This is a genomic window from Parasphingorhabdus sp. JC815 (assembly GCF_040717415.1).
In the GTDB taxonomy this organism is placed as follows: Bacteria; Pseudomonadota; Alphaproteobacteria; order Sphingomonadales; family Sphingomonadaceae; genus Parasphingorhabdus.
Genome location: NZ_JBFEFM010000002.1, coordinates 181,691 through 297,033, shown reverse-complemented (window position 1 = coordinate 297,033; position 115,343 = coordinate 181,691). Strand labels below are relative to the sequence as shown.

The 115,343-nt window shown below is 52.2% G+C and carries 101 protein-coding genes and 1 tRNA gene (2 of these 102 running past the window's edge); 48 read left to right on the top strand and 54 right to left on the bottom strand.

From position 1 onward, the window contains the following. Window positions 1-828: the 5' portion of a phosphatidylserine/phosphatidylglycerophosphate/cardiolipin synthase family protein gene (locus AB1K62_RS07195; RefSeq protein ID WP_367002503.1), read on the bottom strand. The gene continues 372 nt to the left of window position 1, outside the view; 828 of the gene's 1,200 nt are visible here — the first part of the coding sequence; its start codon is at window positions 826-828; its stop codon lies off the left edge, out of view. Window positions 829-1,091: 263 nt separating this feature from the next. Between AB1K62_RS07195 and rpoZ the strand changes: the two genes are divergently transcribed. Beyond that, window positions 1,092-1,439, top strand: a complete 348-nt coding sequence (rpoZ, locus tag AB1K62_RS07190) for a DNA-directed RNA polymerase subunit omega (RefSeq protein WP_367002502.1) — start codon at window positions 1,092-1,094, stop codon at window positions 1,437-1,439. 397 nt (window positions 1,440-1,836) lie between these two features. Here rpoZ and ftsH read toward each other — a convergent pair whose 3' ends face one another. From ftsH to AB1K62_RS07160, 6 genes are all read right to left on the bottom strand, one after another. Then, window positions 1,837-3,789: an ATP-dependent zinc metalloprotease FtsH gene (ftsH, locus tag AB1K62_RS07185; protein WP_367002500.1), complete on the bottom strand. Its 1,953-nt coding sequence runs from the start codon at window positions 3,787-3,789 to the stop codon at window positions 1,837-1,839. Between the two features lie 159 nt (window positions 3,790-3,948). Continuing rightward, window positions 3,949-4,908: a tRNA lysidine(34) synthetase TilS gene (gene tilS, locus AB1K62_RS07180; RefSeq protein ID WP_367002498.1), complete on the bottom strand. Its 960-nt coding sequence runs from the start codon at window positions 4,906-4,908 to the stop codon at window positions 3,949-3,951. Window positions 4,909-4,945: 37 nt separating this feature from the next. Next, window positions 4,946-5,833 (bottom strand): hypothetical protein, encoded by an 888-nt coding sequence (locus AB1K62_RS07175; RefSeq protein WP_367002496.1) that lies wholly within the window; start codon window positions 5,831-5,833, stop codon window positions 4,946-4,948. A 115-nt stretch (window positions 5,834-5,948) separates the two neighbouring features. Then, a complete protein-coding gene (locus AB1K62_RS07170) occupies window positions 5,949-6,818 on the bottom strand; it encodes a RodZ domain-containing protein (protein ID WP_367002494.1) in 870 nt (289 codons plus the stop codon). Window positions 6,819-7,009: 191 nt separating this feature from the next. Beyond that, a complete protein-coding gene (gene ptsP, locus AB1K62_RS07165) occupies window positions 7,010-9,292 on the bottom strand; it encodes a phosphoenolpyruvate--protein phosphotransferase (RefSeq protein ID WP_367002492.1) in 2,283 nt (760 codons plus the stop codon). 414 nt (window positions 9,293-9,706) lie between these two features. Beyond that, entirely contained in the window at window positions 9,707-9,865 is a 159-nt protein-coding gene (locus AB1K62_RS07160) for a YdcH family protein (RefSeq protein ID WP_367002490.1), read from the bottom strand. Window positions 9,866-10,058: 193 nt separating this feature from the next. On the opposite strand from AB1K62_RS07160, the gene AB1K62_RS07155 reads away from it, so the two are divergent. Continuing rightward, entirely contained in the window at window positions 10,059-10,256 is a 198-nt protein-coding gene (locus AB1K62_RS07155; protein ID WP_367002795.1) for a DUF465 domain-containing protein, read from the top strand. 169 nt (window positions 10,257-10,425) lie between these two features. Next, window positions 10,426-10,881 carry a DUF1465 family protein gene (locus AB1K62_RS07150; protein ID WP_367002488.1) on the top strand — a complete coding sequence of 152 codons (456 nt, stop codon included), beginning with the start codon at window positions 10,426-10,428 and terminating at the stop codon, window positions 10,879-10,881. Between the two features lie 71 nt (window positions 10,882-10,952). On the opposite strand, the gene AB1K62_RS07145 is transcribed toward AB1K62_RS07150, so the two are convergent. Continuing rightward, window positions 10,953-12,050 carry an alkene reductase gene (locus AB1K62_RS07145; protein ID WP_367002487.1) on the bottom strand — a complete coding sequence of 366 codons (1,098 nt, stop codon included), beginning with the start codon at window positions 12,048-12,050 and terminating at the stop codon, window positions 10,953-10,955. Window positions 12,051-12,215: 165 nt separating this feature from the next. On the opposite strand from AB1K62_RS07145, the gene AB1K62_RS07140 reads away from it, so the two are divergent. The 4 genes from AB1K62_RS07140 to ssb all read left to right on the top strand — a co-directional run bounded on the left by AB1K62_RS07140 (window position 12,216) and on the right by ssb (window position 15,686). Continuing rightward, window positions 12,216-12,887 (top strand): COQ9 family protein, encoded by a 672-nt coding sequence (locus tag AB1K62_RS07140; protein ID WP_367002793.1) that lies wholly within the window; start codon window positions 12,216-12,218, stop codon window positions 12,885-12,887. Between the two features lie 110 nt (window positions 12,888-12,997). Continuing rightward, window positions 12,998-13,264, top strand: a complete 267-nt coding sequence (locus AB1K62_RS07135) for a FeoA family protein (RefSeq protein WP_367002485.1) — start codon at window positions 12,998-13,000, stop codon at window positions 13,262-13,264. 2 nt (window positions 13,265-13,266) lie between these two features. Then, window positions 13,267-15,126, top strand: a complete 1,860-nt coding sequence (locus AB1K62_RS07130; protein WP_367002483.1) for a ferrous iron transporter B — start codon at window positions 13,267-13,269, stop codon at window positions 15,124-15,126. A 50-nt stretch (window positions 15,127-15,176) separates the two neighbouring features. Further along, the gene (gene ssb / locus AB1K62_RS07125) at window positions 15,177-15,686 is read left to right on the top strand and encodes a single-stranded DNA-binding protein (protein ID WP_367002481.1); all 510 of its coding nucleotides are present in this window, start codon (window positions 15,177-15,179) and stop codon (window positions 15,684-15,686) included. Between the two features lie 123 nt (window positions 15,687-15,809). Here ssb and AB1K62_RS07120 read toward each other — a convergent pair whose 3' ends face one another. The 5 genes from AB1K62_RS07120 to AB1K62_RS07100 form a co-directional block, all read right to left on the bottom strand. Beyond that, entirely contained in the window at window positions 15,810-16,622 is an 813-nt protein-coding gene (locus tag AB1K62_RS07120; RefSeq protein WP_367002479.1) for a universal stress protein, read from the bottom strand. 131 nt (window positions 16,623-16,753) lie between these two features. Next, window positions 16,754-17,905 (bottom strand): GTP cyclohydrolase II, encoded by a 1,152-nt coding sequence (ribA, locus tag AB1K62_RS07115; protein ID WP_367002477.1) that lies wholly within the window; start codon window positions 17,903-17,905, stop codon window positions 16,754-16,756. After that, a complete protein-coding gene (gene xth, locus AB1K62_RS07110) occupies window positions 17,906-18,700 on the bottom strand; it encodes an exodeoxyribonuclease III (RefSeq protein ID WP_367002792.1) in 795 nt (264 codons plus the stop codon). A gap of 299 nt (window positions 18,701-18,999) precedes the next feature. After that, window positions 19,000-19,635, bottom strand: a complete 636-nt coding sequence (locus AB1K62_RS07105) for an outer membrane lipoprotein carrier protein LolA (protein WP_367002475.1) — start codon at window positions 19,633-19,635, stop codon at window positions 19,000-19,002. 72 nt (window positions 19,636-19,707) lie between these two features. Beyond that, the gene (locus AB1K62_RS07100) at window positions 19,708-22,008 is read right to left on the bottom strand and encodes a DNA translocase FtsK 4TM domain-containing protein (protein WP_367002473.1); all 2,301 of its coding nucleotides are present in this window, start codon (window positions 22,006-22,008) and stop codon (window positions 19,708-19,710) included. Window positions 22,009-22,218: 210 nt separating this feature from the next. Here AB1K62_RS07100 and AB1K62_RS07095 point away from each other — a divergent pair, with 210 nt between their 5' ends. Beyond that, on the top strand, window positions 22,219-23,448 hold the full coding sequence (locus AB1K62_RS07095) for a UbiH/UbiF/VisC/COQ6 family ubiquinone biosynthesis hydroxylase (protein ID WP_367002471.1): 1,230 nt from the start codon (window positions 22,219-22,221) through the stop codon (window positions 23,446-23,448). Window positions 23,449-23,468: 20 nt separating this feature from the next. On the opposite strand, the gene AB1K62_RS07090 is transcribed toward AB1K62_RS07095, so the two are convergent. Both AB1K62_RS07090 and AB1K62_RS07085 read right to left on the bottom strand, forming a co-directional pair. Beyond that, window positions 23,469-24,236 carry an SDR family NAD(P)-dependent oxidoreductase gene (locus AB1K62_RS07090; protein ID WP_367002469.1) on the bottom strand — a complete coding sequence of 256 codons (768 nt, stop codon included), beginning with the start codon at window positions 24,234-24,236 and terminating at the stop codon, window positions 23,469-23,471. Window positions 24,237-24,340: 104 nt separating this feature from the next. Next, on the bottom strand, window positions 24,341-25,015 hold the full coding sequence (locus tag AB1K62_RS07085; protein WP_367002468.1) for an OmpA family protein: 675 nt from the start codon (window positions 25,013-25,015) through the stop codon (window positions 24,341-24,343). Window positions 25,016-25,182: 167 nt separating this feature from the next. Here AB1K62_RS07085 and AB1K62_RS07080 point away from each other — a divergent pair, with 167 nt between their 5' ends. Continuing rightward, window positions 25,183-26,490, top strand: coding sequence for a hemolysin family protein (locus tag AB1K62_RS07080; RefSeq protein WP_367002466.1), 1,308 nt, complete (start codon window positions 25,183-25,185; stop codon window positions 26,488-26,490). Here AB1K62_RS07080 and AB1K62_RS07075 read toward each other — a convergent pair. The 4 genes from AB1K62_RS07075 to AB1K62_RS07060 all read right to left on the bottom strand — a co-directional run bounded on the left by AB1K62_RS07075 (window position 26,487) and on the right by AB1K62_RS07060 (window position 30,609). After that, window positions 26,487-27,254, bottom strand: a complete 768-nt coding sequence (locus tag AB1K62_RS07075; RefSeq protein ID WP_367002464.1) for a glucose 1-dehydrogenase — start codon at window positions 27,252-27,254, stop codon at window positions 26,487-26,489. The genes AB1K62_RS07080 and AB1K62_RS07075 overlap by 4 nt on opposite strands. Window positions 27,255-27,265: 11 nt before the next feature. Next, entirely contained in the window at window positions 27,266-28,897 is a 1,632-nt protein-coding gene (locus AB1K62_RS07070) for a GMC family oxidoreductase N-terminal domain-containing protein (RefSeq protein ID WP_367002462.1), read from the bottom strand. Between the two features lie 142 nt (window positions 28,898-29,039). Beyond that, window positions 29,040-29,678, bottom strand: a complete 639-nt coding sequence (locus AB1K62_RS07065) for a hypothetical protein (protein WP_367002460.1) — start codon at window positions 29,676-29,678, stop codon at window positions 29,040-29,042. A 208-nt stretch (window positions 29,679-29,886) separates the two neighbouring features. Further along, window positions 29,887-30,609 carry an OmpA family protein gene (locus AB1K62_RS07060; RefSeq protein ID WP_367002458.1) on the bottom strand — a complete coding sequence of 241 codons (723 nt, stop codon included), beginning with the start codon at window positions 30,607-30,609 and terminating at the stop codon, window positions 29,887-29,889. 284 nt (window positions 30,610-30,893) lie between these two features. Between AB1K62_RS07060 and AB1K62_RS07055 the strand changes: the two genes are divergently transcribed. Further along, a complete protein-coding gene (locus AB1K62_RS07055) occupies window positions 30,894-32,105 on the top strand; it encodes an FAD-dependent monooxygenase (RefSeq protein ID WP_367002456.1) in 1,212 nt (403 codons plus the stop codon). A 49-nt stretch (window positions 32,106-32,154) separates the two neighbouring features. Here AB1K62_RS07055 and purD read toward each other — a convergent pair whose 3' ends face one another. Further along, entirely contained in the window at window positions 32,155-33,435 is a 1,281-nt protein-coding gene (gene purD, locus AB1K62_RS07050) for a phosphoribosylamine--glycine ligase (RefSeq protein WP_367002454.1), read from the bottom strand. Here purD and xseA point away from each other — a divergent pair. From xseA to AB1K62_RS07035, 3 genes are all read left to right on the top strand, one after another. Further along, the gene (gene xseA, locus AB1K62_RS07045) at window positions 33,434-34,960 is read left to right on the top strand and encodes an exodeoxyribonuclease VII large subunit (protein ID WP_367002452.1); all 1,527 of its coding nucleotides are present in this window, start codon (window positions 33,434-33,436) and stop codon (window positions 34,958-34,960) included. The two genes, purD and xseA, sit on opposite strands and share 2 nt — an antisense overlap. A gap of 78 nt (window positions 34,961-35,038) precedes the next feature. Next, window positions 35,039-35,248 carry a DUF2093 domain-containing protein gene (locus AB1K62_RS07040; protein ID WP_367002450.1) on the top strand — a complete coding sequence of 70 codons (210 nt, stop codon included), beginning with the start codon at window positions 35,039-35,041 and terminating at the stop codon, window positions 35,246-35,248. Continuing rightward, window positions 35,248-36,150: a M23 family metallopeptidase gene (locus AB1K62_RS07035; protein ID WP_367002449.1), complete on the top strand. Its 903-nt coding sequence runs from the start codon at window positions 35,248-35,250 to the stop codon at window positions 36,148-36,150. Before AB1K62_RS07040 ends, AB1K62_RS07035 begins: the two co-directional genes overlap by 1 nt. Window positions 36,151-36,199: 49 nt before the next feature. Here the strand turns inward: AB1K62_RS07035 and AB1K62_RS07030 are convergent, their stop codons facing one another. Continuing rightward, complete coding sequence (locus tag AB1K62_RS07030; protein WP_367002447.1) at window positions 36,200-36,772, bottom strand: hypothetical protein; 573 nt, start codon at window positions 36,770-36,772, stop codon at window positions 36,200-36,202. Between the two features lie 438 nt (window positions 36,773-37,210). Between AB1K62_RS07030 and AB1K62_RS07025 the strand changes: the two genes are divergently transcribed. Together AB1K62_RS07025 and AB1K62_RS07020 are read left to right on the top strand one after the other, a co-directional pair. After that, a complete protein-coding gene (locus tag AB1K62_RS07025) occupies window positions 37,211-40,060 on the top strand; it encodes a TonB-dependent receptor (RefSeq protein ID WP_367002445.1) in 2,850 nt (949 codons plus the stop codon). Between the two features lie 102 nt (window positions 40,061-40,162). After that, window positions 40,163-41,653, top strand: a complete 1,491-nt coding sequence (locus tag AB1K62_RS07020) for a putative 2OG-Fe(II) oxygenase (protein WP_367002443.1) — start codon at window positions 40,163-40,165, stop codon at window positions 41,651-41,653. Here AB1K62_RS07020 and AB1K62_RS07015 read toward each other — a convergent pair. Next, window positions 41,645-42,676 carry a hypothetical protein gene (locus AB1K62_RS07015; RefSeq protein ID WP_367002442.1) on the bottom strand — a complete coding sequence of 344 codons (1,032 nt, stop codon included), beginning with the start codon at window positions 42,674-42,676 and terminating at the stop codon, window positions 41,645-41,647. The genes AB1K62_RS07020 and AB1K62_RS07015 overlap by 9 nt on opposite strands. A 115-nt stretch (window positions 42,677-42,791) precedes the next feature. Here AB1K62_RS07015 and AB1K62_RS07010 point away from each other — a divergent pair, with 115 nt between their 5' ends. Further along, window positions 42,792-43,082 carry a hypothetical protein gene (locus tag AB1K62_RS07010; protein ID WP_367002440.1) on the top strand — a complete coding sequence of 97 codons (291 nt, stop codon included), beginning with the start codon at window positions 42,792-42,794 and terminating at the stop codon, window positions 43,080-43,082. A gap of 28 nt (window positions 43,083-43,110) precedes the next feature. Here AB1K62_RS07010 and clpB read toward each other — a convergent pair whose 3' ends face one another. Further along, window positions 43,111-45,708 (bottom strand): ATP-dependent chaperone ClpB, encoded by a 2,598-nt coding sequence (clpB, locus tag AB1K62_RS07005; protein ID WP_367002438.1) that lies wholly within the window; start codon window positions 45,706-45,708, stop codon window positions 43,111-43,113. Window positions 45,709-45,863: 155 nt separating this feature from the next. On the opposite strand from clpB, the gene AB1K62_RS07000 reads away from it, so the two are divergent. Continuing rightward, entirely contained in the window at window positions 45,864-48,062 is a 2,199-nt protein-coding gene (locus tag AB1K62_RS07000; RefSeq protein WP_367002436.1) for an acylase, read from the top strand. A 91-nt stretch (window positions 48,063-48,153) separates the two neighbouring features. Here AB1K62_RS07000 and AB1K62_RS06995 read toward each other — a convergent pair whose 3' ends face one another. Continuing rightward, window positions 48,154-50,889 (bottom strand): TonB-dependent receptor, encoded by a 2,736-nt coding sequence (locus AB1K62_RS06995; RefSeq protein WP_367002434.1) that lies wholly within the window; start codon window positions 50,887-50,889, stop codon window positions 48,154-48,156. Between the two features lie 333 nt (window positions 50,890-51,222). After that, window positions 51,223-52,134: a DMT family transporter gene (locus AB1K62_RS06990; RefSeq protein ID WP_367002433.1), complete on the bottom strand. Its 912-nt coding sequence runs from the start codon at window positions 52,132-52,134 to the stop codon at window positions 51,223-51,225. Between the two features lie 303 nt (window positions 52,135-52,437). On the opposite strand from AB1K62_RS06990, the gene AB1K62_RS06985 reads away from it, so the two are divergent. Both AB1K62_RS06985 and AB1K62_RS06980 read left to right on the top strand, forming a co-directional pair. After that, window positions 52,438-53,796: a phosphotransferase family protein gene (locus tag AB1K62_RS06985; RefSeq protein ID WP_367002431.1), complete on the top strand. Its 1,359-nt coding sequence runs from the start codon at window positions 52,438-52,440 to the stop codon at window positions 53,794-53,796. A gap of 32 nt (window positions 53,797-53,828) precedes the next feature. Further along, complete coding sequence (locus tag AB1K62_RS06980) at window positions 53,829-55,124, top strand: acyl-CoA dehydrogenase family protein (RefSeq protein WP_367002791.1); 1,296 nt, start codon at window positions 53,829-53,831, stop codon at window positions 55,122-55,124. A gap of 18 nt (window positions 55,125-55,142) precedes the next feature. Here the strand turns inward: AB1K62_RS06980 and AB1K62_RS06975 are convergent, their stop codons facing one another. From AB1K62_RS06975 to AB1K62_RS06965, 3 genes are all read right to left on the bottom strand, one after another. Beyond that, window positions 55,143-55,919, bottom strand: coding sequence for a fumarylacetoacetate hydrolase family protein (locus tag AB1K62_RS06975; RefSeq protein WP_367002429.1), 777 nt, complete (start codon window positions 55,917-55,919; stop codon window positions 55,143-55,145). Window positions 55,920-56,000: 81 nt separating this feature from the next. Further along, on the bottom strand, window positions 56,001-57,710 hold the full coding sequence (locus AB1K62_RS06970) for a sulfatase-like hydrolase/transferase (protein ID WP_367002427.1): 1,710 nt from the start codon (window positions 57,708-57,710) through the stop codon (window positions 56,001-56,003). A gap of 87 nt (window positions 57,711-57,797) precedes the next feature. Then, on the bottom strand, window positions 57,798-60,062 hold the full coding sequence (locus AB1K62_RS06965; protein WP_367002425.1) for a TonB-dependent receptor: 2,265 nt from the start codon (window positions 60,060-60,062) through the stop codon (window positions 57,798-57,800). A 383-nt stretch (window positions 60,063-60,445) separates the two neighbouring features. Here AB1K62_RS06965 and leuC point away from each other — a divergent pair, with 383 nt between their 5' ends. Continuing rightward, window positions 60,446-61,855: a 3-isopropylmalate dehydratase large subunit gene (gene leuC, locus AB1K62_RS06960; protein WP_367002423.1), complete on the top strand. Its 1,410-nt coding sequence runs from the start codon at window positions 60,446-60,448 to the stop codon at window positions 61,853-61,855. Here leuC and leuD read toward each other — a convergent pair. Then, window positions 61,852-62,436 carry a 3-isopropylmalate dehydratase small subunit gene (leuD, locus tag AB1K62_RS06955; RefSeq protein ID WP_367002421.1) on the bottom strand — a complete coding sequence of 195 codons (585 nt, stop codon included), beginning with the start codon at window positions 62,434-62,436 and terminating at the stop codon, window positions 61,852-61,854. The genes leuC and leuD overlap by 4 nt on opposite strands. Window positions 62,437-62,644: 208 nt before the next feature. On the opposite strand from leuD, the gene AB1K62_RS06950 reads away from it, so the two are divergent. Then, window positions 62,645-63,151 carry a MarR family winged helix-turn-helix transcriptional regulator gene (locus tag AB1K62_RS06950; RefSeq protein ID WP_367002419.1) on the top strand — a complete coding sequence of 169 codons (507 nt, stop codon included), beginning with the start codon at window positions 62,645-62,647 and terminating at the stop codon, window positions 63,149-63,151. Between the two features lie 95 nt (window positions 63,152-63,246). Next, the gene (locus tag AB1K62_RS06945) at window positions 63,247-63,822 is read left to right on the top strand and encodes an NAD(P)H-dependent oxidoreductase (protein ID WP_367002417.1); all 576 of its coding nucleotides are present in this window, start codon (window positions 63,247-63,249) and stop codon (window positions 63,820-63,822) included. 8 nt (window positions 63,823-63,830) lie between these two features. Here the strand turns inward: AB1K62_RS06945 and AB1K62_RS06940 are convergent, their stop codons facing one another. Further along, window positions 63,831-64,277 (bottom strand): MarR family winged helix-turn-helix transcriptional regulator, encoded by a 447-nt coding sequence (locus AB1K62_RS06940; protein ID WP_367002416.1) that lies wholly within the window; start codon window positions 64,275-64,277, stop codon window positions 63,831-63,833. A 222-nt stretch (window positions 64,278-64,499) separates the two neighbouring features. Between AB1K62_RS06940 and AB1K62_RS06935 the strand changes: the two genes are divergently transcribed. From AB1K62_RS06935 to AB1K62_RS06910, 6 genes are read left to right on the top strand one after another with little or no spacing between them, the layout of a single operon-like run. Beyond that, complete coding sequence (locus tag AB1K62_RS06935; RefSeq protein WP_367002414.1) at window positions 64,500-66,134, top strand: long-chain-fatty-acid--CoA ligase; 1,635 nt, start codon at window positions 64,500-64,502, stop codon at window positions 66,132-66,134. 37 nt (window positions 66,135-66,171) lie between these two features. Then, entirely contained in the window at window positions 66,172-67,299 is a 1,128-nt protein-coding gene (locus AB1K62_RS06930; RefSeq protein WP_367002412.1) for an alpha/beta hydrolase, read from the top strand. Then, window positions 67,299-68,282: an aminoglycoside phosphotransferase family protein gene (locus tag AB1K62_RS06925; protein WP_367002410.1), complete on the top strand. Its 984-nt coding sequence runs from the start codon at window positions 67,299-67,301 to the stop codon at window positions 68,280-68,282. Before AB1K62_RS06930 ends, AB1K62_RS06925 begins: the two co-directional genes overlap by 1 nt. Beyond that, entirely contained in the window at window positions 68,279-69,589 is a 1,311-nt protein-coding gene (eno, locus tag AB1K62_RS06920) for a phosphopyruvate hydratase (RefSeq protein WP_367002408.1), read from the top strand. The genes AB1K62_RS06925 and eno overlap by 4 nt, the downstream gene beginning before the upstream one ends. Continuing rightward, on the top strand, window positions 69,586-70,506 hold the full coding sequence (locus AB1K62_RS06915; protein WP_367002406.1) for an NAD(P)-dependent oxidoreductase: 921 nt from the start codon (window positions 69,586-69,588) through the stop codon (window positions 70,504-70,506). Before eno ends, AB1K62_RS06915 begins: the two co-directional genes overlap by 4 nt. Continuing rightward, window positions 70,506-71,204: an alpha/beta fold hydrolase gene (locus AB1K62_RS06910; RefSeq protein ID WP_367002404.1), complete on the top strand. Its 699-nt coding sequence runs from the start codon at window positions 70,506-70,508 to the stop codon at window positions 71,202-71,204. The genes AB1K62_RS06915 and AB1K62_RS06910 overlap by 1 nt, the downstream gene beginning before the upstream one ends. Here AB1K62_RS06910 and AB1K62_RS06905 read toward each other — a convergent pair. After that, window positions 71,197-72,249, bottom strand: coding sequence for a 5-methyltetrahydropteroyltriglutamate--homocysteine methyltransferase (locus tag AB1K62_RS06905; RefSeq protein WP_367002403.1), 1,053 nt, complete (start codon window positions 72,247-72,249; stop codon window positions 71,197-71,199). The genes AB1K62_RS06910 and AB1K62_RS06905 overlap by 8 nt on opposite strands. Before the next feature lie 87 nt (window positions 72,250-72,336). Here AB1K62_RS06905 and AB1K62_RS06900 point away from each other — a divergent pair, with 87 nt between their 5' ends. After that, window positions 72,337-73,902 carry a long-chain-fatty-acid--CoA ligase gene (locus AB1K62_RS06900; RefSeq protein ID WP_367002401.1) on the top strand — a complete coding sequence of 522 codons (1,566 nt, stop codon included), beginning with the start codon at window positions 72,337-72,339 and terminating at the stop codon, window positions 73,900-73,902. 57 nt (window positions 73,903-73,959) lie between these two features. Here the strand turns inward: AB1K62_RS06900 and AB1K62_RS06895 are convergent, their stop codons facing one another. Continuing rightward, window positions 73,960-74,172: a hypothetical protein gene (locus AB1K62_RS06895; RefSeq protein WP_367002399.1), complete on the bottom strand. Its 213-nt coding sequence runs from the start codon at window positions 74,170-74,172 to the stop codon at window positions 73,960-73,962. On the opposite strand from AB1K62_RS06895, the gene AB1K62_RS06890 reads away from it, so the two are divergent. Next, complete coding sequence (locus AB1K62_RS06890; protein WP_367002397.1) at window positions 74,171-75,022, top strand: hypothetical protein; 852 nt, start codon at window positions 74,171-74,173, stop codon at window positions 75,020-75,022. The genes AB1K62_RS06895 and AB1K62_RS06890 overlap by 2 nt on opposite strands. Window positions 75,023-75,082: 60 nt before the next feature. Here AB1K62_RS06890 and AB1K62_RS06885 read toward each other — a convergent pair whose 3' ends face one another. From AB1K62_RS06885 to AB1K62_RS06860, 6 genes are all read right to left on the bottom strand, one after another. Further along, a complete protein-coding gene (locus AB1K62_RS06885; RefSeq protein WP_367002395.1) occupies window positions 75,083-75,676 on the bottom strand; it encodes a VOC family protein in 594 nt (197 codons plus the stop codon). Window positions 75,677-75,786: 110 nt separating this feature from the next. Beyond that, window positions 75,787-76,443 carry a carboxymuconolactone decarboxylase family protein gene (locus AB1K62_RS06880; protein WP_367002393.1) on the bottom strand — a complete coding sequence of 219 codons (657 nt, stop codon included), beginning with the start codon at window positions 76,441-76,443 and terminating at the stop codon, window positions 75,787-75,789. Between the two features lie 10 nt (window positions 76,444-76,453). After that, window positions 76,454-76,843, bottom strand: coding sequence for a nuclear transport factor 2 family protein (locus AB1K62_RS06875; protein WP_367002391.1), 390 nt, complete (start codon window positions 76,841-76,843; stop codon window positions 76,454-76,456). A gap of 50 nt (window positions 76,844-76,893) precedes the next feature. Beyond that, on the bottom strand, window positions 76,894-78,183 hold the full coding sequence (locus AB1K62_RS06870; RefSeq protein WP_367002389.1) for an MFS transporter: 1,290 nt from the start codon (window positions 78,181-78,183) through the stop codon (window positions 76,894-76,896). 99 nt (window positions 78,184-78,282) lie between these two features. Then, a complete protein-coding gene (locus AB1K62_RS06865; RefSeq protein ID WP_367002387.1) occupies window positions 78,283-79,005 on the bottom strand; it encodes a glutathione binding-like protein in 723 nt (240 codons plus the stop codon). A gap of 121 nt (window positions 79,006-79,126) precedes the next feature. Next, window positions 79,127-81,358: a TonB-dependent receptor gene (locus tag AB1K62_RS06860; protein WP_367002386.1), complete on the bottom strand. Its 2,232-nt coding sequence runs from the start codon at window positions 81,356-81,358 to the stop codon at window positions 79,127-79,129. A gap of 124 nt (window positions 81,359-81,482) precedes the next feature. Between AB1K62_RS06860 and AB1K62_RS06855 the strand changes: the two genes are divergently transcribed. Both AB1K62_RS06855 and AB1K62_RS06850 read left to right on the top strand, forming a co-directional pair. Further along, window positions 81,483-81,989, top strand: coding sequence for a DUF3237 domain-containing protein (locus AB1K62_RS06855; protein ID WP_367002384.1), 507 nt, complete (start codon window positions 81,483-81,485; stop codon window positions 81,987-81,989). Window positions 81,990-81,991: 2 nt separating this feature from the next. Beyond that, the gene (locus AB1K62_RS06850) at window positions 81,992-82,744 is read left to right on the top strand and encodes a glutathione binding-like protein (RefSeq protein WP_367002382.1); all 753 of its coding nucleotides are present in this window, start codon (window positions 81,992-81,994) and stop codon (window positions 82,742-82,744) included. Window positions 82,745-82,770: 26 nt separating this feature from the next. Here the strand turns inward: AB1K62_RS06850 and AB1K62_RS06845 are convergent, their stop codons facing one another. The 9 genes from AB1K62_RS06845 to AB1K62_RS06805 all read right to left on the bottom strand — a co-directional run bounded on the left by AB1K62_RS06845 (window position 82,771) and on the right by AB1K62_RS06805 (window position 93,594). Then, window positions 82,771-83,475, bottom strand: coding sequence for a glutathione S-transferase N-terminal domain-containing protein (locus AB1K62_RS06845; RefSeq protein ID WP_367002380.1), 705 nt, complete (start codon window positions 83,473-83,475; stop codon window positions 82,771-82,773). Continuing rightward, complete coding sequence (locus AB1K62_RS06840; protein WP_367002378.1) at window positions 83,472-84,647, bottom strand: CoA transferase; 1,176 nt, start codon at window positions 84,645-84,647, stop codon at window positions 83,472-83,474. Before AB1K62_RS06840 ends, AB1K62_RS06845 begins: the two co-directional genes overlap by 4 nt. Window positions 84,648-84,880: 233 nt before the next feature. After that, on the bottom strand, window positions 84,881-85,321 hold the full coding sequence (locus AB1K62_RS06835; protein WP_367002376.1) for a lipocalin-like domain-containing protein: 441 nt from the start codon (window positions 85,319-85,321) through the stop codon (window positions 84,881-84,883). Then, the gene (paaN, locus tag AB1K62_RS06830) at window positions 85,311-87,029 is read right to left on the bottom strand and encodes a phenylacetic acid degradation protein PaaN (protein ID WP_367002375.1); all 1,719 of its coding nucleotides are present in this window, start codon (window positions 87,027-87,029) and stop codon (window positions 85,311-85,313) included. Before paaN ends, AB1K62_RS06835 begins: the two co-directional genes overlap by 11 nt. Before the next feature lie 10 nt (window positions 87,030-87,039). Further along, window positions 87,040-88,200, bottom strand: coding sequence for an acetyl-CoA C-acyltransferase (locus AB1K62_RS06825; protein ID WP_367002373.1), 1,161 nt, complete (start codon window positions 88,198-88,200; stop codon window positions 87,040-87,042). Between the two features lies 1 nt (window position 88,201). Next, window positions 88,202-89,437, bottom strand: a complete 1,236-nt coding sequence (locus tag AB1K62_RS06820) for an acetyl-CoA acetyltransferase (protein ID WP_367002371.1) — start codon at window positions 89,435-89,437, stop codon at window positions 88,202-88,204. A 1-nt stretch (window position 89,438) separates the two neighbouring features. Next, entirely contained in the window at window positions 89,439-91,145 is a 1,707-nt protein-coding gene (locus tag AB1K62_RS06815; RefSeq protein WP_367002369.1) for a class I adenylate-forming enzyme family protein, read from the bottom strand. Window position 91,146: 1 nt separating this feature from the next. Then, entirely contained in the window at window positions 91,147-92,643 is a 1,497-nt protein-coding gene (locus AB1K62_RS06810) for a carotenoid oxygenase family protein (protein WP_367002367.1), read from the bottom strand. Between the two features lie 15 nt (window positions 92,644-92,658). Continuing rightward, window positions 92,659-93,594, bottom strand: coding sequence for a nitronate monooxygenase (locus tag AB1K62_RS06805; protein WP_367002366.1), 936 nt, complete (start codon window positions 93,592-93,594; stop codon window positions 92,659-92,661). Window positions 93,595-93,712: 118 nt separating this feature from the next. Between AB1K62_RS06805 and AB1K62_RS06800 the strand changes: the two genes are divergently transcribed. From AB1K62_RS06800 to AB1K62_RS06760, 9 genes are all read left to right on the top strand, one after another. Then, window positions 93,713-96,001 carry a TonB-dependent receptor gene (locus AB1K62_RS06800; protein WP_367002364.1) on the top strand — a complete coding sequence of 763 codons (2,289 nt, stop codon included), beginning with the start codon at window positions 93,713-93,715 and terminating at the stop codon, window positions 95,999-96,001. A gap of 299 nt (window positions 96,002-96,300) precedes the next feature. Next, window positions 96,301-97,209 carry a helix-turn-helix domain-containing protein gene (locus AB1K62_RS06795; RefSeq protein WP_367002362.1) on the top strand — a complete coding sequence of 303 codons (909 nt, stop codon included), beginning with the start codon at window positions 96,301-96,303 and terminating at the stop codon, window positions 97,207-97,209. 312 nt (window positions 97,210-97,521) lie between these two features. Beyond that, a complete protein-coding gene (locus AB1K62_RS06790) occupies window positions 97,522-99,834 on the top strand; it encodes a TonB-dependent receptor (RefSeq protein WP_367002361.1) in 2,313 nt (770 codons plus the stop codon). A 172-nt stretch (window positions 99,835-100,006) separates the two neighbouring features. Then, window positions 100,007-101,200 (top strand): amidohydrolase family protein, encoded by a 1,194-nt coding sequence (locus tag AB1K62_RS06785; protein WP_367002360.1) that lies wholly within the window; start codon window positions 100,007-100,009, stop codon window positions 101,198-101,200. A 93-nt stretch (window positions 101,201-101,293) separates the two neighbouring features. Next, the gene (locus AB1K62_RS06780; RefSeq protein WP_367002359.1) at window positions 101,294-102,199 is read left to right on the top strand and encodes a LysR family transcriptional regulator; all 906 of its coding nucleotides are present in this window, start codon (window positions 101,294-101,296) and stop codon (window positions 102,197-102,199) included. A gap of 126 nt (window positions 102,200-102,325) precedes the next feature. Next, the gene (locus AB1K62_RS06775) at window positions 102,326-103,330 is read left to right on the top strand and encodes a Rieske 2Fe-2S domain-containing protein (RefSeq protein WP_367002358.1); all 1,005 of its coding nucleotides are present in this window, start codon (window positions 102,326-102,328) and stop codon (window positions 103,328-103,330) included. Between the two features lie 120 nt (window positions 103,331-103,450). Beyond that, complete coding sequence (locus tag AB1K62_RS06770) at window positions 103,451-104,257, top strand: acetoacetate decarboxylase family protein (RefSeq protein ID WP_367002356.1); 807 nt, start codon at window positions 103,451-103,453, stop codon at window positions 104,255-104,257. Continuing rightward, complete coding sequence (locus AB1K62_RS06765; RefSeq protein WP_367002355.1) at window positions 104,257-105,126, top strand: SDR family NAD(P)-dependent oxidoreductase; 870 nt, start codon at window positions 104,257-104,259, stop codon at window positions 105,124-105,126. The genes AB1K62_RS06770 and AB1K62_RS06765 overlap by 1 nt, the downstream gene beginning before the upstream one ends. After that, window positions 105,120-106,499 (top strand): MFS transporter, encoded by a 1,380-nt coding sequence (locus AB1K62_RS06760; RefSeq protein WP_367002353.1) that lies wholly within the window; start codon window positions 105,120-105,122, stop codon window positions 106,497-106,499. Before AB1K62_RS06765 ends, AB1K62_RS06760 begins: the two co-directional genes overlap by 7 nt. Window positions 106,500-106,515: 16 nt before the next feature. On the opposite strand, the gene AB1K62_RS06755 is transcribed toward AB1K62_RS06760, so the two are convergent. Further along, window positions 106,516-107,184 carry a winged helix-turn-helix transcriptional regulator gene (locus tag AB1K62_RS06755; RefSeq protein WP_367002351.1) on the bottom strand — a complete coding sequence of 223 codons (669 nt, stop codon included), beginning with the start codon at window positions 107,182-107,184 and terminating at the stop codon, window positions 106,516-106,518. A gap of 166 nt (window positions 107,185-107,350) precedes the next feature. Between AB1K62_RS06755 and AB1K62_RS06750 the strand changes: the two genes are divergently transcribed. Genes AB1K62_RS06750 through AB1K62_RS06730 form a run of 5 tightly spaced genes read left to right on the top strand, consistent with a single transcriptional unit; the run spans window position 107,351 to window position 109,246 of the window. After that, window positions 107,351-107,455: a VOC family protein gene (locus AB1K62_RS06750; protein WP_367002789.1), complete on the top strand. Its 105-nt coding sequence runs from the start codon at window positions 107,351-107,353 to the stop codon at window positions 107,453-107,455. After that, window positions 107,425-107,592 carry a hypothetical protein gene (locus AB1K62_RS06745; protein WP_367002349.1) on the top strand — a complete coding sequence of 56 codons (168 nt, stop codon included), beginning with the start codon at window positions 107,425-107,427 and terminating at the stop codon, window positions 107,590-107,592. The genes AB1K62_RS06750 and AB1K62_RS06745 overlap by 31 nt, the downstream gene beginning before the upstream one ends. Before the next feature lies 1 nt (window position 107,593). Continuing rightward, window positions 107,594-108,067 carry an SRPBCC family protein gene (locus AB1K62_RS06740; RefSeq protein WP_367002348.1) on the top strand — a complete coding sequence of 158 codons (474 nt, stop codon included), beginning with the start codon at window positions 107,594-107,596 and terminating at the stop codon, window positions 108,065-108,067. 31 nt (window positions 108,068-108,098) lie between these two features. Beyond that, window positions 108,099-108,461, top strand: coding sequence for a DUF1428 domain-containing protein (locus AB1K62_RS06735; RefSeq protein WP_367002346.1), 363 nt, complete (start codon window positions 108,099-108,101; stop codon window positions 108,459-108,461). A 5-nt stretch (window positions 108,462-108,466) separates the two neighbouring features. Then, window positions 108,467-109,246, top strand: a complete 780-nt coding sequence (locus AB1K62_RS06730; RefSeq protein WP_367002344.1) for a VOC family protein — start codon at window positions 108,467-108,469, stop codon at window positions 109,244-109,246. A gap of 196 nt (window positions 109,247-109,442) precedes the next feature. Here AB1K62_RS06730 and AB1K62_RS06725 read toward each other — a convergent pair. Next, window positions 109,443-109,517, bottom strand: a tRNA-Glu gene (locus AB1K62_RS06725). Between the two features lie 121 nt (window positions 109,518-109,638). Beyond that, complete coding sequence (gene recJ, locus AB1K62_RS06720) at window positions 109,639-111,405, bottom strand: single-stranded-DNA-specific exonuclease RecJ (RefSeq protein ID WP_367002343.1); 1,767 nt, start codon at window positions 111,403-111,405, stop codon at window positions 109,639-109,641. On the opposite strand from recJ, the gene AB1K62_RS06715 reads away from it, so the two are divergent. Beyond that, a complete protein-coding gene (locus AB1K62_RS06715) occupies window positions 111,379-111,963 on the top strand; it encodes an NAD(P)H-dependent oxidoreductase (RefSeq protein ID WP_367002342.1) in 585 nt (194 codons plus the stop codon). The two genes, recJ and AB1K62_RS06715, sit on opposite strands and share 27 nt — an antisense overlap. Before the next feature lie 145 nt (window positions 111,964-112,108). Here AB1K62_RS06715 and AB1K62_RS06710 read toward each other — a convergent pair whose 3' ends face one another. Genes AB1K62_RS06710 through glpX form a run of 3 tightly spaced genes read right to left on the bottom strand, consistent with a single transcriptional unit; the run spans window position 112,109 to window position 114,916 of the window. Further along, window positions 112,109-112,699: a uracil-DNA glycosylase family protein gene (locus tag AB1K62_RS06710; RefSeq protein WP_367002340.1), complete on the bottom strand. Its 591-nt coding sequence runs from the start codon at window positions 112,697-112,699 to the stop codon at window positions 112,109-112,111. Between the two features lie 12 nt (window positions 112,700-112,711). Next, the gene (locus AB1K62_RS06705; RefSeq protein WP_367002339.1) at window positions 112,712-113,941 is read right to left on the bottom strand and encodes an alpha/beta hydrolase; all 1,230 of its coding nucleotides are present in this window, start codon (window positions 113,939-113,941) and stop codon (window positions 112,712-112,714) included. A gap of 3 nt (window positions 113,942-113,944) precedes the next feature. Beyond that, window positions 113,945-114,916 (bottom strand): class II fructose-bisphosphatase, encoded by a 972-nt coding sequence (gene glpX / locus AB1K62_RS06700; RefSeq protein ID WP_367002337.1) that lies wholly within the window; start codon window positions 114,914-114,916, stop codon window positions 113,945-113,947. A 58-nt stretch (window positions 114,917-114,974) separates the two neighbouring features. Here glpX and AB1K62_RS06695 point away from each other — a divergent pair, with 58 nt between their 5' ends. Further along, the gene (locus AB1K62_RS06695) at window positions 114,975-115,142 is read left to right on the top strand and encodes a hypothetical protein (protein ID WP_367002335.1); all 168 of its coding nucleotides are present in this window, start codon (window positions 114,975-114,977) and stop codon (window positions 115,140-115,142) included. A 29-nt stretch (window positions 115,143-115,171) separates the two neighbouring features. Here the strand turns inward: AB1K62_RS06695 and AB1K62_RS06690 are convergent, their stop codons facing one another. Then, window positions 115,172-115,343: the 3' end of a homoserine dehydrogenase gene (locus tag AB1K62_RS06690; RefSeq protein ID WP_367002334.1), read on the bottom strand. 1,124 nt of this gene lie beyond the right edge of the window; only the last 172 of its 1,296 coding nucleotides appear in the window; its start codon lies off the right edge, out of view; the stop codon is at window positions 115,172-115,174.

Sequence of the window (115,343 nt, the reverse complement as noted above, 5' to 3'; positions counted from 1 at the left end):
AGTAGCGCCGTTATCGGATTTTCCTGCGAGTACCAGACGTTCCTGACCATCTCGTTTTGCAAACTGGGCAATGCGGCGTAACAAACCTTGACCCGGAGAGAAATAAGCGCTCACCAGATCAAACCGCTGCCCAAACTCAAGGTCCGTTTTAACGGCCTGTGCCCAGCGGCTAAGCTTGTTGCTTGGTCCGCCGAGCAACCAGCGCAGCTTTCCTTCCCCCGGCTCCCATTGCCGGACCATTTTCTGTAACAGATGAATCTGGCCATTGGTGTCGTTTACCCAGTCGGATAGCCGCTGGTAATAATTGGCCAGTTTTGCGACGCCCGGTCCATCGATGATAATGCCGAGATCTTCCCAGACTTTTTCGTCAATATCATCAAGTCCCTCTACCGGAGGCGAACCAAAATAGTCATTACTAATATTGAACCCGCCTAGCATGGCGCGACGATTATCGCTGATCAGGATTTTTTGATGATTGCGAACAAAATAGCTGGTAGAAAGATGCGGACTGAAAATTGCGAACCGCCCGCCGACATGTTCAAGCGGGGCAAAGAAATGTCGCGGCGCACCATTTGAACCAAAGCTGTCAACCATCAGCTCAACCGCGACACCGCGCTTACAAGCCTCAATCAAGGCGTTGAGGACAAGTCGTCCGGTTTCATCGCCTTCAAACATGTAAAAAAACAATTTCAGCTTACTCTTTGCCTGTTCGATAAGGCTCATAAGTGAGGTCAGGCGATCAGCTGGACGGTGTACCAGTTTAAGCCGGCTGCCCTCTACATCAAACCAGTTTTCTTCACTAGAATCTGGAGTAGCGGCTTCCGTCATGTCCTTCAGACCTTGGGACCCGTTTTCTGTTCCAGTTTGTGCCCCAGTTTGTGCCCCAGTTTGTGCATCGTTACACTTACTGTCGGATGGTGGTCGGGAGGGGGCAGAAGGCATAGCTGCGATACATAGGCTATTCATCTAAAAGCCACAATCACTTAACCGCGCTAGGTACCAGCGGATAGCACCCAATTTCTTGACAAAAGTGCCGAAGAACCCTAGACGCGGAGCTCATTCCATGAAGTTAAAAGAATCAGGAGGGCCTTATGGCTCGCGTTACCGTTGAAGATTGCGTTGATAAAGTCACAAATCGCTTTGATTTAGTGTTGCTTTCCGCGCAGCGTGCACGTGAAATTTCCGGCGGTGCCGAACTGACTATTGATCGCGACCGTGATAAAAACCCGGTTGTGGCTTTGCGTGAAATTGCAGAAGAAACGATCAAGCCGAAAGATCTGGAAGAAAGCCTAATTCAATCGCTTCAGAAAGTGCAGATTGACGATGATGATGCTCCGGATGAAATCGGTTCGATTAGCCAGTCTGCCGAAGCACTTCGCCTGACTGCATCGGCTCCGCCGCGCAGCGCGGGTGTGTCCGGAGATTACGGACGGCGTTGATAAACCTTATATAGGTTACAGCTTTAATTAAAAACCGGGCGGCGCTCTTTGAGTTGCCGCCTGTTTTTATACTGGCGTTCTCCATCTTGCGTCCGTGGATGATGATTATATCTTCTCTAAGTTCAGTAAGTTCACACCCAGGACGATATATTTTAGGCCAATTCCTGCTTTTTGAGTGGATTTCCTACACATCCCGGCCACTTTGCTGAAGACGGGAAATTTTTCTCCTGACGCATTTAAGAAGCGCAGAGTGATAGATATGCGTACTGAGAAAGAGCCGCGCTGTGATTATCATGAACGCCGCTCTGTAGGAAAGCTCCAATATACCACCAATATACGTCATTCCCGTTTTCGCAGGAATGACGTAATTCAGATATGCTTTATCTTGGTAAGTGGCTTACGCTCCTTGTGGTTTGGGGTCGCCAAATGGTCCTTTGGGCTTTCTGCCAGCCTTTGGTATTGAAGTTCCGACCGTCGGCACGGAAGATGGTTTGACCACATCACCGTCCGGGCGTTCAAATTTGCCGTTTTTGATCAGCGAGTCAATTTCATCGCCGGACAATGTCTCATATTCCAGCAAAGCATTGGCCAGCAGGTGGAGCTGGTCAATATGCTTGGTCAATACCTCTTTGGCGCGGTCATAACCGGCATCAACTATTCCGCGAATTTCGCTGTCAATTTTCTTGGCAGTTTCATCGGACATATGCACACGCTGCCCCTGTGAATAGCCGAGGAATGTTTCCCCCTGCTCTTCTTCATATTGCAGCGGGCCCATAGCATCGGACATGCCCCATTGGGTGACCATATCACGGGCCAATTTGGTCGCATATTGAATATCACCGGATGCGCCGGACGATACTTTGTCATAGCCAAAGATAATTTCTTCGGCGACGCGACCACCCATGGAGACGGCAAGGTTCGCGTGCATTTTGTCCCGGTGATAGCTGTAATTGTCCCGTTCCGGCAGACGCATGACCATGCCCAGCGCGCGGCCACGTGGAATAATCGTTGCTTTATGGATAGGGTCAGAGGCCTCTTCATGGACCGCGACAATCGCGTGTCCGGCTTCATGATAAGCGGTCATTTTCTTTTCATCGTCCGTCATCACCATGGACCTGCGTTCGGTGCCCATCATGACTTTGTCTTTGGCAGATTCAAACTCGTCCATAGCTACCAGCCGCTTGCTGCGACGGGCCGCCATCAGAGCAGCTTCGTTGACCAGATTTGCAAGATCAGCACCCGAGAATCCCGGCGTTCCGCGTGCAATGGTGCGCGCATCGACATCGGGAGCCAAGGGCACTTTTTTCATGTGGACTTCAAGGATTTTCTGACGACCTTCAATATCGGGACGCGGAACGACGACCTGACGGTCAAAGCGGCCCGGGCGCAATAATGCAGGGTCAAGGACATCCGGACGGTTGGTCGCAGCGATGATAATAATGCCTTCATTGGCTTCAAATCCATCCATCTCGACCAGAAGCTGGTTCAATGTCTGCTCGCGCTCGTCATTGCCGTTGCCAAGGCCCGCGCCGCGATGGCGGCCAACCGCGTCAATCTCGTCAATGAAAACGATACATGGCGCGTTCTTTTTCGCCTGTTCAAACATGTCGCGGACACGGCTTGCGCCGACACCGACAAACATTTCAACGAAATCGGAACCGGAGATAGTGAAAAACGGGACTTCGGCTTCGCCGGCAATGGCACGGGCGAGAAGCGTTTTACCTGTACCGGGTGAACCAACCAGCAATGCGCCCTTGGGGATTTGTCCGCCCAGTTTCGCAAAGCGGCTGGGATTTTTCAGAAATTCGACAATTTCTTCCAGTTCTTCACGCGCCTCATCAATACCGGCAACATCTTCGAACGTAACCTTGCCCTGTTTTTCGGTCAGCATTTTTGCCTTGGACTTGCCAAAGCCCATAGCGCCGGAACCGCTGCCTTTCTGCATCTGGCGCAAGACGAAAAACGCAATGCCGAGAATGAGCAAAAATGGTAGCGACTGGATTAGCAGATACTGCCAGATGCTGGGGCTCTCTTCGGGCCGCCCACTATATTCGACACCCTTTTCATCGAGCAGGGTAACAAGACTGGGATCGCTGCCTACCGGGGTCGTGGCAAATCTGTCGCCATTGGTCATTTCTCCGGTGATCTTGTCCGGAGCAATCGAAACACTTTTGACGCTGCCTTCGGCAACTTTCTCACGGAACGAGGAGTAGCTGATCGCATCTGCGGCGTCCGCGCCGGTGCCTGCGCCAAACATCGAAACTGTCAGCAACAGCGCGACGATGACACCTGCCCAGATGAGCATGCTTTTCATCCACGGATTGTCCTTGGGATCCTGATCGTCTTTCATGTCGCTGTACGTCCTGTGTTGGTATCGCTGACTTAATCAATTCGGGTGATTCTATACCCTAAAGATAGGTGTTCTACTCTGGATGACAATGTTAGCTACAATGTTTTTACCTATCATGCTGGCCGCTTGGCGGGGTTTTTGGGCAATATACTGATATATTTATCCATTTTTCGCTTTGATATTGCGTTTAGGGGCCGAAGCAAAGGTCCATGTCGCGCCGCCTTTGCACAATATATCACCAATGGTCATCGTTTTTCCCTGTGAGAGACCCTTAATCAACAGCTCCAGCTGCGCGCCCCGCGGGGATAGCGCCGGGTCACAGATATGCAGGCATTTCAGGAGCAACCGCCGTATAATTTCATGAGGGAAATCCTGATTATCAAGCACGCATCCGTCATCCCGTATTTGGATATGAGCAGCGGCCAGATTATCGGTCATCCATGCTATTGCTGCGCGTGCATCATCCAATGCAGCGGCGCTCTGACTGGCCAAGGTCAAATCAAATCCCGACAGCTTGGCCAGCGCATCACGCACCCGGACACGGTCAAAACTCCGGTCTTTGTTGGAGGGGTCCTGAACCGCTTCGATCCCGTGGCCCGCGACATAATCAGCTAACAGGTCTTTGGAAAAGGGTAGAAGAGGGCGAATAATCTGCCCACGTTTGGCGCGAATACCGGACATGCCGTCTATCCCGCTGCCTCTTAAAATCCGCATGATCATTGTTTCAAGCTGGTCGTCGGCATGGTGGGCGGTTGCGAGCCAGGCGATATTACCGCTTTTTAACCAGCCATTCAGCAAAGAATATCTGACCTTGCGGGCCTCTGCCTGAAGGCTGCCGCGAATGGGAAGGGACGGTTTTAATATTTGATGCGGGATCGCCCTGACCCGGCATATTTCAGCGACAAATTCACATTCCTGATGTGCTTCGGGGCGTAAACCGTGATCGACGCTTGCTGCCATGACCCGTCCAGGGAAACTCTCATGCGCCAATAGCAGAAGTGCAAGGCTGTCCGGTCCACCGGAAACTGCCAGTCCTAATATGTCATCACTATCTTCAAAATCAGGAACAAGAGTCGCCACCGTTTCGCGAAACCGCTTTGTGAGCATGGATCCGGTCATGGACAATCATGGCGGCTAGATTGTTCGTAAGATAAATCTATTTGCAATTGGCCGCTGCCTTACTGCGGGAAATTTTCGAGCTTAGCCGACCATTTGCGACGTCAGGATAGACCTCCTGTAATTCTGCGAGGGTCTGACAGGCTTCGGTTTTCTTATTCAGCTCGACCAACGCGATGCTCAGGTAATAGAGGCTGTCGGGTGCACGCTCTCCACGAGGTAGTTCCTGATAATTTTCATATAGAGCAATAGCCGCTAGCGCCGGTTTGCCGTCATCGAGATAAGCGCGGCCCAATAAGTTTTTGGCAAAGCTGGCACGGCGATGGGTGGGATGGCTGGCCGCTGCTTTTTTAAGCTGGGCCTGTGCTTCGGGGTAATATTTTGCATCCCATAATCTATAACCATAAATATAGGCGTCTTCACCCTTGTCGCCGCTATCGGGCATGATGATCGAGGCAACGCCGTTCACGCGTTCGGGGTCGGGCAAGAGCTTCGCGTCATTTTCCTTGGCGCTATTATCAGCACTATTATTTTTAGCACCGGCATTGCCCGCTTGTATGGATGTTTCGGAGTTGCCCGGTGAAGCGGCGAGTTTATTCTCAAGCTGCTTTATGCGATAGCCATTCTGTTCAACCTGCCCGGTGAGCGTCGCCAGGCTGCTTTCCAGCGTATCCACGCGGGCAATCAAGTCGGAAACAGCCGAGCTGGTCGATGATGGGCCGACCGGATTTACGGGTTCCGGAGCAATGTCGGGTTCAAAATATTGGGCTGACCCGCCGGGGAATATTTTGCGTTGAACCGCGCGCATTTCTTGCTCCAGACGTTCGACGCGCTTGCCGACATTATTATTCTGGGCAGCAGCGGGAGGTGCGGTGAACAAAGTAACCGACAGGGCGGCGAATAATGTCGAAAACAGGACGGATTTCATTAGGAGTCTCCAAATATATTGGTCGTGATAACCATATATGCCGTAACAAAGTAAATACACAAAAGATGGGTGATTGGCGACAGATGCGTGGCCACAAACTACTGTTGGCAGCCTTTTACTGCGCGCTATTCCTTTCGTCACCAGCGATTGGGTCAACATTGCCCGCTGATCCGCCGGGAATGTTCCGCGCAAGCAGATCAGAAGCACTAATTCCGACATCCTTGATCGTGCGGTTTTCTTGGCCAAGCGGCGGAACAACCGCGCCATCAATCGTAACGGTCAATGCATCCGGTCGTCCGGTCAGGATTTGCGGCTTATTAGCATCTTCTGGAACAGTATATTGCTCTCCGGCAGCCATTTCTTTTTCAAACAGACGCTCCCCATCGTCATCATAAACTCTCAGCCATACGGCCTCGGTTGCCGTCAAAACGACCGTGCCTGTGGTTGATGGAGCAGGGCCTGCCGGTTCGGCCGGGCCGTTTAACGAACGGTCACTGGCGCCACTTTCCGCAACCGTATCAAGCTCGCCATCTATTAACTCGGTAGGTTCCAGAAACATCGTACGCCAGATCAGAAAACCGATGAGCAGCACGGCAGCAATGCCACCTGCTGTCCAAGCGAGATATTTGGGCGGCATGTTGCTGGGGCTGGTGGGGGAATAGGGGCTGACCTCCGGTTCATAGGCGCTTTGCCCCTGATCCTCCATTTCCTCACGCAGCTTGGCGCTGATTTCTACCTCGCTCAACCCTACGGTGCGGGCATAGGATTTGGCAAAGCCGATCGCATAGGTACGACCGGGTAACGCGCTGTAATCGCCAGTTTCAATGGATTCCAGATGACGCTGCGGGATACGTGTTGTCTTTGCGATATCCTCTATATCAAGATTCTTCTGCTCCCTTGCCTCGCGCAGCATTTCGCTGGCGCTGAGCGCGCTTGGACCGGCATTATCCTGATCTGTTTCTTCTGCGTCATTTTCTTCGGCCACTATAGTCTCCTTTGGCCGGTTCGCGGTGCGAGACCGATTCCCACTAATGGCATAGATGAGCCATTAAATTGGCGAAAAGTCAATGATTATCAATGATATCTGTATAGTAAGACGAACATGGGTGCCGGGTTGCTCGGAGCAGTAAAAAATGCAGATGCTCCTGATATTGAACTGGCCTTACAATCACATCATCAACCCAAATCGACCTCATGCTTGTTGGCCCATTCTTCCAGAACCGCTCTGGGATTGGCTGGTGGATCGGACAACATACTGCTTAGCTGTTCCTGCGCGGCTTTCAAATCCAGCGAACAGATCATCGCTTTGACCGGACCAACAGATGCCGGTGTGATTGACAGGCGTTTGAGGCCCAGTCCGAGTAGCGCCATCGCTTCAAGCGGGCGACCGCCCATTTCGCCGCAAATACCCAGCTCAATGCCCAGATCCTTGACTTGTCTGGATACCCGGCCAATGAAACGCAATATGGCCGGACTTAACCAATCGAAGCGTTCAGCCAATTTCGGGTTGCTCCGGTCTGCTGCAAATAGAAACTGGGTGAGATCATTGGTGCCGATCGACAGAAAATCCAGTCGCGATGCCATCAGATCCAGACATTCAGCCAGTGCCGGAACTTCAAGCATCGCGCCATAGCGAATACGCAAAGGTAACGGTTTGCCGCGACTACGCAGGAAATCGAGCTGTTTTTCATATACCGCCTTGGCTTGGTCAAACTCCCAAGGCTCGGCTATCATCGGGAACATGATGTTAAGTTTGCGTCCTGCCGCCGCTTCAATGAGCGAACGGGCCTGCACTTTCATCAGGGCGTCGCGTTCCATACCGACGCGTAGTGCGCGCCAACCCATTGCGGGGTTTTCCTCCCGGATTTCGCTGGCCTGAAAATAGGGCAGGGGCTTGTCCCCGCCAATATCGACAGTGCGGAACACTATCGGCTTGTCTCCCGCCGCATGAAGCACATCGCGGTAGAAGCGCAGTTGCACGGAACGGCTGGGCATGGTGGCTGCAACCAGAAATTGAAACTCTGTACGAAACAGGCCAATGCCATCTGCGCCTGTCAGGTCAAGCATGGCCATGTCATCGCGCAGACCCGCATTGATATTCAGCGTGATTCTTGTGCCGTCTTTCGTAATCGGCTCTTTGTTTTTCAAAGCCGTATAGGTCGCGCGTTTTTTGTTGGTCAGTTCAATTTGTGCCTTAAACGCGTCTTCCATCGACTGGCTGGGGCGAACATAAAGCGCGTTATCATCCACATTGAGGAGAAGGTGGTCATTCTCCCGGACATATTGCCGGACATTTTTGACCTGACCCAAGATCGGTATATTCATCGCGCGGGCGATAATCGTGACATGCGCGGTCAGCGATCCTTCTTCCAGCACCACACCTTTCAGACGCCGGCGGTCATATTCCAGCAATTCCGCTGGCCCCAGATTGCGGGCGACGAGTATCGTATCATGATGCAGGCCCATGGTCGCTGCCGTGCCCATCTGGCCAGAAACAATCCGTAGCAACCGGTTGGCAAGATCTTCCAAATCGTGCATCCGCTCGGCAAGCAACGGATCATTAATCTGGCGCATCCGCATCCGCGTGTGCTGTTGTACGCGCTCAATCGCCGCTTCGGCCGTCAGACCGCTGTCTATCGCTTCGTTAATGCGGCGGCTCCACCCCTCGTCATAGGCGAACATTTTATAGGTTTGCAAAACCTCCTCATGCTCTCCGTCAACGCCAAATTCGGCCAGATTGGCAATCTGGTCAATCTGGCTACGCATCTTGTCAAAAGCAGAATAGACCCGATGGCGTTCGGCCTCGGTATCTTCCGCGACCGTATGCTCGATTTTTACTCGCGGCTGGTGATAGACGGCAAAGCCGCTTGCCTTGCCCTTGACCAGTTGCAATCCGCTAAGGCGATCTGCGCCATTATTACGTTTGGCAGGGTCATCGACATCATTCTCGTCAATAAGACCTGCGTTCGATATGAGCTCTGACAATACCATTGCCGCTGTCTCGAACGCTTCAATTTCTTCTTCGGAATATTTATGCGGTTCGATATGCTGGGCGCATAAAACCCCGACAGCTTGTTCGTTACGAATGATCGGCACGCCGGCAAAGCTGCGGAATTCATCTTCTCCGGTTTCCGGGCGATACTGAAAATCCGGATGGCTGGTGGCTTCGTCAAGGTTCAGGGATTCGACATTTTTGGCAATATAGCCGGTCAACCCCTCTCCCAAGGCCAGTTTGGTGACATGGACCGCGTCCTGATTCAGTCCTTGTGTCGCGTATAATTCCAATAGGCCTTCGCGCAGGAGATAAATCGAACAGACTTCACTGCCCACTGCTTCGGCAATGGTTTCGACGACATGATTCAGCTTTGCTTGTGCATTACCGGAAGAGGCCATGATCGACCGTAGCCCGGTCAATATGTTACGAGCGGTTACTAGACTGGACGTGGGAGTTGTCACCATAGAATAGATCTAGCAGAAACCAAAACGCCGCGCGATATCCAAAACCGGTCATCCGGTAAAAAATGTATCTCGGGTGAAGGATATGGCACAATATATAAGTGATTATTTATAAAGTGCATAATATCAAACAGCCTGTCCGGTTTACATAATATACGGCTGCGCTTCTGGTTTGTAGAGCGCGGATGCAGCCCAAAGTTCACACAAATCACACCCCTTTATTTTTAGCAAACATCAGGGATTCTGCGACACACGCGGAAATATTCAATAATGCGAAAGAGCCACAGCGGTTATAGTCGCTGGGCGCTGTGTAGGAAAGTAACGGAAAGACTTATCTTATATTAAGTCTTATATTAAAGAGCGGGAATCACGGGAGCTTGTCATACGCAAGGCTCCCGTAAAAAACACCGGATGTAGTCACGCATCCGTCAGTAATTCATCTTTTAACCGCAGCTTCTGTTTTTTCAGGTCATGAAGTCGAATTGTATCTGGGGCCGGGCGATTCTCTTCTTCGCTGATTTTGCGATCGAGGGCTTCGTGTTTGTTACGCAGGGCTGACAGATAATTCTGAACCATAATATTCTCCTGATTTTATCGGGTTATAAAATGAAAGTGCTAGCGGGTATCCCTTTCTATATCTCGAGAGCCTTGGATTAAATGGCCCGCGGGTTCATGATATTATTGTCTTGGTTTCGACAAGGACCATGAATAATGTGAAGATGACAAATTTGTCGCAGGCATGCAAGATGTGAATGGGAGCAGAATGGCGATATCAGACCAAGAGTTGCGTCAACGGCTTGAACTGCTCAAGATCGAGCATCGCGACCTGGATGAGGCGATTGCGGCCATGCTCGCAGCCGGCACCCACGATCAACTGCGTGGCGCGCGTCTTAAAAAACGCAAATTGCATTTGCGTGACCAGATTATCCAGATTGAAAACCAGTTGATACCCGATAGCATCGCATAGAGGTTCGCTGATCATGGGCGGATCAATGTTGTTCGAGCGGCATTAACTATAAAGCCGGTCTATTAACTCCTTGGCCTATGCCGTGTCACATTGAAACATCTGGCCGGTTAACCATAAGCAGGTATATTTTACCTGTCCTTGCCCGTAAAAAACCTGCTATATGAATGTCATGGCTGATAGCGAAGCATTGTTGACGCCCAGACTACTGGAAGCGCTCTATACAGAGGCGATGGTCCTTACGGATGAGGCGCGATCCTATTTCGAATCAGGCCGGTTTGCTGATGAGTGCACGGATAATGCGGCGTTGCCGGTTTCATTTTCATGTGAGTCCCTGAAAGTAACGACGCGGTTGATGCATTGTATTGCGTGGCTACTTAACCAGCGCGCCCTGCACAGCGGCGAACTGACCGAGGGAGAGGTGTGGAACAACACCCGGGAACTGGGTTATGCTGCGGCCAGTGATCGTGCGATGGTGGAGATGTTCCCTCAGGAAGCACGGGATATTATCAATGACAGCGAAGAGCTGTTCCTGCGCCTGCAACGCCTGTCGGAACGGCTGGAGTATGAAGGCGCTCCAGAGCCACCGGTTCATGACATGTTCCGGCGGCTCCATACCAGCTTCTGATTGCGGCTTTCTCGTGCTGCATCAGGCGTAATCAGGCTTATTAAAGCCATTTGTTTAACGCCGACTGTTCGTCATCCTGTTTGGCTTTCCTGCTCCATCGTCGGATAATCCACATATCCTTCCCGGCCCTGACTATACCATGTCGGCGTAAAGTCGATCGGGTTCAATTCCGCTCCGGTGCGAAACCGCTCGGGCAGATCGGGATTGGTCATGAATGTCCGGCCAAAGCTGATGGCATCGGCTTTGTCCTGTGCCAGCGCATCGGTTGCATTATCGTAGAAATAATCGCTGTTGAGAACCAGAGGCCGGCTGAATATCGGGCGGATATCAGGGCTTACCGGGGGAACGTCGGTATTGCCATAGGTGCCATGGGCAGGTGGTTCGCGAAGCTCAAGAAAGGCGATGCCGATGCTGTCGAGCAATTTGGCTGCTGCTGTAAATGTTTCCACCGGGGTGGCGTCATCCGCGCCTTGTGAATCGCCATTGGGAGAAAGCCTTACCGAAACGCGGTCACTGCCCCAGACATCAACCAGACGCTGTGTCACTTCACCCAGCAACCGGATACGGTTTTCGACCGAACCGCCGTATTTATCCGTGCGGAAATTGGTGCCTGACCGGATGAACTGGTCGATCAGATACCCATTGGCACCGTGCAATTGGACGCCATCAAAACCGGCCTTTTTCGCATTTTCCGCCGCGTGGGTATAATCATCAAGCAGTGCCGGAATCTCGTCCAGCTCCAGCGGGCGCGCTTCGACATAGTCGCGCTTGCCCTGATAGGTCCGCACTTTGCCGGGCGCAGTGGTCGCAGAGGATGAGACAGGTTTTTCGCCGCCAATGAAATCGGGATGCACGATCCGGCCCATGTGCCAAAGCTGGCAGATGATCCGCCCGCCCGCCTGATGCACCTGCTCGACAATCGGTTTCCATGCTTCGGTTTGTTCGTCGGTCCAGATGCCGGGCGCAAAGGGGGTGCCTAATCCTTGCTGGCTGATACCCGTGGCTTCGGAAATGATCAGACCTGCTCCCGCACGCTGGGCATAATATTCACCCATGACCGGCGTTGGCACATGGTCCATGGTCGAGCGGCATCGTGTCAATGGCGCCATTAGCATACGGTTGGGGGCTTCAATCGCGCCCAGTGTAACGGGGTCAAATAATCTGCTCATAAACATGCTCTTTCGCTATTTTTAATTGCTTGATGAATAGCTACGCAGACCAGTAGCAATTTGCAATGCAGTGGTTTGAAAATCTTTTCTTTCAGGCTATATCGGATTTATTGCATATAATGTATTCGCGAGATGTCCGAAGCCCAAGGAATATACATGCCGTCAATGAAAGCAGAGCCGTTACGAGAAGATCCGACACTGGATGAAGTGCGTGCTTATCTAGCGCCGTTTTTGGCATCGCAAGCTGCTTTTGATGGCTGGAACGAGAAGGCGGTGGCAGCGGCAGCGGAGCAAACCGGTGTCGAGACTGATTTGGCTGCACTGGCGTTTAATGACGGGCCGGTCGATATGATTGATGCCTGGTTCCAGTCGGTTGACGCCGCCATGGCTGACCGGTTTTCACCCGAGGAATTAAGCGCGATGAAAATCCGTGAGCGGATAGCTGCGCTTGTAACCGCGCGATTGGAAATCATGGAAACGGATCGGGAAGGTCTGCGCCGGGCGCTGGCGATTCTTGCGATGCCGCCGAATCTGCGGAGAGCGGCCAAGCTGGGTTGGCGCGCTGCGGACAGGATGTGGCGTTTGGCAGGCGATAATGCGACAGATTATAACCATTATACCAAAAGAACGCTGCTTTCGGCGGTTTACGGCAGCACTATCAGCGTGTTTCTCGATGATCAAAGCGATGATTTTGCCGAGACAAGAGCGTTTCTTGACCGGCGGATTGAAAATATCATGCAGTTCGAAAAGACCAAAGCGAAGATTATCAGGCCCGGCGGTGACAGGTTCAGCATGGCCCGTTTCATCGGCAGGCTACGCTATCGCAATCTGGGGTAAGAGATTTCCTCTTTGTTTATCAATAATATACACCATGCCCACCAATAAAAGGCTGGTCTTATTAAATCTATATTGATAATCAGTCGCAACTAATCATTATCGAGTTTTTTATGAACGCACCCGTCATATTTGCGGTAACGCTGGACCAGCTCTCCATGCGTCAGCGCGCATCAATCTCTGCAATAGACTGGGATTCCATGTCAGAGCTTGAGGGGGGGCGACTTCGCGCTCTGGGGCTGGACGAAGGGGTCGAGGTGGAGAAGGTCCATAAGGGAATGTTTGGCTTAAGCGACCCGATTGCCCTGAAAGTAGGGCGGATGATGATCGCTATCCGTAAATCACACGCATCGGCTATTTCGGTAGTCATTCCAGCTTAAGCATGAGCCAAGCGCCCCCTCTTATCGTCCTTGCGGGCAACCCAAATGCAGGCAAAAGCGCTTTGTTCAATGCGCTGACCGGAGCACGGCAGAAAATTGCGAACTACCCGGGCGTAACCGTGGAGCGGAAATCCGGCCATTTTCAACTGGCCAGTGGCCGTCCGGCGGAACTGATTGATTTACCGGGGAGTTATAGCCTGAGCCCGACAAGCCCGGATGAGGCCGTTACACGCAGGGTTATCTTTGGCGAGCAAGAGGGTGAACGCAAACCGGACGCAATCATAGTCGTTCTGGATGCTGCCAATCTCGATAATCATTTGCGATTCGCGCTCGAAGTTATCGCGCTGGGTCATCCGGTGATAATCGCGCTCAACATGATAGATCTGGCGGAGCGTGACGGATTAACGCTTGATCCGGCAAAGCTGGAAGAGGCGCTTGGTGTGCCGGTTGTTCCTACGGTTGCCGTGCGCCGCCGCGGGCTGGAAGAGCTGTCGGGTGCAATCGAAAAACGGCTGAGCGGCAAAACATCGCAGCAAATCGCCGTGGTTCCCAAGGAACGCGATCATGGATTGCTTAAACAGGCAAAGGAAATCGCCAATTTGACGGTGGTTTCGGAAACGGCTGGCCGGCGCTGGTCAGAGCGGGCCGATGCGCTGTTCCTCCATCCGGTTGCAGGACCAATCATCCTGTTCGGGCTAATGTTTGTGATGTTTCAAGCGGTTTTTGCCTGGGCCGACGCACCTATCGGGTGGATCGAGGGGGCAACCGAATGGACCGCTGCGGCGGTGGAGGCTACGTTCCCGGAAGGCTTCTGGCGTGATTTTATCATCGAGGGCGCTATTGGCGGTGTCGGTTCGGTGATCGTCTTTCTGCCGCAGATCCTCATCTTGTTCCTGTTCATCCTGATGTTGGAGGCAAGCGGCTATATGACCCGCGCGGCCTTTATCATGGACCGGCTAATGGCCACTGCCGGCCTGTCGGGACGTAGCTTCATCCCGCTGCTTTCGTCTTTTGCCTGCGCCATTCCGGGGATTATGGCGGCGCGTAGCATTGCCGACCCCAAGGACCGGCTGACCACCATTTTGATCGCGCCTTTGATGACCTGTTCCGCACGGCTACCGGTTTATGCGATCATTATCGCTGCGTTTATTCCTGCTCGTGATGTCGGGATGGGAGTGGGATTGCAGGGGCTTGTCCTGTTTGCGCTGTATATATTTGGCATAGTCGGCGCGATGATTGTGGCAATCGTGCTGCGTAGCACCGTAGCGAAAGGACCAAATAGTGGGTTCCTGATGGAAATGCCGAAATATCAATTGCCGCGTATCCGTGATATTTTGATGGGATTATGGCAGCGGGCATGGATATTCCTGCGCCGGGCCGGGACGATTATTTTTGCTGCAACGGTGGTGCTGTGGTTGATGCTGTCATATCCCAAAGTACCGATCGACAGTCCGGTCAGTCAGGTGGATTATTCCGCCGCCGGGCGGATAGCCAGTGTGATCGAACCTGTGGTTGCGCCCATCGGTTTCAGCCATGATATTGCATTGGCGCTGATCCCCGCCATGGCCGCACGCGAAGTAGCGGTTTCTGCGCTGGCAACCACCTATGCGATTGATGCAGCGGATGAGGAAGCCGAAGCGAAATCCCTGACCGAGCGTTTGCAAAGCCGCTGGTCATTGCCGACCGCGCTGGCTTTTCTGGCGTGGTTTGTGTTTGCGCCGCAATGTATCTCTACCATCGCGGTGACAAGACGTGAAACCAACGGTTGGAAATGGCCGATGTTCATGGTCGGCTATCTTTTTGTGCTGGCTTATGTCGCTGCGGGGATTACATACTGGACGGCGGTTGCACTGGGCCTGTAAAGCTCCGTTAGAGAATCGCATGAATCAGAATCTTCCAAGGGGAAAAGCAAATGGCTGGCGGCGTTAACAAGGTTATTATCGTAGGAAATCTGGGCGCTGACCCCGAAGTACGCACATTCAGTAATGGCGGTAAAGTGTGCAACCTCCGCATCGCGACCTCCGAAAGCTGGAAAGACCGCAATACCGGCGAGCGCAAGGAAAAGACCGAGTGGCATAGCGTCGCGATTTTTTCAGAAGGTCTGGCCGGTGTAGCAGAAAAATATCTGCGTAAGGGCAGCAAGGTCTATATCGAGGGCAAGCTGCAAACCCGCAAGTGGCAGGATCAGTCCGGCAATGACCGTTATTCAACCGAAATTGTCCTGCAAGGCTTCGACGGCAAACTTGAAATGCTTGATTCCCGTCAGGGCGGCGCTGGAGGCGGCTCTAATGACGGTTGGGGTGGCGATTCCGGCGGCGCAGGTGGCCGCTCCAACGATAGCTGGGGCAGCACTGGTGGCGGATCTTCAGGAGGTCCGGGCGGCGCATTCGACAATGATCTGGATGACGATGTTCCTTTTTAAAAAATTGGCCATTGTAGCAAGTAGGCCGTCTTAACCGACGGATAAAGCTGCGGATGGGGATTTTAAACACCATCCCGCTATCGCAAAAGCATGGCGGGATGGTCGCGCCTCTCAAATGTCTGTTCAATGCCCCATTAACAACGGGATTTTGGCATTGCCGAGCAAATCTTTTGTCACGCCGCCAAATAATGTTTCGCGCAAACGGCTGTGACCATAAGCTCCCATAACCAGTGCCGCTGCATTATATTTGCTCGCAAAGTCCATAACAATATCAGATGCTTCGCCGGGTTTTCCGGTTAGCTCGTGCAATGTCGTCGGAACGCCTTGCCGTGCCAGATATAGAGACGCTTCGCTATGCGGGAAGTTTCCGTGATCCTCACCAACAGTAACCAAATGAACGTCTTTGGCCATTTTCAGCATGGGCAGCGCTGATCGCACGGCTTTGGCCGCTTCGGCCGACCCGTTCCATGCAATTACGATAGGCCCTTCGCAATCAAATGACATTTGTTCTGCTGGGACTACCAATATGGCGCTTTGGGCGTGGACGGCGACATCCCCGGCTATGGGAAGCGGTTTGTCACTGGCATCGCGTTTGTCAAAAGACTGGCTGACAATGACCAGATCGGCAAGACGGCTACGCTCGGTTAATATCGTAGCCGCATCGCCAAGACCGACTTGCCAGTCCCATGAAACAGCTTCTCCTTTTAACCGCTTTTCGATTTTCTCCCGATGCGCGCGTTCAGCGGCTTCCATATCCTTAAAATTAACGCCGGTGACAAATTCTCCGCCTAACGGGCCAAGGGCGATAGGAGTAAATTGCGTCGTTGGCTGAACACAGGTTAAATGGGCGTCATGGCCCCGTGCGATGTCCAGTGCGACCTGCAAACGGGATTCCAGACTGCTATCATCAAAGATATGCAAGAGTATCGTTTTCAAGGCTGCTCTCCTTAGTAACGCTCAATAAGCATTACATTATTGCATGATTATACGTCATTTCATTGACTTTAAGCAAATCACTTACAGAAAAGAGCCTTGGTGCTATTCAAATCTTCGCTTTTAATTTGTGGTTATAACTGATGCCCTGTGCGATCCCGTTTGGTATCGAGATAAAATTCATTATGCGGATTGGCGAGGATTTTTACCGGCAGACGTTCGTCAACCACTAGGCCACAACCCTCCAGTCCTGTGACTTTTTCAGGATTATTGGTCAGCAATTTTACAGCAGGGATGTTGAGCAGTTTCAGCATTTGCGCGGCGATGGAAAAATCCCTTGCATCAATAGCAAATCCCAGCCGCTCATTAGCGTCAACCGTGTCAAAGCCCTGGTCCTGCAAGGCATAGGCCCGTAGTTTGTTGATCAAACCGATGCCCCGGCCCTCTTGTCGCAGATATAATAGCACGCCCCAATTTGCCTCTGCCATCCGGGCAAGCGCCGTATGAAGTTGCGGTCCGCAATCGCATTTCAGGCTGCCCAGCACATCGCCGGTCAGACATTCGCTGTGCAGGCGCACAACCGGAACCGTGTCATCACGTTCACCAATAACCAGTGCTACATGATCGGTAGAATCAGCCTCGCTACGAAATCCGTATATATGCGCGTTTGAATTGGCGGCGACGGGTAATTTTGCGTGGGCGCTGATGACCAAAGCGTCGGAATCGGCATAGGCATCAACATCTTTGATATTCAAACGGTCTTCGGCAGGGCTGTCCACGATTTGAAATGCGGGAAGCAGCCCGCCGTGCCGTGCCAGTTCCATGGCTGCTTTGGCAGCTTCCGGATGGTTTAATTCCTCGCTGAGAAACGGCCCTTTCATGGGATATTCCATGTCGAGCACCGGATCCACAATGGCATGGATTTCCGGGGCGCTTACCGGACCGGGAAGGTTTATTTGCACGGGCAGGGCCGGGTCGGCGGCTGCACGCTGGTTCAACAGTTTCAGCGTGTCTGCACGGCTAGCGGAAATGAGTAGAGTTATTTGAGAGGATGAGGATAAATGCTGATCAAGATCGGTAGTTTCGACAGGCAGCAAATTTAATGTGCCTTTGTCAGATTCTATAGCAATCGGCCAACCCCGCCTCAGCGCATCTATCGCCCTTGCCGCACGCCGTGCGCCCTTGGCATCGGTCGCTTGGTCAGGGGTCGCTTGGTCAGGGGTCGCTTGGTCAGGGGGCGCTTTGTCAGGGGGCGCGTTGCGGTCAGGGGGAGGGGACGTCACCATTTAGAATGAAAATTCTGTGATAAGCGGCGCGTGATCCGATGGCTTGTCCCAACCGCGAGCATCTTCGTGGACAACATGGCTGGTCGCATTATCGGTTAGTTCCGGGCTGACCCACACATGATCAAGGCGACGGCCCTTGTCCGAAGCACGCCAGTCACGCGCACGGTAGCTCCACCATGTATAGAGGCGTTCCGGATCGGGGATGAAGCGCCGTCCGATATCCACCCAGTCATGGGCTGCTTGCAATTTTGCCATGGTGTCCACTTCAATTTGTGTGTGGCTAACCACATTTATCAATTTCTTGTGACTCCAGACATCGGATTCAAGAGGGGCAATATTGAAATCACCGAGCAGGATGGTCGGTGTTTTGAGTTGGTCCGACCAACGGGTCATCCGCTCGTAAAAATCGAGTTTCTGACCGAATTTCGGATTAAGTTCACGGTCCGGAATCTCGCCACCTGCCGGGATATATACATTTTCAATCCGGACACCATTTTCCAGACGCGCACCGACATGCCGGGCTTCGCCGTTGTCCTGCCAGTCAAACCGCTCATCCTTGTGAAGCGGCACACGGCTGATGATCGCAACCCCGTGGTGCATGGGCTGACCATTAAGAACCAGATGATTATATCCATGTTGCCGGAAAATCCCTTCGGGAAACTGGTCATTACGAACCTTGGTTTCCTGTAGGCAGAGTATATCCGGCGCTTCTTCTTTCAAGAATCGTTCTACGATGTCGAGTCGGGCGCGAACACTGTTAATATTCCAGCTTACGATTTTCAGGCTATTATTCATTGCCCGACTACTAGCCATTATGACCGGAAAACCCAAGTCAAAACCGGAACGAAAGCCGGACAGTTTTTCATATTTTTCGAGAGGTTAAAGAGGAAAAACCCTCACCTCCGGGGGCATTTAGGAGGTGAGGGCTAATTCGCGTTCGTCACGCATGAGATGATCCGAAAATTTTATGATCAGGTAACAGGGGGAAAACCTGATCATTTCGTTTCACCCTGTATCCCTTATAGAACTGCGATTCTTTCGCTTAGATGAACAAAGTCATTTATCATATCCGCTTGACGGCGTAGCGCCACCGTTCATCGCCTGCCACGCCTTTTCGGACGTGGATCGGTCCAGTTGAATGTGCTGTTTGCAACAGGGACACCAAACTTCTGATCCGAAAGCCGGATAGAAGTCCGGTTATTCTTCGAATCGAGCGAAACCCAGCCATCCAGCCGCAAACCGGCAGGGGCACCCGCTACTTTGGTGAAAACCATGGTAATCACGCCATATTCCGGCCGTTTCGGGTCACGGACCTCAACGCTTAGCACCTTTGGATTACGAGTCGGAATAATTTTGCCATATTTGGACAAATCCCGGTCCGGATTGAGCAGCGCACCCAAGGGACTATTTTTGATCGGCCAGCGTTGAACCTGATTCACGTCATAGTCGATCATTGTCAACGCCTTGCCATCCCCGACAATCAGCAAATTGGCTTCTTTACCATATTGAAAGCGTATCCGCCCCGGTTGTTTTAGCGTCAGTTTACCCGGTAGTATCTGCCCGCTCCGGTCGGTCTGCGTAAAATTGGCGGTCATCGTTGTCATGGCGCGCAAATGATCGGAGATTGCCTTGATACTATCAGCATTATTATGTTGGGCTGTAGCTGGTGCAGTGCCCATGACCGTGAGTGCCAAAGGCGCGGCAGCAAGAACCAATGCATATTTCAACATATTGAAACTCCTATAAAATTCCTTGCATATATAACGCGCGATGATTGAACATCACCTGAATTACAGTTCGAGCTAGAGCATTTCTCCATTTTGATCGCGCAGAACTTCACGGCGTCCGATATGGTTGGGCGGGCTGATGAGTTGGTCATCTTCCATCCGGTCAATAATACGTGCGGCTGTATTATATCCGATTCTAAGCTGTCGTTGCAGCCAACTGGTTGAGACTTTCTGGCTTTCAAAGATTATCTGGCACGCCTGGGCATATTGCCGGTCTTCTTTGCTGTCTGAAAGATCCGCCCCGTCCAGCGCATAGCTTCCATCTTCTGGTTCTTCGGTCACGGCCTGAATATATTCCGGTGTTCCTTGCGCCCGCCAGTGATCGGCAATCAGGCGAACCTCATCATCGGATACAAACGGGCCGTGCACACGGGTCAATTGTTTGCCGCCGGGCATATACAGCATATCACCTTTGCCAAGCAGCTGCTCTGCGCCCTGCTCGCCAAGAATAGTGCGCGAGTCAATTTTGGACGTAACGTGAAAGCTGATCCGCGTGGGCAGGTTGGCTTTGATAACGCCGGTAATGACATCAACCGATGGCCGCTGGGTAGCCATGATAAGGTGGATGCCCGCTGCCCGTGCTTTTTGGGCAAGGCGCTGGATCAGAAACTCGACCTCTTTGCCGGCTGTCATCATCAAATCGGCAAGCTCGTCCACAATGATCACAATCTGCGGCAGGACTTCGTAATCGAGCTGTTCTTCCTCATATATGGGTCGTGATGTTTCGGGATCATATCCGGTCTGCACTTTGCGGCCCAGCGGTTCCCCCTTGGCTTTGGCAGCTTTTACCTTTTCATTATAATTGGCAAGATTACGCACCGAGATGGACGACATCATCCGGTAGCGTTCCTCCATCTGCTCAACCGCCCATTTCAGCGCGCGGACAGCCTTGGTAGGTTCCGTCACAACAGGGGACAACAGGTGCGGAATATCATCATAGGTGCTGAGTTCCAGCATCTTGGGATCGATCATGATCATTTTGCACTGGTCCGGCGTCATCCGGTACAAAAGCGATACGATCATGCAGTTAAGGCCGACCGATTTACCCGAGCCGGTGGTGCCCGCGATCAAAAGATGCGGCATGGGTGCCAGATCGGCAATCACCGGATCGCCGGAAATATTTTTCCCCAAAATAATGGGAAGCTGCCCGGTCTGTTCCTGAAAACTGTCGCTGCCGATCATTTCATGCAGGACCACAGACTCGCGCTGGGCATTGGGCAGTTCAATTCCCATCACAGTGCGGCCCGGTATTGCCGCGACGCGCGCGGACAGCGCGGACATATTACGGGCAATATCCTCGGCAAGCTGGATTACCCGGCTGGCTTTGATACCCGGCGCAGGTTCCAGTTCATACATGGTCACGACCGGACCGGGGCGAACCGCGTTAATCGTGCCTTTTACATGAAAATCATCCAGCACAGATTCCAGCAGACGGGCATTACGCTCAAGTCCTGCTTTGTCGATGACATTGTTGGACTCTTCGGGTCTGGGAGTAAGCAGGTCAATCGAGGGTAGAGAATAGGGGCCAAAGAAATCACCCTGTTTGCCGCTTGATAAGCCGGCTTTCTTGGGTGGCAATGCGCGGTCGCTGATTTCCGGTGGCGGGCGGTTGTCCGGTTTGACTTCCTTGCGCGGGGCAGGAGTCTTTTTGGGCTTTGCAGGTGCATTATCCCGTTCAATGACCAATCCGCTATCCTCGCCGCTAACCTTGGACCATGGCCATGTAATCTGCGGTATTGAGAGCAAGGAGCGGTCGAGCCGCAAACTGAAATAGCCCAAAACAAGCCCGCCGGTGATGGTAATTGCTGTCAATATACCCGAAACAGGTCCGCTCCAGCTTTCGGACAGGGCGTTCACACCCGCGCCAACAGCTTTTGCCACAAGCATGCCAGCCAGTCCGCCCCAACCGGAGGGCAAGCTGGGCTGACTATCGGCAAGCCACAAAGACAGACCGGATGCGACAAGAAAGACGGCGATTAAACACCATATAAGTTGTTTTTTCCATTCTGCCTGCGGGATATTGCGCCACAAGCGGCTGGCAAACACTATGATGAGGGGCAGGAAAATTACCACCGGAACGCCGAGCAACGATAAAAGCAGATCCGCGCTATAGGAACCGAATATACCCATCCAGTTATTTTCTACACTGCCCGCCGCGGTGTTAAATGAAGGGTCGCTTGGCGAATAGCTGACCAGCGCAAGAAACAAAAATACAGCCAAAAGACCAAGCAATATCGCACTGATTAGCGCACCGCTACGCAGCAAACTGAGGCGCATGACTTCGCGCCAACTGGCTTCTTTCGCTTTTCCGGCCATATTTTACTCCCGGTATCGGTTTCGTGGGTTTCGGGGCAAACCCCCAAACGCATTTATACTATATTTTTACTATAGCGTCCTTTGCGCGGAACGGCGACTCCCCGTCAAGTTCTCTTGACCATAGTCTTGGTCATAGTTTGCCCGAACAGACTTTCTTTTCGATCCGCTGAGGCCTATCCTGACATCGGACAAGAAGATAGAGGCCCCTATATGACCCATAGTGAAGAGACTGATGCCATCATATTGGGCGCGGGCCTGATCGGCCTGACCCAGGCACTGACCCTTGCTGCCCATGGATTGCGGGTTGCGGTAATTGATCGCGCTGATCCGGCTGTTTTACAAAGCCTGAAAAACGACGGGCGGGTATCGTCTGTTAACAGTGCGAGCTGGAAGCTGCTGGAGGCCATCGGAATTGCCGACAAGCTGGAGCCTTATGGCTGTAATATCGACAAAATCATCATCAATGACGGCCTGAAACCCGGAACACTTGATTTTATACCCGATGACGATGATGGCCCGCTGGGTGTGATGGTGCAGAACGCTGTATTGCAGCGGATATTGTTTGAATCTGCGCGCGCCCATGAACTTGTCACCCTATATTTACCCGCGCAGGTGCAAGAGGTAGACCGCGGCGAGCACCGGGTTGACCTATCGCTGGACAATGGGACGCAACTGACCGCGCCATTGTTGATCGCCGCCGACGGGCGCGGAAGTGCGATGCGCGAAAGTGCGGGCATCATCATGGCAAAATGGGAATATGACCATAATGCAGTGATCTGCACTGTGAGCCATGAACAATCTCATGGAAATACGGCCTATGAGATTTTCTATCCATCAGGGCCATTTGCGATTTTGCCGATGCGCGATGATGATGAGGGGCGACACCGTTCGGCTATTGTCTGGAGCGTGGCGCGCAAGGATGGTCCGGCTTTTGCCAAAATCAATGCCCGCGCTTTTGAAGCGGAACTGATGAAGATGTCTGGTGGATTTCTGGGGCAGATGAAGCTGCAATCCGATCGCGCGACCTATCCGCTGGGCTTCCATCACAGTGCCAGTCTTGTCTCCGCGCGGCTCGCTTTAGTGGGGGATGCGGGGCATGGCATCCATCCTATCGCCGGGCAGGGACTGAATCTGGGGCTTCGTGATGTGGCGGCGCTCACCGAATGTGTTGTCGATGGTGCGCGCACGGGGCTTGATCTGGGCAATGCACAGATATTAGAGCGCTATGACCGCTGGCGCGGACTGGATAATCTGATGATGTCCGCCGCTACGGATATTTTGACACGGTTATTTGGTATGCCCGGTGATACATCCTCTGCAATCCGCCGCTTTGGTATCAATATGGTGCAACGCATAACGCCGCTAAAAAACCAGTTCATGGCCGAGGCGCGAGGTGAAAGCGGTGATTTACCGAAATTGCTGTTGGGTGATCTGGTTTAGCGGTTTATCTGGGCCTATGTTCATCTGGGCCCCTGGCCATCATCGACCTTGATGACTGTGCCTGTCACCGCTTCGGATGCCGGAGACACCAGATAGAGCAATGTGCTATCCATCTGATCCGTTGTGCACATACGTTTGCGGGGAAAGCGGTGAGAAAAATCGCCCATACGTTCAACCATGCCATCCAGCATTTCGGTCGAAAACGCGCCCGGAGCAATGCCGTTAACATTGATGAAAAAGCGCGACCATTCAACGGCCAAAGCCTCTGTCATGCGGGCCAAAGCGGCTTTTGTGGTCGAATATAGCGCCGCGCCATTGCCATCATAATGAAAGGCGAGCGTTGAGGCGATGTTTACAATCCGTCCCGGCTTTTCTGCTTCAATGAGCGGGCGGGCAACCTCGTTCGATAGAATATAAGCACTGCGTAAATTGGTATCGATCATATTATCAATAAAATCGACAGACATGTTTATTGCGCGCTGGGCATCGGGAATCCCGGCATTATTCACCAATATATCGGGCTGGCCCAGCGCATCTGCCACGGCAGGGACAATTGCTTTTAGTTCGTCCGCTTCCCGCACATCCAGATTAAACGCCTGTGCTGTGCCCCCATCGGCGGTTATTTCTTCGACCAGCTTATCAAGTTTCTCGCGTCGTCGCGCTGTACAGGCGACCTTGGCTCCGCAGGCGGCAAGCACTTTGGCAAAGCGATGACCAAAACCGGATGATGCGCCGGTTACAATGGCTGTCCGGCCTGTGAGGTCGATAGAAAAATTGGGTGTAGTCATATTCGGGCATCCTTATCCTGTTTTTAGGTGCAGGATGCCCGAAAGTTTTAACATATCAAGTGTTTAGTTTGCTAGTTTATGGCGCACTACTTCGCAGATGTTAGTTAAAGATCCTGCTCACGGATGGGCACGATTCTAAGTTCTACCCGGCGGTTTTCAGCCCGACCTTCGGCAGTGCTATTGGTTGCAATCGGTTGGCTCTCACCAAATCCGCGAGTCTCGATACGTGCCCGCTGCACGCCGCCGTTGCTAAGGAAGTTGGCAACCGATGCAGCGCGTCGTTCCGACAATGACTGGTTATAGCTGTCTGAACCGGTGCTATCTGTATGGCCATAAACATCAATATAGCTTTTTTCATATTGTGTCAGGGTGTTGGCCACTTCTCCCAATGTTCTTTGGAACTGGGGTTGGATAGCTGCGCTATCGACCGGGAAAGTAACATTCGATGGCATATTGAGGATGAGGTTATCACCATCGCGCGTCACATCAACGCCCGTTCCGGCGGTTTGCTGACGCAGCTTTTTCTCTTGTTCATCCATATAATAGCCGACGCCCGCTCCGGCGAGGCCGCCAAGTCCGGCACCGATGATTTTTTCTGTCCGGTCGCGCTTGCCGCCGATGAGATCACCGAGCAAATAACCGCCCAGGGCTCCGCCGACGCCGCCTATTGCTGCTTTTGAAAGAACACGGTTGCCGGTTTCAGGGTTTGTTGTGCAGCCACTGGCCAGTGCCAGACTGCTTATGGACAATGCGGTAAGCAAAATCTGTTTTTTATACATATTATTCCCTCATTTCATGCTGTGATGATAAACTTACTCTTTTCCAAAGAGATAGTTCCATTAACCATTGATAAGATGAACCGGTTATTATTAACGCGGCATGACAGTAAGTTTGATATTTTGTAAAACATGTGGCTATAGAGATTTTTCCCTTATTAGTGGATAATATGACAGCTTTTCCTTGGTTTGATGTCGCGATCATCGTCGTTCTGGTTTTGATCAATGGCCTATTTGCTATGTCGGAACTGGCTATTGTTTCTGCGCGCAAAGCGTATCTTCATTCTTCTGCTGAGCAGGGCAGCCGGGGTGCGCGGATTGCTTTGCGACTGGCTAGCGATCCCGGAAAGTTCCTTTCGACTGTCCAAATCGGTATTACGCTGATTGGCATAGTCGCCGGTGCTTTTTCGGGTGCCAGTCTGGGCGGGCCGGTGGCGGAACGGTTGCAGGCGTTGGGAATGCGCGCCGATCTTTCGATCAGCGTGGGTTTTGCTCTGGTCATTGGCCTGACAACCTATGCGTCATTGGTGATCGGAGAGCTTGTTCCTAAACAATTTGCCCTGCGCTCGGCGGAAAAAGTTGCGACTATCATGGCTCCGCCAATGGATTTACTTGCCAGAATAGCTGCGCCTCTGGTCTGGCTGCTTGATGGCACCAGCGCGATAATCTTTCGTATGCTTGGCCTGAAACGGGATCAATCCAGCCATGTCACTGCCGAAGAACTGCAAATGGTTTTTGCCGAAGCGACGCGGTCCGGTGTGATCGAGGAGCATGAGCGAGCGGTGATTTCTGGCGTAGTGCGTATGGCGGACCGGCCAATCCGTGAAGTGATGACCCCGCGAACCGAGGTTGACTGGCTGGACATTAATGCAACCGTAGAAGAAATCCATGCGATGCTGATCGAGTCACCGCACAGCCGGTTGCCGGTTGCCGAAGGGTCGGTCGATGAGATCAAGGGCGCTGTTCAGGCACGCGATATTGTCGCCGCGCAGTTTAGCGGGCAGGTGCTGGATTTGCGGAAACTGATGCGCCCGCTTGAAAAAGTGCCGGATCAGCTTGATGCGCTTGATGCGCTCGGTATTTTGCGGGAAGCCGAGGTTCCGATGGTTCTCGTTCATGATGAATATGGCCATTTTGAAGGCATTGTTACACCTAATGATCTGTTAAGCTCCATTGCCGGTGAATTTGTTTCCGATCAGGATGAGAAAACACAGCGCAGCCTGATCGAACGGGCGGATGGAAGTTTTCTGGTGTCGGGCGCTATGCCGATGGATGCGCTTGCCGACCGGCTGGGCATAAAGCTGCCCGACGACCGGGATTATGCTACGGTCGCAGGGCATGCGCTGGGCCGTCTGCGTCATCTTCCCGAAGAAGGGGAGAGTTTCGAGGATCAGGACTGGGTTTTTGAAATTATCGACATGGATGGCCGCAAAATCGACAAGTTGATCGTCCGGGCTGCCAATCCCGAGGTCGACTAGATACTTAACCCGCCATCAACAGCAAAGCCTGCGCCAGTGGCAAATTTGCTTTCATCGGAAGCGAGATAGACAACCAGATGGGCAATATCATCCGGTTCGCCCAGATGTCCAACCGGCTGGGCCAGCGCAAATTGTTCCAGTAATGCATCCGGATCGGGAGAAGCATCTGCAACAGATTGCACATTGGGGGTCAGGATCGCGCCCGGCAGCACGGCGTTCACCCGCACGCCGTTTTTCTCTCTCGCACAATAAAGTGCAATGGATTTGGTCATCATCGGAATAGCGGCTTTTGCAGCATTATAGGCGACAAGATCAGCAGTGGCATTAAGCGCGGCAGCGGATGAAAAATTGATAATTGATCCGCCGGTTTTGCTCATCAAAGGCAATGCGGTTTTGCATCCAAGATAAATGGAATCAACATCGACGGTGAAACAGCGTTTGAAATCCTCGTAGCTGACATCAGCTATTGATCCATAGACGGTGACGGCGGCATTGTTGATGAGCACATCAAGACGCCCGTATTTTTCCTCGACCTTTGCGATAATCTCTTTCCAGCGGTCTGGATCGGTCACATCCTGTTCCAGAAATTCGGCATTGTCACCCAGTGCCACAGCGGTCTTTTGACCGGCTTCGACATTATGATCGGTGATTATTAACCGGGCGCCCTCGGCAATTAACCGCTTGGCAGCCGCTTCGCCCAGCCCCATTGCGCCGCCGGTCAACAGAATGATTTTGCCTTCTACGCGTCCTTGTCCTTTGGCCATAAGCAGTTCCTCTATTCTTTGGAATGACGCATCAATATCATTTCGGATGCTTTTTCCGCGATCATGATTGTCGGTGCGTTGGTATTGCCCGAAGGCATGCGCGGCATGACAGAGGCATCGGCTATATACAGACCCTCCATCCCGTGAACGCGCAACTCATTGTCAACCACGGCCATATCATCAACACCCATTTTGCAGGTGCCACTGCCATGATACATGCTGTTGCCTGCGTGTTTCACAAAGCCGGAGATTTCTTCATCGCTGTTTATATCCGGGCCGGGGGCCAGCTCTGCTTTAATCAAGGGCGCAATTGCGGGTTGCGCCAATATCTTCCGAGCAAATTTCACCGCGTCGACATAGACCCGGCGGTCTTCTTCGTGACTTAGGAAATCGGGATTGATCGCGGGTATATCATCGACATTATTGCTTTGAATATGTGTGCTGCCGCGGCTTTCAGGGCGCAACTGGGTCAGGATAAAAGTGAAACCCGGCTCGCTTTCCATTTTGTTTTTCTTGGCTTTCTCCGGATCTGTTTCAGCCGAAAACGGGAAGAAGTGGATTTGTATATCACTGCGTTCCAGCTCTTCGCGCGATTTGAAATAGCCCTGAATATGAAAACCGCTGTTGGAGAGGATACCTTTGCGCTGAAAGGCATATTTGAATAATTGTTTCACCAGCGGCAAGCCCCGCCCCTGTTCGTTCATTGATACAGGCTCGCTGACCCGGCACAGGAAAGGAACCATATAATGTTCCTGCAAATTTTCGCCAACACCGGGCAAATCATGCAAGGGCTCTATGCCGTGCTCTTTCAGTATCGCCGGATTGCCGATGCCGGAAAGCTCAAGCAATTGCGGACTGGCAATGGCTCCGGCGGATAATATGACCGCATGGCGGGCAAAAACCTCTTTCTGCTGTCCATGCTGAATATATCTTACGCCGCGTGCGCGCTTGTTTTGCAGAATGATCTTTTCGGCTAGCGCGCCCGTAACAATTGTCAGATTAGGCCGGTTTTTTGCTGCTTTCAAAAATGACCGTGCTGTATTGCTCCGCCGCCCGCGATCCGTGTTAATCTGAAAATAGGAAATGCCATCCTGAACGCCGCGATTTATATCTTCGGAAAGCGGCATGCCTGCCTGCTGTCCCGCTTCCAGAAACGCTTCGCTAAGTGTGTTTTTTTCCTCCATATCGGCAAGATGCTCGACACGCATCGGTCCGGTTGTGCCGTGCCATTGATCGGGGCCGCGTGCGTTATTTTCCGAAAGCATGAAGTAAGGTAGAACTTCTGACCAGCTCCACCCCTTGTTCCCTGCTGCTTCCCAATCATCATAATCACGCGCCTGCCCCCGGACATAGAGCATACCGTTTAACGCGCCGCTGCCGCCGATGACTTTGCCGCGCGGATAAACGAAACTTCGTCCGCCGCTGCCGTCGACTTCCTGTGTCTGATAGGGCCACAGCAAGCTGCTGTTTTCCAGCGAAAAGGCATAGGCTCCCGGCACGCCGATTGACCAATAGCTGTCATCGCCACCTGCTTCGAGCAAAAGGACCTGATTTTCCGGATCTTTTGAGAGCCGATTGGCCAATACACAGCCTGCGGACCCGGCGCCTATTATGATATAGTCAAAATTACCCGCTGAAATCACGCTTCACTCTCCACATTTACCGGAGAGAAAGAATAGCGATGCAATTAATTCAACATACTGACACTAATATCAGCGGTCCTGTGGAAAATCGGGCCTTGCCAATCTTGCTTTAAGTGGCCGAGATCAGAATATGGGGCAAAGGTCAGAGCTTGCCGTATTTCTGTTCAAAACCTGCAATATCGTCTTTAGCCAGAAATTTGGCCTGACCAATCCATGAATCGCGCGTGATCCGTCCGCTAAAGCTGCCCAGATATTTATCGACTTCTTCAATCTCCGCTTCTTTCCATTCGGCGATCTGGTCAAACCGCGTAATACCCAGATCATTAAGCAGAGTGTTCAGCTTGGGACCAACCCCTTTGATGAGCCGCAGGTTATCCGGTTCGCCCACTGCAGGCGGAATATCGGGTTTTCCGGGCGGTGGCGGAGGTGTTTCGGTAACAGGCTGCTTGCGACGGGGTGTCGGGGCTGGCGCCGCAGTTGGAGTTGGAACTGGCGACGGGGCCGGCACAACAGCTGGCTTGGCAACAGGCTCTGAAGGCGTAGGTGCTGGTGTAGTGGGCGCGGCTTTCGGTTCAGTTCTAACTGGTGCAGGTTCAGCCTTTGGTGCAGGCGGCGCGGTAGGTACGGCTTTGCCGGCTTTATCGAGCAAGCCGTCATCAGCGTTAAATTGATCAGCAGTATTATCACGGCCAGACTTTGCCCAGATCCAGAATGCCGTGGCGACACCAATGATTATAGCAATCAGGAAGAACAGCCAATTTGCGGAAATCAGCTCTGTCATTATGTTAACCCCTATATTCGGCACTATCTATGGCCGGCAGAATTATGATGTTTCGCTGCCAACCCGTGCGATCTAAAGTTCTAATCAATTGCGGCCTCTGCCCCAGATGAGCCAGCCAATCCCGAGGCCAATTGCAAAAGTCACGAGCATGAGCAACAGATTTTCGATTAGTAGTGGCATCGTTCATTTCTCCTGTTGCGAATCCGCATCATTTATTCCCATTTTCAGCCAATTTGCTTGATGCAGACACCTTAAATTCAATTCTGCGGTTCTGTGCATCTGCTTCGGCGCCGCTTCCTTTTGCCAGCGGCTGCGTTGCGCCATAGCCGGTCGCGGTGACAAGGTTTTCCGGAATACCCCGCTCGATCAAGCCAGCACGAACCCGGTCGGCACGTTCCTGTGACATGATAGCGTTGACCTCTGCATCGCCAGCGTCATCAGTATGTCCGCCAACAGCTATCATTAGCCCGGTACAGGGTTTGAACGCAGCGGCGACTTCATCAAGTATTTTGTTTGAAACAGGCGAAATATAGGCGCTGCCGGAACGGAAGCTGAGCTTTTTACCTTCAATCGCTTTATCCACAATGCCCTGACATTCCTTGACGACTGTTTCCGTAGCAAGGGCATCCGCCGGATCGGCGGTCCGTTCGTCATCAGCCCAATAGGCATTGGAAACGCCGGGAATAGCCGAAACGGTCTTTACAGCCTGTTGTTGAATATCGCCCGAAACATCCCCCTCCAGAAGCGCTTTGCGCGATAACGGGTCATGCGGAAAAGACACGCTAACAGCATCCATGCCCTGGGCTGTTAATTCTGTCCGGGCCGTATTTTCAAGTCCGGATATGAAGCGATCACCAGTTGCGTAATGCCCGGCCAGCGTCAAAACCACTGTCGCGACCGCACCGGTTATTATCTTTCCGCCCATTTCCATTACGGACTCCCCCTGATCAATAAGTGCTAATATGGTCCATCCGCTAAAATGGAGTATAATTAAGGATGAGTCCAGTTTGTCTGTTACAGGCGAAGGCCGAATATTCGATGAGCCGGGCTGTATTTGTCCCTATGTGAGACATGGGGACAGGAAATATGCTGATTATATCGGGGTCGCATCCTTGGCCGGTGCTCTTTACAGGTTGATAGCGAATCAAAAACGGCTTTGATGAGGCTTGATGAGCAGGGCCGGTCCAAAGATAATAGCGCGTCAGGATTGATTGAATGAAAGCGGTGATAGCAGGCGGTGGTATTGGCGGATTAAATGCCGCGCTGTGTTTTCATATGTTTGGCTGGGATGTCGAAATATGCGAGCGAGCTGCTGCGCTTGGTGAAGTTGGTGCAGGGTTGCAAATCAGCCCCAACGGGATGAAAGTGCTACGCGCCCTGAACATCGACAAACAGGTTGAGACCGCCGGGTTTCGCCCACGCGCTACCCAGTTGAGGATGGGCCATTTAGGGATGCGCCACTCTCGCACCGGGAAAACAGCTCAGCCTATTTTTACTGTCCCGATGACGGACTATGAAAAGATATTTGGCGCACCCTATCTGCATATTCACCGGGCTGATCTGGTTGCTATATTGAAAGAGGCTCTGGAGGAGCGGACATCGGCTGTAATCAGGACCGGCGCTACCGTCACCGGCTACGGGCAAAATGAAAATAAAGCATGGGCATTGCTGGCAGACGGATCACGGGTGGCGGGTGATATTCTGGTCGGCGCGGACGGTATCCGCTCGACCATTCGCGCGCAAATGGTCGGTTCAGAAAAACCTGATTTTACCGGCAATACCGCTTGGCGGGTCGTGGTGCCTGTGGAAAAACTTGGACGAAATGCGCCGTTGCCGGTTTCCACTATCTGGCTGGGTGAGGGCAAACATGGAGTCACCTATCTGCTTCGGGGCGGCAGGCTTGCCAATTTTGTCGGCGTGGTTGAGCGTGATGACTGGCATAATGAAAACTGGACCGAGCAAGGGAGCCGCGACGATGCGCTGGCCGATTTTGCCGGTTGGCATCCGGTCATCACAACCTTGCTGGAACAGGCCGACGCCCATTATCGCTGGGCCTTGTTTGACCGTCCGCCGCTAAGCAAGTGGGCAGACGGACGAGCGGTTTTATTGGGTGATGCCTGTCATCCGATGCTGCCTTTCATGGCGCAGGGCGCGGTGCAGGCGATCGAGGATGGTTATGTTATGGCGCGCAGCCTGGCGGAGAAAAAGGATTACCGTTCTGCTTTGGCCGCCTATTTTAATGCGCGGCATGATCGGACGGCGAGAGTGCAAGCCGCCGCCCGGACAAATATGGATATATTTCACCAGCGTTCCGCCGCAGGTAAACTGGCTTATGCCCCGATGTGGCTGGCAGACAAGATTAAGCCCGATCTGGCAAATCAACGGCTGGAGTGGCTCTATGGCTATGATGTGACAGCGGGAAACTAGAAGAACAATATATCTTCATTGCCGCAAGAGCCGTATTAAGGGCCGTATTTTAGCCCACTTTTTCCCGTGCAACTTCTCTCCAGCCAATATCGCGGCGACAAAATCCGCTATCAAATTCAATCTGGTCCACGGCGGTATAAGCTGTGGTCTGCGCCTCGGTGGTGGTATTGCCCAATGCGGTGACGTTCAGCACGCGGCCACCATTGGCGACCAGCTTGCCATCCACTTCGGCGGTGCCGGCATGAAAAACTTTCGCTCCTTCATGCTCTGCACCGGCAAGATTTTGTATCTGCCCGCCCTTCTCTGGAGCGCCGGGATAGCCTTTGGCCGCCATCACCACCGTCAGGGCAGATTGGCGGTCAAATTCCGGTGGGCTGATCTGGTCAAGTTCGCCCTTGGCTGTGGCCATCATGATGGCAGCGAGATCGGATTGTAACCGCATCATCAGCACCTGACATTCCGGATCGCCAAAACGGGCATTATATTCAATAAGCTGTGGCCCGGTGTCCGTCAGCATCAATCCGGCGAATAAAACTCCGCTATAGGCTGTGCCCTCGGCCGCAAGCGTATCGACCGTTGGTTGAATGATTTGCTCCATAACCTGTTTTTGCAAGGCGGGTGTCAGCACCGGCGCGGGGCTATATGCGCCCATGCCGCCGGTATTAGGGCCGACATCGCCTTCCCCGACGCGCTTATGGTCCTGCGCGCTGCCAAAGGGGATGACATTTTTGCCGTCGGTAATCGCAAAGAAACTGGCTTCTTCTCCGCTCAGGAACTCCTCGATCACCACTTCCGCGCCGGCATCGCCAAAGCCGCCATCAAACATCATCGCAACGGCGTCCTCGGCCTGCTCACGGGTTTCAGCGATAATCACGCCTTTACCAGCGGCCAGTCCATCGGCCTTAATGACCACGGGGATCGAAAATCTGTCGAGCGCAGCCAGCGCATCTGCCTGATTGGTGGCGCGAATATATCCAGCAGTCGGAATATCAGCGCGCGCGCACAGATCTTTGGTAAAGCCTTTTGATCCTTCAAGTTGAGCGGGGGCTTTGTCAGGGCCGAATACGAAAATATCAGCGGTGCGTAGGCTTTCGGCCAGCCCGTCAACCAACGGCGCTTCCGGCCCGATAACGACCAGATCAATATCATTATGGCCGCAAAATAATATTACCTCAGCATGATCCGACACATCCAGTTTTACGCACTCTGCATGATGCGCTATGCCGGGATTACCCGGGCTGGCGTAAAATTTCTCTACTGACGGGGATTGTGCTAACTTCCATGCCAAGGCATGTTCACGACCACCGGAGCCGAGCAACAGGATATTCATGGACGATTCCCTTTCTTTAGACGAAAAATTACTGGGTGGTGGGCTGTTAGCGGAGAGCGGCGCTGGCGACAATGCTGCTCCGCTATCTGTTTCGGAAATTTCCGGTTCACTGAAACGGGTGGTGGAAGACCGTTTCGGCTATGTACGGATCAGAGGAGAGATTTCCGGCTATAAACGTGCGGCCTCGGGGCATGTTTATCTCGCGCTGAAAGATGACAGGGCGGTGCTGGATGGTGTGATGTGGAAAGGCAATGCCGGACGGCTGCCGTTCAAGCCGGAGGACGGGGTTGAAGTTGTCGTCTCCGGCAAGCTGACTACCTATCCGGGGCGTTCCAAATATCAGGTCGTAATCGACAAGATGGAACTGGCGGGCGAAGGCGCGTTGATGCAGCTTTTTGAGAAGCTGAAAGCCAAGTTGCAGGGTGAGGGGCTGTTCGACCAGAACCGCAAACGCGCCATCCCGTTCCTGCCGAAAACCATTGGCGTGGTGACATCGCCGACCGGATCGGTGATTCGCGATATATTACACCGGCTGGCCGATCGCTGTCCGACTCATGTAATGGTTTGGCCGGTATTGGTTCAGGGCGAGGGGGCCGCCAAACAGATTGCAGGGGCGATAAACGGCTTTTCGAATATGGAGCCCGGCGGAGAGAGAGGCGAAGATAACGGCGCATTGGCGCGGCCCGATTTGATTATCGTCGCGCGCGGCGGTGGTTCTATCGAGGATCTGTGGTGCTTTAACGAAGAAGAGGTCGTTCGCGCGGTGGCAGATTGCTCGATTCCGGTCATTTCAGCAGTGGGCCATGAAACGGATACGACCCTATGTGACTTTGCTGCCGATTTGCGTGTGCCAACCCCGACAGCCGCAGCAGAAATGGCGGTCCCGGTTCGCGCTGAATGGCTGGCGTCGCTCAATGAAACCAATGCGCGGATGGCGTGGTCGGTGCAGCGCGGCTTTGCAACAGCGCAGGAACGGCTGGAAGCGCAGCGCCGCCTGATGCCCGCACTAACCGACTTGCTGCGTCCCCATCAACAGCGGGTGGATGAACTGACGGATGGTATGAAATATGCCATGGGCCAGAATGTTGCACAGGCTCGCAACCGTTTTTCCGTATCGGAAGGTGCACTAAGGCCCGCTATTTTGCGGCAGCGGCTGGATGCGGCCAAAAGCAGGTTAGAGAGATTTGAATTGCCGGTGCAACTGGTTGGGCGTCCGCTCAAAGATGCGAAGCAACGGCTTGCCAATCTGTGGCGGCTGGCAGAGCAAGTGTCACCCGACGGCCCGTTAAAACGCGGCTATGCCAGAGTGTCAGCGCTGGACGAAAGCGTGATTGGTAGTCGCGAAGCAGCAATGAAGGCAGGCGCGGTGCATTTGCACTTCCATGATGGTAAAGTGGCGGCGCAGATTACCGATAGCCCGGTCGCAACGCCCGAATTGGCCGCCAATAAACCGCGTCGCGTGGTCAAGCCAAAGACGACCGGTAACAAAAACCCGGCGGATGACAGGCAGCAAGATTTGTTTTAAGCATATTCTTTTGTTATTAAGTCCGTAAATATTTGCCTGTAAATCACGGGTAAAGGCTACACAATGTAAGGTTTTTCTATGTTAATGTCTCATCGCAACAAAGTAGCAAAGCTCCACTATATGCCGAACGGGTTTCGGCCGCTGTCATCCGGTGATCATGTAGTGTGCGCTGTGACCGGTGAACATATTGCTTTGGAGGAACTGCGTTATTGGAGTGTAGAGAAGCAGGAGCCTTATGCATCCGCGCAGATTTCGGCGCAGGCGCACTTGTCCGACGGAGAAGCGTAATGGCGCTTGGTAAGAATATTATGTTCGGTTCGCTTGGCTTGGCCGCTATTGCCGGACTATCGCTGCCTGTTGCCTCGATCTCCGCAGAAACAGCAAGCGAAGAAACTGCCGAAGCAGCGGAGCAGTCCGCCTTTCGCAAAGCCGTGAAATTCGGCTTTTCGGGCCAAGAGATTCAAGGCGGCGTCATGTTGGGCGATGCCCCGGCGGGCACAGCTAGCCTGTCTTTCAATGGCAAGTCTATTCCGGTTGACGAGGACGGCAAGTTTATTATTGCCTTTAACCGCGATGCCGGTCAATCCGCGCAAATGGTGGCAACGCTGGAAAATGGCGAGACCGTCCGGAAGTTTTTCCATATCGCTCCGCGTGACTGGAAAATAGAGCATGTAAATGTCGCCAGACGCAGCGGCGGCCCCAGTGCAGCATTCATGGCGGTACGCAGGCCGGAACTGGCGCGAATCCATGCTGCTCGCCAAGCGAAAAGCGATAGCAAGGGGTGGCGTCAGACTTTCATCTGGCCAGCCAAGGGGCGTATCTCGGGCATGTTCGGATCACAGCGTATTTATAAGGGCGAGCCGGGAAGCTATCACAGCGGCGTTGATATTGCGGGTCGTACAGGCACATATTTTGTCGCGCCCGCAGACGGCGTTGTGACATTGGCCGCGGACAAGCCCTTTTCGCTGGAAGGCAATTTGCTGATGATTGATCACGGCATGGGCCTGAATAGCGCGTTCCTTCATGCGTCCGAAATATTGGTCGAGGAAGGTCAGGAAGTGAAACGCGGCGAACCCATTGGCCGCATTGGCGCAACAGGCCGGGCTACCGGCCCGCACCTGCACTGGTCCATGAAATGGAATGATGCACGGATTGATCCGATATTGCTGACCGGGCCGATGGATAATTAGTGAAGTCGTGTGATACAGCCGTGTAGATTTACGTGCTTTATCTTACAGCTTAATTGACGACCCGCTTTACCTTGAATGCCCTGCCACCATTCAACTTTGCGATAAAGCTTCCCAGCGAGCCGCGCTTAATTACTACAGAATCCCCGACGCTAGGCGATGTTCTGGTGCGCCGTGCCTCGGTCTGTTGCCAGAGAGCGCCGTCTTCCAGCTTGAACAGCCATTTACCGCTACGCATTTCGTGCACGGATGCGATTGTCGCTTCAATTTCATTAACATTATCGCCTTTTTCAGCTTCGCCATCAAACAGTTTGATCCGCGGCAGGGACAATCCAAAAACGCTTCGCCGCGCTTCGCGCACCTGTTCACGGTCGGCAATGATAAGCTGATTGCTGGTTTCAGCGGCTTCAAGTGCAGCGACCCGCGCATCATAACAGGCCAGGCGCTGCGTTGTATCGGACATTGCTTTGCAGGCTATCAGGTCCGTATAAACTGCCGGCGGCGCATTATCATCATTATCCGCAGCTAGTGCCGGAGTGACCATAGAAAATGAAGTTCCCGCTATTATCGCCGTTCCAATAAGGTTGAACCGATTCTGCTTCGATTTGTGTTTCCGTCTGATCATGTCGTGTCCCTTGACCGTTTAGGTGTAAGCATAAGTATATGACGTAATAACGATGTCGCTGTGGTCGCTAGCAGATAACTAGCATATCAACTGCGCTGCGCAATACCGTTGCACCACCATGTGATTCGCTGTTGTGATCTACCGTCATGGGATAATAAAGCCATATAGCGAAACGGCTGTTGAGCATGATAAGTAAATGGCGCATCGGCATAATTTACTGTCCTATTTCCCATTCTAAACTGTGGCATAATAGTTACAATGGCTACAAAACCGTGCCCCGAACCTGAACAGATGCTTTACAGAATGGTGTAATTCCTGCATCTGCCGGCCTATTCCAATGGGACATATCGCGTATTCATAACGTGAATGGTTTAATTGGACAAAATATGAGGCGGCCATTGGGGGTCCTGCTTCTCCAGAATAAGGGACTGGAATAACATGAAAAAATTTACGAAACTGATGAGCGGTTCAGCGCCGGTGGTGCTTGGCCTTGCTATGGTTTCCGCTCCTGCTTATGCGCAGGATCAAGATATTCAGGAAGCTGAAGCTGCTGCTGCAAGCGATATAATCATTGTTACGGGTTCGCGTATTTCTAACCCTAACCTTGTGCAATCTGCTCCGGTTAACGTTGTTAACAGTGACGAGATTGATCTGCGTCAAGCTACAAACGCAGAAGAACTGGTTGGTGAGCTTCCTGGTGTCGCACCTGGAGTTAACAGTTCTGTGAACAACGGTAGTGCTGGCTTTGCTACATTGAACCTCCGTAACCTTGGCTCTCGTCGCAACCTTGTATTATTGGACGGTACCCGTCTGGTTCCATCCAGTCTTAGCAGCCAGACCGATCTCAACATTATCCCTGTTGCTCTTGTAGAGCGTGTGGACATTGTTACCGGTGGTGCAAGCTCCGTTTACGGTGCTGATGCTATCGCAGGTGTGGCGAACTTTGTTACGAAGCGCGATTTTGCTGGTGTTGATATCGGAACTTCTTTCGGTATCGCAGAAGAAGGTGATGGCCAACGTTTTCGCACCGATATCACAATAGGTGCCAATTTTGATGACGGACGTGGTAACGCAGTTTTGAGCATTGGCTATCAGAATATCGATTCCGTGCTTCAGGGCGATCGTTCATTCTCTCAGGACGCACTGTTCATTGAGGGGTCGAAAATTGGCTCAGGAACATCTGTGCCAACGCGCTTAAACGGTCAACAATATGATCCGGCTACGGGTGATCTGGTTGATACGTATAATACGTTTAACTTTGCGCCATTTAACTATTTTCAAACTCCATTAGAGCGCTTCAACGTTTTTGGTTCGGCTCGTTATGAAGTAACGGACAATATTGAAGTCTATACCAAGGGCATGTTCACCAAAAGTACTGTTAGCTTGCGGTTAGCGCCTTCCGGTCTGTTTGGTGATACTTGGCAGATGCCTCTGAATAATCCGTTCATTAACGACTCGATCCGTAATCAGCTCTGTGATGACAATGGCGTTGATCCAGCTAGCTGTACAGCAGCTGGTGCGGCTACTGATCCAAGTGATCCGAATTATCTAGAGGTTCCCACTATAATTAACCGTCGCTTGGTTGAGATGGGTCCCCGTGAAACGGATTATGTCACTAACCAGTTCCAAGTTTGGTCAGGTGTGCGTGGCTCGATCACCGACAATATTGATTTTGATGTTTACGGTACTTATGGCGAGTCGGATCGCGCCCAGACAAATCGCAACTGGGGCCTGAAATCTCTGGTACAACAATCATTGCGTGCAAATGATGCAGATACCTGTGCCGATCCTTCGAACGGATGTGTTCCAATTAATTTGTTCGGCAATGGTCAAAGCATTTCGGACGCTTCGGTCGCATTTTTCAATAAGCCTAGCGGGCAGACCGTTAAAACCTCTCTTGCTGTGGTAAACGGTAGTATTTCTGGCGACCTTGGTTCAGAGAGCTTCCTGTTTGCAGATACGCCAATCGGTTTCGCCATTGGTGCTGAATATCGCAAATATACTGCTGAACAACTTTCTGATTTGGCTAGTGGTACGCAGGACGAAGTTTTGGGAACAGGCGCGCCTTCACCAAGCTTCAAGGGCGAGTATGATGTCAAAGAAGTATTTGGTGAGTTGATCGTTCCAATCGTTGAGAATGTACCAGGTATTTACAACCTGACATTTGAAGGTGGTGTCCGTTACTCTGATTACTCCAATTCAGGCGGCAGCACGACTTGGAAAGCAGGCGGTAGCTGGGAACCGATTGAAGGTTATAAAATCCGTGGTATTTACCAGCATGCAGTTCGTTCACCTAACATTGGTGAATTGTTCTCACCTGTTGTTACCGGTTTGACAGCTTTGTCGACAGACCCCTGTGCAGGTGCGAACCCCGTCGGTAATGCTCAGTTGACGGCAGTTTGTATCGCACAAGGTGCGCCGGCGTCATCAATTGGTAGCATCCCGGTTCCTTCAGCATCACAGATTAACGCTACTTCTGGCGGTAATCCGGATCTTGGACCTGAAACAGCAAACAGCTATACCATTGGTGTAGTGTTGACGCCTCCATCGATCCCAGGCTTGGCAATTACAGCCGATTATTACCACGTAAAGGTCAAGGGTGCGATTACAACACCGACACCTGGTGATATTATTGACCCATGCTATGTTGATTTCGATGCTACGGCTTGTGCGTTGATTAAGCGTAACCCTCTGAACGGTTCACTGAACGGTGGTGGTGATACGCCTGGTCTGCTGTTGCAATTGACCAATCAGGGTATAATCGAAACCTCTGGTATCGATTTGCGTGTCGGATATCAAATGCCTACCAGCTTCGGTAAAGTCTCGTTTGATTTTAACGGTAACTGGACAGAGCAGCTGAAATTCAAAGCTAGCCCTGCTTCGATCAACCGCGAATGTCTCTCCTTCTATGGTGAGAACTGTGAACCTATCACTCCAGAATTCAGCTTTAACGCTCGTACGACCGTTAGCCTGGGTGATACAGTTGACGTTTCGTTGTTGTGGACATGGATTGATGGTGTTTCGCTTGAACCACTCAGCGCGTCATTTGGCGGTGCTTTGGATGAATATTCCTCGATCAGCGCCTACAGCTATTTCGATCTGACGACACGTTTCAGCGTGACCGATAATTTCGAAATGACTGCCGGTGTTCAGAACCTGCTAGATAAGAAGCCACCAGTCGTAAGCTCATTCATCGGAGGAAGTTCATATAACTCGGGTAATACTTATCCGACGACATATGATGCGATAGGACGTCGCTTCAACGTAACGGGCCGTCTGCGCTTCTAATTCGCAGAGACTATAAGCATTAAGGAGCGGCGGGATATTTCCTGCCGCTCTTTTTTTGTATAAAATTAGCGAGGCGATGGTAGTTCAACATCAATGATTAATATGTTCGATACTGACGATGTCATAAGGCGCGCCAAAAGCCTGGCCGGGGCGGGACAATTTGATCAAGCTATCGCTCTTGTTCGTTTGGCGCTCAAAGAAAATCCAAATAATGGCAAGCTATGGCATATGCTGGGGATAGTGCACCGGATGGAGCAGGATTCCGCTGCATCTTTAGAGGCTCTCGAAAAAGCACTGGACTATCAACCCGAAAACCCGGTGATTCATCACGCTATTGCGCGAGTCACGATGGAAGCGGGGCTACCAGCCGTTGAAAAATTCGACAACGCCCGGCAATTTGCGCCTAATGATGGGTCGATAATCATTGGCCGAGCCGCAGCCCAAATGGCATTGGGGCAATATGATCGCGCTATCGAGGATTTACAGCTTATTCTCGCCAGTAACCCATTGTGGTTGGAAGGGCATGAGCTGCTTTCTCAAGCTCGCTGGACAGCAGGGGATAAAGAAGGCTTCATAGAATCTTTTATTACAGCGCTTAAAACTTACCCGCAAAATGGAGCTCTTTGGACCCAATGTATTAATACGTTATTTCAAGCCGAGCGGTTTGCGCAAGCTTCCGAAATGGTTGCTGAGGCCAGAAAAATACTAGGCGATAGCCGTGGACTAACAGTCTATGATGCAATCTGTGCCTCGGAACTTGGCGAAACAAAAAAAGCAGAGCAGCTATTCAATACTTTGACCCCGATAACAGAGATCGCTCTGGCGGTTCGGTACATGCGCCATCTTCTTAGAATGGACGATATTAAGGCAGCGACTCGTCTTGGAGAGAGTTTTATCGGGAACATTGAAGCCAACCAGATATGGCCCTATCTCTCATTAGCTTGGAGGGCGCTTGATGATGAGCGCTGGAAATGGCTGGATGATCAAGCTGGCCTAGTACAGATCTATGATTTGGATCAGCAAATAGACATTGCGAAATTGGCACAGTGCCTAAGATCCATCCATGTTGCTAAAGCTGATATGGTAGGACAATCAGTTCGCGGCGGTACGCAGACGGATGGTCCGCTTTTTGCTAGAATTGATCCGGAAATCCGCACTCTTAAGTCGGTAATACAATCGGTCGTCAGGCAGCATGTGAGCGAGCTTCCGCCAGCTGATCCAACACATCCCATTTTGCGCTATAAACAACCGGATTCGATCAGTTTTTCCGGATCATGGTCTGTGCGTTTGAAGGAGAAGGGCTTTCACACCAATCATGTTCATCCGATGGGATGGTTCAGCTCCGCGCTCTATGTCAATGTTCCGGATAAAGAGAAAATGGGACCGTCACCTGCTGGCTGGCTAGCTCTGGGTGCCCCACCACCAGAGCTGAACCTTGATTTACCGGCCATTCGTCAAATAGAACCAAAGACTGGTCGTCTGGTTATTTTCCCGTCAATCATGTGGCACGGCACATTGCCTTTCGATGAAGGCGAAAGATTGTCAGTGGCATTCGATGTAGCGCAACCGGCTATAATAACTGATTTAGATTAGCGGCGCTTTTAATATCATTTCGATTTCGGCCGCCTCTGCGACTTTCTCTGCCCAGAATGTAACTTTTCCTATTTCATCAGCATGGGGGGACTCGCCTATGGATTGTTCTTCTCGTCGGCCTTGGCGGTTAAATTCAGTCCCGTGTTTTGAATGACTATTGAAAGCCGGACCACCCACAATCTGTCCTATTTGTTCGTCATTTAAATTCAATTGATATAGCTGAGCCATAGCGGAAATTGCGCTATCCGGCTTTTCCAGTAATGTTTCACTATTGATTGATTTTATCCTATCCGAACCGAAGGTCCGGATGAGTTTTTGAAATATTCCCTGTTGAATCAACCAGCCGGCTGCTGCGATCTGTAAATCGGTTTGACGGAAATATTGTTCATCATCAAAACCAAGGTCGATTAGCTTCATCTTATGCAATACGGCAAACTGCTCACGCGCCCATAATCGGCCAGTAATCTGTTTTCTTGCGATTGACCCCAGAAATACTGGTAGGGGAGCATGAATAATCACTGCGCGTGATTCCGGTAGAATATGCATGAATTGTTCAGCCAACCCGTTGACCACACAGGAAGGTTTGATGATTGTTGCTTCAGGCGGGCTAAAGGGACGTGCCAGCAATCCGAGGACATCATGGATTACGCCGCGGGCATATTTTTTGTCGGGTGTCTGAAAATAATATCCCGTCGCATCTTGAAGAATAACCGGCTCTTTTAGACCCATGGAAGTATTTTCTATGTCAAACGCCCGCGCCAATAATGTTGAACAGCAAAAACCGGAATGTAGAATGAAATGTGCAGTGTTTTTCGAAGCGGAGGGTAAAACCACTTCACTGCGATCAAATATTCTTCGCTCCAGATTATCGTGCAAATATTCATCCGAAATAAATGTGACGGATTGGTGAACTTTTCTTGTTGCATGAACGAAATGGATCTTGTCCCCATCAGGCTGATAACGGTGGGCAAGCCATTCCGGGTTCTGGGCTATATTAAGTTTGTTATCACTTGATTGCACCATATTATGGTGCACTGACTTAAACGCTGAAGCAAGAAAAACCGCATGACCGCGCAGACATTGTAGTTTAAAAGTTATTCGAATATCATGTAGAAAAATTACAGAGAGGGGAATATTAGTGCACGTTAAATTGGCAATATTGACATTGACCACAGCATCTCTGCTGGGCTTAGGAGCGCCCGGTATCGCTGCTCAAGAAGTGAGCGATGCCAAAGCAGACAAGGCATCTGAAGTCACTGATGATTCGCACGTTATTAAATGCGAACGGCAAGCAGTTACCGGGTCACGTGCCCGCAAAAAACGCGTTTGCCTGACCATGGCGGAATGGCGTGCAAGACGCGAAGCCGGGCGGCGGACAGCAGATGATTTTATTTCAGATGCTAATAAAGGATTTCCTGAAGTCAATTAAAGCTTTTGATGGCCCCAAGCGTTTAATTTCAGGCACCGCCATTTCTGCCCACCGCATTCATCTCCAAAGCTCCGTCGCCTTCGTCTATCTGCACGGTGCTGCCATCGGGGACATTACCGCGCAATATCATGTCGGCTAGCGGGTCTTGCAGATATTTCTGGATTGCCCGTTTCAGCGGCCTTGCACCATATACAGGGTCATAGCCGACCCGGCCCAGCCAGCGTTTGGCTGCGTCGGTGAGCTCCAGTTCGATTTTGCGATCTTTTAGCAGTTTCTGCACGCGGCCAACCTGAATCTCGACAATCGGGGCCATATGTTCCTCGCTCAGCCTGTGGAACAGGATGATCTCGTCAAGCCGGTTCAAAAACTCTGGACGGAAATGCGCGCGGACGACTTCCATTACTTGCGGCTCAACATCCTTGACGGTCTGATCTTCGGTCATGTTCGCCATATATTGGCTGCCCAGATTGGACGTCAGGATGATCAATGTGTTGGAAAAGTCCACCACCCGGCCTTGTCCGTCTGTCAAACGGCCATCATCAAGAACTTGCAGCAACACGTTAAACACATCGCCATGGGCTTTTTCAACTTCGTCAAACAGGATGACCTGATAAGGACGACGGCGTACGGCTTCGGTAAGGACGCCGCCTTCTTCGTAGCCGACATAGCCGGGAGGCGCACCGATCAGGCGGGCGACGCTATGCTTTTCCATAAATTCGGACATATCAATGCGGACCATCGCCTGATCATCGTCAAACAGGAAGCCGGCCAGCGCCTTCGTCAGTTCGGTTTTACCGACCCCGGTGGGGCCAAGGAACAAAAAGCTACCGAGCGGACGATTAGGATCTTGTAGTCCCGCACGCGAACGGCGGACAGCCGCAGATACGGCGTCAACGGCATCTTTCTGGCCAATGACCCGCTTGCCGATAAGCTCTTCCATAGCGAGCAGTTTATCACGCTCCCCTTCCAGCATTTTATCCACCGGAATACCGGTCCAGCGCGACACGACGGAGGCAATGTCCTCGCTGACCACTTCCTCGCGCAACATCGCGCCCTCGGTCGCGCCGCTGGCTTCTTCCAACTGCCGTGTCAGGTCGGGAATCTTGCCATAGCTAAGCTCACCGGCCTTGGCGAGATCGCCAGCACGTTCGGCTTGCTCCAGCTCCAGCCGCGCCGCATCCAGCTGCTCTTTCAAATAGGCTTCGGCGTGGATTTTGTCCTTCTCACCCTGCCAGCGGGTAGTCAGTTCAGAAGACTGCTGCTCCATCTCGGCCAGTTCTTTTTCCAATGCTTCAAGACGGCTTTTCGATGCGTCATCGCTTTCCTTGGATAAGGCTTCCCGTTCGATTTTAAGCTGGATGATCCGGCGATCGAGCGTTTCGATTTCTTCCGGTTTCGACTCCACTTCCATCCGGATACGCGATGCCGCTTCGTCCATCAGGTCGATGGCTTTGTCAGGCAGAAAACGGTCGGAGATATAGCGATGGGATAAAGTGGCTGCGCTCACCAAAGCGCCATCAGTAATCCGCACGCCATGATGCAATTCATATTTTTCTTTTAGGCCACGCAGGATTGAAATCGTGTCTTCCACCGTCGGTTCGCCAATAGTGACCGGCTGAAAACGCCGCTGCAACGCAGGGTCTTTTTCGACATATTTCTGATATTCATCCAGCGTTGTTGCGCCAATACAATGCAGTTCGCCGCGGGCCAATGCCGGTTTCAGCAGGTTGCTGGCATCCATGGAGCCTTCCGAAGCGCCTGCGCCTATCAATGTGTGCATTTCATCAATGAACAAGATGATTTCACCATCGGCGCCGCGCACCTCGTCCAGCACGCCTTTCAGCCGTTCCTCGAACTCCCCGCGATATTTTGCGCCGGCAATAAGCGAACCCATATCCAGCGCCATAAGACGACGGTCTTTCAAACTGTCCGGCACATCGCCATTGGCGATGCGTAGCGCCATGCCTTCGGCAATCGCGGTTTTACCGACACCCGGTTCGCCAATTAACACAGGGTTATTCTTTGTGCGGCGGGCCAGAATCTGGATCGTGCGGCGGATTTCTTCATCGCGACCAATGACCGGATCCATTTTGCCATCACGCGCTGCTTCGGTAAGGTCGCGGGTAAACTTCTTAAGGGCGTCATAGCGGTCTTCCGCCGAAGCGGTGTCGGCTGTGCGTCCACCGCGCAGCTCGTTAATCGCACTGTTGAGAGCGTCGGCGCTGACACCCGCATTGGTCAGTGCTTTTCCCGCTTCCGTATCTTTGGACAGCGTGAGGGCCAGCAACAGGCGCTCCACCGTAACATAGCTGTCGCCCGCTTTTTCGGCAATCTGTTCAGCTTGATCCAGCACGCGCACGGCGTCATTGTTCAGACCGGGTGTCTGCTGTGCTCCGCTACCCGAAACCGCCGGGATTTTTTCCAGAGCCTTATCAACTTCTGTAATGGCCAGCTTGGCATTGCCGCCAGCTTTGGTGATGAGACCGGATGCCATGCCCTGATCGTCTTCGAGAAGAGCCTTGAGCAGATGCGCGGCGGTAATCTGCTGATGGTTCATGCGGATGGCCACAGTCTGTGCCGATTGCAAAAAGCCTTTGGCGCGATCAGTAAATTTTTCGAGGTTCATTTGCTGGTCCTGTAGTTTGTTCGTCTAGTCAGTATAGTTTTCTATTCAGTTATAGTGCCGTCAATAACGACTGTTTATCTGTAACTTATATGGTAAGTCCGGCGATGAGTAAAAGGGGCTAACAATAAATCACCGCCTCGCGGAAGGAAAAACAAGTGAAACTATTAAAGCGCGCGGGCTTGGTTTTCTTAGTATTTTTGGCCGTTATTGCCACTGGCCTGATGATATGGGAACCGCTTGGTGTTTCGCCTGAAACACCGCCGCCATCGCGTGATTATGAAGCGCGGATTGTCCGCGATAATTTCGGTGTTCCGCATATTTTTGGCAAGACAGACGCCGATGTAGCCTATGGCGTAGCCTATGCCCATGCCGAGGATGATTTTGCGACCTTGCAAGAGGTGACAGCGATGACACGCGGGCGACTGGCAACGCTCAACGGCGCTGATGCTGCTCCGGTTGATTATGTTGCTGCGCTACTGGATGTAGGCGGCACGGTGGAGCGTCAATATGATGGCTTGCCAGCGAATGTGCGGGGGGTGCTCGATGGTTATGCTTCGGGTCTGAATGCTTATGCTGACGAACATCCCGAAGAAATCAGCCTGTCAAAACTGTTTCCGGTCAATGGGCGTGATATTGCCGCCGGTTTTGTCTTGCGGTCCCCGTTTTTCTTTGGATTGAATACACCGATACAGGCACTGATCGAGAATAGGCCGCTGCGCCGTGAAGGTGGTCCAAGCCTGTCTGCCCCGGTTGAAAACCGCACGGTGCATCCGCTGAGCGAGGATAAAATTGTAACGCCGGTAGGCTCTGACCCGGATGAAAATGGTTCCAACGGCTATGCACTTGCGCCAAAGCTGTCGGTTGAAGGAAAGACCCGTCTGATTTCCAATTCACATCAGCCTTTGCGCGGCAATGTCGCCTGGTATGAGCTGGTCGTGCATAGTGATGAGGGGTGGGATTTCGCCGGAGCCAATTTCCCGGGATCGCCTTTCCCGTTTCTGGGACATAACAAGCATCTGGGTTGGACCAACACAGTGAACCGTCCCGATCTTATCGATATTTACAAACTGACGCTGAACGAAAAAGGCACTGCTTATCGTTTTGATGGTGAGTGGTTGCCGCTGGGTAAGAAACATATCTGGCTGAAGATCAAATATGGGCCATTTGTCATCCCCTATCCGAAAATGGTTTACCGCTCTGTTCACGGGCCGGTTATCCGAAACGATAGCGGTGCTTACGCGTTGCGCTATGCGGGCATGGATCAACTCGATATGCTCACACAATATTACCGGATTAACAAAGCCCGCGATTTCTCCGAATGGCAAGCAGCAATGGCGGGGCAGGGCGTTCCGGCGACGAATTTTATTTATGCCGATGCCAAGGGCAATATCGGAATGTTTTATAACGCGATGTTTCCGGACCGTTCCCCCGGATTTGATTGGCGCACCGTGCTTCCCGGCGATAATTCCAAGGCACTATGGCAAAATACCCTGCCTTTCACGCGGGTTCCGGCGCTGATCAACCCGGCATCGGGCTATGTCATGAATGCGAATAACACGCCCTATATTGCAGCGGGGCCGGGCAATGAGCTAAAACGCGACACTTTCTCGCCGCTCATGGGGATAGAGGATGACCAGACCAACCGCTCGCGGCGGTCGATCCAGTTACTCGAAGCCGCCATTGCAGCGGATGGTAGAATCAGTGATGCGGAAATCCGGCGGATCAAATATGATACGGCCTATGTTCGGGCGGGATATGCGAAAGACTGGATGGACAAGATTGCTGCGCTGGATCTGAAAGATCATCCGCAACTGGCCAAGGTACAGGCGCTCCTCGCCAAATGGGATTGGAACCTTGATGGCAAGGGGGCTGCCGACACGCTCGCGCTAATGGTGCTGCGCCCTGCTAACAAAGCCCATTACCAACGCGGTAAAGTCCCTGACCCTAAGGTAATATTACAGGAAACGGTTGATCATCTGAATAAATATTTCGGCAAGATTGATCCGCCGATGCTTGATGTCTTGCGTCTGCGTCAGGGGGAGGTCGATCTACCGATTGACGGGGGCAATGACACGATCCGCGCTTCTACCCTGTGGGACGTGGACGATGACGGGCGGCTGTCTGTGCGCCACGGTGACAGTTATATAATGTTTGTTGAATGGGATAAAACGGGGAAGGTATCGTCCCGCTCAATCCAGCCGTTCGGTTCTGCCACAACGCGGCCCGATAGTCCGCATTATACGGATCAGATGAAGCTGTTTGTGGATAAAAAGCTGAAACCTGTCTGGTTCGATCCCAAGCTATTAGAGAAAAATAAGGCGAGCGAAAAAACTGTCAGGTCAATCAGAAAATAGCCCAATAAAAGACCATCAAAAAAGCGTGCGGCCCGTTTTATCAAGGCCGCACGCTTTAATTTAAGGTCATAGCCTAATCGACGCTATCGTTTTAGAAACGCCCGCGAACGGTGATACCATATGTTCTTGGTTCAGCAAGGAAAGCCGAGTAAGTTTGCTGAGAAGCGACAAATGGCGTGTTGAAGGCAACTTGCGTATAATCAACATCGAACAGGTTTTGCGCCCATCCTTCTATCGACCATCTGCCGTCTGGACCGCGTAGACCGATACGTGCGTTTACCAGCGTGTAGCCGTCTTGTTCCTTACCAAACAGCAAGTCCGATCCGGTATTATAATCACCGGTTGTACGGGCGTTAATATAGAACAGACCAGACATACCGCTATTACCGATTGGCGGCGTATAGGAAAGAGATGCGGTAGCGGTGAGTTCCGGAGCGTTGGAGAGATTATCCCCCGGAAGCAGGCGCAGAGCCGGATCAAGCGGAGTTCCGGTATCACGGCCAACCAGATTATTTTCATAACTGGTGTCGGTGTATGTCAGGCCCATGGTGACATTAAGATCACGGATGGGGTTGAGAGAGGCTTCCATCTCAAGTCCCTGAGCTACAACGCCATATTTGACGTTATCGGGATTACAAGCACCTGTCGTTCCGTCAGTGTCTCGATCGGCACCGCCCAAATCATCGCTACACGAGTTGATATTCTGAACCAGGAACACAGATCCATTGAACGTGTTGAGCTGGAAACTGTCAAATTGTTGACGGAAAGCCGCTACGCTCAGAGAAAATTCCCGCGTTGAATATTTTGCACCAATTTCAAATGCGTCCACCGTTTCCTGATCAAATTGCAGGTTGGCGGTGTCCCCGGCAACAGCAGGATTAACCAGTGTCGACTTTGTCAAAGCAGATCGGTCAAGGTTAAAACCACCTGCTTTGTAACCGCGCGAATAGCTGCCATAAAGCATCAGATTTTCTGTCGGTTTATAAGACAGAATGGCCGTGCCGGTAAATTCATTCTCGTTGCGGCTATCGCTTAGCGAAACACCGTCAAGTTCCGAGGTGGAATTACCCTGACAGGATAGGCCGATTATACCGGCAGCCAATGCATTGAGCGGACCACCCAGCAAAGGTGTAAATAATGCCCGCTGAGTGGGGCACATGGTGTTGTCATTGCCAAAGGTAGCGTCGAAATCCTTGGTTTCGTTGGTGTAGCGCAGCCCCACAGTCAGGTCGAGCTTGTCGGTAACGTGGAAAATATTATGCGTGAAAAACGCGAAATTCTCGCTTTTCTGGTTATAAATATCGCCCGTGCCGCCACGGTCGTTTATCTGCGCCAGATTATCCAGACCGGCGAAGATCAGCGGGGTTGCGGGACCAAAGGCACCTGCACCCCCGTTAGCAGCCAATAATGCTGCTCGCCCACCGGCGCTCAAGCATCCGGTGCTGGTGGGTGAGGCAAGAGCAGGGTTAACCGCATTGACGACCCGGCATGGTGCAAAAGCCCCATATTGTGTGCCGAAACGCAGATTATCGCGCACCTCAAGTTTTTCGTTGGCATAGAAACCACCGATCAGCCAATCCAGCTTGTCATCGAACAATGATCCTTGCAGCCTTAATTCCTGCGTGAAAGTTTTAAACTCACGCGCACCGGCATTTCTATTGGGCTCGCGGTAGAGGATATCCACGCCGGTGTAATCCGTGTCAGAGGCCTGAAAGTTGGAATATTCACGATAAGCCGTGATAGATGTCAGGTTTATATTACCCAATTCTGCATTGATCTCTGCGGAAACGCCATAATCCTCTGTCTCTCCTGCATAGGAGCGGCCCGGCGTAATATATATGTCCCGGTTGAACGTGCTCTGGTTCAGTGCGTTAGGATTTTGGCCCAGAGCCAACAGCACCGGAATGATCGGGTTCGCCGGATCGGTGAGGGCGGGAGCACCCGGTTGCGGGCGGGTAAAGCCATCCAGACCGGGGCTAACACGTGCCAGCGGTGCAAACTCGGGCTGCACAAATGTCGCCGCACAACAGGATTCATCCTTTTTCGAATAATCGCCAATCAAACGGACGGACAGTGTCTCGCTGGGCTCGATGAGCAATTGGCCACGAACAAGATAACGGTCTTTATTGTTAACATCGGTATCGTTTACAACATCATTATAGAAGCCATCCCGTTTCAGGAAAACGCCATCAATACGGGCTGCGATATTCTCGCTTAAAGGAGCATTTACGCCACCTTCCAGACGAATTTGGTCATAATTGCCATAGGTCGCCGCAGCATGTCCGGAAAATGTAAATTCCGGCTGCGCTGTGGCAATGTTGATCATGCCAGCGGATGAGTTGCGTCCGCCAAGTGTCCCTTGTGGTCCGCGCAGGATTTCAACCCGGTCAATCGGACCAAGCTCGCTAAGCGCGTTACCGCTGCGCGAGCGGTAAACACCGTCAATGAACACGGCGACCGAGCTTTCCAGACCGGGATTGTCGCCCACGGTGCCAATGCCGCGGATACGGGCGGAGCCATTGGCTTCATTGCCGGTCGAGGAAACGAGCAGCGACGGCGCGAGCTGGTTTAATTCACGAATATCGGTGGCACCGCTTTTTTCCAATTGTTCTGCCCCGACGGCTGAAACAGCGATGGGAACATCGGATAAGGCCTGTGTCCGGCCCTGTGCGGTCACCACGATAATATTGTCATCAAAAACCGAAGCGCGCTGTTCAGCTTGGGCTGATCCGGTATTTTCTCCCGTTGCAGATTGCGCGTAAATGGGAGCAGACGAAATTGCCGCCATCGCGAATGCACATGCAGATAGTCTTAAACCAGCTTTCATAATATACTCTCCCAAAAGTTATTTTTTATGCATCCAAGTTTATCCAACACTTGCTAGATTACAAACTGTAATCGAATAATGCGTTATTATTTCCTATAAGGTGTGACCTAATTGTCAGCTGGTATTACCGTTCATCTGGGGATGAATTTGTAAATATTGCTTAACCACTTAGTATTTTAACTAAATAGAATATTCGCCCAATTCAGCGAAAGACAAGAACCAAAGATAACATCCCCTCAACAGGCTGCATATCATCGCCATACTGAACGTCTTGAAACTATTCTATGTCCACTTGTTCCAATAACCGGAGGTGCCGTTTTTAAGTTTTATGTTTTACAGCGTAGCGAGCAACGCAAGGACAACGCCGCTCACTACCAGAAACAATCCCGCTGCTTCGTGCCATTTTACGGGTTCGCGCAGATAGAAATGTGCAAAGCCGACGGTAAAAATAATTTCTACCTGCCCGACAATTCGCACGAGCGCAGCAGGCGCAACCGCAAAGCCTATATACCAACATGCAGAACCAAGCGCGGATAATAAGCCGACCTGATTTGATGTTCGCCATGACTGCACCACGTCATATAAGGCCGGCCGGTCACGCAAGATTATCCAGATAAGATGAACACTGCTCTGAATGGCCATGACCGCGACAAGTGTGATCATCGCGGACCCGATTATGCCGGCTTGCGAGAGTTCTGCTGTTGCCAGTTTAATGGCGATTGCTGCAATAGCGAACATGGACCCCGCGCCAAGACCGCAAAGCGCTGCGGGCTGTGCCAATGCTTGTATGAGCTGCCGGGTCTTTATCCCCCGTCCTGCCAGCGCCAGTATCAAGATGCCTGCGACACCAGCGACAATCCCGAGCCATGCAAGTAGAGGCAGACGTTCATCAAAAAGCAGCGCGGTGACGAGCGCGACCTGCATTGCTTCGGTTTTTGAAAAGGCTGTGCCGACAACAAAACCGCGATGGCCAAATGCCATAATGAGCAATATTGTTCCTGCCATTTGGCCGATGCCGCCAAGTGCCGCGAAACCAATAAAGCTGAGCTTTAGCGGAGGGATGTAGCCGTCTTGCACCCATAGCCAGATCGCCAGAAAACCCATAGCAAAGGGCAGGCCATAGAGATAACGGACAAGCCCCGCTGCGCTAACACTGAGTTCAGAGCGCAGACGCTGTTGAAGCGCAGTGCGCCATGCCTGAAACAGCCCGCCCAGCATGGCGGCGGGAAGCCAGATAGGATTCATATTGCTTTATCAAGTCCGGCTAATAATAAAGCAGCTTGCAGATGCAATATTTGCCCGGATATATCGATTTCTAACGAGGGGCAATTCATGCGCTTTTCAGTGGATATAAAAATGTACAAGATTGTGGTTCTCCCCATTCATAACCACTTGCAATTCAATCTATCCACTTGTGGTAAGATAATGCATAAGATATAGATAGTATTCTAAGTAAATGGGAGGCTGGATGCAAGTCTATAGTGAAGATCGAAACAGAAGTTATCAGCGGCCTATACACTGCCCCATATCCGGTGGGTTAGCCATTTTATGACTGTTCTTGGCAAGACGGAACTCTCGTCATTACTCTCAACCTTCATGACCCGCGTCGCTGGTCCCGGTGTTCTGTCCGCTCTGGACCGTCTGTCGGGCGGAGCAAACATGGAAAGCTGGGCGTTTGACTGGGATGCAGGCGATAGTCCCCGCGCTTATGTACTGCGCCGTGCGCCATCAGCGGATTATATGGAAGGGCGCCCTTACGCCCATGTGGACGAGGCGGCACTGGTAATAGCTGCCCATGATGCAGGAGTGAAAGCACCCGAAGTCATTGGCGTGCTTGGTGATCAGGACGGCATGGGAACCGGCTATATCATGCGGCGTATCATCGGGGAGGTTAATCCCGCCAAGATACTGGCCGCGCCGCCGCCTTCGCTGCTGAGTGACCTTGGCCGTGAACTTGCACGCATCCATGCTGTTCCCGCAGACAGGATCCCGGCAGCGATCCCGGCGTTGGATATTGCCGCGGAACTAGCCGAATATAAACAACGCTTTCTCGATTATGGTGGCGACCGGCCGATCATCGCTCTGGCGATCAAATGGTGTGAAGATAATCTGCCCGAACCGGCTGCATCCGTGCTCGTTCACGGTGACTACCGCATGGGTAATATCATGGTGGACGAAAACGGTCTTGCCGGTGTGCTGGACTGGGAACTGTCGCATCTTGGCGACCCGCATGACGATCTTGCTTATGGCTGCATGACCGTTTGGCGTTTTGGCCAGCTTGACCGGCCAGCGTTCGGAGTTGGCGCGCTGGAGGAATATTTTGCGGCCTATCGACAAGCTGGCGGCGCAGCAGTTGATCCGCAGCGCTTTCATTTCTGGCTCATATTCCGCACCCTGTGGTGGGCGCTTGGTTGCCTGCAAATGGGCGAGGCATGGCGGAGCGGAGCCGATGCGACTGTCGAGCGCGTCGTGATTGGTCGGCGGACCGCCGAGCAGGAACTTGATTTGCTGATGCTATTGGAAGGTGAGGCGCCGGAGGCCGAAAGAAACCGGGCGTTACCATCTTCCCCCGCCGCTCCGCCAAAACCAAACGGGGAACCGGCAACGCAAGAGATTGTTCAGGCTGTGCGCGACTGGTTAAGAGATACAATAAAGCCTGGAACAAGCGGCCATGCAAAATTCGAGGTTGCCGTTGCTATGAACGCGCTAGGTATTGTTATGCGTGATCTTGATGCGAATGTATCCGCCGAAGACAAGGCGCAGACGGATGCCATATTGACCGGCGCGGTGACGCTTGCGGATTCCGGGGTGCTGGCGCAGCTACGGCGTAGCGCTCTCGATAAATGTGCGGTTGATAGCCCGAAATATGCCGCGCTTGCCTGTGCACGCAACCTATGGGGCAAATAGTCCACGGCACATGAAATCAAAAGGAGTAGATGATGAATTTTTCCATACCGGATGACTTGCAGGCCTATCTTGATGAACTGGATGCGTTTATCGAGGCGGAGATCAAGCCCCTTGAACAAGTCGACGACAATATCCGCTTCTTTGACCATCGCCGCGAACATAGCCGGACCGACTGGGACAATCAGGGTCTGCCGCGCGAAGAATGGGAGGACTTGCTCAAACAAGCGACGCGCAAGGCCGATGCCGCTGGTCATTGGCGGTTTTCTGCGCCCAAGAAATATGGCGGCAAGGATGGATCCAATCTGTGGATGGCAGTCATCCGCGAACATTTAACTGCCAAGGGGCTGGGCCTGCACAATGATTTACAGAACGAACATAGCATTGTCGGTAATTTCCCGTTTGTCGCCATGTTCGAGCAATTTGCGAATAGCGATGAGCAGAAGCAGGAATTTATTTTGGGAGAGTTCGAAGGGACGAGGCGCACGGCCTTTGGTCTGACAGAGCCCGATCATGGCAGCGATGCGACCCATATGGAAACGCGAGCAGTCCGCGAAACCCGCGACGGCGTTGCAGGCTGGCTGATTAACGGGCGCAAAATGTGGATTACCGGCATGCATGTTGCAAGCCATTGTGCAACCTTTTGCCGCACAAGCGGGGATGACGGCGATGCAAAGGGTATTTCCTGTCTGCTGGTTCCCACGGGCACGCCGGGAATGACGGTCGATGAATATATGTGGACGTTCAACATGCCGACGGACCATCCGCACATGACCTTTACCGATGTATGGGTTCCCGATAGCGCGCGGCTTGGTCCGGTCGATGGCGGATTGTCGATAGCGCAGAGTTTCGTCCATCAAAACCGCATCCGTCAGGCGGCGTCATCATTGGGAGCGGCGGTATTTTGTATCGAGGAAAGCGTGAAATATGCCCGTGAACGCAAACCTTTCGGGCAGGCGCTGGCAAAAAATCAAGCCATCCAGTTTCCGCTTGTCGAACTGAAAACACAGACCGAAATGCTGCGTCTGTTAATTCACAAGACCGCATGGGAAATGGACAATATGCCGCATAAAGAGATTGAGCATCAATTGTCGGACCGCGTATCAATGTGCAATTACTGGGCTAACCGGCTGTGCTGCGAGGCTGCTGATCGGGCGATGCAGGTTCATGGCGGCATGGGCTATTCCCGGCACAAACCGTTCGAACATATCTATCGCCACCATCGCCGCTACCGCATTACCGAGGGCGCAGAAGAAATCCAGATGCGTAAAGTTGCGGCCTATCTGTTTGGCTATCTTGGGCCGCGCAAGGAAACATTGGGCAAGATTTGATTATATGATTTGCAGGGATCAGTCAGCAAACCGTAGGCTGATCCCGCCCAGACCATCAATCTCAGCGCTGAAACTGTCACCGGGCAGCGCAGCAACCATTGGCCCCAATGCGCCTGAAAGGATGATGTCGCCGGCCTTCAGCGGGCTGCCCTGCGTAATGCGTATCGAAGCGAGCCAGGCAAGTGCATACAATGGATTGCCCAGACAGGCCGCGCCGCTGCCTTCCGAGGCAAGCACGCCGTTTTTCTCCATCCGCATCGTGGAACCGATAAGATCTATGTCCGAAAGTTCCACTTGCTGCTTGCCAAGGATGTACATTCCCGAGGAGGCATTATCCGCCACCGTATCGACATAGGTGATATCCCAATCAGCTACCCGGCTGTCGACAATTTCAAGCGCGGGAAGCGCATAGGAAATGGCATCGGCCAGTTCCATGCTATCTTCGCCCACGACAGTAATATCGCGGGCAAGGCAGAAGGCGATTTCTGCTTCGACTTTAGGCTGTAGCAATTTACCTGCTGGTATCACGCCATCATCGCTAACCGCCATATCAGCAAATAATATCCCGAAATCGGGCTGGTCCACGCCAAGCTGCTTTTGCACAGCTTTGGATGTCAGGCCAATTTTAGCACCGGTAATGCGGCGCCCTTGCTGCACCCAATGGTCCCGGTTCAATGCCTGTATCGCATAGGCGTCGTCCACGCTCGCCTGCGGCTCGCTATGGCGAAGCGGCGCGATAGTCGGCCCTGCATAAGCGCTGCGTAATTTGGCGGCGTGAAACGAAAGATCAATCAAAATATTTCTCGCAGAATTGATGGTGGATCATCGCCCGGCAGTATGATTTTATAGTAGAATATTGTCCGGGCCGGATATGTTTTAAGCGGGTTGGTTATATATCTCCGTTGGTCCGGGATATTCGCGGCCATCATCGACACCGATTTCATGTTCAATCAGCGCGTTGACCATTTTGTTCAGCCGTAGGACTGTGGCGCGATATTTGGGGTCATTCGCAAGATTGACCAGCTCATTCGGGTCGGCATGGGTATCATATAGCTCCAGATCATTCATCCGGTTCAGCGTTTCCCAATCGGTCGGCGTGTGATGATGGGCCGGTGCAAAATAACGGGCGAATTTATATTTGCCGTCATGAACCCCGCGATGAAGCCGCCGTTTCGACAGGTCATATAATTTGGTAAAATCAAGCTCGCCCTTTTCCGGCATTGGCGGTCCTGCCTGCTCTTTGGGTAATGGTTCCCAATAATGCGCTACGGCATAGTTGAACAAATGCCCTCGTTTGTCGCGAGCGGTTGGTTTGTCGGGCGCAGTGAGCAGGTCAGATACGTCCAGACCGGGCAGGCCGGGAAAGCGGCCCGCCATTTCGCTGCCTGACATGCCGGCAAGGCTCATCAATGTCGGCGCGATGTCAATTGCCCCCATCAGGCCTTTGGTCGTACGTCCGCCGGGGAAATCCGGATGCGCGATAATCATCGGAATATTGGTTTCTTCGCGATACATCGTCGCGCCCTTTTGGCGCATGCCATGGGCGCCGGCGCGCTCGCCGTGGTCGCTGGTGTATATTATGATCGTATTATCAATCTGGCCGCTTTCTTTCAGCGCCCAGAGCAGTTGCGCTATGCGGCGATCAACGTCGCGCAAGCAGTTGTAATAATAGTTGATAAAGCGATGCCATGACGCTTCGTCATCATGGCGCATTTCTCCATAGAAGAAATTATTAAATTCCACGATTGCACGATGTGCTTCCGGCTTGGTCGAAAGATCGTCCTTGTAAAAACTTTCGGGCAGGTCGAACTTGTTATCAACTTCGTATAGCGGGTCGCCCGGTTCACGGCGCAACGGGCCGAGAATATCGGGGTGAGGCCGGCTTTCTGCCTGATTTCCTGTTGCATCATAGAACATGATGTCGTGCGGGTTGACGAGGCCGACGACCTGAAACCACGGTTTCCCACCCGCTTTGTCACGCCGAACATAATCGAAAATGCTGCGTGAGGCATCAGCGGCAACAAACATGTCCGACCGATAGCCGTCCCATGTCAGCCCCAGTTCCTCACCGTCAAAACCATAATCATGGAAACCGTATTTTACCATGTAATCTTCGGTGGTGGGATATATCTTGCCAGTGACGCGTGGCCAATTGCGTTCATGATTGATACGGCTGAGATGCCACTTGCCTTTATAGCTCGTGTAATAGCCTGCAGCCTGCATCATATGGCCAAGCGTAGGCATGTCTTCTGCAGGGACGGGATAGGGTGGCCTGTCGCTGTTAAGAAACATTCCCGTTTGTTGTGTGTGATGGGCCTGGAAAATTGTCGAACGTGACGGCGAACAAGGCGTCGTGTGGACATGGTAATTTTCAACGAGCATGCCGCGTTCCATCAATTCGCGGTGGGCAGGCAGTTTTTCCAGTAACCCGTCGGGATAGCTGGCGACGCTTTGTTCCTGATCTGTGACGATCATCAGGACGTTCATTTTTTTGCCGTTTTTGGCATAGGTCGGTATCGTAAGACCGGCGGCTGCCAAAGCGCCTATGCCCCCGACAAAACTCCGGCGATTTACGTTCCAACTCATATCTTCTCTCCAGTAATCCGGTCTATCAAACTGACCGATAATCTTTTGGGTATCGCCTGCGGTACAATAGCACCGCAGGCGAGGGGGTTAAAATTTAAAGGCGAGATCAACTCCAAATTCGCGTGGTGGCTGATAAAATTGCTGTACCGGGGTCGCTCCGGCAGAGATTGCTCCCGAGATCACATCCTGATCGGTAAGGTTCGATCCATAGAATGTGAGCTTCCATTTATCGTCATGACCCGCGACCGCGATGCTGGCATTCAGCATGACAACTTCCTTGCGGTAATAGCCCGGATCATTGTCGCGGCCCCAAGTGTTAAAGCGCGCAGAATAGCGGGCGTCACTATGTAGTTTGACTTGTCCGAAACTGGTCGGGATTACATAATCAGCCGCTATGCTGCCGCTCCATTTCGGAGCGTTAGCAAGCTCAAGGTTGGTCGAATCGGTCGGCACAGAAAAAGTACCGTTCGGGACGCCGTTGATCAAAATCGGTTCGGCCGGTCCGCACTGGCGCGGTTCAGGCGCACCGTTGGTGAACACGCCATCTGTGTCGGCACAAAAATCAGTATAACGAGCATGCAGATAGGCAAGGTTCGTGCTGATTGTGAAGTTGGATGTCGGGCGCAACATCGCCTCAACCTCGAAACCATAGATTTTCGCTGCGGCCACATTGGTGGTGATATTTTCAGGACGCACCACACCCATTTTTGTTACTGATGATTGAAGATCACGGTAATTGTTCACAAAACCCGCAACATTAAAACGCAGCAAACGATCAAATAAATCGGTTTTTGCTCCGATCTCATAAGCGTTTACACGTTCCGGATTATATGGCCCGATATTTTCGGGTATGGTTCCGCGTGAATTATATCCTCCGGCTTTATAGCCTTGTGAGTAATTGGCATAGACCATGACATCGGGTGTGACTTCATAATTAACCGTCAGGCGCGGTGTAAATTCTGACCATGACGATTCCAGGCTGCTCTGGAACGATGATATTTGATTGGAATTTACAAAAACCTGAGATGCAATGTCGTATTTTTTGCGGTCATGGCTGTAACGGCCACCCATTGACAGCGTCAATCCATCGGCCGGATGGGCGTTGACCAACATAAACGCCGCATAGCTTTCGGTGTCCTGATTTAACTGGGCCAATGTTGTAACAGCCGGATTGGCAAATACAGTGTTAAACTGCCGCCATTTGTCTGTCTGGTAATAAACACCAACGACAAAATCTACTGGCTCACCTTCGGGTGATACATAGCGTAATTCACCACTTTTGGACTCGCCCGAGAAATCACGGCCTACATCCAGTCCCGGCACGGGATTGATCAAACCGTCGAAATCGCCGCGTGTGACATAAGTGAGATGACGATAGCCAAGCACGGAAGTAATGGTGCCGTAGCCAACATCGAGATTTGATGTCCATGATCCGCCATAGCTTTCTGTATTGGCAATAGGATCAAACGGGATGGCCGACTTGCGAATGTCGTTTTTGACCTCATTCGGTAGCAAGTCCCAATTGGGATCGCCATTATCGAGCACATGAGGAGCCGGGCCAACTGTTTTTTGTTTGAGCCAGTCAACCACAATTGTGGAATCAAATGCGCCGCCCCGGTCATAATTAAGTGCACCGCGCACCGATTTGACATTAGCCCCGTTCAGCTTGTTGCCGGTAATGACGTTGCGGCTATATCCATTATAATCACGGAAGTTTACAGCCACCTTCGCCGCAAGAGCATCATCGGCAAAGCGGCCGCTGTTAATCTTGCCACGAAATTGTTTCAGACCATTGGATCCGGCGGTAAGGCGTACTTCTCCGCCAAAGTCATCGGTTGGTCGCGCGGAAATGACGTTGATTGTTCCGGCAAGATTGTTTTTGCCGAACAAGACGCCTTGAGGGCCTTTGAGCACTTCAATACGCTCAATATCAAACAGATCGAGCATGGTGCTGGATACGAACGGAATATATACGCCATCAATGATCGTGCTGACTTTGGGGTCGGCATTGGGATCAGGATCGGCTGTGCTCATCCCGCGGATAGAAATCATGGGAACATTGGCGACCAGACCTTGTGTCTGAAGAACCACATTGGGGGCAAGGCCGTTGAGACTGGTGATGTTGGTGCTGCCACTGGCTTCGACCAGTTCTGCGTTAAATGCGGAAATTGCGATCGGCACGTCCTGCACGCTTTCAGAGCGGCGCTGGGCCGTAACCACAATCTCGCCAAAAGCCTGATTCGCAGCAGGCTGGCTTGATGTCTGCTCAGCTGATGGCATCTGGTCCTGCGCATGTGCTGGCAGTGCAACAAGAGCCGTCGCGGTCGACAGCAATAATAATCGAATTTTCATCAGTTTCTCCCTATCAGCGGCCATTATATCCGCTTGTTTCCCCCCGAATGCGGATAGCGTTATAATCATAGCATCCGGTTTGTTGATTTGTCAGAGCGCAGCCAATTCCATGCGGTTCATTCAAGACCGGATTTTCTGCATCCCAAACGCGCTCTTAACATGGACAATGAATACTTCAAGTGCTAAGTAAACTGGCAAATCATAAGAAATTATGGTTAGATATCTGTGTGTTCTCGATAAATACTTAGAAATCTAACAGAAATATTGAATCATGCCGGTGGTTATCGCTGCGGGCAAAAAGGAAATCTTGACGTGATAAAATGGCATTTTGACATAGGAACGGCTGCACAAACTCTGCGTAGCCTTGCATCTAGCTGATGGCTATGTCTGCACCCCGCACACTGTATGACAAGATTTGGGACGCGCATGTCGTTGCCGAAGATGATGGAGAAACGCTCATCTATGTTGATCTTCATTTAATCCATGAAGTCACCTCACCGCAGGCATTCTCGGGGCTTGCTGCTGCGGGACGCAGTGTCCGGCAGCCGGCATTGGCCTTGGCGCTATCGGACCATAATGTGCCAACTATCAATCAGGATGCCGGTACAAGCGCTGTTACGGACGAAGAAGCACGGGCCCAGTTGGAGGCATTGGCAGAAAATGCCGACCGCGCAGGAATAGAGCGTTTTGCGATGGGCGATCCGCGCAACGGAATTGTCCATGTGGTTGGTCCCGAGCAAGGGCGTTCACAACCCGGCATGACCATTGTTTGCGGAGATAGCCACACATCAACGCATGGAGCATTCGGGGCGCTGGCCTTTGGTATCGGGACGTCGGAAGTGGAGCATGTTCTGGCAACGCAGACAATCCGCCAGCGCCGTTCCCGCAATATGCGTATCCACATTTCCGGGTCATTGTCACCGCATGTCTATGCCAAGGATCTGGCGCTCTATATTCTGCAACAAGTCGGTGTCGACGGGGCCACAGGACATGTTGTCGAATATACCGGCGAAGCCATCCGTTCCCTGTCCATGGAAGCGCGGATGACATTATGCAACCTGAGCATAGAGATGGGCGCAAGGGCTGGTCTGGTGGCTCCTGATGAAAAAACCTATGCCTATTTGAAGGATCGTCCTGCATCACCAGCTGGCGCAGAATGGGACGCAAAGCTAGCACAGTGGAAGCTGTTATCGAGTGATGCAGATGCTGTCTTTGACCGTGAAATAGTGATCGAGGCAAGCGCAGTCCGCTCGATGGTCAGCTGGGGGACCAATCCATCGCAAATAATTGCCATTGATGGACTGATACCTGATCCTGCTTCATTGAACGATCCCACTGCAAGGGGAGAGGCGCAGCGGGCGCTCGACTATATGGACCTGTCACCGGGCATGCCGATTGCCGGGGTGCGCCTTGACCGTGTATTTATCGGAAGCTGTACGAATAGCCGTATCGAGGATTTGCGCGCCGCCGCAGCGATTGTAAATGGCCGGAAAGTTGCCTCACATGTCGAAGCGATGATTGTGCCGGGGTCAGGTCTGATAAAAATGCAGGCGGAGGCCGAAGGCTTGGACCAGATTTTTCGTGATGCCGGTTTTGAATGGCGCCAACCCGGATGTTCAATGTGTGTCGGGATGAATGCCGACAAATTGCGGCCCGGTGAACGCTGTGGATCGACATCCAACCGCAATTTTGAAAACCGGCAGGGGCAAAGCGGCCGGACACATTTAATGAGCCCGGCTATGGCCGCTGCCAGTGCCATCGCCGGACATATTATTGATCCCGATAAGCTTTAGGCTGCTTGCTCAAACCGTTTAATCGCGTCGCTATGTTGTAATGACCGGGCAATGTCATCAAGCCCTTCGATCAGGATATAGCGGTCATTCGGGTCGATAGTAAATGCGATAGATTCTCCAGAGGCGAGAATGATTTCCTGCTCAACAAGATCAACGGTAATCGGTGCATAGTCTGATGCCACAATAGTTTCGCGCAGGTCGTGACAGACGGTATCAGGCAATCTTATCAGCAAAAGTCCGTTTTTGCGGGCATTGGCAGCGAATATGTCACCAAAGCTCGGCGCAATGATACAGCGTATTCCAAAATCGGTGACGGCCCAAACCGCATGTTCCCGTGATGATCCGCAACCAAAATTGCGGTCTGTAATCAAAATCTCGGCATTTCGGCATTGCGGGTGATTAAGAATAAATTCTGCACGTTCCGAGCCATCGGCATGAAAGCGTGCAGATTCGAAAAAATGCTTACCCAGTCCCTCACGGGTCAGGCCCTTCATATATTGGGCGGGGAGTATCAGATCAGTGTCAACATTTGACAGAGGCAAAGGCGCAGCCACAGCCGAGACAGACGTAAATTTTTTCACTGGATTCTCCATATTTCCTATACATCAGGATAAGCGAGAAGGGCTGATGGGTCCAGTCTCTTGTCAAAATTTGGGTAATATCTGCGGCCCTTTCCCTTTGCTCTATAATTGAAAGAATAGATTGCTGGGAATCCCTTTGCGTTCTAAGGATAGTATTTTTTTGGATATGAATCGGCTAGAATAAGCCTACGATATTGGGAGCTGGATATTGGCCACGAAACAACAGAACGATCGTCATAGCCCGGAATATTACACTGATCCGAATAATAGCATCGGCTATCTGGCTCGAATCGTGTTTCGTTCTTTTTCGCGCCTGTTGGAGCGCGGCACATTAACCCAAAATGTGTCAGCTGGCCAGTGGCGGTTCTTGCGGCAATTGTGGCTTGAGGATGGAATCACCCAGCGTGAGTTGAGCGAGCGGGTAGGTATGCGCGAACCAACCACCGTGGTGGCACTGAAAGGTCTGGAAAAGGCCGGTTTTATTGTTCGCAAGAAAACGCCCGTAGATCGGCGCAAAACCTTTATCTATCTGACGCCGCATGCCAAAAAGCTGGAATTGATTCTTGCGCCGATGAACGCCGAAATCCATGAAATCGCGACCCGCGGGATGAGTGACGAGGAAGTGATAATGCTTCAGGAATTAATGCGGCGCGTCATTGAAAATCTGGCCGATGAAACACGACAATTAACTGCATTATCCGAGATTAAAGCGTGAATATTTCGGGCTGATATCAACTGCACTGCACAAGCCGGTGCAGCTATATTTCGTAAATAAGTAAATAATAACCTGTATGTTAGGTAGGAGTAAGCATGACTAAAATCGCCGTAATTACCGGAAGCATTCGTGAAGGATCGTATAACCAGATGCTGGCGAAACTGGCTATCGCGCAATTGGAAGCCCACGGTGCAGAAGTAACGGAAATTGATCTCGCTACATTTGACCTGCCTCTTTATTCCGCTGCGATTGAGGCTAATGATTTTCCGCAAGATGCGTTGCGCCTTAAGCAACTATTGACCGAACAGGATGGATTGCTTGTGGTGTCACCGGAATATAATGGCTCGATCCCGCCGCTGCTAAAAAATGCAATTGATTGGGCCTCGCGGCCAACCGGAGATGAAGGCCTGGTCGCGTTAACGGCCTATCGTGGTAAAGCCGCCGCCATTATGTCGGCATCGCTAAGCCCGTTTGGCGGTCTGCGCGGGCTCATGCACTTGCGCGAGATTTTGACGACAATCCAGATGGTCGTGATTCCGGATCAGGTTGTCATTCCTGCTGCTCATGCGGCTTATGACAGTGATGGCCAGTTAAAAGAGGAATTGCCAGCAACATTGATCAGCATTGCCACGGCGCGATTGATAAAGGTTGCTGCGGCTCTTAACGACTAAGTGGGCTATCAGGCGCTCTTCCGGTTATCATGGTCGATGTTATCACCCCAGTCGGCAACGAGAGATTCGAGCAACGCATCGAATCTCTCCTGACCAAGGACATCGGAAATTTGAGAGGTTAGACTGTCCATCGCCAGTTGGGCATCGCGGCGCATCATTTTCCCGGTGTCGGTCAATGAAAGTGTCACGTGCCGACGATCCTGCGGGTCCACATCTAGCTGCACAATACCGAGTTTCACCATCTGGTTAATCGTGCTGTGGATGGCCTGCCGCGAAATACCAAGATTGCGGGCAATATCTGATGGCCGCACGATCCCGCTGACTATATTGGTCATAACCATAGATTGTGACCGGCTGACCCCGGGCCAGCCGCGATCATGCAGCCGCGCTTGCAGGCCTTCATCCATCCAGCAAAAGCGTTGAAACAGCGCGATGATAAGTTGGTTTTTCCGCATAGGCTGAACCCGCTTTATCTGTGATTATTTGAAAGGCAGATTGCCACAATCTGTGTGAAGCGCGCAAGCGGTGAAAGCAATAGATCGTTGCAAATAAAAAACGCTTAGCATACTATGCTTTATTCAACCGTCATGTTCGCGTTATTGCCGTGTTTCATGTTGGTCCGCCAGTGCAGAAAATATAAGCGATTCAGGAAAAGTTTGAATAGGGAGGCAAGGAAAATGGATGGACTGATGCAGGATGTGCAATTGACGGTCGACCGGATCATAGATCATGCAGCCAACTGGCATGGTGGCCGGGAAATCATCTCTCGCGATGCCGAGGGCCGTGTCACGCGCACAGATTATAAGTCAGTCCATGCCGATGCCAAACGGGTGTCCAATGCGCTTTGTGCAGCAGGTATTGTGCCGGGCGACAGGATTGCAACCATGGGTTGGAACAGCGCGCGACATTTGGCCGCATGGTATGGTGCAGCGGGGATGGGGGCGGTGCTTCATACGCTAAACCCCCGGCTGTTTCCCGAGCAAATTTCCTATATCGCGCAGCATGCCGGTAGCCGTATTTTGATCGCTGATCCATCAACCGCCGATCTGGTTGCACAATTGCTGGAACAGGTGCCAACGATTGAGCAAGTGGTATTTTTCTGCTCCCGCGCGGATATGCCCAAGACGAGTTTCCCTGCGATGGCATTTGACGATTGGATTTCCGGTCAATCGGCAGAATTTGACTGGGGCGAATTTGACGAAAAAAGCGCTTGCGGGCTTTGCTATACGTCCGGAACAACCGGTAATCCTAAAGGCGTCCTATATTCACACCGGTCAAACTATATTCATGCCTTGATGACATTACAGAGCGATGCGCTGGCATTATCAGCCCGTGATACGGTTTTGCTTGTTGTGCCAATGTATCATGCCAATGCTTGGGGCGTTGTTTATTCCGCGCCTGCTGTTGGCGCAAAACTTGTGCTGCCCGGGCAGCGCATGGACGGCGAGTCTATCTATAATTTGATTGAGGAAGAGGGCGTAACCTACTCGGCAGCCGTGCCAACCGTTTGGCAAATGCTGCTTGAATATATGCAGGATAATGACAAGCGGTTCACTACACTGGAACGGGTTACTATTGGCGGTTCGGCTTGCCCTGAATCCATGATCCGCACTTTCCGGGATGATTATGGCGTAGATGTCGTTCAGGGGTGGGGCATGACCGAAACCTCTCCATTGGGCACCGTTTCCGTCCCCAATGCTTCTGTCGCTGCCAAGCCGGATGACGAGCAAATGGCTTATAAGCTCAAGCAGGGGCGTTTGCTCTGCGGGCTTGATATGAAACTGGTTGACGACGCGGGCAATCCTCTGCCGCATGACGGAAAAACGCCGGGGCGCTTGATGATAAAAGGGCCGACAATTGCAGCTTCCTATTTCGGAGGAGAGGGCGGAAACGTGCTCGACGAGGACGGTTTTTTTGACACAGGTGATGTGTCCACGATCGACAGCGAAGGCTATATGCAGATCACCGACCGGGCGAAGGATGTTGTGAAATCAGGCGGCGAGTGGATCAGCTCGATCGAAATAGAGAATATCGCGATCGGCCATGATGCAGTGGCGATTGCGGCAGTCGTCGGCGTTGTGCATCCCAAATGGGACGAGCGCCCGATATTGCTATGTCAGTTAAAAGCCGGTGCGAAGGCCGATGCAGCGGACATCAGGCAGTATCTTGACGGGAAAATTGCCAAATGGTGGATGCCCGATGACATATTATTCGTCGATGAAATTCCGCTCGGGCCAACCGGCAAGATCGACAAACTCAAAATCCGTGCCGGGCTGGAGGGATATTCGCTGCCCTTTGATGCCAGCCGCTGATCACCAACATATCATTATAAACATCAGGAGACATATTATGGACGCAAACGGAACCGAAGGACTGGATGCCCAATTTATCGGGCGGGTTTCGCCGACTGCACCGCGTATTCAGGCAGGCGGACACCCCTGTCAGGGCATTTATTGGACGCAAAGTGGCCAGCGTCCGAAGGTAGCTATCATCGCGACCCATTATAATGTCGATTTTTCCGAACATTATATTGCGCCCTATTTTGCGCGTCAGGGCTTTGGCTTTCTGGGCTGGAACACACGCTATCGCGGCGTTGAGGATCAGTTTCTGTTGGAACACGCCGTTCTCGACATCGGTGTCGGGATGCGCTGGCTAAAGGAAGAAGCAGGCGTCGAGCAGATTGTAATTTTGGGCAATTCCGGCGGCGGATCGTTAATGGGCGCCTATCAGGCCGAAGCAATTGCGCCGACCTTAACCGACCGCTTGCCATCGGTAGGGCAGGACGCCCTGGCTTCTTTGATTAAGGGCGATCTTTATATCTCGTTCAACGCGCACCAAGGGCGGCCCGAAGTGCTGACCGACTGGATGGACGCATCAGTAACCGACGAGAATGATCCGGTCGCCACCGATCCCGAACTGGACCCGTTTAACCCTGATAACGGCCCGCCTTATTCGGCAGAATTCATCGCGAAATATCGCGCGGCGCAACGGGCACGGAACCAACGGATTACCGACTGGGCAAAGGCCGAGCTAAAGCGGTTGAACGATGCCGGTATTCCTGACCGGATATTCCCGATGTTCCGCTGTTGGGGTGATATTCGCTGCGTTGATCCGACAATCGATCCCTCGGATCGCAAAACGAACTGGTGTTACCGGGGCAATCCAGAGATTGCCAACCGCAGCCCAAGTATTGGCCGCGCTAATTCAATAAAAACATGGTTGAATATGTGGAGCCTTGAAACCTCGCCATGTCAGGGTAAGCCGCATCTAGCGAAACATGACACGCCTGCACTGGTGGTTCAGGGGCTGGCCGATACAGGCGTATTCCCAAGCGACGCGAACAAGATTTTCGATTTTATCGGCAGCAAGGACAAGCAGCTTGAGTTGATCCCCGGCGCTCATTATTTTGAAGATTCGATCAAAGAGCGTCAGGATGCAGCCGATCTGGTTGGTAGCTGGATCAAGGAAAAGCTCTGATGCCATCGGCTGATACCGATATTGTTCAGGCATTGCGCGATGCAGATCTGATTGACACGGACCAGCCGGTGTTTCAGCCATTGGCTGGCGGTGTGTCCTGCGATGTATGGAAGGTCGATACACCGTCAGGACCAATTGTAGTAAAGCGCCCACTACCGCAGCTTCGCGTCGCTGCCGAATGGACTGCGCCGGTCGAGAGGGGAGTTAGCGAAGTGCGCTGGCTTCAACGGGCGCGCGCGGTTGATCCTTCCATCGCTCCCAAAGTGCTAGCCGAGCTATCCGTCGGCCATGCCTTTGCGATGGAGTTTTTGCCTGATTGTCCGGTATGGAAGGATGAATTGGTTGCAGGTCGCGTTGACATAGGTTTTGCAAAACAAGTCGGACGCGGGATTGCTGCGGTTCATTCCGCGACAGCAAACAGGGATGAAGACCGCGACGCATTTCGTAATGATGAGATGTTTCGCGCACTGCGCGTTGATCCGTTTTTATTCTATGTAGCAGAGCAAGAGGCTGAATTAGCCCCTGCGCTTCACGCTATTGCTAATGACCTGATGGCGCGAAAAATCGCACTGGTGCACGGGGACATTAGCCCCAAGAATATCCTTGTGAGCGGCGATGATCCGGTATTCATTGATGCCGAATGTGCAGTTTATGGCGATCCGGCATTCGATCTGGCTTTCTGTATTACGCATTTGTTGTTGAAGGCCGTGTGGCTGGATGATGAGCGGTTAAAACAATCCGCTACGGCGATGGTTGATGCCTATCGCGCGGGCATAGATTGGGAGACACCAGAAGCGCTGTTACTTCGCGCCGGGCGGCTTACTGGCGCATTGCTGCTTGCGCGGGTGGAGGGCAAATCACCCGCGCCATATCTCACTGATACAGAACAAAAAAATATCGTGCGTGAACAAGCACGCGCGCTGATCCTCGATGCTTTGCCTATTGATGATCTTGTTACCCAATGGAAAAGGACTTTTGCATGACTTCACGTATCGCTTCAATTACCGGACGCCAGCTTTGGGACTCGCGCGGGCGGCCCACGGTAGAGGCTGAAGTTACCCTTGAATCCGGCGCAGTCGGGCGTGCTATTGCACCCGCCGGTGCGTCACGCGGCGCGCATGAGGCTGTTGATCTGCGTGACGGGGGCGAAGCATTCGGCGGCTATGGTGTTACGCGCGCTGTCTCGGCAATCGGTGCTGAGATTGCTCCATTGTTAAATGGCATGGATGCGCGTGAACAAGCAGCGATTGATAGTGCGCTGATCAATCTTGACGGCACACCCAACAAGGCGCGGCTGGGCGCCAATGCGGTTGTTGCTGTCTCCATGGCGGTCCTTCACGCGGCGGCGGCAGATGCTCGCGCTCCGCTCTGGCAATATTTGGCTGATGGTAAATCTGTGCGTATCCCGCTACCCGAAATACAGATTTTCGGCGGAGGCGCACATGCCGGTCGCCGCACCGATGTGCAGGACTTTATGATTATGTGCCCTAAAGCCGGTAGTTTCCGCCGTGCGCTTGAAATTACCGATGATGTTTACCGTGCTGCGGGCCGATTGATGGAAGAAAAAGGCCCGCTGACCGGCGTTGCCGATGAAGGCGGCTGGTGGCCGAATTTTACATCGAACGAGGATGCTCTAGATACGCTGACACGCGCGATAGAGGCGAGCGGACACCGCGGCGGTGAAGATGTGTTCATTTCGCTCGATGTGGCGGCCAATGAACTGGGCGATGCGTCGGGTTATAATCTTGCGCTTGATGACCGCCGGTTATCGGGAGAAGAAATGGGCGCTCGGATCATTGAATGGACAAAAACCTATCCGATCCTGTCGGTAGAGGATCCAGCGGGACAGGATGATTGGGAAACAATGGCGGCGGTAACTGCGGCGGTTGGCGATAAAGTGCAGATTATCGGCGACGATGTGCTGGTGACCAATGCCAAGCGGGTCGATGATGCACATGCGGCTGCTGCCTGTAACGCCGCGCTGATCAAGGTGAACCAGGTCGGCACAGTGACCGAAGCGAAAGCAGCATTGGATGCTTCGCTCGCACATGGGTGGGGGGCAATTGTTTCGGCGCGTTCGGGAGAGAGCGAAGATGTCACAATTGCTCATTTGGCGACTGGCTGGAATGCAGGACAGTTAAAGGTCGGCAGCTTCACCCGCTCCGAACGTATGGCAAAATGGAACGAAATGCTACGCATAGAAGAAGCAATGGGCAGCGATGCCGTGTTTGCAGGCGCATCGGCTTTTGCCGCTCCGATAAACGATATGGTTGAAAGGTTGGGCGCATGATTGTTCTGCATGCCCGTCCAAGCCCGGGCTTTCGCGCGGCGGTTGATAGTATTTTTGGGTCCGGCGTTGTAACACATGTCGATGAAGCGGAGCCACTTGATAGCGTAGCCCCCGATATTACGACATTGCTTCATGTGTTAACCCCGGTGACGAGCGAATTTATTGCTTCGGCTCCCAAGCTGAAATTGATCCAGAAAATCGGCGTAGGAGTGAATACCATTGCGCTTGATGCGGCCCGTGACAATGATGTTGCCGTTTGTAACATGCCGGGCACAAACAGTCAGGCGGTGGCAGAAATGGCGCTGTCTTTAATGATGGCTGTGTTGCGTCGCACTTGTTTTTTCGATGCGCGGACTCGCGGCGGAGAGGGGTGGACGGCTGATCCATCAGAGCTTGATAATGTGGGTGAGATTGCCGGGCGCACTGTTGGTCTGGTCGGATTTGGTAATTCCGCCCAGCGGCTGGCACCGGTGCTCGAGGCGCTGGGCGCAAAAGTTGTCTATACTGCCCGCAGCCAGCATGATGTCCATTATGAATATTGGCCGCTCGACCGGATTGTGGCCGAATGTGACATAGTGTCGCTGCACATGCCGCTTACCGAAGAGACACGCGGGGCCATTGATCCATTGGCGATGAAGACGGGCGCTGTGCTGGTGAACACGGCGCGCGGGGAACTGGTGGCCGAAGAACGATTGGTTGAAGCATTGGCATCTGGCCATTTGCGCGGCGCGGGGCTTGATGTGTTCATGAATGAACCTCTGGCGCCGTCGGACCCGCTTCTGACCCTGCCAAACGCATTGCTTGCGCCGCATATTGCGTGGCTGACACCCGAAACGCTGTCACGCAGCATGGGCGTTGCCTATGAAAACCATCGCCGCCTTTTGGCCGGTGAACCCCTTTTGCATCAGGTAGTCTAATGTCCCTTCCTATTGTACTTATCACAGGCCAACTACTCACCGATGCCGTATGGGAGCCGCTTCTCAATGCGTGGAGCGACCGCGAGGTGATTGTGGCCGATAACCAGCATGGCGAAACAATCGGAGAGATGGCGCAGAATCTGCTCGATAACGCGCCGGAGCAATTCATCCTGATTGGGCATGCAATGGGCGGATTTGTTGCGTTTGATGTAATGCGCCGCGCCCCCGAACGGGTGGCAAAGCTGCTATTGATTTCGACGCTGGCTTCCGCCGATGGCCCTGCACAAACCACGCGGCGGCAGGGATATATCGATCTTGTAGAAAGCGGAAAATTCGATCAGGTGGTCGAAGAACGTATTCCGATTCTGTTCCCGGAGGCCAAACGCAATGACGAACGTCTGCTCACCATCGCGCGAAAAATGGCTGCGGATACAGGCGCGGATACATTTTTGCGGCAACAGCGCGCAATTATGGCGCGCAGTGATAGCCGTCCAAAGCTATCGGAAATATCCGTTCCCACCTTGCTTGTCTGGGGCGATCAGGACGGAATTACCACCCGCGCCCATCATGACGAGATATTAGAGGGCATAACAAATGCGCGGCTTGAGGTCATTGAAGGAGCAGGACATTTACCAACGGTTGAAATGCCGGAGGTGGTTGTCCCGATCCTTACAAAGTTTATTGACGAGCCTATTTAAGCTCCGCCCGCACGATTGCTGTGCCGTCAACCATGGCTTTGAGCTTTTCGAGTGAATGATTGCGGCTGTGATATTTCATGCCACAATCAGGGGCAATCCATAGGCGCTTGGCATCCACATAGCGTAATGCTTCGCGGATACGCCCGGCAACCACTTCGGGTGTTTCAACTTCCTGTGTAGACAGGTCGAGGACGCCATACATAATCGTTTTGCTGGGTAATTCAGCGAGGATCGCGGGATCCAGCTTTGGTTGCGCGGCCTCCACCGAGATCACATCGACTGCTGACGCATCCAGCTCGGCAAGAAAATCATAGGCTTTGGGTTTGGGTTTTGTTGAACCCGCGCCATGATGGACCATCGCATAGCCAAAGCAGATGTGAAGCGCCGTTGTTCCTTCTACTCCGTCAAGTGCGCGGTTGATGGCTTCTATGGCATAATATTGGGCATCATCAGCGCGTGCTTGAAGATATGGTTCATCGAGTTGCACGACATCAACGCCAGCAGCAAACAGGTCTTTGACCTCTGCATTGACCGCATCGGCATAATCCATCGCCATCGCGCGGGCATCTGGATAATAGCCGTTTTCGGCTTGCTGGGTCATGGTGAATGGGCCGGGCAGAGTCAGCTTTACCGGCTGTTTTGTGTGACGACGCAGAAATGCGGCGTCTTGCGATTCGATTGGTGCAAGCCGGCGGATCGGTCCGGATACAAGTGGCACAGGATTGGCTTTTCCGGTGCGGTCGATAGCCGTGCCGTGTTTTTCGGTGTCGATACCCGATAATGCGGTTGCAAGCCGGTTTGAATAGCTTTCCCGGCGCATTTCGCCGTCACCGATAATATCAATGCCGACTTCTTCCTGATCGCGAATCGCCATAAGGGTCGCCGCTTCCTGTGCTTCTGCGAGCCAGGGCTCGGCTATGCGCCACAATGTTTCGGCACGGACGCGCGGAGGCAGGCTGTGATTCAGGCGTTCACGGTCAATCAGCCATTCTGGCTGAGGGTAGCTTCCAACAATTGTGGTCGGTAAAATAGGGTATTTGGACAAAAGCTTATCCTTATAAATTTTAGACTAGCCAAGTAATTGCTTAGCACTCTATCTAATGCAAGTATAAAGGTAGCGAAGGAGAGCGAAATGATCGATTTAAATGCCATTCAGACCCTTGCGGATATTCCCGGTGCACAGGCCCGTGCCAGAGGAGATGCCATCGCGATTAAATTTGGTGAGCGCGAAACAAGCTATGCTTCGCTCGATATGAAATCAAATCGCGTCGCCCACGCGTTAAATGCGTCCGGCATAGCTCCCGGCGATCGTGTGTCCGTTCTCACCAAGAACCATGACAGCTGGTTTCCGCTTTTCTTTGGTAGCGCGCTGGCACGAGCCTGTCTCGCGCCGGTTAACTGTCGCCTTGCCGCAGCAGAAATAGCCTTTATTCTGGATGATGCGGGGCCGAAACTCTTGTTTGTCGGGGAGGATTATTTTGACAGCGCACTTCAGGCTGTGTCGGGCCTTGCTTCGCCGCCGCGTCTGATCGCGCTTTACGGATCGCATCCTGAATTTGAATCTTTTGATGACTGGTTGGGCGATGCTGGTGCTGCACCACTGGAAAGCAGGCCGCAACTGAGCGACGATGTGCTTCAGCTTTATACCAGCGGCACGACCGGCCGGCCCAAGGGTGTTGTGCTCGCTCATCATAATTATCGCCGCTTTCTGGAGATGGCGACCCGGATTGACGGTTTTGCCTATAATGAGGATGAAACAGTAATGATCGTTATGCCGCTATTTCATGTAGCGGGCACGAACGTCAGCTTTTCCGGGTTAGCGCAGGGTGGGCGGTTGTTGCTGGTCAAGGATTTTTCTGCCGGTGAAGCCATTAGCATGATGCGGGAAGAAAATGTCGCGCATGCCTTTTTGGCGCCTGCTATGATCCAGATGATGCTGCAACAACCCGAAGCAGGGGCGAGTGACTATCCGGAACTGAAATCAATCGCTTATGGCGCGTCGCCAATTGCTGAAGATGTGCTCCGCCGCGCACAGGCAACTTTTGGATGTGATTTTGTGCAATTTTACGGAATGACCGAATCCAGCGGTGGCGGTGCAACATTGTCGCCCGCGGCGCATCAATTGCCCGAAAAGCTCACTTCTTGCGGAAAACCGTGGCCCGAAACCGACATGGCCATTCTGGACAGTGACGGAAAAGAACTGGATGATAACGAAATTGGCGAGATTGCGATACGTGGTGATCTGGTGATGCAACGCTATTGGAACCGCGAAGAAGCTACGGCGGAAACGCTGGCTGGCGGCTGGCTCCATACCGGCGATGTCGGATACCGTGATGCAGACGGCTATTATTTTGTTCACGACCGGATAAAGGACATGATTTTGTCCGGTGGTGAAAATGTATATCCGGCAGAGGTCGAAAGCGCGATTATGGGCTGTCCGGGAGTTGCCGATATAGCGGTGATCGGTGTGCCTGATGACAAATGGGGCGAAGCTGTAAAGGCGCTGGTCGTGCGCGCTGCCGATCAACGGCCCGAAGCGGAAGATATTATCGCTTGGGCGCGAGAGCGGATAGCTGCTTTCAAGGTTCCGAAAACTGTAGCATTTATCGACGCCCTGCCGCGCAATCCATCAGGCAAAGTGTTACGCCGCGAATTGCGCGCTCCCTATTGGGAAGATCGTGACCGTTCTGTGGGGTAAGCCCGGTTATAAGTCACCTAAAACTACGGTTTTGAAATAGCTGCATCATATTTGCTATCAATGGTCGCGCAAGCTATGGTTAATCCTGACTTTCGGGACAGCCTGATAATGGGCTGAACCATCATTGGCCTTTGAAGCATTTTGCTTGGCGTTTCGGCTTTGATAGCCAGCTTTGGTCCATTGCTCGACCTGTTCCGCAAGGTCTGTAAGATACTGCCCTTTGGCCAAGGCTTTCATTGCGTTAATCACCCATAGCAGAGGAGTAATCATGCCGCACGGAGAGATTGATACCGTTAAAGCTGATATGACACATATTTATAACCAGCCCGACCCACGCCATTATTTCCGTGAGCTTGGTAAGGTTGATTACAAGCTTCCTGACCGCGCAAAACCTGTTTTCTCGCCTTTGATCAACTATCTCGAAAACCGTAAAGAAGCCCCTGTATGCGCGTTAGATCTGGGCTGTTCCTATGGCATAAATGCGGCGCTGCTAAAGCATGATATTGATATGGATGATCTCCATAAACGCTGGACAGACCCGCAGTTTGACAGCGCTACACCTGAAGAGATTATTGATGCCGATCGTCGTTTCTTTAATGATCTTCCTGTAACCAATATGGCGACTGTCATCGGCCTGGACTCTTCAGCATTAGCAATAAGCTATGGCAATAAAACCGGACTGCTTGACGCCGGAATGGCGCTGGATCTGGAAGAAGAACACTTGCCTGATGCAACGGCTAAGGCTTTGCTTCCGGTTGATCTGGTCATGTCAACGGGCTGTATCGGTTATGTTACCGAAACCAGTTTCGCAAAGCTGATGCCCGTCATAACCCAAGGAAGACAACCTTGGTTAGCAAATTTCGTGCTGCGAATGTATCCCTTCGACCCCATTGCACAGGAATTAGCCAAACATGGCTATGTTACCGAAAAGCTCGACAATGAACAGTTCGTCCAGCGCACCTTCGTATCGCGTGAAGAGCAAGAGGGCGTGCTTGAAAGACTCGCTCATCAAGGCCTTGATCCAGTAGGAGAAGATGGTGGGAAGCTGATCGCTGAATTTTATCTGTCACGGCCTAAACAGGATGCCGAGAAACCCTTGCGCGATCTTTTGGGATTATAAAGCAGAAACAAAAAGGCCCGGCGCAGTGGCCGGGCCATAAGGGACTTTGGAAAATCGTGATTATTCTGCCGGAACGGCTGTCCGTCCGGTAACGAAGCCTTCGCGCTTGGTGCCGTCGGCCTGGACTGGGTCATGGGCAACGTCGCTTTCGTCGAACACCTTGGTCCATGCTGCAAATTCAAGGCATACGCCATCAGGATCAAAGAAATAGACCGAGCGGACATAGACATCATCGTTCATTTCTTCCGATGCCTGGGTCGGTGAATTATCATGGTTCAGCTTTTTGGTGACTTCGACGCCCTTCTCAACGAGCCGGTCATAATATTCGTCAAACCGTTCAGCGGGAATATTGATAGCGATATGGTTCATCGACCCGTGCGCCGACATGAAATTACCTTTGGTCGGAAGTGCTTCCGGTGCAGAAATACCGGGTACAGCCTCTGGCGCATTGGGGAACCAGAAAAAGGCAATACAGTCGCCATTGCCGACATCAAAAAAGAAATGCTGGCCATTACCACCGGGAAGGTCGAGCGTCTTGACGAGCGGCATTCCCAAAATATCACGGTAAAACTCGACGGTTTTTGCCATATCCTTGCACACCAGTGCGAGATGGTTGACGCCGCAAAATTCGAATTCTTTATTAGTTTCTACCATGTTCCTTCTCCATTCCTGATAGCAATTTCTTACCTCTATTATTAGCAGACCCATTGATAACCGTCAAATTGCTTGACGGTTATCAATGGGACACGAGGCCGGATGTACATCTATTTCTTTGACGCATCCCTGGAAGCCGGCGCGCTAAGAAAGTCGGCAGCATCAAAGCCTTCGGGTGCTGCAATTTCGACAATCGGATCTTCGCGGTTGTCAAATTCCATTCGCAAAGCGCGGGTGATGACAGCGTGCATATCGTATAGGCAGGTGATGTAAGTAAATTCGAAAATCTGCTCGTCATCCCAGAAAGTCTTGAGCTTGTCGAAAACTTCCGTCGGCACGCGCCCGCTCGCCTGTGTGAGACAGTCTGCATAGGCAAGAACAGCGCGTTCCTGTTCGTCATAGCAATCGGCAACGGTCCAGTGGCCGATGGCTTCGATCTTCTCTTCGCTCACACCCAGACCGCGCAGTGACTTGCAATGCTGGGAAAACACAAACTGGCTACCCTTTACCCAGCCCGCACGGGTTTGACCCAGTTCACGAAGCACGGGGTCAATCTTGCGCGCAGGATGGCGATAGACTGCAAACCCATCAACCGCATGTTTGAAAATATCGGGAGCAAGAGCAAACACCGTCCACCAGTCTCCTGGCGTGCCGGTCGCAGTGCCCGGTTCAGCAACCGGATCGCGGTCACCGAACAGGCGGTCGTAATAAGCAAGAACTGTTTCGTCGGTCACTTCTGATCGTGGAACCTGGCGCAATATTGGCATGGTTTACTCCTTAAGCATATTTGCGGAATGCAGCGACATGGGCTGAATCAAAATATTCATCCAGTCGCGTGATTTTCCCGTCTTCAACCTTGCAGATGATTGCGCAAGGCAGGCGTACTTCAACGTCGTCATTGACGCGCTTGCCGGTCAACACATGTTGCTGAACAAAGCCGCCGGGATAGACAGTCAGACGACGGTCGGCATAACGGCGATCCTTGATCCGGGCCACGAGACCGGTCAACGTCTGCGCCGTTTGTGCCGGGCTGACAATCTGCTCGTCGGTATTGTGCCAGATTTCTGCATCAGCCGTAAAGCTGCTCTGCATTGTTTCAATATCGCCTTGCTCAATCGCATCAAAAAACTGCTGCGCCATGGCGCGGATATTTTCAGCTTCGCTCATAATCTCTCCTAATTGTCTGACAACGGACATACGGCCATTATTGGCCGCTATCATTCCGCGAAATCATTATCCAGATACCGGGTCATGGCAAATTGTGCGATCCCGGCTGCAACTGCGACGGGAACAAGTGTCATCAATGCCCAGCGCAGGCTTTCGTCGCTATAAGCCGGTTTTAATGCGTCGCTTACCATGCCCACGAACACAGGACCCAGACCAAGGCCGACAATGTTAAACATCAGCATCAGCACCGCTGCGGCTGTCGCACGTGTGCGCGGCGGCGTCAGATTTTGAACCAATGCCAGTGCCGGTGCAACATAGGCAGTGCAGGCTGCCATAGGGATGAGCATAAGTGCGAGGGATAATTGCCAACTGTCCACAAGTAGCGCGGCAATAAAAGTCGGGACCAGCACAGCTGTAGCAATGGCGGGAATCGTGCCATAAGCTTTGGCAGATTTGCGCGCAGCACGGCTAACCAGCCAGCCGCCACCCAAAATACCGACACCAAAGGTAATGCCGGCAGCAGGAGCGAACCATGTAGCCATCGCTGACAGCGGCATTCCCTGTGTGCGCATTAAAAATGCCGGAATCCAGTTGAGCATGCCATAGCTGACAAATGCTGCAAGCCCGCTGGCGATCATGACCATGCGCAGGGACCGCCGACGAATGAACATCGCCAGACTTTGCTTGAAAGGCAAGGCTTCATCGGCGGGTTTATGCGTGTCCATTTGCCCGCGCGCAGGTTCTCGCACAAGCCAGATGAGCAGTGGCGCGACGAGAATACCAACGATGCCGATGACAATAAACGCTCCGCGCCAACCGATATGGGTCGCTGCCCATCCGCCAAATGCGGCACCAACAAAAACTCCGAACGGGCCGTTGAGCGTAAACAGGCCAATCGCCAGAGGCCGGCGATCGGGAGGATAGAAATCGGCGATCAGGGACAGCGACGGCGCTGTGCCGCCAGCTTCTCCCGCGCCGACGCCAAAGCGGAGGACCGCCAGTTGCCAGAAGTTTGAAACCATCCCGCATGCGGCGGTAAAACCGCTCCAGACCACACAGGCTATCCCGATTAATTTGACCCGGTTCCAGCGGTCAGCGATCATCGCGACCGGAACACCCATTGCTGCATAAAACAGGGCGAAAGCCATGCCAGTGAGCAGCCCGAATTGGGTATCGCTGAACTGCATTTCAGCGCGGATTGGTTCAACCAGAACAGATAAAAGCTGACGATCGACAAAATTGATTGTGCCGACGAGAAATAACATGAGGAGCGCGACGTTACGTCGCAGGGCCGATACGCTGTCGGCTGGACCTGTATTTAGAGCGGTGGCTTGCGACATATCTCTCCCAATCAGCAACTTTATGCTGTAAAAATACTTAGCTATTTAAGGTTATCTGTCAATCTGCTTTATGGTAATTTGATAAAAGTAAGAGAGGATCTAACGTGAAGGGGCGTTGAGCATATTCTTGCCAAACAGGTTCGACCATTGCTCCTGCGAAAGCACGGGCCGCGCACTTGACAGATTGGCTGCATTTTTTACGTCGGTTCCACTGATAACCGCAGGGCGCTGTGCTATCTCGTCGAACCAGCGCTGGACTGCGGGATAATCTTCAAGCGTCAATCCGATCGCACGGACGGCGCGGGCCCACGGCCATGTGGCTATATCGGCAACCGAATATTCCTCAGCCAGATAGTCCGTCTCGCTCAACCGCCCGTTCAGGACATTGAGAAGCCGGATCGTTTCGTTACGATAGCGTTCAACCGGATAGGTCTGACCCTCTGGTGCGTAACGGATGAAGTGATGCGCCTGTCCCTGCATGGGGCCAAAGCTGGCCATTTGCCACATCAGCCATTGCTGTGCCTGACTGCGGCGACGCGGATCGTCGGGCAATAGCTGACCGCTTTTTTCGGCTAGATAGAGCAGGATGGCGCCTGATTCAAAAACCGGTAGCGGCTCGCTGTCTGCTTCTGGGCCGTTGATGGGTTCATGATCGACAATTGCAGGTAAGCGGCCATTCGGGTTGATACGTCGGTATTCAGGGGTCAGATGATCGCCCTTTAACATGTCCATGTTGATCAGGCGGTGCGGCAAGCCGGTTTCTTCCAGCATGATCGAAACTTTGTGGCCGTTGGGCGTGGGGGTAAAATAGACATCAATCATGGATTAGTACTTTCAACCATAAGTGCATAGGGGGTAAAAATGGCAACGACCGCAGCCGCCGTTTCCCGGTACAGGAAAACGCCAACTGCGGTCGTTGCATCAGTCATGATTGGACTTTTGCCTAGAATTTGAATCCCGCTTCAAACGAAATATTACGGGTCGGTTCCAGATAAAGTATCGCGCGCTCATGTGCCGTGATCGGGAATGGCAGTCTGAATGCGCTTCCGGTGGTAAGCTGGTTGGTCAGATTTTTGCCAACCAGTGCGATGTGCCAGCGATCTTCAATATCGGAAATCTGAGCACGCAGGTCGAGTTTGACATAACCTTTTTGAACGCCAAATCTTGGATCCTGATCGTCCGAGTTGAAATATTTCGAACGTCCGGCTGCGATTCCGGTAATATCGAATTTGAGGTCGTTCGATATATCGAAACCAGCATGTGCGGTCACGCTGCCCGTGAATTTGGATGCAAGTGCAGGACGGAAGCCAGCCAGATTATTGGTGAGCGGGTCACATGCGACTTGCGAAGCCAGACATGCAGCACCAGGATAATCGTTGTATTTCAGATCCTGATAAGCCCCCGACGCAGTAATGTCGAAATAGGGAGACAGGAACAGGCTAAGCGCAGCTTCGATACCTTTTGAGGTAGCACTGGCCGCATTGCCGGTCAGGTAGCTGGACTTGCTGGGCTGATAAACCGAAACCTGCAGGTCCTTGAACTTTGTATCATAAGCAGAAACGTTGGCCACGACCTTTCCGTCGAACAGGGTTGATTTAAGGCCAATCTCATAGTTGCGGGATTTTTCCGGCTCGAACGAGAAAGTGCTATCAACTGTGCCGAGCGAGTTGCTGACAAAGCCGCCCGATTTGGAACCACGGCCATATGTAGCATAGACCATGACACGCGGTGCGATATCATATTGGATCGTTGCCGATGGATCCAGATTGCCTTCGCTAATTGAACCGACGGCACTGGAAATCGGACGAATGGGGAAGGGGCCATATTCAAGCCGTGATGCAAAATCAGCTTCCTTGTCGGTATGCGTGTAACGCAGGCTACCAATGAAGCGCAGGTTATCATTGATGTTCAACGTACCCTGACCAAATACCGAATAGGAGTCGGCTTTCTGGTTAAACCGGCTGTTGATCAAACCAAAGTAAGGAAAACCCCCTAAATCAAGGATGTCGAAGCCCTGTAGCTGGTCAAGCTGGTAGTTGGAGTGATCGTAATAAACACCAGCGATAAATTCAAAGGTCCGTCCGGTTGGAGACAAGATGCGCAGTTCTTGGGAGAACTGGTCAAACCGCTCGGGAAAGGCGTTGTAAACAGAATTATTTGTTACTGCGCCGCCGCTGTTCGGTATCGTCTGGTCAAAGCCGTTAACGATCTTGGCGTTGAACCATGAATAGCCGGTGATCGACGTCAAAGTATAGTCACCAAGCGCGATATTGGCGGTTCCCGATGCCATGATCGATTCGACCTGATTGCCTTCGTCACCCAAGGGGGAGCGCTCCAGAAAACGGTCCGTATTGGGGTCCTGGGCGCTACCGGTCGGGCTGGAAACTGTTATGCCTCCAACGACATCGCGATTCGCATATTCAAGCTTTGTTGTGAAATCGAAATTGTCCGATGGTTCCCATTTAACCGTTCCGCGCAACAGTTGCTGTTTGGTTTCCGGATCATCATGATCGGTGGCACGGTTGTAAATATAGCCGTCCTGTTTGACGACTTTATAAGCCAGACGTGCGCTAAGCGTGTCGGTGATTGGACCAGAGACATAGCCCGAAATATCGATGCCTTTATGATCGAAATTATAAAGCGCAGTCAATGCGCCTTCGGGGGCGTCAGTCGGTCCGGCCGAGACAACGCTGACAGCACCAGCGGCAGTGTTTTTGCCGAACAGGGCACCCTGTGGTCCGCGCAGGACTTCTACGCGCTCAAGGTCGAAAAACGGAGCCTGCGCCTGACGCGAACGTCCGGCATAAACGCCGTCAACATACAGCGAAACCGACTGGTCGAACGCAAAGTTTGCTGGCGGGGAACCGAAACCACGGATATAAATGACGTCATTGCCCGCCGTCGACTGGACGAAGACGTTTGGCGCATAGTTCATCACCGATTTGATGTCGCCGGCATTAAAGTCAGCCAGTTTCTGGCCGCTAACGACTTCCATGGAAATCGGAACGTCCTGAAGATTCTGTTCGCGCTTTTGCGCGGTGACAACGATTTCGCTATCCCACTGTTTAGCAGCTGGCGCAGCACTATCTTCGGCAGTTTGCGCGACGACCGGCGTGGCCGATACTAAGGCGGCGATGGCCGCACTGGTGAATAATATCCGATTATGTGATTTCATAAATATCTCCCTAAAAACATTTTATGACGGATCTCAAAGTCCCGTTCGTCCGTCAATTTAATTGACCCTTAGTATACTAATGGTCCTATAGTTGTCTATAGCTATAAAATGGAGGATTCGGAATATGACTGATAAAAATTCGAAAAACGAAAAACTGTGCTTATCCAGCAACTATTTATGTACAGCCGAGTTTGAGGTCGGGGGCGGTCTTATTGGAATCGGTCAGTCACCGTTCGGCGATCAGCGAATGGGTTATATAACGGGCGGCCGGATTTCCGGCCCACGGATCAGCGGGAAAATCCTTCCGGGTGGGGGCAATTGGACACGCGGTGGACGGTTGGGAAATGATGCGTCGGTGGGCACTTTTGATGCACGCGCGGTCTGGGAAACCGATGACGGCGATTTGATTTACCTCACCTATAACGGACGCAATGTTATTCCCGATGATGTCCGCGCTGCATTTGTTGATCCCGCAAAGCCTTATGTCGATCCGTCCCGCTATTATTTGCGGATTGCGCCGGTGTTTGAAACGGCGAGTGAGAAATATAGCTGGTTGAACGGTGTGCTGGCCGTTGGTGTAGGTGAACGTACCGATTTTGGTGTCCGTCACATCATCCATGAAATCCGCTAAAAATGATTGATCTGCATTATTCGGCGACCCCGAACGGTCAGAAGATTGCGATTATGCTGGAAGAGATTGAAGCACCCTTTCGCGTTATCCCTTATGATATTTTCAATGGCGATCAACTGACAGCAAAATTCGGGCGGATCAACCCCAATCATAAGCTACCGGCGATCGTCGATCATGCGCCCAATGGCACTGATGATACCTGCGAAAATTCTGACCAGCCTGTGACGGTTTTTGAATCGGGAGCAATTCTGCAATATTTAGCGGAGAAGAGCGGGAAGTTCCTGCCTGCATCGGGTGCGGAGCGGGCGTCTGTTTTATCATGGTTGACCTGGCAGGTGGCCGGGCTGGGCCCGATGGGCGGACAGGCCAGCCATTTTCTGCGCTATGCTCCGTCAGGACAGGAATATGCGGTGAAACGCTATACCAGTGAAATGACACGGCTGCTTAACGTGCTTGAAAAGCGGTTGACGCAAAGCCGTTATGTCGGGGGTGATGAATATAGCATCGCCGACATTGCGATCTGGCCGGGCCGGGCGTCTGCTTTTGTGTTGGGGGCAGAGAAGACGACGAACGAGTGGCCCGCTATGCACGCGTGGTTTGAACGTATCCGCGAACGTCCAGCAGTCGCCCGCGCGATGGGGCGCGCCGATCTTGCGGCTCCAGAAAAATATTTGCGCCGGAATCAAAAACTGGATCAACAGCAATGGTCAAACATGTTCGGTGAGGCCAATCACCGGGCGGTAAAAGGCGACTAACATAGCGTTTGAACCACTGCTGCGCCTTACCGCGCTTTATGTTGCTGGTCGCCCCACAAGATTTCGCGGTGCTCATCGGTAAATCCGGACAGCCCGCCCTCAATGGTTTCGGCGCGGGCAACACCGACTTGCATGCCTTCGGCAACTGCGGGACGCTCAAGCATCGCTTTGCCCCAGCGGTCAACGCCCGGATATTGCCCGGCCTTGTCGATCAACTGGCGGCGCAAATAGGGCAGGGTGGCCATATCAGCGATGCTATATTCTTCACCCGCCAGCCATTCGGCCTCAGCCAGCCGCTTGTCGAGCACCATCATCAAACGCTCTGCTTCGCGCGTATAGCGAGCGATGGCATATTCATGCCGGTCCTTGGCGTAATGAGTAAAATGCGCCTGTTGCCCGAACATCGGTCCGATGCCTGATACCTGAAACATCAACCATTGCCAGCAGGTCGCGCGCGCCACTGGATCGGCAGGAATGAAACGCCCGGTTTTTTCGCTAAGGTAAAGCAGGATCGCGCCCGTTTCCCAAAGGGTGAAACCCGGACCATCCGGTCCCTCATCGTCAATAATCACTGGCGTTTTATTATTGGGGTTGAGCGCCAGAAATTCCGGCGTCAATTGATCCCCTGCCAGAATGTCAACAGGTTCAAGTTGCCATTCCAGTTCCATTTCCAATAGCGCAATCGCGATCTTGCGCGCATTGGGGGTCGGGCCACCATATAGGGTGATCATTCCGCTGCGCCGTCCTTACCAAGCCAGCGTTCGATGACATTGTCGCTATCTTGCCCAATTTTCAGCGGTGCAGGCCGCCGGACACTGCCGGGGGTTTTGGACATTTTCGGAAAGACACCCTGCATGGTGACTTCACCCAATTCTTCGTCAGCGATAGTCACCAATGCTTCGCGCGCTGCGAAATGCGGGTCGGCCATCATATCTTCGGCATCATAAATGCGACCGGCCGGAACGCCCGCTTCCAACATTTTGGCTTCCAATTCCTCAACCGTCAGTGTCTTTGTCCATTCGCTGATCAACGCATCCAGCTCTTCCTGACGCGCACCACGTGCCGTGTGCGTGGCATAGCGTTCATCGGTGGCCAGTTCAGGCTGTCCCATCGCTTTGGCCAGACGGGCAAAAACGCCGTCCTGATTGGCGCCGATCAGATATTCGCCATCGCGGCACGGATAAACGTTTGAGGGCGCAATAGCGGGTAGGGTGGACCCGGTACGTTGTCGTTTGGTGCCGCTGGCCGAATAATCGGATATGGTCGATTCCATGACCTGCAATACAGATTCATATAGCGCAGAATCGATAATCTGTCCTTCGCCAGTCTTGTCACGGTGGTGCAATGCAGCAAGCGCGCCCATGCAGCCATAGCTGGCAGCAAGCGTGTCCCCGATGGATACACCCATGCGCGCGGGCGGGCGGTCGGGATGGCCGACAATTCCGCGCCATCCGCCCATCGCCTCACCAATGCCGCCGAATCCGGCTTGCGCTGAATAAGGGCCGGTCTGACCATAGCCGGACACGCGAACCACGATTAGTCCCGGGTTGATTTTTTGCAGGTCAACAGGGTCGAGATTCCATTTCTCCAATGTGCCGGGACGGAAGTTCTCGATCAATATATCAGCCTTGGCGATCAGGTCGCGGGCCAGTTTCTGGCCTTCCTCTGAGCGCAGGTTGCATGCCACCGAATATTTGTTGCGAGCGATTACCCGCCACCAGCTTGGTTTTTCGCCCTGACCCCAGTGGCGCATCGGATCGCCGGTTTCCGGTGGTTCAAGTTTAACGATTTCAGCGCCCATATCGCCAAGTAATTGCCCGCAGAAAGGACCAGCGATCAGTTGCCCCATTTCAACCACGCGGATGCCTTCCAGCGCTCCGCCATTGCTGTTTGTTTCAGTCATGTTGTTCCTTTCGAGAGCTATATGGGAGCAATCATATCACGCCGCGACGATAGGAATCACGCGAACATGTAATCAATATACTTAGCATGCTATGTAATATTGATTTTGTAAAGCGTGACATCCCGATCAGGCACAGTTTATCTTGTGCCCGCTCGGTTCTGTGGGAGAAGAAATAGACTGGACGATAACAAGTCGAAACCGCGAACAAGCAGATTTTACATCTATTTGGGCACCTATTGAGCCAATTTTTGCCACTGTAGAATATGATGCCGTTTGCCGCCATCCTTGGTCACTTCAAAGGCGGAAAGCGTAAGTCCATCGTCACCGCTGAACCGGGCAACACGGCGTTGCTGTGTCCCGGTCATATCGGGGTTTAACGACATGGTAACACTATGGACAACTTCATCGCCATCAAGTTCCCACGGCCCGGCATAGTGAAAATAGCTGTCAAATGCGGCTGTTTTCTGTGCTTCGCTGGCGTTGCGCGCATTGGCTAGTCCAAAAGCCGGGCGCTCTGCCTTGGCTATGCTGGCTGTCATTGTGCCATCAGATGAATATATAATATAACCATGGGCGCCTTCTCCGAAAGGGCGGGTCACGGCGCCGTCGGAATATTCAATCCGCCAGTCGATAAGCCGCCACGCGCCGATGAAATCGCTGCGATCATGCGGCATGACTGTGGACCTTTTCGCGCGCCGGACGGCGATGCTGCACTATACGAAAGCGTCCCGCAACAAATGCGAGATCGGCAAGACAGGCATTGCCCGCCGGATTAAGGCCCGACACATGATAGTCGCTATAGGCTGCCGCGAAATTGGCCCACATCGCGCCATGGAGATTGATTGACAGGTTCATTCCCGCCTGGGCATAGGCATCAAGCGAGCGGTCGATAAACGCTTCATCCGTGGAATAGAGATAGGAGGAAATCGCTCCGTGTTGTTGTGCCAAAGCGGTTGCTTCGGTGACGGCTTCATCGCCGCTGGAAGCTGCAATAATGAACATCACCGGGCCAAAATGCTCCTCGGCATAAAGCGCGGCATTGTCAGCGGGTAGAGTAACGACCAGCGGCGTCATGGTGCGTGCATCCGGGAAATCGGGATGCGGATAGCTGGACGGCTCCCGTAAAATCCGCGCGTCGGGATTCTGCTTGGCGCGTTTGGCAATATCGCGCACAATATCACAGCTTGGTTCAGCCTGAACCGCGCCCATGATACCGGCGGCTGTTTTCGGATTATCCGCTATAATGTCAATGGCAGCAACCAGTGCGGCAGCCACCTCGTCAAACGAAACATGCCCCGCATCGGTTGTGATTCCGCCAGCCGGCACATAGATGTTTTGCGGACTGGTGCACATCTGGGCAGAGAACAGACAGGTTGCGCGCGCAATTGCGGTGGTCGTCGCGGACAGATCAGCACATGATTCCAGCACCACTGAATTAATTCCGGCAGTTTCTGTAAAAAGCAGTTTTCCGGTGACGGTGGCCTCCAGATGGCCTCCATATCGCGGGCTGCCGGTAAAATCGACGATCTGCACCGCCGGATCGTCGATATAACGCTGGGCTATAGGTGTCTCCATTGTGTCCACCGCGATCGTTACAAGATTGGAATCAAAACCATATTGCTCCAATACTTTACGGCATTGTTGCACCACAATAGCCATTGGCAGGATAGAAATAGGGTGCGGTTTGACAATGACCGGATTGCCCGTTGCAAGGCTTGCAAACATCGCGGGGTAAGCGTTCCATGTCGGGAACGACGCGCAGCAGATAACAAGTCCGATACCGCGCGGAACCAATGTGTAAAACTTGTCGAGCGAAACATCCTCTTTGCCGAACGTCCGCTCCCAGCGTGCATTGGGGAGCACATCGCGCATCGCCTTTGTAGCATAGGCAAGGGCTTCGATCCCCCGGTCCAGTGCGTTAGGACCACTGCCGCTGAATGCTTGCGTATAGCTTTGCCCAGCAACATGCATAACGCTATGCGCCATTTCAAAATTGCGTGCGTAAAGTTGTTCCGCCATTTCCAGACAAAGTGCAATCCTCACTTCCGGATCGGTTTTGCTCCACTGTGCCATTGCCTCTTGCGCGGCGGTAATCAGGGCGGCGGGATCGCTTACAGGATAATCTATGCCGAGCGGTTGCCGCGTGAACGGTGAGATTTCACCGCCGGTACGACTGGATATGCCTGGTTGATCCAGATCGAATGGCTTGCCAAGCTGTGCTTCAAATGCCGCCTTTCCGGCTTCAGGTGCACCGGGCGTATGAAAGCGCGAACTGGGGGAATCGCGAAACGGGCTCCAATTTTTGCGCGTGTTGACGGCATCAATAGCTGCATCCAGCGTTGAAGCATGTCGTTCGATAAGGTCGTTCAGTTTTTCCGTCATAATATCCTGCTCAATTTACGCGTTCTACTATCATCGCAGTGCCAACACCTGATGCGCCGCTCATCACCACAAGTCCTAGCGTGCCGTTGCAGACGTCAAGACTATCGAGCAGAGTCGATGCAAGAATCGCTCCGCTAGCGCCCATCGGATGCCCCTTTGCGATATGGCCGCCGGAAACGTTCACGCGTGCCGGGTCGACTTTGCGATCGCGCATGAATTTGGCAATCGTGACAGCAAAAGCCTCCATAAACTCTATGCTGTCCATATCCGCCAATGTGAGGCCAGTTGAAGCCAAGGTTTTGTCCATTGCCCTAAAGCCGGCAGTCAGGGAGTCTTCGGGATTCCCGCCAGACTCGGCAAAGCCAAGGATGCGCGCGCGCGGTTGCAGGCCAAGATTGCTGCCACCGACTAGTGCCAACCCCGCGCCGTCACATACTGGTGGTGCATGGCCAAGCGTGAGTTGCGGTGTGAATGTTTCGCCCGCCAATGCTGCTCTATATTGTTCTTGCAATCCGCCAAAAGCGGGCGACATCGCGGCGAGCGATGCGGCATCGGTGCGCGGTCTGATACACTCTTCTGCTTCAAGACCACCGGTGGCTATGCGAGAGCGTTGTAGTGCGGCATCATGTTCAGCCTCCGCTGCTTTATGTTGCGAAGAAAGTGCGATAGCATCAAGCTCGGCGCGGCTTATCCCTTCTTTATTAGTAAGGCGGTCTGCAGCCAATACCACTGGGATATATTGGTGGCGAACCGGAAAAGCCGTATCCGTATAATAGCTCGCATTGTCTCCCATGAACGGTACTCGGCTCATGCACTCTACGCCGCCAGCCAGAACCAGCTTCGCTTGTCCAGAGGCCACTGATGCCGCTGCCATTCCGATAGCAGTCAGGCCGGATGCACAATAATTATTGATGCTATAGGCGGCGCAATCTTCTTGTAGCTCTGCATGCAATTTTGAAACCAGAGCGATATTACCGCCCTGATCTCCCACCTGTCCGACACAGCCCAGTATAAGCGCTTCGGATTGGCCTGTTGACCCGTTACAGCGCTTTTCCAGTGCAGCTATTTGTTGTTTGACGAGTTCTTGCGGTGTTAAAGCAGCTAAACCTCCGTCGGCTTTTGCCTTGCCTCGTGGCGTCCGAACGGCATCGTAAATAAATGTTTCTGCCATGCTATGAGATACCAACAACGAAACTGACAGAGGTCGTCGCGCTGCCGCCAACATTGAAGCTGGCCATATTTTTTGCGCCTTCGATTTGATAGTCCCCGGCATTTCCGGTCACTTGGCGCCAGCTATCGAGCATCATGCGGACACCTGTCGCACCCACCGGATGACCCAGGCCGATTAAACCGCCCGATGGGTTGACCGGCAGCTTCCCCCCTAGTGCAATCGTGCCATCTTCAATCGCACGCCAGCTTTCGCCAGGGGGCGTAATGCCGAAATGGTCAATTGCCATATATTCGGTGATTGAAAAACAGTCGTGCACTTCAACACCGTCGCAAGCGAAGACATCCGGCATTTCTGCGCGGGTTAGGGCATCTGTCATAGCTTTGCGAACACTGGGAAAAACATAGGGATCTTCTCGGCTAGCGCTAACCTTGGTCGAATAGAGCAGGGGCGCTGTCGAATGTCCCCACCCTTTGATGCGTGGGATAGTTTCAAACGGGATACCGCGCCGTTTGGCATATGCCTCTGCTACATCTCGGGAAGCCAGGAAAATTGCAGCCGCACCATCTGTGACCTGTCCGCAATCGGACTTACGCAAGCTGCCTTCGATTGGCGGATTGGCTTCGTCATCAGTTTCTGAGAAATTGTCAGAACCCAATGTCCAACCACGTGTCTGTGAATATGGATTACGCTTTGCATTCGCAAAATTATTCTCCGATATTGCGCGTAGATGGGCCCGGTCCAGTCCGAAACGATCTTCATACTCGGCGGCAACTTGAGAGAACATATAGGGCCAAAGGTATCGCGCCTCTTGTGCTTCGCGTCCCACCCAAGCAGCAGCACCCAGATGTTCTGCAGCTCGTTGTCCGGGCACATTCCGCATCAATTCGATACCGAGGACAAGGGCAAGGCCATAGCGCTCAGCTTCGATTTCGGCGGCTGCGGCTAATATGGCAATAGAGCCAGATGCACAGGCAGCTTCATGCCGGGATGCAGGTATATCTGCAAGATCGGGATGAACATGGCCGAAGAACCCGCCAAGATGACCTTGCCCAGCAAAAAGTTCACCGACGAAATTTCCGACATGGGCAACGTCGACCTCTTTTGGTTCAATTTGAGTGGCGGTAAAAGCGGCCTCGGCTACGTCACGGAATAGCCCGAACATATCGCCGCCCTCGCGTTCAATATTTCGCGCAAAATCGGTTTGCGCGCCGCCTAAAATATAAACTTCGCGGGGCATATCAGTTTCCTTCGGTTATCATGGCTAATGCTCTTTCCCTGACTTCGCTCCGCATGACTTTATTGGTCACGTTGCGCGGCAGGCTGTCAAAACGGACTAATCTTTCAGGGAATTTGAATACGGCGAAATCTTTGGCACAAAGATATTCGCTTATATCATCCAGAGAAATATCCTGATCCTTGCGAGGCACGTAGGCGAGGCCCACTTTTTCCCCTAACCTTGGGTCGGGAAGAGAGAATGCAGATACTTCGGCGAGCGCTGGATGACCTTCGAGTAGCTGGTCTATTTCCTCGGGCGAAATATTCACACCGCCGCGAATAATCAGATCCTTGCAACGGCCTAAGAATCGATAATATGCGCCATTTTCTGTAATTTCGAACAAGTCACCGGTGCTAAACCAGCCATCATCGGTGAAAGATGCTTCGGTTTGCTCGGGTGCCCGGTAATAGCCTTCGAATAAGGAAGGCCCGCGAATCTGTAATTCGCCACCAATATTGCTTTCTACAATCACCGAGCCATCTACCTGAGATATCAAACGACTCTCGATATTGGCTGAACGGCCCGTCCCGTAAGGAGAAGGATATTCGCCATTTCGGGGAAACACACATGCGCGCTGTTCGGGGTCAGGGGCATCCGCTTCCCCGGTAATAAAGCTCATTCCCTCGTTAGAGCCGAAGACATTGACGACGATTATTCCAAATTTCTCCTGAAACCCTTGCACCATAGCAGGAGCAAGCGGCGCAGAGCCCGATGCGATGACACGCAAACTTGATAGATCAACTTTGGCAAGCAGGGTTTCGTTTTGAATCAGCATATTCAGCACAGCAGGTGGCGCAATGGTCAGATTGGGCCGTTCGCTATCAATCTGTTGCAAGAACACGGCCGGATCAAAGGGGTGGTGCAGCACCATTGTTCCTGCGCTCGTGAGCCAGCACATGGTTATCCCGCCGATACTTGCCATGTTAATCATAGGGAAGGGGTTCAGCATTATGTCGCCCGGACGGACCTTCATGGCTTCATAGCCGGTTGCAGCAACTGCGACCCAATGGTTGTGGCTACGCGGCACACCTTTGGGAATACCCGTCGTGCCGGATGTCCAGCAGATTGTGAATATATCGTCCGCATTGACCGGATTAGCGGCTACATGTTCCCTCAGCATCACTGCGTTAGCTTTTACATCATTGACCGCACCGGAGAGATCAAGAGCTCCGGCTGGCGTATCCGGTCCGAATGTCATGAGCTGGACAGAATCTCCGAGCAAGGATTGCGCCACTGCGACATGATCGCATCCCTTGACCTTTGTTGCACAAACAAATGCCTTAGGCTCGACGATAGCGATAAGGCTTTTCAGCTCATGGCTGCGATATTGCACCGCAGTAGGGCTTATTATTGCGCCAATTTGCGCCACTGCGAAGTAGAGTGCAACAAATTCGCTGATATTCGGTAGCTGCGCTAACACCACATCATCTTTGCCCACCCCGGCGCGCAGAAGCATGCCGGACAATCGATCAACTTCGGATCTTAGTTCGGCGTAACTTAAACGCCGCGCTTCTCCAAATGCGAAAACCTGCCGGTTTGGTGCGTCTACCAGTGCTATGCGATCTGGATGAGACTCAACATTGGCCAAGAACATGTCGAATAGAGTCTTGTCGCCCCACCATCCGTTGTCCCTATATTGTTCGCGCTTTTTCTCCCCTGCAGCAATCATATCAGACCGCAAGCACGCTGTTATTCGGCATGCCGATATCATCGCCGTTGGCCCAAGTTGAATGGGTGCCAGCACAGATTCGTTCAGGCAATATAATGCGGCATATTGGCCCTGCTGCAATATTCTTTGCATCAATTAAAACACATTCCGACTGATCCGTATTTAGGTCAGCGACAAAGGAAACCAGATAGCCGTCATCTTCGTCTTTGGCATTGATGCGCGGAGCAAAGGGTGACTCGCTGGCGAAGCGGCCCGGACCAAATTCAAAGCGTTCGTCTTTGCCGGTTTCTAAATCATGTTTCACAAGTCCACGGAACAGGAACCAGCCTGGCTCTGGCAAAGCGCTATAGGCATAGCGATATTTCCGCCCGGCATATTTCTGGTTGAACATACCGAATTCAACAATCTCGTCGCCAAGCCGTTCTTCGGTGGTTTCCCCGGTTTTCAGGTTAAAGCGCCAACGGTGTAACTTGGGCTTCAGAAGCTGCTGGTCAAGATAAGCCATCATCCGTTCCAGACCCTTTGGCGCACCCTCATAGGATTTGGGCATGGGCTCTTCCTGAAAATAGCCATCGAGAATTATCTCGTCGCCCTCTTCCCAAGCATTCAACCAGTGCAGCACATAACAAGGCTCTGCCTCGAACCAGAGGATGTCTTCTGGTTGGCCGTGGCGTGGAATGATCGCAAAGCGGGATTTTTGTTCGGGGTAAAACTGAACGGCATGAAGACCTTTTTCCAGAAGTTCAGGCGCCCAGTAGAGCGGGAGATCGTTAAGGATTGTGTAGTTTTTAGTGAAGGCCATGTCATGCGGCAGACGTGGGCCTTTTAGCGGGATCGGAATATAATGTTTCAGTTTATTATCCGGTCCGACCACGCCGTAGTGCATATAGGGTGCATGCTTGGAATAGTTAAAGAATAACAGCTCGCCAGTTGCTTCATCAACCTTGCAATGGGCCGATATACCATCAAGCGGAACCCAGCCTTCGGTTCCGTCCTGTTCCAATGTAAACGGATCAAGACGGTAGCCTTCTCCGCACTGGTAGAAGGAGGATAATATTTTGCCGGCATGAATACATACATCGGTAGAAGAGCTGTCTTTCAGCCATTCTTGAGCGCCCCAGCCGGGACGTGTCGATTTATGCGGCGGCTCCATCAGACCTGCCCATAATGATTTGCCCGCTTCTTGTTCTGCCTGAAAGCCTTTGGTTCTTACAAAACGGCTGCGGTAGCTTGCGCGGCCATCTTTGAAACTTATGGAGTGAATGAACCCGTCGCCATCAAAGGGATGATAGCGGCCAATCGGTTCGTGGATCTGGTTCTCGCCGTTGCGAACATAAACGCCATCAATATCATCGGGAATTGTGCCGATGACCCGTGCATCACCATTGGCGAATATTGCATTCCATTCATTATAGGTCGGTTGCCATGCGCCCCCGATATAAGGGTGATCGCTCGGCTTTAATGTCGAGTGGACGGTTTCAACAAGTTCAACTGTCATGTGAATATTCCTTTCCTAAAATGCGGGCCGCTTTACTGCGGCATCATATTCTTTTTTTAATCGCCCTGCGATCATCGCAAGAGGCTCCACGGCTTGCACCGCGCCAACACCCTGACCGGCTGACCAGACATTTTTCCATGCTTTTGCATCGTCCTGGGCGTTTTCAAAATTCGGCTTCTTATCTTCCGGCATATTAGCAGGATCATAACCCGCCGCGACCAGACTAGGCCGAAGCCAGTTGGCAGTGACCCCTGTTATACCCTTGGAGGGGACGACATCTTCGGCGCCCGCAGCCACTATCATGTCCTTATATGCGCGTTCTGCGATACTCTCTTCACACGCTATCATCGAAGTGCCGAGATAGGCAAAGTCGGCGCCTAATATCTCTGCTGCGCGGATGGCATGCCCTGTTGATATTGCGCCGCCGAGCACAATAGGCCCGTCCCAGAACTGGCGGACTTCTTCAACAAATGCAAAACCCGCCGTTAGTCCGGTATGTCCGCCAGCGCCGGAGGCGACGAGCACCAGGCCGTCAACCCCTGCCGCTGCCGCTTTGCGGGCAAAGCCCACGGAATTGACATCCGCAAACACCAGTCCGCCATAATCATGGACAGCATCCACGACGCGGGCGGGGCTTCCCAGAGCCGTTATGACCAATGGCACCTTGTGACGGACAACGCTTTCAAGGTCGCTGGGGAGCCGGTCATTAGAGGGATGCACGACAAGATTTACAGCCCAAAGTGCCGGTTCATCCGTATCGGCAAGGGCGGTTTCGATCTGGATTAACCAGTCTTCCAGTATCTCCGGTGTGCGCGCATTAGGGGCGGGAAAAGATCCGATCAAACCGGCGCGAGATGATGCGATCACCATTTCAGGCCCTGATACAAGAAACATCGGCGCGACAATTGCCGGCAGACGAAGGTTCGTTCGCAATTGATCGGGAATCGCCATGAATTTTATTACTCCGCTCCAAAAAACTAACTTGCATAAACATACTTAGACATAGTAGCAGGTCGAACGCAAGATAAATTACACGCAGTCATTGCCGACTGGAGAGGGGAGGATTTTAATGAAGAATAGTATTTCCACAGCTTTAATGGTGACGGTTTTTACGGTGCCTGGTCTGGCTTATGCCCAGGATGAAAGCGCACCACAAAAAGGCGGTCTTACCGAAATTGTTGTAACAGCGCAGAAGCGTGCAGAGGGTTTGTCCGACGTGCCGATTTCGATTTCTGCGGTGTCGGGTGAGGCGATCGAATCATACGGGCAAACCAATCTTGAAACGGTAGCATCCTCGATTCCCAACCTGAAAATAACCCAGACTGCCATTGCCAACCGAATAGCGATTCGCGGCATTGCTTCGGGTGATAACAAGGGGTTTGAACAATCGGTGGGGATGTTTGTAGACGGCATATATTACGGGCGTGACCAGCTTAGCCGCATGCCGCTTGTTGATCTGGAGCGTGTAGAGGTTCTGCGTGGGCCTCAGCCAACTTTATTTGGTAAAAATGCTATTGCAGGGGCCGTCAACGTAGTGAGCCGCCGCCCTTCAAACGAGCTTGAAGGGTCAATTAACGCGCTGTACGAATTTAATCATGAAGAAGCGAAAATAACTGGCGTTCTTTCCGGTCCGCTATCTCAAGATATCGGGGCGCGGGTAGTCGGATATTATCGCTCGATGGACGGCTATTTCTATAACACCGAACAGGACCGTAATGAGCCCAATGTCAAGGAAGCCTTTGTTCGCGGAATAGTGGATTATGACAATGGCGGCGCATTTTCCGTTGATGTCAAAGGCGAATATGCGAATTTCAAAACCAAGGGACAGCCGCGCGAAATATTTGGTGCGGTGGGAACTTATAATGCTGTTTTCAGTGGTCCTCTGTTTGTCGATACCAAAGAAGATTATGTCCGTGCAGATGGCGGCTATGTTAGTGACAATGAAATATTCGATGTTGTCGTTAACGCTAATCTGGAGCTGGGTGACCATGTTGTGACATCGACCACTGGCTATCTGGATTATAAAGTGCGCGAAACAGTTGATGTTGATTTTGTCGCGCCGAAATTCCTCGATGGAACCGCGCTGCAAGAGGATTATCGACAGTTTTCTCAAGAGCTTCGCCTGACTTCTCCCGGCAATCAAACGTTCAATTATATTGCCGGTATCTATTATCAGAACAGCAGGCTGGATGTGAATGACCAGGTCGAATTTAATCCGACGTTTTTAGCTTTTGGTCCTCCATTCAATGCCTTGGGTGATACATCCAACGACCGCACCTATTCTCAAAAATCCGACCTTATCTCGGTTTTTGCACAGGGTGAGCTTTCATTGACAGAAGCCCTGCGTTTGACGGTTGGTGCCCGGTTCAACCATGAAAAGAAAACCGGACAACGCGACCTCGTCATCGTACAGGGACCTCTCAATACGTTTAATCCGGCCATTGTAACCGCAACATTCCGGGCGCTTAACATTGAAGAGCATAATATCTCGGGCAAGCTTACCGAGGACAGTTTTAACCCGATGGCAAATATCCAGTATGATGTGACGGACGATCTGATGGTCTATGCTTCGTTTGCTCGGGGCACCAAAGCAGGCGGTTTTGATGTGCGCTCAAACTCGTTACCCGATTCGAATACTGTTGCACGTCCGGGGTCGTTTATGTTTACCGATGAACGCGCGGATAATTACGAGGCGGGATTAAAATATAAATCCCGTTCATTTGCATGGAACCTGTCAGCATACCGCACAATCTATAAAGATCTGCAAACCAATGTGTTTGACGGGACATTGAACTTCAATGTTCGTAATGCGTCGGGTGCACGCACTCAGGGGATTGAAACGGATATTCGTTGGGCCGTGGATGATCATTTTACGCTCAGCGGCGCATTGGCTTATCTTGATTTTGAATTTACCAATTTCACCGAAGGACAATGCTATTTTCAGCAGGTTCCGGACTCGCCGGGCGGATTTTGTGACTATTCGGGTAAGCGCAACACCTTGTCACCCAAGTGGTCTGGAAATCTGAACGGGGATTTCAGCCATCCGGTTAGCGAATCGATGAAACTGGGCATCAATCTTAATGCCGATTTTTCGAGTGCATATATTGCAGCGGCCAATCTTGATCCGCGCACCCGTCAAGATGGGTATATCAAAATGGGTGCCCGTATCTCGCTTGGTCATATCGACGACAAATGGTCAATCGCACTGATTGGCCGAAATCTGACTAACGAGCGCATCAAGCAGACTGCGGGCGCTGTGCCATTGGGAACAACGATTACCCGCAATACCGGTAATGCTTATAATGCGGTTTATGACCGCCCCCGCAATATCGCGCTGGCGGTGGATATGAAGTTCTAAAGCATAAAACCATTGGACATTTTTCAAGTCGTTGTTCTGCTGTTCATTTACGCATCTGTGTAGGTGAACAGCAGGAGCCGACTTGAGCGATCATTCTGTCTCGACCGGATTATAGTTTCGCGGTGTAAATAGAACGCGCGAAAGCTTAATGACATTTATCTATTATTGACGCTAAGTTCAAAAGCGTTAACGTGCTCGTTGTTCCGATCTGGAACCACGTAACATCTAAATTGATGTTTTCCCCGTTCCGGCATATCTGGCGATTGGGGGATGGGCACAAGGTAACTGAAAAATGAACCATGAAGATTGACACCATTCGGGCCTGCTCGATTTGGCGCGCTCTTGAAGTGGTCGGCGATGTTCCTGTGCTTTTGATCATGGAGCAGGCCTTTTTGGGCAAGCATCGCTTTCAGGAGTTTTTGGAAGAAACCGGCATTGTCCGTTCTGTGTTAAGCAATCGTCTGGCAAAGCTGGTTGATGTGGATGTTCTGTCAAAACATACGCAGCGACAGAAAGGATATCATCTGACCGAGAAGGGGCGGGGCCTCTTCCCCGTCGCGTTGATGATTTTGCGCTGGCAGCGCCGATGGGAGTCAGGAGCGCGTGGTTTTGAAGTCCGGATGATCCATAGTGGTTGCGGCAATGAAATGCTCCCCGAACCAAAATGCGATCAATGTAAAGTTGAGATTGACCCACGGGATGTAGACTGGTCGCCCGGACCCGGTCTCAGTCAGGTGACACCTGTTTATGGCAGGCGACGCAAACAGACCGCAGCGGCTAGCGCAAAGCGCGGCAATCGTACCATGACCGATTCTGTGATAGAGCTTTTTGGGGACAGGTGGGCGACGTTGGTCGTTCGCGCATGTTTTACGGGGATTAACCGGTTTGATGAAATCCAGCGTGATACAGCAATGGCGACCAATATCCTCTCTGACCGGCTGGACCGCCTCCAGCAGCAGAATATTATTAAAGCATATCCTTATTCACCTCATGAACAGCGCTTTGAATATCGTCTGACCGACAAGGGCCGCGATCTATATCCGGTTTTGCTGGCATTACTGCAATGGGGCGACCGCTGGTTTGCCGATGAAAAGGGGCCACCTTTGATTCTAAGGCACAAGCCGTGCGATCACAATCTGCATTTTGTACCAACCTGTGATAAATGCGGCGAAGCGCTGGATGTTTCAAATACGGGTTTCAATTTGTAATGACCTGCACCGCTAATTAGGCGGCGATACAAAACGACAGGCCCATTCGCATAATGGCACAAGAGCCAGCCTAGGCCTTGTGCGCGACAATCATAACCCATAACAGCAATACCATAATCAGGCAGAAAGCTAGCTTTTTCGGTGGGATAACTATCATTCGCACCGAGCAAAATAGTCCATGCAGATGCACACTGTGCACACAAACAAGTTCTTATCGCACCTCTGAATTTGGTTATCGTGCTGTAGCAATCGGACTGAAGAAAAATCCGAAATAATAACAACCGTATTTTGTGTTCATAAAGGGAGAGGCGCATGCCACTGACAACAAGATTTTTATTAGGAACCGGTTCCGCATTCTTAGGCTTGATGGCTACCCCGCTCCATGCACAAGAATATTCCGCGGACAATAGTTCAGTTGCCGCAGCGACCACCGCTGCGGATGACAATGTTATTGTCGTAACCGCCCAGAAACGTGAGCAAGAGCTTATCGATGTTCCGGTTGCAGTCTCTGCAGTCAGTAATGCTTCGCTCGAACGCGCTCAAGTCAGAACCGTCAGTGACATCGCCAGCATTGTTCCTAACCTTCAGATTAACCAGACAATTGGCAATAATTATGGCCCGCTAATTACCATTCGGGGCTTGTCTCCCTCTGGCGATACCAGTTTGGCGCGCGATCAGCCGGTTGGTCTCTACCTTGATGGTGTGCCGATTGCGAAATCCACGGGCGCAGCATTCGATACTATTGATCTGGAGCGGGTAGAGGTGCTTCGCGGTCCCCAAGGGACACTCTACGGCAAGAATACGATCGGCGGAGCCGTGAACCTGATTACACAAAAGCCCACTGGCGAATTTGGCGGGCAGTTGTTGGCTGGCGCGGGCTCTTTTGGTCATTTTTATGAACGCCTTACTCTTAACCTTCCCGAAGTTGCGGGTTTCAGTGTAAAATTCGGCGTTTCAGCCAAGCAGCGTGATGGCTATTACCGCAATACTGCGCGTAATAATCATTTTGGCGAAGAGGAGCTGGTGGCAGCACGCGCCGATGTTTTGTGGCAGCCAAGCGATAATTTTTCCGCATTATACAGCTATGATATTTCCGATAGCCGCGGCACGCCGGCAATGATCGCACCAGCGGAACTGGGCGTTATTCCTTTTGCAAATGCGTTGATTGCGCCATTTATACAGGATGGCCGTCCCCGTGGTATTGGTGCGGATAGCGCGATTTTAAGTAATTACCGAACCAATGGCCACGCATTGACGTTGGAACTGGACCTTGGTGATGTGACTTTGAAGTCCATCAGTGCTCGGCGCACAGCGGTTACGCAATCGGCAAGCGATTTTGATGGTACGCCGCTGGATATGTTGCGTATCATTCTGGATAATGATTACGAGCAATTCTCCCAGGAATTTCAAGCCATTGGTGACCTTGGAGACCTGACTTATACATTGGGTGTATTCTATCTCGAAAATAATTACGACGTATTGAACCCGCGATGGAATTTTCAGTTTGGCGGAGATGCATTTGATGCCAATACGCGCAGCGGCGATTCCCAGACGGCTGCGGCATATGGCCAATTGTCATGGACGCCTTCTTCACTAGATGGTCGCCTGACGCTTTCGGTTGGTGGCCGTTATACGCGAGAAGAGAAATCCGCCAAGGTCCGGATAATTTCAAACGCGAATTATCTTGCAGATCCATCCAATCCGAATTCGGGCGTATTCGTTAGAAACCCTGATGGTTCGCCGGTGACAGTAAGTGGCCAGCCCGTTGCAGGTGCACGACCAGGGGCAGGTGGCCTTGGCCCGGATGATTTGATCCCTCTGGAAAATTCAGGCGTCTGGAAAAAGTTTAATCCGGAATTTAACGCCTTATTCAAAGTGACGCCCGACTTTTCGATTTATGGGCGCTATGCAACCGGGTTCAAAAGCGGCGGCATAAACGATACCGCTCCTACGAATGCAGCATTTGAAAATGCGTTTGATCCTGAGAACCTGCAATCTTTTGAACTGGGTGCCAAATTCTCGGCTTTTGATCGTAGGTTACAACTGAATGTGGCTGGTTATCACTCCATCTACAAAGACTTTCAGGCAGGCGTGTTCGTGCCGCAACTGGTGACGACAAATATTATTAACGCGGGGGAGGCGCAATTTACCGGGTTTGAAATTGAAGGGTCGGCGAGGGTGCTTGATAATTTGTCGCTTACCTTTGGTGCAGGTTATGTGGATGCGCGCTATACCGATTTTGTCCTGCCTGACGGAACGGATGTGACCGATACTTATGTAGTCGGGCTGGTTCCAAAGTGGAATTACCAGATTGGTGCTACGCATAAATTGGACATGGGCTTTGCAAGTCTGGAAAGCAATCTGAACTGGAGTTGGCGCGCGAAGCAATCGGGAACCATCACCGATGACCCGCTTTCATATCGCAAATCTTATGGCTTGCTCGACGGACGCGTCGCCTTGCGTGATATTGAGCTTGGTAAGGGTGCCAGCCTCGAAATTGCTGCATGGGCCAAGAACCTGACGGACAAAAAATATTGGGTAAGCAGTATCAACTTAAGCGTCCTCACAGTCCGCCAGTGGGCAGACCCTCGAAGCTTTGGCGGTGAGGTGCGGTTGCGATTCTGAGCGTATTGATCGAGGGTATATGCGCCCCTTTGTCTCTCTGTATCAATAGTAAGTCCATATCTGCGGTCTTCTAGTAGCTAGGTAAATGGCATATTGTTCACGCATATGAACGTCGGCCTTTCAGGTCAATCTGGGAAAGGCCGACGTTTGAAATAACGCATGGAGAATTTAAATGGATAGATATCTGGTAATTTCATCCGACGGCCACGTTGGACTTCCACCTGAACGGTACCGTGAGTATCTTGAGTCAGCTCATCACGAGAAATTTGATGAGGTGCTGGCAAAGGAAATCAAGGCCCGCGAAGAGCATGAAAAGCTTTTTCTGATTGATGATTTTAACACGAAATGGCGCGCGCGTGTAGGAGATGGTCTGGAGGGTGCCTGGAACGGTGACATCCGTAACCGCGTGCTTGACGAGGATGGCGTCGTTGCAGAAGTCCTGTTTCCCGACGGTATCACAGAGCGAAACGCCCCGCCATTTGGCGCTGATATAGGGCTTCGGCCCAATGCAGATAATGCAGTGCTTCAATGGGCGGGCGCGCGTGCGCACAACCGCTGGCTGGCCGATTTCTGTGCAGAAGATCCTCTTCGCCGTTTAGGGCTGGCAGTTATTCCTGCTCTTTATGATATTGATCAAACGATTGAAGCCATTCACCTGGCCAAGAAAAACGGAATGAAGGGCGTGTTCTTTCCCGCTCTTACCGATGGTTATGATATGTATAACCACACCAAATATTACCCGGTTTGGGAATTGTTACAGGAATATAACCTCCCTCTGCATTTCCATTCTGGCGCTTCACCTGGCTATGATGTGACGCAGCCGGGCTGGATTGGAACATATCTGTGTGAATTTGCGTTCTGGATGACACGGCCTCTATGGTCGATGATCTTTGGCGGTGTGTTTGAAATTTACCCTGATCTAAAAGTGTGTTTTACCGAAGCAGGTGGTGAATTCTGGTTCCCGTGGATGGTTGAACTGATGGATATCAGGGCGTCGGCAAAGCATACTAGCGGCAAACTTGGTGACTATAACACCAATATGACAATGAAGCCGAGCGAATATTTTGCCCGTAATATATTTGTCGGTTGCTCCGCCTTGCCGGATGAGGAGACTACAGAAGCCTATTATAAAATCGGAATCGATCGTATTTTATGGGGTACGGATTATCCTCATCCAGAAGGGACATGGCCCGGTACGCTTGAGAAAATGCAACTGAGCCTAGGCGGTCTTCCGGAAGATGACATCCAGAAAATGCTCGGGACCAATGCGCTCGAAATCTATGATGTCGATCCTCAACCTTTATGGGATCTGGCAAGTAAGATCGGGCCGAAGCGCTCGCATTTTGTCAAGGAAGCTGCGGAATAGCTTCTGCAATTAGTAAGTCTTGAGTGGAATTGCAGACTTGCGGTGCGCCCTGCTATTTGGTAGCCGAAGGTATATCAAATAGTGGGGTGCACCTTGTCCTCTTGGCGTGGAATTGAGGAATTTCTTGCCGTTGTCTCCAAAGGCAGTTTTACAGCGGCAGCGGAGGATCTCGGTTTATCAAAATCTTTTGTCAGCAAGCTGGTCAATGAACTTGAGGCCCGGCTTGGTGTGCAGCTTCTGGTACGCAACACACGACGCCTTTCGCTAACGGCTGCTGGCGAACTTTTTTACGATAAATGTTCCAATATGCAGAACGGATTGCAGGATGTCGAAAGGCAGATGCAGGCCTTTCAAGTCAATCCGGTTGGTCGCCTTAGAATTGGCCTTAGTGATATTTTTGGTACCGAATATATGTCTTCGCTCCTCGCGGAGTTTAGCGAGGCTAATCCGGAAATACATATTGAGCCGATAACATATCTCAATCAGAACGATATTGTGCAGGAGCAATTTGATATCGTTATCCGCTATGGGCAATTGCCTGATTCTTCTTTGAAAGCCCGGCTGTTCGGATATTTATCCTATTGCCTATGCGCTTCGCCGGAATATGTGAAAGAACATGGTTGGCCCGAATCAATTGAAGATGTGGCCAATCACCAATGTCTGACCAATCTGGGTAGGGCGTTTGAATTTAACGGCGGAAAATCCATTGGTGTTAACGGCCGATGGACAAGCAATAGCGGCGTGGCATTGAGCTGGGCCGTACGCCGGGGTCTCGGATTGGCGCATTTACCTGTCAGCATATTGCGCGAAGATCTCTTGAATGGCAGCATTGTGGCTCTGGAAGACGACTGGTCATTCTGGGACAGGGAATGCTGGGTTGTTTTCTCACCCGGAATTATGCCTGCTTCGACGCGCGCTTTCATTGATTTTCTAACCAGCCATATAAAAACCATTAAAGCCCGGCCCTGGATGGCGGACCGAATTACCCTGGGTAAGTGATTAATTGTTCGCCTGTGTGAACAAAGATTTTTCTCCAGAGTAGTTGTGTTGGCAGTTTCGCCGCATATAGTCGGACATGGCTAGCGGTTGAAACGAACCGTCGGTTTAACAGAGAGGATTAGTTCCATGCCCCAGGTCGAGCGTTTTCCGATGGGCATCCCATCGGGGTGGTTTTGTATAGGCTATTGTGATGAATTTGAACGCGGGGACATTCACGCGGTTCATTACTTTGGACGTGATCTGGTGGTTTTCCGAAATGACGAGGGCGAGATGGGTTTGCTTGATGCCTATTGTCCGCATCTGGGCGCGCATCTTGGTCATGGCGGTACGATTGAAGGGGACAGTATCCGCTGCCCTTTCCATGGATGGGCTTTCCGTCCTGATGGTTTTTGTACAAAGATTCCCTATGGCAAGATATTTCCGCCGCGCCTTAAACGTGAACCTTTGGCAGAATCCTATCCGGTGGTGGAACGCAATGGTGTGGTCTGGGCCTGGTATCATCCTCACGGACAAAAGCCGCACTACGAGGTTATGACTCATGACGAGTTTACCGAGGATGGTTGGGCCGATCCGGTCAGGCGTATCTGGCGCTTTGCCAGCAATCCCCAGGAAATTGCCGAAAATGGTGTTGATTTTGCCCATTTTGAATTTGTTCACAAAATGGACGCGGTGCCAGAGGGGACAGCGGTTTATGATAAGCATATTCGCAAGAGCGAGGCGCACGGGCATCGTCAGATAACACTCGAGGATGGTTCGACAAAAGAGATAGAGTCCTCAGTTTTTACGGTACAGAACGGCGCAGGACAAAAATTCACACGCCTGAAAGGTGTCGTGGAACTTTCGATGATGGTTCTCGCAACCCCGATTGAAAAAGACGATGTGGAACTGCGTTTTACTTTCACTCATCCCCCGGTTGAGCCGGGTTCACCCGAAGAAAAGGCGGTCGAGCAGGCTATAGCAGGAACCTGCGGCCAGACGGGTGTAGAGGGAGATATTCCCATTTGGCACAATAAAATCCACCGGGCGAACCCGTTTCTATGCGACGGTGACGGACCAATATTGCGGCTACGGCGTTATTTTGAACAATTTTACGTGGATGACGAACAGCCGTCTCTTGCAGCTGCTGAATAAAGGGCGCTGCTGAATAGACTTGACGGTAAGTAAGGAATCTCGGCCCGAGGAAGGCTGGTCGATGTCTGCTGCCGGTCTTGGACGAATATTAATAAGAAAAAATACAATAGGAGAGAGAAAATGACTAATCTACGTTATCTTCAAGGGCCATCAAAAGGCCGCGGTTCTGCGCCTTTGAACAATACAGTTCGCGGTATCAGGGCCACTTATGAAACAGATCCCGATGTTGCCCGCGCTATGTTGCCCCAGCCACTGGTCGGCATTGAGCGTCCGGAAGTCTTCGTTCAAATGGTTCATGTTGCCATGCATGTCAGCGAAGATCGAACAGTGGAAATCGGAGCGCTGACGACCGGAATTAATTGCACCTACGAAGGCAATCCCGGTGCCTATTGCTTCCACATGGCTATGGAAGGTGAATCGGTGGTTACATCAGGGCGTGAGCGTTTTGGTGAACCAAAGAAAATTGCCGATACGACATTTGTGAAAAATGGTGATCATGTGAAAGCGACATGCACGCGGCACGGCATTACCTATTTTGAAATTGAAGGGACGATTGGGGAAGATACTGACAAGCCATTGTCGTTCGAAGAACATATCTTCTGCTACAAAGGCATGCCCTCTATCGAAACACCGGGCGAGTTTGACGGTGATGTATTCCTGACACGTCTGAACTGGGAGCGTGAATATACTCTTCGCAAAGCCATGAAGGGAAGCATTACGCTGCGTGAATCAGCTTATGATCCACTTGCTGATATTCCGGTAAACAAACTGGTTTCCATGGATTATGTCGAGGGTAGCACGAAAACGAGCGGAAACATTCTCCGCACCGTTCCCGGCTCTTTTATTGCGGACCATTGGGTAGGCCGTATGGACGACCCGGTAAATGTCGGCGTTGACGCGGCTGCAGTAGTTACCGAGGCGGCCTGATGGAAACCTTCGCTGGAAAAGTCGCCGTTGTTACTGGCGGAGCAAGTGGTGTCGGTCGCTGTTTGTGTGACCAACTGGTCGCGGCAGGGGCCGACGTTATCGTCGCTGATATCGACAAGCAGCGCCTAGACCAAGTAGCGGAGGAATTGAATGGCTCCGGTCCTGGCAGTGCGGCAAGACTGGAGGTCGATGTCACCAAGGAAAGCTCGGTCGATGCTCTGGCAGAGCAGGTTTTTGCCAAGCATGGCCGAGTGAACCTGCTCTTCAATAATGCCGGTGTCGGGTTGGGAGAAGCGCAAAAGAAAATCTGGTCTATCCCGATCAATGACTGGAATTGGGGCATGGACGTCAATGTTCTGGGCGTGGTCCACGGAATCAAGGCCTTTGTGCCCAGAATGCTGGAATCTGGTGAAGAGGGCGTTGTCATCAATACCTCTTCGTCAAATGGTGGACTGCGTTCATTACCCAACACACCAGTTTATGCGGCGACCAAGGCAGCGGTGACAAGCATTAGCGAAGTTTTATATCAGCAATTGTTGAGAGAAGGGAACCGCGTGAAAGCAGCTATTCTTTTCCCCGGACCGCATACCGTTAACACCGGTATTCTGGCATCGCGTCTGGTTCGTCCGGACGAATATGCCAATGCCGAGCCGGAAGATGCAGTCGCTTATAAAACAATGGAAGACTTAATTAAAACAACGGGTCTGGAGATGCAGCTGACCGAGCCCGAAGAGGTCGCAACTTTTGCTCTTGACGGAATTCAGCAAGGGCGTTTTTGGTTAATCCCGGAAAGTGAGCGTGGAGATAAAATGGTAACTGATCGAACGAAAGAAATCCTCTCTCGCCAGAATCCAGTCTCCGCATGGTAAGTGATACAGTGACCGCGGGTTCTGCTGCAGACACGGCTCATGTCACTGACACGAATAGGGGCGGTAAAGCTTACCGCTTCTATGTCGTGTTTGTCCTGTTCATCGCCTATACGTTCAGCGCGATTGACTCGCGCATATTGACGTTGCTTGTCATCCCGATCCAGGATGACCTGCAACTGACCGATTTTCAGATGAGCCTGCTACAGGGCTTTGCGTTTGCGCTACTATACAGCCTGTCTGCCATTCCTATCGGCAGAATCGTTGACGGCACTTCATCACGAGTTCGCTTGATGACAGGCGGGGTCGGTTTCTGGTCATTCATGACCATTATTTGTGGTTTATCAAATAGTTTTGGTGCTCTGTTTTTTGCACGCGTTGGCGTTGGCGTGGGGGAAGCGACACTAAGTCCCAGTGCCTATTCGGTCATCAGCGATTATTTTGATCGCACGCGAAGAGCGCTGGCGATCAGTTTTTATGCCATCGGCTATTCTGTTGGCGGTGGCTTGGCACTTATTCTGGGCGCTGTCCTTCTCGATTATTTTACAGCTTCGGGTGGCGCCGACTTCTGGATTTTAGGGAAACTGGCTCCATGGCAAGCAGTATTTGTCTGTGTCGGTTTGCCCGGTTTTATCATAATGCTGATGGTCGCAACTATCCGTGAACCTGTCCGGCGTGAACTGGCGACAGGATATGATGCTTCCATTCCGCTAAAAATTGTCTGGCAATATCTGGTCGAGCACTGGCGCGTTTATGGCATGCTTATTGGTTCTTTGGCGTTGATCGCGATGGTCGCATTTGGAACCGCGCTTTGGTATCCGACATTTTTGATGCGGACCTATGGTATGTCGCCTGGTGCAGTGGGGGCAACATACGGGGCTATCATGATTATCGGTGGCACCAGCGGCACATTATGCGGCGGCTGGTTGTCAGGCTGGTTAATGCGCCGTGGCCGCACCGATGCCAATATGAGTATTGTGCTGGGCACCACGATTCTGAAAGGCCTGCCACTGATTTTAAGCCCGTTGATGCCGACACCGTTTCTTGCTCTTTCCCTGATGGCAATAGGGACATTTATCGGACAAGCAGCCCAGGGCGTGATGCTTTCGGCAATTCAGGATGTCACCCCGAACCAGATGCGCGGGCAAGTCACCGCTCTCAGCCTCTTATCCGTTAACCTGATTGGTTTGGGACTGGGTGCCAGTTTTGTTGCAGCAATTACCGATTTCGGATTTGGTGACCCGATGGCAGTGCGTTACTCGATATCCATTGCCGGGGCGGTCATACTACCGATTATTGTGATCGTGATCCTTTTGGGAATGCCGCATTATCGCGCTGCTTTGGCGAATATATCCAGAGCCAGTGAAGCTAGTTGAACCATAGACAGCTTGCTTAACTATGAAGATCTGGAGCGGTATCGGGCAGGGGAAATAACCTGCAAAACCGCTCCAGCAAATTTTTGTCGCCTTTAATCTGTATCGCGCCATCGTCAATCAATTGATCCAGTGGCACCCCGCCATAAACGGTCGCGGCGAGAGCATTTTGATCACATATCAGCAATACATCCCCGCGTGATGCCTCGCCGTGGTCAATCTCAAGCATGCCTTGGGAAATCCTGGTTATAAACTCCTGCTCGCCCAATCGCATGCCGAGAGTGAAATCCAGCCCCTCTGCCAAATCAGCGTTAAACATGGTGCGTAATGACAAGATAACGGAATTAACGCTCATCTGCTTGCCCGGAACCATATTGGGTGACCGCGCTGCCCAGCGACCAATTTCCTTAATCATCTTCTCCGATTCCAGTCCCCATTCTGTCAGCTCATAAACCCATGATGCAGCAGGAGGAGGCAATTTGCGGCGGCGCAACACGGACACAGATTCCAGACCTTCAAGCCGCTGTGTCAATAAATTGGCACTGATACCGGGCAGACTGGCGCGCAAATCCGAGAAGCGTTTTGGCCCGAGCATCAGTTCGCGCATTATCAGCAAGGCCCAGCGCTCCCCGACAATATCGAGCGCATGAGCTGTGGCGCAGCCATCATTATATTCACGTTTTTTCAATGCCTTATCCATTATAGGTTATTTATAATAACTTTCTAGTTGCATAATCTAATCACTATTGAAATATTTACAATGTTGATGAGTCGAAATGAAGGGAAGGAAATGGAAATAGCAACAATATGTTTGTGGTTCGACATTCACGCATAGCGAGGCTTTTTCCTTTTAGATCGTAACCGGGAATCTGGAAGAAACCGACCTTTATCGGAATGAGATCGTCGGCAATGGGGGCCAGCAAAGTCAATGCGGCTGGTGCAAGGACAAATGGGTCTGAGCTGGCAAATTACCCTGCGCGTGTTGACCAAAGCGTTGGCTAAAGACGGCGATGGCGCCAAGCGTGCCTTCACTGCGATGATGCCAATGCAAAAAATTAACGCCGCGGCGATCGAGGCCGCGGTTAAAGGAGAATAAAATGTCTGATGTAACGAATGAACAATACGAACTGTCTGTCAGCCGCCATATCGCTGCGCCGCCAGAAAAAGTCTGGCAGATAATGACAGAGCGCATGGCGCAATGGTGGTGTCCGAAACCGTGGCAGGCAGAGATTATCGAGCAGGACTGGCGCGCAGGTGGGCGCAGTGCGATATTGTTCAAAGGGCCTGATGGCGAAGAAATGCCGCAGGAAGGTATTTTTCTGGAAGTGTCACCGGAAAAACGCTTCGTGACGACCGACGCGGTCACAGGTGACTTTCAACCCGCCGGGCCGTTCATGATCGGCATCTGGGAAATCGAATCCGATGGCGATGGCACCCGCTACACTGCCACCGCACGTCATTGGACCAAGGAAGCACATGACCAGCACAAGGAAATGGGTTTTGAAGACGGTTGGGGAGCATGTGCGCGTCAGCTTGCCGAAATTTGTGAAGCAGAATTTGCCGCAGCATAATCAGTTGCCCCGACCGTTAAGGAGAGAGAAAATGAGCTATATCGAAGGATTTGTTGCAGCAGTCCCCACTGCCAACAAGGAAAAATATCGCGAACATGCCAGCAAGGCATTTGAACTGTTCAAAAATCTTGGCGCAACGCGAATGGTGGAATCTTGGGGCGATGATGTGCCGACCGGAAAGACCACTGATTTCCAGAGCGCGGTCAAGGCAAAGGCAGACGAGAGTGTCGTTTTCTCGTGGATCGAATATCCTGACAAGGCCACGCGTGATGCGGCCAATGAAAAAATGATGAACGATCCCCAAATGGCCGAGAAAATGGGCGAGATGCCATTTGATGGAAAACGCATGATTTTCGGTGGTTTTGAGATGCTTCTCGATTGCAAAGCGGAGTAAATAAAATGACCAATCAACATGGTGATTTCATTTGGTATGAATTGATTACAAGCGATATTGAAGCGGCGCAGAAATTTTACGGTCCGCTAATGGGCTGGAGCTTTTCTGACAGTGGACAGCAGGATCATGATTATCGCATCTTTTCGATAAACGGGAATGATGTTGGCGGGTTTATGGCGCGTCCGGACGGTGCGGAAATACCGCCTAGCTGGATGGGTTATATCAATGTTGATGATGTCGATGCCAGCACCGCGAGTATCAGGGAGGCAGGGGGCAGCATCCATATGGAACCGCAGGATATTGCCGATGTCGGACGGTTCGCTTTCGTTGCTGATCCGCAAGGGGTGATGTTTTACATCATGCAACCGACGCCGGATAATCCGGACGAGACCAGCAACGCCTTTGCCGCCACCAAGCCGCAGGACGGCCATTGCGCCTGGAATGAACTGGCCACGACCGATCAGGCCGGTGCGACCGCTTTTTACGCAGACCAATTTGGCTGGGAGCAAAAGGAGGAAATGGATATGGGGCCGATGGGCACCTATGCGTTCTTCCATCAAGGGACCTACATGATCGGCGCGGTTATGACCAAGCCCGATGAAATGCCGGTCGCCGCGTGGACCTATTATTTCCGCGTGAAGGATATTGATGCAGCGGTAGAAACGATCAAGGCGAACGGCGGTAAAATATTGCTCGATCCCACGGAGATTCCGGGCGGTGAGTTCCAACTAAACGCCATGGACCCACAAGGCGCGTCTTTCGCACTGATCGGCCAGCGCAAATAGCAATGTTGCCATAACGGCTTTCTACGACAGAGAAACAATTAATGGTGAGTATCGAAAGCTACTCACCATTAGTCGCGCCTGCCATCGCCCGCGATTCAGGCGGGTTGCCGCGCAATTGGCCGACGCCATCGCAAGAGAGCGCTGACCAGATATAATAGTTATCTGTAATATTCAGGGGTGATGCTATGCTCGAAAATGGTGACCCCTACGGGAATCGAACCCGTGTTTCAGCCGTGAAAGGGCCGCGTCCTAACCGCTAGACGAAGGGGCCGTACCAATGCTTGGCCAGCGAGATTGGGCGATTAGGGCTATCGGGCGCTTTGGTCAACCCCTTAATGGCGGTTTACGGCCTTATTATCAGATATTTTTTCTATTGTTCCAAATGAAGCGGATTAATCGGCCCATGCGGCGTCTTCCAAATGGATTTCTGCGGCAGGGCGGCTGCCCCAATCGTCGATCTTGGCGCGTCCGGCGATCCATAGTTTGCGGTTTTTGGGTGCGTGGAGCAATGCTTGGCCCAAATCACTTTCCGCAGCGCGAAAGGCGATGGTTTTAATCGACCCGCCGTCATCACCGGCCACAATCATCCGGACATGGTCTTTGCCGACAATATCGCATTTGATAATCCGGACCGGCCCGGCAACAATACGCGGTGCAGGCCAGCCCATTCCATAAGGTCCGGCGCCTTCCATTGCTTCGACGAAGAGAGGATTGACTCCTTTGGGCGATAGCACAGCATCGAGCAGCAGCGCCTTTCCGGCCTGCGCCGCGCCCACTGAATCAGCCAGACGGTCGTTAAGAAATTCGCTAAAAGCATCAATTTTTGCGGCATCAATGGTAACGCCCGCCGCCATAGCGTGTCCTCCACCCGCAATAAGCAGGCCCTGATCCTTGGCTGCGATAATGGCAGCGCCCAGATCAACACCGGCAATTGAGCGTCCTGACCCTTTGCCAATGCCGTCATCATCCTCGGCAATGATAATCGCCGGTCGGCCCAGCTTCTCTTTGATACGGCCCGCGACGATCCCGATCACGCCGGGGTGCCAGCCTTTGGATGACAAAACCGCCACCGCCTGATTCTGTTGTGCAGAGCACATGGCATCGGCCTGTTCAAGGACATGGGCTTCAATGGCTTGGCGTTCCTGATTAAGGTGATCAAGTTCAGTTGCGATTTTACGGGCTTCTTCCGGATCTTGCGTGATGAGTAACCGGACACCCAGATCGGATTTGCCGACCCGTCCGCCGGCATTGATCCTTGGCCCCAGAGCAAAGCCGAGGTCAGAGCATATCGGCGCGCGTTTGAGGCGGCTGGCATCAATCAGAGCGGAGAGGCCGATATTCTTGCGGAGAGCGAGTATTTTAAGCCCCTGTGCAACAAAGGCGCGATTAAGTCCGCGAAGCTGAGCAACATCTGCGACCGTGCCCAATGCAACAATGTCCAGCAGGTTGAGCAGTTTCGGTTCGCTGCGGTTCTGGAAAAAACCCTTGCCGCGTAAATTGCGAACCAGCGCAGCGCCCAAAAGAAACGCCATGCCAACAGCGGCCAGATGACCATGCTGCGCCCCGGCATCGCTTTCATCAAGGCGGTTGGGATTAACCAGCGCACTGGCCTTGGGCAGCGTAGCCGCGCATTTATGATGGTCGACGACAATGACCTCGACACCTGCGTCGTGCGCCATATCAAGCGCATCAAAGGCCATTGCACCGCAATCCACTGTCACTACCAGATCAAAGCCCTGCTGGCCCAGTTTGACGAGCGCCTCACCAGAGGGGCCATAGCCCTCCATCAAGCGGTCAGGAATATAATAGCCTGCCTCTAACCCCAGATCGCGGAGCAGACGGATGAGAAGGGCAGCGCTGGTCGCGCCGTCAACGTCATAGTCACCGAATATTGTAACCTTGTCACCCTTTAGCACAGCCTTGGCCAGCCTTTCGGCGGCGACTTCCATGTCCTGAAAAACCGATGGATCGGGCATGAAACCCCTGATCGTGGGATCGCGGTTTATATCCAGCGTTTCACGGGTCGCGCCGCGAGACAGCAATAGCTGCGTAACCAGATCATCCGGCTGAAAACCGGGATCGCGGGCATCGGCACTGGTGCTGCGCCATTGCCATTTTTGACCGGACAAGGATTGGGTGACATTCAAAACTGCATTCATGATGTGCAGCTATGGGCGATCGACGATGCGCTGACAATCGCTTTGATCGCTGTTAAGGCGGCGGATATGAAAAAACTGCTTATCGTCTATTACAGCTTAACCGGCGGCACGCGGCAAATGGTGGAAGCCGCCGAAGCAGAGGCACGCAAGGAAGAAGAAACCCGAACAATAGTGATGCGCGCAGAGGAGTGCGAGCCGTCCGACATGCTGTCCGCTGATGGCTATATTTTTGCGACGCCGGAAAATCTTGCCGCGATTGCGGGCGTGATGAAGGCATTTTTCGATCGATGCTATTATCCTTTGTTAGGGGAAATAGAAGGGCGGCCTTACGCAGCGATGATTTGTGCAGGTTCGGACGGTGAAAATGCCCGCAAACAACTGGAGCGGATTGCCACAGGCTGGCGATTGAAGAAAGTCATGGATACGCCGATAATCTGCACGCATGCCCAGACCGAAGAACAGATACTTGCGCCCAAAGAGATTAGCGAAACCGATAAAGCGCAATGCGCGGAAATCGGGGCGACACTGGCGGCTGGTCTGGCAATGGGCGTGTTTTAACGACGATATCCCCATCCCCTTCAGGGGAGGGGTTAGGGGTGGGGGCGAGCGCGCGCTTTGCACCCTCCAGCCACAAACCGGCATCGAGCCGATTTGTGCCAAATCCCACCCCCGGCCCCTCCCTTGAAAGGGAGGGGAGAGTAACTTAAATCAACCCGGCAACCCGTTTTTGCAGAGCTGGGATAACCTCTGCCTCAAACCACGGATTGGCTTTGAACCAGCGGATATTTCTGGGGCTGGGATGGGGCAGGGGCAGGGCGTTCGGCCAAAATTCTTGCCATCTTTTGACAGTTTGGGTGAGCGTTTTGGATTTGGCGCTGCCCAGATGCCAGTCGAGCGCATATTGGCCGAGGATCAAAGTCAACTCAATGTCAGGCAAGAGGTCGAGCAAGGGCTTGCGCCATTGCGGCGCACATTCCGGGCGAGGGGGCAGATCACCGCCCTTTCCGGTTCCGGGGAAACAAAATCCCATCGGCAGGATAGCGAATAGCGCAGGATCATAAAATTGCTCCTCACTCACTCCCAGCCAAGCGCGCAGGCGTTTTCCGCTTTGGTCGGCAAACGGGCGGCCAATCTCATGCGTCTTGCGGCCCGGTGCCTGTCCGACAATCAATATTTTGGCGGTAGAACCAGCTTGTACCAGAGGACGGGGGCCAAGCGGCAAACCTTTACAAATTGTGCAGGCTCGAACTTGGGTGATCAGCTTGTCGAGATCATTTGCATGGCCCATCTTCATTCTCGTTTCCGCTTATCGCCCATCCTGCTTGCAAATCGCCTTATCGTTCAGCTTATCATCTTCGGGCGGAATAAAGGTGAAGACATAGGATAAATGTGTCGGAACACGGCCTTTTACGTTGTCGCGCGCGCCATTGACGACGGCAGCAAAGTCGGTGCAAGCCGCTGCGCTTCGCAGATAATCGCTATGGCCGGTGCGGCCCCGGCTGACAGGGGTGGTATCAATTATGGTCAGGCCGCTTTTTTCCGGTGGCACGTCATATTCGGATTTCGCTGCGTAACAGCGTTTCGGCAAGCCTTTTGCTTCAAGTTCGGCCTCCTTAAAAGGATCAAAACAACGCGGACGGCCAAGGCGTGGATATCCGTGAATATCAGCAGATAAAGCCAAAGCCCGGTCTTTTGTCGAGGCATAGACCGTGATCCGGCGGTCATTATTCACCCGGCGGGCAGACAGGACTTCTTCGGCAATGCCGCGTTCAAAATCCTGCCGGTCAATATCGGGGGAGGCCAGAATGATGTTGGAAACGACACTCGAATCACCATTTGACGCCTTATTGTCCACAAATTCAACTGCGGGCAGCACCAATCGCGCGCCCAGCGAGTGAGAGACCAGCACAATTTCCTTTGTCCATGGTTGCTGCGCCAGCTTGGTCAGGAACTGGCGAAAATTGCGCTCGTCATAATACATATTGGTTTCATCAACCGCATATTTCAAAAACTGCCCCTGCGAAGGCCAGCTATATTGAATGACCGGTCCGGTAAATTCGGTAAGCCGGGCGATTTGTGCTGTATCACGGGAGCTGGTGAAAAAAGTCTCACGAAAGCCATGGACATAAAGGAGCACCCGGCCTTCCCGCGCATCCATGGCTTTTGACAGGTCTGTCCACCACCGGGCATCATTGGACAGGGTGAAAGGAATATGCTGCCCGTCCACCTTGCCTTTGGCGTTTAATATATCCTGCGGCGCGGCAAAGCGGCCAAAGCGCACTTTGTTGCTGCGGTGATTAAGCAATTTTAGATCGGCTGTGCGACAATCGGGCAAGCGACTGGTGACAAAGAAAAAAGGTTTATCGCCAGCCGTTACAGCTTCCGGACCAGGATCACAGCGTCCGTTTGCCACATAGTCGGAATGGCGGATCTCACCATAATCGACCGCAGAGATACAGCCCGCCAGCCATAAGGGCATTACGAGCAACAAAAGTTTCAGGGCGCTGGTCCGGTTTTCAAGAACACCGCCAATCATAAATTATGCGCGATGTTCGCTCTTGACCCAGCGCACTGTGCCGGATGACGCACGCATCACTACGCTTTCGGTCGTCATGACACCGCTGCGCCGTTTTTTTACCCCTTCCAGAAGCGAACCATCGGTAACACCAGTAGCGGCAAAAATGACATCGCCCTTCGCCAGCTCTGTCAGGTCGTAAATCTTGTCGAGATCTTCAATGCCCCATTTATAAGCGCGGTTGCGTTCATCATCATTGCGGAAAACCAGCCGTCCCTTGAACTGGCCGCCCACACAGCGCAGGGCTGCTGCTGCCAGAACGCCTTCTGGCGCGCCGCCGCAACCCATATACATATCGACCGTGGTTTCTTCGTCCGTTGTTGCAATTACGCCGGCCACATCGCCATCGGGTATCAACATGATGCCGCAACCGATTTCGCGCAGCTCGGAGATAATTTTTTCGTGGCGCGGGCGATCCAGAACGCAGACGATAATTTCAGCCGGCTTGACGCCTTTTTCCTTTGCGACCGCTGTGACATTTTCCAGAACAGATTTGTCGAGATCAATGATATTGTCGGAATAGCCCGGACCAACGGCCAGTTTATCCATATAAACATCAGGCGCGTTCAGCAGATTGCCTTTCTCTGCAATGGCCAGAACCGCGAGCGCATTCGGGCCTGCTTTGGCGGTGATTGTCGTGCCTTCCAGCGGGTCCAGTGCAATGTCGATTACTGGTGATTCGCCTTCGCAACCGCGACCGACTTTTTCACCGATAAACAGCATTGGCGCTTCATCGCGCTCCCCTTCACCAATGACCACAGTGCCACAGACATCAAGCCCGTTCAGCGCGGCCCGCATCGCTTCTACTGCCGCTGCATCCGCCGCTTTTTCATCACCCCGGCCAATCAACTTGGCAGCGGAAACTGCCGCCGCTTCGGTTACGCGCACCATTTCCAGTACCAGGATGCGTTCGAGTATATCGCTTGATTTCGGCATGTGAGTATAGAGTCCTTTTCTAAGGGGCTGAATTTGAAATAGTCGATAGGGGAGCCGTATGACAATGTCGAGAAGCCTTGTCATCTTGGCCCTGACCCGCACAGCAGTTATTGTAAGTGTCGAGCTTGCCGTGACGGTGCTTATGGTTTTGATGGTGCCTTATGCCAGATTTTACATGCCGCTCAGGCGTCATTCCCTCATAAGAATGACGCGTGTTAGCTGGTAAATATCGCACTGCGGAATGTTTATCAGGGCTTAGTCATGCTCGCTTAACAGATGCATGACGACAGGTGCGTCTTGCAGACTATCTGAATTAGACAGCTTTTCCAGTCCCTGCACGACGTCGCTTTCGCGGCTTTCATGCGTTACCATAGAAATTAGCACCGACCCTTCATCGGTCTTTTCCGTCTGGATCATGCTTTCAATG

What these genes read in the sequence shown, in the direction of transcription:
- rpoZ (WP_367002502.1), top strand. Translation starts at nt 1,092, where the DNA reads ATGGCTCGCGTTACCGTTGAAGATTGCGTTGATAAAGTCACAAATCGC.
- ftsH (WP_367002500.1), bottom strand. Translation starts at nt 3,789, where the DNA reads ATGAAAGACGATCAGGATCCCAAGGACAATCCGTGGATGAAAAGCATG.
- tilS (WP_367002498.1), bottom strand. Translation starts at nt 4,908, where the DNA reads ATGACCGGATCCATGCTCACAAAGCGGTTTCGCGAAACGGTGGCGACT.
- AB1K62_RS07175 (WP_367002496.1), bottom strand. Translation starts at nt 5,833, where the DNA reads ATGAAATCCGTCCTGTTTTCGACATTATTCGCCGCCCTGTCGGTTACT.
- ptsP (WP_367002492.1), bottom strand. Translation starts at nt 9,292, where the DNA reads ATGGTGACAACTCCCACGTCCAGTCTAGTAACCGCTCGTAACATATTG.
- AB1K62_RS07160 (WP_367002490.1), bottom strand. Translation starts at nt 9,865, where the DNA reads ATGGTTCAGAATTATCTGTCAGCCCTGCGTAACAAACACGAAGCCCTC.
- AB1K62_RS07150 (WP_367002488.1), top strand. Translation starts at nt 10,426, where the DNA reads ATGGCTGATAGCGAAGCATTGTTGACGCCCAGACTACTGGAAGCGCTC.
- AB1K62_RS07145 (WP_367002487.1), bottom strand. Translation starts at nt 12,050, where the DNA reads ATGAGCAGATTATTTGACCCCGTTACACTGGGCGCGATTGAAGCCCCC.
- AB1K62_RS07140 (WP_367002793.1), top strand. Translation starts at nt 12,216, where the DNA reads ATGAAAGCAGAGCCGTTACGAGAAGATCCGACACTGGATGAAGTGCGT.
- AB1K62_RS07135 (WP_367002485.1), top strand. Translation starts at nt 12,998, where the DNA reads ATGAACGCACCCGTCATATTTGCGGTAACGCTGGACCAGCTCTCCATG.
- AB1K62_RS07130 (WP_367002483.1), top strand. Translation starts at nt 13,267, where the DNA reads ATGAGCCAAGCGCCCCCTCTTATCGTCCTTGCGGGCAACCCAAATGCA.
- ssb (WP_367002481.1), top strand. Translation starts at nt 15,177, where the DNA reads ATGGCTGGCGGCGTTAACAAGGTTATTATCGTAGGAAATCTGGGCGCT.
- ribA (WP_367002477.1), bottom strand. Translation starts at nt 17,905, where the DNA reads ATGGTGACGTCCCCTCCCCCTGACCGCAACGCGCCCCCTGACAAAGCG.
- xth (WP_367002792.1), bottom strand. Translation starts at nt 18,700, where the DNA reads ATGAATAATAGCCTGAAAATCGTAAGCTGGAATATTAACAGTGTTCGC.
- AB1K62_RS07105 (WP_367002475.1), bottom strand. Translation starts at nt 19,635, where the DNA reads ATGTTGAAATATGCATTGGTTCTTGCTGCCGCGCCTTTGGCACTCACG.
- AB1K62_RS07100 (WP_367002473.1), bottom strand. Translation starts at nt 22,008, where the DNA reads ATGGCCGGAAAAGCGAAAGAAGCCAGTTGGCGCGAAGTCATGCGCCTC.
- AB1K62_RS07095 (WP_367002471.1), top strand. Translation starts at nt 22,219, where the DNA reads ATGACCCATAGTGAAGAGACTGATGCCATCATATTGGGCGCGGGCCTG.
- AB1K62_RS07090 (WP_367002469.1), bottom strand. Translation starts at nt 24,236, where the DNA reads ATGACTACACCCAATTTTTCTATCGACCTCACAGGCCGGACAGCCATT.
- AB1K62_RS07085 (WP_367002468.1), bottom strand. Translation starts at nt 25,015, where the DNA reads ATGTATAAAAAACAGATTTTGCTTACCGCATTGTCCATAAGCAGTCTG.
- AB1K62_RS07080 (WP_367002466.1), top strand. Translation starts at nt 25,183, where the DNA reads ATGACAGCTTTTCCTTGGTTTGATGTCGCGATCATCGTCGTTCTGGTT.
- AB1K62_RS07075 (WP_367002464.1), bottom strand. Translation starts at nt 27,254, where the DNA reads ATGGCCAAAGGACAAGGACGCGTAGAAGGCAAAATCATTCTGTTGACC.
- AB1K62_RS07065 (WP_367002460.1), bottom strand. Translation starts at nt 29,678, where the DNA reads ATGACAGAGCTGATTTCCGCAAATTGGCTGTTCTTCCTGATTGCTATA.
- AB1K62_RS07060 (WP_367002458.1), bottom strand. Translation starts at nt 30,609, where the DNA reads ATGGAAATGGGCGGAAAGATAATAACCGGTGCGGTCGCGACAGTGGTT.
- AB1K62_RS07055 (WP_367002456.1), top strand. Translation starts at nt 30,894, where the DNA reads ATGAAAGCGGTGATAGCAGGCGGTGGTATTGGCGGATTAAATGCCGCG.
- xseA (WP_367002452.1), top strand. Translation starts at nt 33,434, where the DNA reads ATGGACGATTCCCTTTCTTTAGACGAAAAATTACTGGGTGGTGGGCTG.
- purD (WP_367002454.1), bottom strand. Translation starts at nt 33,435, where the DNA reads ATGAATATCCTGTTGCTCGGCTCCGGTGGTCGTGAACATGCCTTGGCA.
- AB1K62_RS07040 (WP_367002450.1), top strand. Translation starts at nt 35,039, where the DNA reads ATGTTAATGTCTCATCGCAACAAAGTAGCAAAGCTCCACTATATGCCG.
- AB1K62_RS07035 (WP_367002449.1), top strand. Translation starts at nt 35,248, where the DNA reads ATGGCGCTTGGTAAGAATATTATGTTCGGTTCGCTTGGCTTGGCCGCT.
- AB1K62_RS07030 (WP_367002447.1), bottom strand. Translation starts at nt 36,772, where the DNA reads ATGATCAGACGGAAACACAAATCGAAGCAGAATCGGTTCAACCTTATT.
- AB1K62_RS07025 (WP_367002445.1), top strand. Translation starts at nt 37,211, where the DNA reads ATGAAAAAATTTACGAAACTGATGAGCGGTTCAGCGCCGGTGGTGCTT.
- AB1K62_RS07020 (WP_367002443.1), top strand. Translation starts at nt 40,163, where the DNA reads ATGTTCGATACTGACGATGTCATAAGGCGCGCCAAAAGCCTGGCCGGG.
- AB1K62_RS07015 (WP_367002442.1), bottom strand. Translation starts at nt 42,676, where the DNA reads ATGGTGCAATCAAGTGATAACAAACTTAATATAGCCCAGAACCCGGAA.
- clpB (WP_367002438.1), bottom strand. Translation starts at nt 45,708, where the DNA reads ATGAACCTCGAAAAATTTACTGATCGCGCCAAAGGCTTTTTGCAATCG.
- AB1K62_RS06995 (WP_367002434.1), bottom strand. Translation starts at nt 50,889, where the DNA reads ATGAAAGCTGGTTTAAGACTATCTGCATGTGCATTCGCGATGGCGGCA.
- AB1K62_RS06990 (WP_367002433.1), bottom strand. Translation starts at nt 52,134, where the DNA reads ATGAATCCTATCTGGCTTCCCGCCGCCATGCTGGGCGGGCTGTTTCAG.
- AB1K62_RS06985 (WP_367002431.1), top strand. Translation starts at nt 52,438, where the DNA reads ATGACTGTTCTTGGCAAGACGGAACTCTCGTCATTACTCTCAACCTTC.
- AB1K62_RS06980 (WP_367002791.1), top strand. Translation starts at nt 53,829, where the DNA reads ATGAATTTTTCCATACCGGATGACTTGCAGGCCTATCTTGATGAACTG.
- AB1K62_RS06970 (WP_367002427.1), bottom strand. Translation starts at nt 57,710, where the DNA reads ATGAGTTGGAACGTAAATCGCCGGAGTTTTGTCGGGGGCATAGGCGCT.
- AB1K62_RS06965 (WP_367002425.1), bottom strand. Translation starts at nt 60,062, where the DNA reads ATGAAAATTCGATTATTATTGCTGTCGACCGCGACGGCTCTTGTTGCA.
- leuC (WP_367002423.1), top strand. Translation starts at nt 60,446, where the DNA reads ATGTCTGCACCCCGCACACTGTATGACAAGATTTGGGACGCGCATGTC.
- AB1K62_RS06945 (WP_367002417.1), top strand. Translation starts at nt 63,247, where the DNA reads ATGACTAAAATCGCCGTAATTACCGGAAGCATTCGTGAAGGATCGTAT.
- AB1K62_RS06940 (WP_367002416.1), bottom strand. Translation starts at nt 64,277, where the DNA reads ATGCGGAAAAACCAACTTATCATCGCGCTGTTTCAACGCTTTTGCTGG.
- AB1K62_RS06935 (WP_367002414.1), top strand. Translation starts at nt 64,500, where the DNA reads ATGGATGGACTGATGCAGGATGTGCAATTGACGGTCGACCGGATCATA.
- AB1K62_RS06930 (WP_367002412.1), top strand. Translation starts at nt 66,172, where the DNA reads ATGGACGCAAACGGAACCGAAGGACTGGATGCCCAATTTATCGGGCGG.
- AB1K62_RS06925 (WP_367002410.1), top strand. Translation starts at nt 67,299, where the DNA reads ATGCCATCGGCTGATACCGATATTGTTCAGGCATTGCGCGATGCAGAT.
- eno (WP_367002408.1), top strand. Translation starts at nt 68,279, where the DNA reads ATGACTTCACGTATCGCTTCAATTACCGGACGCCAGCTTTGGGACTCG.
- AB1K62_RS06915 (WP_367002406.1), top strand. Translation starts at nt 69,586, where the DNA reads ATGATTGTTCTGCATGCCCGTCCAAGCCCGGGCTTTCGCGCGGCGGTT.
- AB1K62_RS06910 (WP_367002404.1), top strand. Translation starts at nt 70,506, where the DNA reads ATGTCCCTTCCTATTGTACTTATCACAGGCCAACTACTCACCGATGCC.
- AB1K62_RS06900 (WP_367002401.1), top strand. Translation starts at nt 72,337, where the DNA reads ATGATCGATTTAAATGCCATTCAGACCCTTGCGGATATTCCCGGTGCA.
- AB1K62_RS06890 (WP_367002397.1), top strand. Translation starts at nt 74,171, where the DNA reads ATGCCGCACGGAGAGATTGATACCGTTAAAGCTGATATGACACATATT.
- AB1K62_RS06895 (WP_367002399.1), bottom strand. Translation starts at nt 74,172, where the DNA reads ATGATTACTCCTCTGCTATGGGTGATTAACGCAATGAAAGCCTTGGCC.
- AB1K62_RS06885 (WP_367002395.1), bottom strand. Translation starts at nt 75,676, where the DNA reads ATGGTAGAAACTAATAAAGAATTCGAATTTTGCGGCGTCAACCATCTC.
- AB1K62_RS06880 (WP_367002393.1), bottom strand. Translation starts at nt 76,443, where the DNA reads ATGCCAATATTGCGCCAGGTTCCACGATCAGAAGTGACCGACGAAACA.
- AB1K62_RS06875 (WP_367002391.1), bottom strand. Translation starts at nt 76,843, where the DNA reads ATGAGCGAAGCTGAAAATATCCGCGCCATGGCGCAGCAGTTTTTTGAT.
- AB1K62_RS06870 (WP_367002389.1), bottom strand. Translation starts at nt 78,183, where the DNA reads ATGTCGCAAGCCACCGCTCTAAATACAGGTCCAGCCGACAGCGTATCG.
- AB1K62_RS06865 (WP_367002387.1), bottom strand. Translation starts at nt 79,005, where the DNA reads ATGATTGATGTCTATTTTACCCCCACGCCCAACGGCCACAAAGTTTCG.
- AB1K62_RS06860 (WP_367002386.1), bottom strand. Translation starts at nt 81,358, where the DNA reads ATGAAATCACATAATCGGATATTATTCACCAGTGCGGCCATCGCCGCC.
- AB1K62_RS06855 (WP_367002384.1), top strand. Translation starts at nt 81,483, where the DNA reads ATGACTGATAAAAATTCGAAAAACGAAAAACTGTGCTTATCCAGCAAC.
- AB1K62_RS06850 (WP_367002382.1), top strand. Translation starts at nt 81,992, where the DNA reads ATGATTGATCTGCATTATTCGGCGACCCCGAACGGTCAGAAGATTGCG.
- AB1K62_RS06845 (WP_367002380.1), bottom strand. Translation starts at nt 83,475, where the DNA reads ATGATCACCCTATATGGTGGCCCGACCCCCAATGCGCGCAAGATCGCG.
- AB1K62_RS06840 (WP_367002378.1), bottom strand. Translation starts at nt 84,647, where the DNA reads ATGACTGAAACAAACAGCAATGGCGGAGCGCTGGAAGGCATCCGCGTG.
- AB1K62_RS06835 (WP_367002376.1), bottom strand. Translation starts at nt 85,321, where the DNA reads ATGCCGCATGATCGCAGCGATTTCATCGGCGCGTGGCGGCTTATCGAC.
- paaN (WP_367002375.1), bottom strand. Translation starts at nt 87,029, where the DNA reads ATGACGGAAAAACTGAACGACCTTATCGAACGACATGCTTCAACGCTG.
- AB1K62_RS06825 (WP_367002373.1), bottom strand. Translation starts at nt 88,200, where the DNA reads ATGGCAGAAACATTTATTTACGATGCCGTTCGGACGCCACGAGGCAAG.
- AB1K62_RS06820 (WP_367002371.1), bottom strand. Translation starts at nt 89,437, where the DNA reads ATGCCCCGCGAAGTTTATATTTTAGGCGGCGCGCAAACCGATTTTGCG.
- AB1K62_RS06815 (WP_367002369.1), bottom strand. Translation starts at nt 91,145, where the DNA reads ATGATTGCTGCAGGGGAGAAAAAGCGCGAACAATATAGGGACAACGGA.
- AB1K62_RS06810 (WP_367002367.1), bottom strand. Translation starts at nt 92,643, where the DNA reads ATGACAGTTGAACTTGTTGAAACCGTCCACTCGACATTAAAGCCGAGC.
- AB1K62_RS06805 (WP_367002366.1), bottom strand. Translation starts at nt 93,594, where the DNA reads ATGGCGATTCCCGATCAATTGCGAACGAACCTTCGTCTGCCGGCAATT.
- AB1K62_RS06800 (WP_367002364.1), top strand. Translation starts at nt 93,713, where the DNA reads ATGAAGAATAGTATTTCCACAGCTTTAATGGTGACGGTTTTTACGGTG.
- AB1K62_RS06795 (WP_367002362.1), top strand. Translation starts at nt 96,301, where the DNA reads ATGAAGATTGACACCATTCGGGCCTGCTCGATTTGGCGCGCTCTTGAA.
- AB1K62_RS06790 (WP_367002361.1), top strand. Translation starts at nt 97,522, where the DNA reads ATGCCACTGACAACAAGATTTTTATTAGGAACCGGTTCCGCATTCTTA.
- AB1K62_RS06785 (WP_367002360.1), top strand. Translation starts at nt 100,007, where the DNA reads ATGGATAGATATCTGGTAATTTCATCCGACGGCCACGTTGGACTTCCA.
- AB1K62_RS06775 (WP_367002358.1), top strand. Translation starts at nt 102,326, where the DNA reads ATGCCCCAGGTCGAGCGTTTTCCGATGGGCATCCCATCGGGGTGGTTT.
- AB1K62_RS06770 (WP_367002356.1), top strand. Translation starts at nt 103,451, where the DNA reads ATGACTAATCTACGTTATCTTCAAGGGCCATCAAAAGGCCGCGGTTCT.
- AB1K62_RS06765 (WP_367002355.1), top strand. Translation starts at nt 104,257, where the DNA reads ATGGAAACCTTCGCTGGAAAAGTCGCCGTTGTTACTGGCGGAGCAAGT.
- AB1K62_RS06760 (WP_367002353.1), top strand. Translation starts at nt 105,120, where the DNA reads ATGGTAAGTGATACAGTGACCGCGGGTTCTGCTGCAGACACGGCTCAT.
- AB1K62_RS06745 (WP_367002349.1), top strand. Translation starts at nt 107,425, where the DNA reads ATGCGGCTGGTGCAAGGACAAATGGGTCTGAGCTGGCAAATTACCCTG.
- AB1K62_RS06740 (WP_367002348.1), top strand. Translation starts at nt 107,594, where the DNA reads ATGTCTGATGTAACGAATGAACAATACGAACTGTCTGTCAGCCGCCAT.
- AB1K62_RS06735 (WP_367002346.1), top strand. Translation starts at nt 108,099, where the DNA reads ATGAGCTATATCGAAGGATTTGTTGCAGCAGTCCCCACTGCCAACAAG.
- AB1K62_RS06730 (WP_367002344.1), top strand. Translation starts at nt 108,467, where the DNA reads ATGACCAATCAACATGGTGATTTCATTTGGTATGAATTGATTACAAGC.
- recJ (WP_367002343.1), bottom strand. Translation starts at nt 111,405, where the DNA reads ATGAATGCAGTTTTGAATGTCACCCAATCCTTGTCCGGTCAAAAATGG.
- AB1K62_RS06710 (WP_367002340.1), bottom strand. Translation starts at nt 112,699, where the DNA reads ATGAAGATGGGCCATGCAAATGATCTCGACAAGCTGATCACCCAAGTT.
- AB1K62_RS06705 (WP_367002339.1), bottom strand. Translation starts at nt 113,941, where the DNA reads ATGATTGGCGGTGTTCTTGAAAACCGGACCAGCGCCCTGAAACTTTTG.
- glpX (WP_367002337.1), bottom strand. Translation starts at nt 114,916, where the DNA reads ATGCCGAAATCAAGCGATATACTCGAACGCATCCTGGTACTGGAAATG.
- AB1K62_RS06695 (WP_367002335.1), top strand. Translation starts at nt 114,975, where the DNA reads ATGACAATGTCGAGAAGCCTTGTCATCTTGGCCCTGACCCGCACAGCA.